Origin of the sequence: Streptomyces yangpuensis, assembly GCF_001005295.1 — a bacterium.
GTDB classification, from domain to species: domain Bacteria; phylum Actinomycetota; class Actinomycetes; order Streptomycetales; family Streptomycetaceae; genus Streptomyces; species Streptomyces yangpuensis.
The window spans coordinates 76,911-188,308 of record NZ_LBMK01000011.1 but is presented as its reverse complement, the minus strand read 5'-3'; the positions used below and the strand labels follow the sequence as shown (position 1 = coordinate 188,308).

Annotated in this window: 110 protein-coding genes and 2 pseudogenes (1 of these 112 only partly in view); 61 read left to right on the top strand and 51 right to left on the bottom strand. The window is 72.9% G+C overall.

Annotated features, from left to right (window positions below; translation table 11 throughout):
• Together AAT21_RS33735 and AAT21_RS33730 are read right to left on the bottom strand one after the other, a co-directional pair.
• On the bottom strand, positions 1-4 hold the start of the coding sequence (locus tag AAT21_RS33735) for a DUF5999 family protein (RefSeq protein ID WP_030009772.1). The gene continues 185 nt to the left of window position 1, outside the view; only the first 4 of its 189 coding nucleotides appear in the window; its start codon is at positions 2-4; the stop codon falls past the left edge of the window.
• Positions 5-265: 261 nt separating this feature from the next.
• A complete protein-coding gene (locus tag AAT21_RS33730; protein WP_046780776.1) occupies positions 266-886 on the bottom strand; it encodes a hypothetical protein in 621 nt (206 codons plus the stop codon).
• A 495-nt stretch (positions 887-1,381) separates the two neighbouring features.
• Here AAT21_RS33730 and AAT21_RS33725 point away from each other — a divergent pair, with 495 nt between their 5' ends.
• The 3 genes from AAT21_RS33725 to AAT21_RS33715 all read left to right on the top strand — a co-directional run bounded on the left by AAT21_RS33725 (position 1,382) and on the right by AAT21_RS33715 (position 4,648).
• Positions 1,382-2,914: a glutamate-cysteine ligase family protein gene (locus tag AAT21_RS33725; protein ID WP_046780775.1), complete on the top strand. Its 1,533-nt coding sequence runs from the start codon at positions 1,382-1,384 to the stop codon at positions 2,912-2,914.
• A 133-nt stretch (positions 2,915-3,047) separates the two neighbouring features.
• Positions 3,048-3,848 carry a CPBP family intramembrane glutamic endopeptidase gene (locus AAT21_RS33720; protein WP_063838176.1) on the top strand — a complete coding sequence of 267 codons (801 nt, stop codon included), beginning with the start codon at positions 3,048-3,050 and terminating at the stop codon, positions 3,846-3,848.
• 83 nt (positions 3,849-3,931) lie between these two features.
• A complete protein-coding gene (locus AAT21_RS33715) occupies positions 3,932-4,648 on the top strand; it encodes a hypothetical protein (protein WP_157879832.1) in 717 nt (238 codons plus the stop codon).
• A 49-nt stretch (positions 4,649-4,697) separates the two neighbouring features.
• Here the strand turns inward: AAT21_RS33715 and AAT21_RS33710 are convergent, their stop codons facing one another.
• A complete protein-coding gene (locus AAT21_RS33710; RefSeq protein WP_046780818.1) occupies positions 4,698-5,519 on the bottom strand; it encodes a PhzF family phenazine biosynthesis protein in 822 nt (273 codons plus the stop codon).
• A gap of 181 nt (positions 5,520-5,700) precedes the next feature.
• Here AAT21_RS33710 and AAT21_RS33705 point away from each other — a divergent pair, with 181 nt between their 5' ends.
• Entirely contained in the window at positions 5,701-6,318 is a 618-nt protein-coding gene (locus tag AAT21_RS33705) for a PadR family transcriptional regulator (RefSeq protein ID WP_046780773.1), read from the top strand.
• An 87-nt stretch (positions 6,319-6,405) separates the two neighbouring features.
• Here the strand turns inward: AAT21_RS33705 and AAT21_RS33700 are convergent, their stop codons facing one another.
• Positions 6,406-6,834: a type II toxin-antitoxin system Rv0910 family toxin gene (locus tag AAT21_RS33700; protein ID WP_046780772.1), complete on the bottom strand. Its 429-nt coding sequence runs from the start codon at positions 6,832-6,834 to the stop codon at positions 6,406-6,408.
• 173 nt (positions 6,835-7,007) lie between these two features.
• Here AAT21_RS33700 and AAT21_RS33695 point away from each other — a divergent pair, with 173 nt between their 5' ends.
• A complete protein-coding gene (locus AAT21_RS33695; protein ID WP_046780771.1) occupies positions 7,008-7,967 on the top strand; it encodes an EamA family transporter in 960 nt (319 codons plus the stop codon).
• Positions 7,968-8,123: 156 nt separating this feature from the next.
• On the top strand, positions 8,124-9,134 hold the full coding sequence (locus AAT21_RS33690) for a DMT family transporter (protein WP_079026136.1): 1,011 nt from the start codon (positions 8,124-8,126) through the stop codon (positions 9,132-9,134).
• Here AAT21_RS33690 and AAT21_RS33685 read toward each other — a convergent pair.
• Positions 9,116-9,814, bottom strand: a complete 699-nt coding sequence (locus AAT21_RS33685) for a pyridoxamine 5'-phosphate oxidase family protein (RefSeq protein ID WP_046780769.1) — start codon at positions 9,812-9,814, stop codon at positions 9,116-9,118. The two genes, AAT21_RS33690 and AAT21_RS33685, sit on opposite strands and share 19 nt — an antisense overlap.
• Positions 9,815-9,851: 37 nt before the next feature.
• Here AAT21_RS33685 and AAT21_RS33680 point away from each other — a divergent pair, with 37 nt between their 5' ends.
• Complete coding sequence (locus tag AAT21_RS33680) at positions 9,852-11,186, top strand: aminotransferase class I/II-fold pyridoxal phosphate-dependent enzyme (RefSeq protein WP_079026135.1); 1,335 nt, start codon at positions 9,852-9,854, stop codon at positions 11,184-11,186.
• Positions 11,187-11,299: 113 nt separating this feature from the next.
• On the opposite strand, the gene AAT21_RS33675 is transcribed toward AAT21_RS33680, so the two are convergent.
• Positions 11,300-12,331, bottom strand: coding sequence for a DMT family transporter (locus AAT21_RS33675; protein ID WP_200904504.1), 1,032 nt, complete (start codon positions 12,329-12,331; stop codon positions 11,300-11,302).
• A 74-nt stretch (positions 12,332-12,405) separates the two neighbouring features.
• On the opposite strand from AAT21_RS33675, the gene AAT21_RS33670 reads away from it, so the two are divergent.
• The gene (locus AAT21_RS33670) at positions 12,406-13,314 is read left to right on the top strand and encodes a LysR family transcriptional regulator (protein ID WP_046780767.1); all 909 of its coding nucleotides are present in this window, start codon (positions 12,406-12,408) and stop codon (positions 13,312-13,314) included.
• A gap of 6 nt (positions 13,315-13,320) precedes the next feature.
• On the opposite strand, the gene AAT21_RS33665 is transcribed toward AAT21_RS33670, so the two are convergent.
• A complete protein-coding gene (locus AAT21_RS33665) occupies positions 13,321-13,779 on the bottom strand; it encodes a pyridoxamine 5'-phosphate oxidase family protein (RefSeq protein WP_046780766.1) in 459 nt (152 codons plus the stop codon).
• Between the two features lie 76 nt (positions 13,780-13,855).
• Between AAT21_RS33665 and AAT21_RS33660 the strand changes: the two genes are divergently transcribed.
• Both AAT21_RS33660 and AAT21_RS33655 read left to right on the top strand, forming a co-directional pair.
• A complete protein-coding gene (locus AAT21_RS33660; protein ID WP_046780765.1) occupies positions 13,856-14,503 on the top strand; it encodes a cysteine hydrolase family protein in 648 nt (215 codons plus the stop codon).
• A gap of 276 nt (positions 14,504-14,779) precedes the next feature.
• Complete coding sequence (locus AAT21_RS33655; RefSeq protein WP_046780764.1) at positions 14,780-15,208, top strand: subtilase-type protease inhibitor; 429 nt, start codon at positions 14,780-14,782, stop codon at positions 15,206-15,208.
• Positions 15,209-15,336: 128 nt separating this feature from the next.
• Here AAT21_RS33655 and AAT21_RS33650 read toward each other — a convergent pair whose 3' ends face one another.
• Together AAT21_RS33650 and AAT21_RS33645 are read right to left on the bottom strand one after the other, a co-directional pair.
• Entirely contained in the window at positions 15,337-16,767 is a 1,431-nt protein-coding gene (locus tag AAT21_RS33650; RefSeq protein WP_046780763.1) for a DUF2252 domain-containing protein, read from the bottom strand.
• Between the two features lie 212 nt (positions 16,768-16,979).
• Positions 16,980-17,318 carry a carboxymuconolactone decarboxylase family protein gene (locus tag AAT21_RS33645; RefSeq protein WP_046780762.1) on the bottom strand — a complete coding sequence of 113 codons (339 nt, stop codon included), beginning with the start codon at positions 17,316-17,318 and terminating at the stop codon, positions 16,980-16,982.
• Positions 17,319-17,608: 290 nt separating this feature from the next.
• On the opposite strand from AAT21_RS33645, the gene AAT21_RS38515 reads away from it, so the two are divergent.
• From AAT21_RS38515 to AAT21_RS33600, 9 genes are all read left to right on the top strand, one after another.
• Positions 17,609-18,604, top strand: coding sequence for a hypothetical protein (locus tag AAT21_RS38515; RefSeq protein WP_052758100.1), 996 nt, complete (start codon positions 17,609-17,611; stop codon positions 18,602-18,604).
• A 52-nt stretch (positions 18,605-18,656) separates the two neighbouring features.
• On the top strand, positions 18,657-20,291 hold the full coding sequence (locus tag AAT21_RS33635; RefSeq protein WP_046780761.1) for an MFS transporter: 1,635 nt from the start codon (positions 18,657-18,659) through the stop codon (positions 20,289-20,291).
• A gap of 86 nt (positions 20,292-20,377) precedes the next feature.
• On the top strand, positions 20,378-21,226 hold the full coding sequence (locus AAT21_RS33630; protein ID WP_200904503.1) for a HipA family kinase: 849 nt from the start codon (positions 20,378-20,380) through the stop codon (positions 21,224-21,226).
• A complete protein-coding gene (locus tag AAT21_RS33625; protein ID WP_030960016.1) occupies positions 21,223-21,606 on the top strand; it encodes a DUF3037 domain-containing protein in 384 nt (127 codons plus the stop codon). Before AAT21_RS33630 ends, AAT21_RS33625 begins: the two co-directional genes overlap by 4 nt.
• Before the next feature lie 133 nt (positions 21,607-21,739).
• Positions 21,740-22,501 (top strand): 3-oxoacyl-ACP reductase FabG, encoded by a 762-nt coding sequence (gene fabG / locus AAT21_RS33620; protein ID WP_046780759.1) that lies wholly within the window; start codon positions 21,740-21,742, stop codon positions 22,499-22,501.
• 29 nt (positions 22,502-22,530) lie between these two features.
• Positions 22,531-23,292, top strand: coding sequence for an SDR family oxidoreductase (locus tag AAT21_RS33615; protein WP_031149915.1), 762 nt, complete (start codon positions 22,531-22,533; stop codon positions 23,290-23,292).
• A 152-nt stretch (positions 23,293-23,444) separates the two neighbouring features.
• Complete coding sequence (locus tag AAT21_RS33610) at positions 23,445-25,028, top strand: ABC transporter substrate-binding protein (protein ID WP_046780758.1); 1,584 nt, start codon at positions 23,445-23,447, stop codon at positions 25,026-25,028.
• Between the two features lie 111 nt (positions 25,029-25,139).
• Positions 25,140-25,808, top strand: coding sequence for a uracil-DNA glycosylase (locus AAT21_RS33605; RefSeq protein WP_046780815.1), 669 nt, complete (start codon positions 25,140-25,142; stop codon positions 25,806-25,808).
• Between the two features lie 97 nt (positions 25,809-25,905).
• A complete protein-coding gene (locus tag AAT21_RS33600; RefSeq protein ID WP_046780757.1) occupies positions 25,906-26,445 on the top strand; it encodes a hypothetical protein in 540 nt (179 codons plus the stop codon).
• A gap of 35 nt (positions 26,446-26,480) precedes the next feature.
• On the opposite strand, the gene AAT21_RS39795 is transcribed toward AAT21_RS33600, so the two are convergent.
• Positions 26,481-26,927, bottom strand: coding sequence for a hypothetical protein (locus AAT21_RS39795; protein ID WP_268768226.1), 447 nt, complete (start codon positions 26,925-26,927; stop codon positions 26,481-26,483).
• Positions 26,928-27,139: 212 nt separating this feature from the next.
• On the bottom strand, positions 27,140-27,664 hold the full coding sequence (locus tag AAT21_RS33590; RefSeq protein ID WP_046780755.1) for a DinB family protein: 525 nt from the start codon (positions 27,662-27,664) through the stop codon (positions 27,140-27,142).
• Positions 27,665-27,748: 84 nt separating this feature from the next.
• Here AAT21_RS33590 and AAT21_RS33585 point away from each other — a divergent pair, with 84 nt between their 5' ends.
• The gene (locus AAT21_RS33585; protein ID WP_046780814.1) at positions 27,749-28,663 is read left to right on the top strand and encodes a Gfo/Idh/MocA family protein; all 915 of its coding nucleotides are present in this window, start codon (positions 27,749-27,751) and stop codon (positions 28,661-28,663) included.
• Here AAT21_RS33585 and lnt read toward each other — a convergent pair.
• The 5 genes from lnt to AAT21_RS33565 form a co-directional block, all read right to left on the bottom strand.
• A complete protein-coding gene (gene lnt, locus AAT21_RS33580; protein ID WP_046780754.1) occupies positions 28,599-30,173 on the bottom strand; it encodes an apolipoprotein N-acyltransferase in 1,575 nt (524 codons plus the stop codon). The two genes, AAT21_RS33585 and lnt, sit on opposite strands and share 65 nt — an antisense overlap.
• Positions 30,174-30,253: 80 nt before the next feature.
• Positions 30,254-30,721: a nuclear transport factor 2 family protein gene (locus AAT21_RS33575; protein WP_046780753.1), complete on the bottom strand. Its 468-nt coding sequence runs from the start codon at positions 30,719-30,721 to the stop codon at positions 30,254-30,256.
• A gap of 69 nt (positions 30,722-30,790) precedes the next feature.
• Complete coding sequence (locus AAT21_RS37265) at positions 30,791-30,967, bottom strand: hypothetical protein (RefSeq protein ID WP_106967693.1); 177 nt, start codon at positions 30,965-30,967, stop codon at positions 30,791-30,793.
• Positions 30,968-31,079: 112 nt separating this feature from the next.
• The gene (locus AAT21_RS33570; RefSeq protein WP_046780752.1) at positions 31,080-31,958 is read right to left on the bottom strand and encodes an undecaprenyl-diphosphate phosphatase; all 879 of its coding nucleotides are present in this window, start codon (positions 31,956-31,958) and stop codon (positions 31,080-31,082) included.
• A 48-nt stretch (positions 31,959-32,006) separates the two neighbouring features.
• On the bottom strand, positions 32,007-32,735 hold the full coding sequence (locus AAT21_RS33565; protein ID WP_046780751.1) for a TVP38/TMEM64 family protein: 729 nt from the start codon (positions 32,733-32,735) through the stop codon (positions 32,007-32,009).
• Between the two features lie 49 nt (positions 32,736-32,784).
• On the opposite strand from AAT21_RS33565, the gene AAT21_RS33560 reads away from it, so the two are divergent.
• From AAT21_RS33560 to AAT21_RS33545, 5 genes are all read left to right on the top strand, one after another.
• Positions 32,785-33,504: a DNA alkylation repair protein gene (locus AAT21_RS33560; RefSeq protein ID WP_046780750.1), complete on the top strand. Its 720-nt coding sequence runs from the start codon at positions 32,785-32,787 to the stop codon at positions 33,502-33,504.
• Between the two features lie 64 nt (positions 33,505-33,568).
• Positions 33,569-33,691: a hypothetical protein gene (locus AAT21_RS39790; protein WP_268768225.1), complete on the top strand. Its 123-nt coding sequence runs from the start codon at positions 33,569-33,571 to the stop codon at positions 33,689-33,691.
• Between the two features lie 90 nt (positions 33,692-33,781).
• Positions 33,782-34,963 carry an elongation factor Tu gene (gene tuf / locus AAT21_RS33555; protein ID WP_046780749.1) on the top strand — a complete coding sequence of 394 codons (1,182 nt, stop codon included), beginning with the start codon at positions 33,782-33,784 and terminating at the stop codon, positions 34,961-34,963.
• A gap of 107 nt (positions 34,964-35,070) precedes the next feature.
• On the top strand, positions 35,071-35,928 hold the full coding sequence (locus AAT21_RS33550) for a patatin-like phospholipase family protein (RefSeq protein ID WP_046780748.1): 858 nt from the start codon (positions 35,071-35,073) through the stop codon (positions 35,926-35,928).
• Between the two features lie 100 nt (positions 35,929-36,028).
• A complete protein-coding gene (locus AAT21_RS33545; protein WP_235439316.1) occupies positions 36,029-36,820 on the top strand; it encodes a spermidine synthase in 792 nt (263 codons plus the stop codon).
• Here AAT21_RS33545 and AAT21_RS33540 read toward each other — a convergent pair.
• Positions 36,807-38,165 carry an MFS transporter gene (locus AAT21_RS33540; RefSeq protein WP_046780746.1) on the bottom strand — a complete coding sequence of 453 codons (1,359 nt, stop codon included), beginning with the start codon at positions 38,163-38,165 and terminating at the stop codon, positions 36,807-36,809. The two genes, AAT21_RS33545 and AAT21_RS33540, sit on opposite strands and share 14 nt — an antisense overlap.
• Before the next feature lie 75 nt (positions 38,166-38,240).
• Positions 38,241-39,287: a hypothetical protein gene (locus AAT21_RS33535; protein ID WP_046780745.1), complete on the bottom strand. Its 1,047-nt coding sequence runs from the start codon at positions 39,285-39,287 to the stop codon at positions 38,241-38,243.
• A 96-nt stretch (positions 39,288-39,383) separates the two neighbouring features.
• Here AAT21_RS33535 and AAT21_RS33530 point away from each other — a divergent pair, with 96 nt between their 5' ends.
• The 4 genes from AAT21_RS33530 to AAT21_RS33515 all read left to right on the top strand — a co-directional run bounded on the left by AAT21_RS33530 (position 39,384) and on the right by AAT21_RS33515 (position 43,730).
• Positions 39,384-39,836: a DUF4442 domain-containing protein gene (locus AAT21_RS33530; RefSeq protein WP_200904501.1), complete on the top strand. Its 453-nt coding sequence runs from the start codon at positions 39,384-39,386 to the stop codon at positions 39,834-39,836.
• 298 nt (positions 39,837-40,134) lie between these two features.
• The gene (locus AAT21_RS33525) at positions 40,135-40,335 is read left to right on the top strand and encodes a type II toxin-antitoxin system VapB family antitoxin (RefSeq protein WP_046780743.1); all 201 of its coding nucleotides are present in this window, start codon (positions 40,135-40,137) and stop codon (positions 40,333-40,335) included.
• A 115-nt stretch (positions 40,336-40,450) separates the two neighbouring features.
• A complete protein-coding gene (locus tag AAT21_RS33520; RefSeq protein ID WP_046780742.1) occupies positions 40,451-42,991 on the top strand; it encodes a glycoside hydrolase family 3 protein in 2,541 nt (846 codons plus the stop codon).
• Positions 42,992-43,049: 58 nt separating this feature from the next.
• Positions 43,050-43,730 carry a DedA family protein gene (locus tag AAT21_RS33515; RefSeq protein ID WP_046780741.1) on the top strand — a complete coding sequence of 227 codons (681 nt, stop codon included), beginning with the start codon at positions 43,050-43,052 and terminating at the stop codon, positions 43,728-43,730.
• A gap of 298 nt (positions 43,731-44,028) precedes the next feature.
• Here the strand turns inward: AAT21_RS33515 and AAT21_RS33510 are convergent, their stop codons facing one another.
• Entirely contained in the window at positions 44,029-44,580 is a 552-nt protein-coding gene (locus tag AAT21_RS33510; protein WP_046780740.1) for a gamma carbonic anhydrase family protein, read from the bottom strand.
• A gap of 148 nt (positions 44,581-44,728) precedes the next feature.
• On the opposite strand from AAT21_RS33510, the gene AAT21_RS33505 reads away from it, so the two are divergent.
• Positions 44,729-45,547 carry an acyltransferase gene (locus tag AAT21_RS33505; RefSeq protein ID WP_046780739.1) on the top strand — a complete coding sequence of 273 codons (819 nt, stop codon included), beginning with the start codon at positions 44,729-44,731 and terminating at the stop codon, positions 45,545-45,547.
• Between the two features lie 15 nt (positions 45,548-45,562).
• Here AAT21_RS33505 and AAT21_RS33500 read toward each other — a convergent pair.
• Positions 45,563-46,030: pseudogene (locus AAT21_RS33500) on the bottom strand (EamA family transporter); the annotation flags it as partial.
• On the opposite strand from AAT21_RS33500, the pseudogene AAT21_RS36365 reads away from it, so the two are divergent.
• Positions 46,025-46,459 (top strand): annotated as a pseudogene (locus AAT21_RS36365) (cupin domain-containing protein); the annotation flags it as partial. The pseudogenes AAT21_RS33500 and AAT21_RS36365 sit on opposite strands and share 6 nt — an antisense overlap.
• Here AAT21_RS36365 and AAT21_RS33490 read toward each other — a convergent pair.
• Positions 46,456-46,860: a CoA-binding protein gene (locus tag AAT21_RS33490; protein ID WP_046780738.1), complete on the bottom strand. Its 405-nt coding sequence runs from the start codon at positions 46,858-46,860 to the stop codon at positions 46,456-46,458. The pseudogene AAT21_RS36365 and the gene AAT21_RS33490 sit on opposite strands and share 4 nt — an antisense overlap.
• Positions 46,861-46,991: 131 nt before the next feature.
• Here AAT21_RS33490 and AAT21_RS33485 point away from each other — a divergent pair, with 131 nt between their 5' ends.
• The 3 genes from AAT21_RS33485 (at position 46,992) to AAT21_RS33475 (ending at position 51,882) form a co-directional block, all read left to right on the top strand.
• Complete coding sequence (locus AAT21_RS33485) at positions 46,992-47,618, top strand: YigZ family protein (RefSeq protein ID WP_046780737.1); 627 nt, start codon at positions 46,992-46,994, stop codon at positions 47,616-47,618.
• An 86-nt stretch (positions 47,619-47,704) separates the two neighbouring features.
• Positions 47,705-48,874, top strand: coding sequence for an exonuclease SbcCD subunit D (locus AAT21_RS33480; RefSeq protein ID WP_046780736.1), 1,170 nt, complete (start codon positions 47,705-47,707; stop codon positions 48,872-48,874).
• Complete coding sequence (locus AAT21_RS33475; protein WP_046780735.1) at positions 48,871-51,882, top strand: AAA family ATPase; 3,012 nt, start codon at positions 48,871-48,873, stop codon at positions 51,880-51,882. The genes AAT21_RS33480 and AAT21_RS33475 overlap by 4 nt, the downstream gene beginning before the upstream one ends.
• Positions 51,883-51,903: 21 nt before the next feature.
• Here AAT21_RS33475 and AAT21_RS33470 read toward each other — a convergent pair whose 3' ends face one another.
• Complete coding sequence (locus AAT21_RS33470) at positions 51,904-52,350, bottom strand: Lrp/AsnC family transcriptional regulator (RefSeq protein WP_046780734.1); 447 nt, start codon at positions 52,348-52,350, stop codon at positions 51,904-51,906.
• A gap of 94 nt (positions 52,351-52,444) precedes the next feature.
• On the opposite strand from AAT21_RS33470, the gene AAT21_RS33465 reads away from it, so the two are divergent.
• Positions 52,445-52,960 carry a rhodanese-like domain-containing protein gene (locus tag AAT21_RS33465; protein ID WP_046780733.1) on the top strand — a complete coding sequence of 172 codons (516 nt, stop codon included), beginning with the start codon at positions 52,445-52,447 and terminating at the stop codon, positions 52,958-52,960.
• A gap of 122 nt (positions 52,961-53,082) precedes the next feature.
• On the opposite strand, the gene AAT21_RS33460 is transcribed toward AAT21_RS33465, so the two are convergent.
• From AAT21_RS33460 to AAT21_RS33445, 4 genes are all read right to left on the bottom strand, one after another.
• Positions 53,083-54,786, bottom strand: coding sequence for a DUF885 domain-containing protein (locus AAT21_RS33460; RefSeq protein ID WP_046780732.1), 1,704 nt, complete (start codon positions 54,784-54,786; stop codon positions 53,083-53,085).
• 242 nt (positions 54,787-55,028) lie between these two features.
• Positions 55,029-56,456, bottom strand: a complete 1,428-nt coding sequence (locus tag AAT21_RS33455; RefSeq protein WP_046780731.1) for a GNAT family N-acetyltransferase — start codon at positions 56,454-56,456, stop codon at positions 55,029-55,031.
• A gap of 111 nt (positions 56,457-56,567) precedes the next feature.
• Positions 56,568-58,136 carry an alkaline phosphatase D family protein gene (locus tag AAT21_RS33450; protein WP_046780730.1) on the bottom strand — a complete coding sequence of 523 codons (1,569 nt, stop codon included), beginning with the start codon at positions 58,134-58,136 and terminating at the stop codon, positions 56,568-56,570.
• 222 nt (positions 58,137-58,358) lie between these two features.
• Complete coding sequence (locus tag AAT21_RS33445) at positions 58,359-59,213, bottom strand: alpha/beta fold hydrolase (protein ID WP_046780729.1); 855 nt, start codon at positions 59,211-59,213, stop codon at positions 58,359-58,361.
• Between the two features lie 296 nt (positions 59,214-59,509).
• On the opposite strand from AAT21_RS33445, the gene AAT21_RS33440 reads away from it, so the two are divergent.
• A complete protein-coding gene (locus AAT21_RS33440) occupies positions 59,510-60,277 on the top strand; it encodes a GntR family transcriptional regulator (RefSeq protein WP_046780728.1) in 768 nt (255 codons plus the stop codon).
• A gap of 135 nt (positions 60,278-60,412) precedes the next feature.
• Here AAT21_RS33440 and AAT21_RS33435 read toward each other — a convergent pair whose 3' ends face one another.
• The 3 genes from AAT21_RS33435 to AAT21_RS33425 form a co-directional block, all read right to left on the bottom strand.
• A complete protein-coding gene (locus AAT21_RS33435) occupies positions 60,413-61,567 on the bottom strand; it encodes an ROK family transcriptional regulator (RefSeq protein ID WP_046780727.1) in 1,155 nt (384 codons plus the stop codon).
• 102 nt (positions 61,568-61,669) lie between these two features.
• Entirely contained in the window at positions 61,670-62,320 is a 651-nt protein-coding gene (locus AAT21_RS33430) for a response regulator (RefSeq protein WP_046780726.1), read from the bottom strand.
• Between the two features lie 4 nt (positions 62,321-62,324).
• On the bottom strand, positions 62,325-63,503 hold the full coding sequence (locus AAT21_RS33425) for a sensor histidine kinase (protein ID WP_046780725.1): 1,179 nt from the start codon (positions 63,501-63,503) through the stop codon (positions 62,325-62,327).
• Positions 63,504-63,611: 108 nt separating this feature from the next.
• On the opposite strand from AAT21_RS33425, the gene AAT21_RS33420 reads away from it, so the two are divergent.
• From AAT21_RS33420 to AAT21_RS33405, 4 genes are all read left to right on the top strand, one after another.
• Positions 63,612-64,523: an ABC transporter ATP-binding protein gene (locus AAT21_RS33420; RefSeq protein WP_046780724.1), complete on the top strand. Its 912-nt coding sequence runs from the start codon at positions 63,612-63,614 to the stop codon at positions 64,521-64,523.
• Positions 64,524-64,551: 28 nt separating this feature from the next.
• Positions 64,552-65,301, top strand: a complete 750-nt coding sequence (locus AAT21_RS33415) for an ABC transporter permease subunit (protein ID WP_046780723.1) — start codon at positions 64,552-64,554, stop codon at positions 65,299-65,301.
• A gap of 40 nt (positions 65,302-65,341) precedes the next feature.
• Positions 65,342-65,779, top strand: coding sequence for a hypothetical protein (locus AAT21_RS33410; protein ID WP_046780722.1), 438 nt, complete (start codon positions 65,342-65,344; stop codon positions 65,777-65,779).
• Positions 65,780-65,842: 63 nt separating this feature from the next.
• Positions 65,843-66,319 carry a hypothetical protein gene (locus tag AAT21_RS33405; protein ID WP_046780721.1) on the top strand — a complete coding sequence of 159 codons (477 nt, stop codon included), beginning with the start codon at positions 65,843-65,845 and terminating at the stop codon, positions 66,317-66,319.
• A 58-nt stretch (positions 66,320-66,377) separates the two neighbouring features.
• On the opposite strand, the gene mug is transcribed toward AAT21_RS33405, so the two are convergent.
• The 5 genes from mug to AAT21_RS33380 all read right to left on the bottom strand — a co-directional run bounded on the left by mug (position 66,378) and on the right by AAT21_RS33380 (position 71,653).
• Positions 66,378-66,932: a G/U mismatch-specific DNA glycosylase gene (gene mug, locus AAT21_RS33400; protein WP_046780811.1), complete on the bottom strand. Its 555-nt coding sequence runs from the start codon at positions 66,930-66,932 to the stop codon at positions 66,378-66,380.
• Complete coding sequence (gene purB / locus AAT21_RS33395) at positions 66,929-68,362, bottom strand: adenylosuccinate lyase (protein WP_046780720.1); 1,434 nt, start codon at positions 68,360-68,362, stop codon at positions 66,929-66,931. The genes mug and purB overlap by 4 nt, the downstream gene beginning before the upstream one ends.
• A gap of 71 nt (positions 68,363-68,433) precedes the next feature.
• Entirely contained in the window at positions 68,434-69,216 is a 783-nt protein-coding gene (locus AAT21_RS33390) for an SGNH/GDSL hydrolase family protein (RefSeq protein ID WP_046780719.1), read from the bottom strand.
• A 62-nt stretch (positions 69,217-69,278) separates the two neighbouring features.
• Complete coding sequence (locus AAT21_RS33385) at positions 69,279-70,304, bottom strand: hemolysin family protein (protein WP_046780718.1); 1,026 nt, start codon at positions 70,302-70,304, stop codon at positions 69,279-69,281.
• A complete protein-coding gene (locus tag AAT21_RS33380) occupies positions 70,301-71,653 on the bottom strand; it encodes a hemolysin family protein (RefSeq protein WP_046780717.1) in 1,353 nt (450 codons plus the stop codon). The genes AAT21_RS33385 and AAT21_RS33380 overlap by 4 nt, the downstream gene beginning before the upstream one ends.
• A gap of 230 nt (positions 71,654-71,883) precedes the next feature.
• Between AAT21_RS33380 and AAT21_RS33375 the strand changes: the two genes are divergently transcribed.
• The gene (locus tag AAT21_RS33375) at positions 71,884-72,354 is read left to right on the top strand and encodes a GNAT family N-acetyltransferase (protein WP_046780716.1); all 471 of its coding nucleotides are present in this window, start codon (positions 71,884-71,886) and stop codon (positions 72,352-72,354) included.
• Between the two features lie 202 nt (positions 72,355-72,556).
• Here AAT21_RS33375 and bioD read toward each other — a convergent pair whose 3' ends face one another.
• From bioD to bioB, 3 genes are read right to left on the bottom strand one after another with little or no spacing between them, the layout of a single operon-like run.
• Complete coding sequence (gene bioD / locus AAT21_RS33370; protein WP_046780715.1) at positions 72,557-73,300, bottom strand: dethiobiotin synthase; 744 nt, start codon at positions 73,298-73,300, stop codon at positions 72,557-72,559.
• A 9-nt stretch (positions 73,301-73,309) separates the two neighbouring features.
• Entirely contained in the window at positions 73,310-74,632 is a 1,323-nt protein-coding gene (locus tag AAT21_RS33365; RefSeq protein WP_046780714.1) for an adenosylmethionine--8-amino-7-oxononanoate transaminase, read from the bottom strand.
• On the bottom strand, positions 74,625-75,890 hold the full coding sequence (gene bioB / locus AAT21_RS33360; RefSeq protein WP_046780713.1) for a biotin synthase BioB: 1,266 nt from the start codon (positions 75,888-75,890) through the stop codon (positions 74,625-74,627). The genes AAT21_RS33365 and bioB overlap by 8 nt, the downstream gene beginning before the upstream one ends.
• A gap of 156 nt (positions 75,891-76,046) precedes the next feature.
• Between bioB and AAT21_RS33355 the strand changes: the two genes are divergently transcribed.
• Positions 76,047-77,228, top strand: a complete 1,182-nt coding sequence (locus tag AAT21_RS33355; protein WP_046780712.1) for an 8-amino-7-oxononanoate synthase — start codon at positions 76,047-76,049, stop codon at positions 77,226-77,228.
• Here AAT21_RS33355 and AAT21_RS33350 read toward each other — a convergent pair.
• Complete coding sequence (locus AAT21_RS33350) at positions 77,225-77,455, bottom strand: DUF397 domain-containing protein (protein ID WP_046780711.1); 231 nt, start codon at positions 77,453-77,455, stop codon at positions 77,225-77,227. The two genes, AAT21_RS33355 and AAT21_RS33350, sit on opposite strands and share 4 nt — an antisense overlap.
• A 13-nt stretch (positions 77,456-77,468) precedes the next feature.
• Positions 77,469-78,353, bottom strand: a complete 885-nt coding sequence (locus tag AAT21_RS33345; RefSeq protein ID WP_046780710.1) for a helix-turn-helix domain-containing protein — start codon at positions 78,351-78,353, stop codon at positions 77,469-77,471.
• Positions 78,354-78,549: 196 nt separating this feature from the next.
• Between AAT21_RS33345 and AAT21_RS33340 the strand changes: the two genes are divergently transcribed.
• From AAT21_RS33340 to AAT21_RS33305, 8 genes are all read left to right on the top strand, one after another.
• Positions 78,550-78,999, top strand: a complete 450-nt coding sequence (locus tag AAT21_RS33340; protein WP_046780709.1) for an ATP-binding protein — start codon at positions 78,550-78,552, stop codon at positions 78,997-78,999.
• A gap of 368 nt (positions 79,000-79,367) precedes the next feature.
• Positions 79,368-79,670, top strand: a complete 303-nt coding sequence (locus AAT21_RS33335; RefSeq protein WP_046780708.1) for an urease subunit gamma — start codon at positions 79,368-79,370, stop codon at positions 79,668-79,670.
• Between the two features lie 16 nt (positions 79,671-79,686).
• Positions 79,687-79,998: an urease subunit beta gene (locus AAT21_RS33330; RefSeq protein ID WP_030960115.1), complete on the top strand. Its 312-nt coding sequence runs from the start codon at positions 79,687-79,689 to the stop codon at positions 79,996-79,998.
• A complete protein-coding gene (locus AAT21_RS33325) occupies positions 79,991-81,712 on the top strand; it encodes an urease subunit alpha (RefSeq protein ID WP_046780707.1) in 1,722 nt (573 codons plus the stop codon). Before AAT21_RS33330 ends, AAT21_RS33325 begins: the two co-directional genes overlap by 8 nt.
• Before the next feature lie 13 nt (positions 81,713-81,725).
• On the top strand, positions 81,726-82,400 hold the full coding sequence (locus tag AAT21_RS33320) for an urease accessory protein UreF (RefSeq protein ID WP_046780706.1): 675 nt from the start codon (positions 81,726-81,728) through the stop codon (positions 82,398-82,400).
• Between the two features lie 194 nt (positions 82,401-82,594).
• Positions 82,595-83,290, top strand: a complete 696-nt coding sequence (ureG, locus tag AAT21_RS33315) for an urease accessory protein UreG (protein WP_046780705.1) — start codon at positions 82,595-82,597, stop codon at positions 83,288-83,290.
• Positions 83,287-84,072 carry an urease accessory protein UreD gene (locus AAT21_RS33310; protein ID WP_046780704.1) on the top strand — a complete coding sequence of 262 codons (786 nt, stop codon included), beginning with the start codon at positions 83,287-83,289 and terminating at the stop codon, positions 84,070-84,072. The genes ureG and AAT21_RS33310 overlap by 4 nt, the downstream gene beginning before the upstream one ends.
• 182 nt (positions 84,073-84,254) lie before the next feature.
• Positions 84,255-85,928: an alpha/beta hydrolase gene (locus AAT21_RS33305; protein ID WP_079026133.1), complete on the top strand. Its 1,674-nt coding sequence runs from the start codon at positions 84,255-84,257 to the stop codon at positions 85,926-85,928.
• Positions 85,929-85,986: 58 nt separating this feature from the next.
• On the opposite strand, the gene AAT21_RS33300 is transcribed toward AAT21_RS33305, so the two are convergent.
• From AAT21_RS33300 to AAT21_RS33275, 6 genes are all read right to left on the bottom strand, one after another.
• On the bottom strand, positions 85,987-86,697 hold the full coding sequence (locus tag AAT21_RS33300) for a lysophospholipid acyltransferase family protein (RefSeq protein ID WP_046780703.1): 711 nt from the start codon (positions 86,695-86,697) through the stop codon (positions 85,987-85,989).
• 84 nt (positions 86,698-86,781) lie between these two features.
• Positions 86,782-86,940, bottom strand: coding sequence for a hypothetical protein (locus AAT21_RS38285; RefSeq protein WP_031150049.1), 159 nt, complete (start codon positions 86,938-86,940; stop codon positions 86,782-86,784).
• A gap of 32 nt (positions 86,941-86,972) precedes the next feature.
• The gene (locus AAT21_RS33290; RefSeq protein WP_046780702.1) at positions 86,973-87,929 is read right to left on the bottom strand and encodes a cytochrome c oxidase assembly protein; all 957 of its coding nucleotides are present in this window, start codon (positions 87,927-87,929) and stop codon (positions 86,973-86,975) included.
• 102 nt (positions 87,930-88,031) lie between these two features.
• Complete coding sequence (locus AAT21_RS33285) at positions 88,032-89,057, bottom strand: 6-phosphofructokinase (RefSeq protein WP_030960129.1); 1,026 nt, start codon at positions 89,055-89,057, stop codon at positions 88,032-88,034.
• A gap of 215 nt (positions 89,058-89,272) precedes the next feature.
• Entirely contained in the window at positions 89,273-90,001 is a 729-nt protein-coding gene (locus AAT21_RS33280) for a type 1 glutamine amidotransferase (protein ID WP_030841891.1), read from the bottom strand.
• A gap of 28 nt (positions 90,002-90,029) precedes the next feature.
• Entirely contained in the window at positions 90,030-91,268 is a 1,239-nt protein-coding gene (locus AAT21_RS33275) for a MurT ligase domain-containing protein (protein ID WP_046780701.1), read from the bottom strand.
• A 123-nt stretch (positions 91,269-91,391) separates the two neighbouring features.
• Here AAT21_RS33275 and def point away from each other — a divergent pair, with 123 nt between their 5' ends.
• The gene (gene def / locus AAT21_RS33270; RefSeq protein WP_046780700.1) at positions 91,392-91,946 is read left to right on the top strand and encodes a peptide deformylase; all 555 of its coding nucleotides are present in this window, start codon (positions 91,392-91,394) and stop codon (positions 91,944-91,946) included.
• Between the two features lie 133 nt (positions 91,947-92,079).
• Here def and AAT21_RS33265 read toward each other — a convergent pair whose 3' ends face one another.
• Positions 92,080-92,724 carry a TetR family transcriptional regulator gene (locus AAT21_RS33265; protein ID WP_046780699.1) on the bottom strand — a complete coding sequence of 215 codons (645 nt, stop codon included), beginning with the start codon at positions 92,722-92,724 and terminating at the stop codon, positions 92,080-92,082.
• A gap of 214 nt (positions 92,725-92,938) precedes the next feature.
• On the opposite strand from AAT21_RS33265, the gene AAT21_RS33260 reads away from it, so the two are divergent.
• Positions 92,939-94,168: an acyl-CoA dehydrogenase family protein gene (locus AAT21_RS33260; RefSeq protein WP_046780698.1), complete on the top strand. Its 1,230-nt coding sequence runs from the start codon at positions 92,939-92,941 to the stop codon at positions 94,166-94,168.
• Between the two features lie 431 nt (positions 94,169-94,599).
• On the opposite strand, the gene AAT21_RS33255 is transcribed toward AAT21_RS33260, so the two are convergent.
• A complete protein-coding gene (locus AAT21_RS33255) occupies positions 94,600-95,037 on the bottom strand; it encodes an SRPBCC family protein (RefSeq protein WP_046780809.1) in 438 nt (145 codons plus the stop codon).
• A 155-nt stretch (positions 95,038-95,192) separates the two neighbouring features.
• On the opposite strand from AAT21_RS33255, the gene AAT21_RS33250 reads away from it, so the two are divergent.
• The gene (locus tag AAT21_RS33250; RefSeq protein WP_046780697.1) at positions 95,193-95,378 is read left to right on the top strand and encodes a DUF5999 family protein; all 186 of its coding nucleotides are present in this window, start codon (positions 95,193-95,195) and stop codon (positions 95,376-95,378) included.
• Between the two features lie 152 nt (positions 95,379-95,530).
• Here AAT21_RS33250 and AAT21_RS33245 read toward each other — a convergent pair whose 3' ends face one another.
• Together AAT21_RS33245 and AAT21_RS33240 are read right to left on the bottom strand one after the other, a co-directional pair.
• Complete coding sequence (locus AAT21_RS33245; protein WP_235439311.1) at positions 95,531-97,627, bottom strand: ATP-binding protein; 2,097 nt, start codon at positions 97,625-97,627, stop codon at positions 95,531-95,533.
• 62 nt (positions 97,628-97,689) lie between these two features.
• Positions 97,690-98,664 carry a fibronectin type III domain-containing protein gene (locus AAT21_RS33240; RefSeq protein ID WP_079026131.1) on the bottom strand — a complete coding sequence of 325 codons (975 nt, stop codon included), beginning with the start codon at positions 98,662-98,664 and terminating at the stop codon, positions 97,690-97,692.
• A 180-nt stretch (positions 98,665-98,844) separates the two neighbouring features.
• Here AAT21_RS33240 and AAT21_RS33235 point away from each other — a divergent pair, with 180 nt between their 5' ends.
• The 6 genes from AAT21_RS33235 to AAT21_RS33210 all read left to right on the top strand — a co-directional run bounded on the left by AAT21_RS33235 (position 98,845) and on the right by AAT21_RS33210 (position 104,371).
• Positions 98,845-100,443 carry an ABC transporter substrate-binding protein gene (locus tag AAT21_RS33235; RefSeq protein WP_046780696.1) on the top strand — a complete coding sequence of 533 codons (1,599 nt, stop codon included), beginning with the start codon at positions 98,845-98,847 and terminating at the stop codon, positions 100,441-100,443.
• Positions 100,444-100,489: 46 nt separating this feature from the next.
• Positions 100,490-101,455: an ABC transporter permease gene (locus tag AAT21_RS33230; protein WP_046780695.1), complete on the top strand. Its 966-nt coding sequence runs from the start codon at positions 100,490-100,492 to the stop codon at positions 101,453-101,455.
• On the top strand, positions 101,448-102,314 hold the full coding sequence (locus AAT21_RS33225; RefSeq protein WP_046780694.1) for an ABC transporter permease: 867 nt from the start codon (positions 101,448-101,450) through the stop codon (positions 102,312-102,314). Before AAT21_RS33230 ends, AAT21_RS33225 begins: the two co-directional genes overlap by 8 nt.
• The gene (locus AAT21_RS33220) at positions 102,311-103,426 is read left to right on the top strand and encodes an ABC transporter ATP-binding protein (protein ID WP_412180364.1); all 1,116 of its coding nucleotides are present in this window, start codon (positions 102,311-102,313) and stop codon (positions 103,424-103,426) included. Before AAT21_RS33225 ends, AAT21_RS33220 begins: the two co-directional genes overlap by 4 nt.
• Complete coding sequence (locus tag AAT21_RS33215; RefSeq protein WP_046780693.1) at positions 103,419-104,078, top strand: ABC transporter ATP-binding protein; 660 nt, start codon at positions 103,419-103,421, stop codon at positions 104,076-104,078. The genes AAT21_RS33220 and AAT21_RS33215 overlap by 8 nt, the downstream gene beginning before the upstream one ends.
• Positions 104,079-104,176: 98 nt before the next feature.
• On the top strand, positions 104,177-104,371 hold the full coding sequence (locus AAT21_RS33210; RefSeq protein ID WP_046780692.1) for a hypothetical protein: 195 nt from the start codon (positions 104,177-104,179) through the stop codon (positions 104,369-104,371).
• Between the two features lie 162 nt (positions 104,372-104,533).
• Here the strand turns inward: AAT21_RS33210 and AAT21_RS33205 are convergent, their stop codons facing one another.
• Entirely contained in the window at positions 104,534-108,358 is a 3,825-nt protein-coding gene (locus AAT21_RS33205) for an nSTAND1 domain-containing NTPase (protein ID WP_046780691.1), read from the bottom strand.
• A gap of 156 nt (positions 108,359-108,514) precedes the next feature.
• Positions 108,515-108,877, bottom strand: a complete 363-nt coding sequence (locus AAT21_RS33200) for a hypothetical protein (protein WP_046780690.1) — start codon at positions 108,875-108,877, stop codon at positions 108,515-108,517.
• 334 nt (positions 108,878-109,211) lie between these two features.
• On the opposite strand from AAT21_RS33200, the gene AAT21_RS33195 reads away from it, so the two are divergent.
• Positions 109,212-110,255 carry a right-handed parallel beta-helix repeat-containing protein gene (locus AAT21_RS33195; protein ID WP_046780805.1) on the top strand — a complete coding sequence of 348 codons (1,044 nt, stop codon included), beginning with the start codon at positions 109,212-109,214 and terminating at the stop codon, positions 110,253-110,255.
• A gap of 35 nt (positions 110,256-110,290) precedes the next feature.
• The gene (locus AAT21_RS33190) at positions 110,291-111,385 is read left to right on the top strand and encodes a methyltransferase (RefSeq protein WP_046780689.1); all 1,095 of its coding nucleotides are present in this window, start codon (positions 110,291-110,293) and stop codon (positions 111,383-111,385) included.
• Positions 111,386-111,398: the final 13 nt, after the last annotated feature.

The following is a 111,398-nucleotide window of genomic DNA, read 5'->3' as shown; positions in this document are numbered from 1 at the left end:
ACATGGATGCGTTCTTTCGCTGCGGTGTGGTCTGTGTGCTACGGCTCGATACCTGATTCATGGCCGTCCCCCTGGGTCATCCCCGCAGCCGCGGGGCGCTTGTCATCAGTGTTCCCCCACGACAGCCGCTTCGCAGGGATTTCCCTGCAGCTGTCCTCATGGATTGATGACGCATCACTCGTGCGGGCGGTTCAGGCCAACTCCCCTGTCATTTCGGATGGTTCACAGGTGGCCCGGGGGGACTAGGCCGGATGGGTGAATCGGGTCAGGCTGCGGGCGCGGCCAGCGACGGCGGGACCGGTGCGGTCGCGGGCGTGAGCCGGTGGGTCAGCACGGGCAGCAGTTCGGAGACCGGATGCGGCCGGTACGCGGCGATGCCGGGCGGGGCCGGCGCCAGCGGCACCAGCAGGTCCTCGCCGGCGGGCAGTCCGGCGGCGGCGTCCGCGCCCACCGCCCCGTGCAGCCACAGGGTCAGCATGTAGAGCTCCGGTACGGAGAGCAGCCGGGGCTGGTAGCCGGTGGCGAGCAGCTCGGCCTGGCGCAGGGCGCGCTCGGTGGCGGCCACGTAGGGGCCCTCGAAGAAGTGGGAGAAGGTCCAGCCGTCGGGCGTCAGCCGGGTGTCCGCGGCCGCGACGTGGCGGTCCCCGCTGCGGATCAGGAACCGCCAGCCCACGAGCCGGGTCCGGGGCGGCCGGCCGGCGGACGCGAGGTCCGAGAGGTTCAGCCGGTCGAGGACGTGGACCGGAAGGGGCAGTTCGGCGGTCAGCGGCCCCTGGATCGCGCGCAGGGCCGGGGTGTGCGCCTCATGGACGGCGGTGGGGGAACCGAGTGCCGCGAGGACGCTGCGCAGGGCGGGTGCGGGAGCCGGGGGGACATGCAGCGGCATGGTGGGTCGCCTCTCACTTGGGAGACCTGTGGAACGGGGGCAGGTGCGGGACGGCGCTGTCGCATTCTGGGGCCAGAGGGGGGCCGAGGGGCAATGGCCGCGCGCCAACTCTCTGCCTCGTTTGCGGAGTTTATACGACATGTGTTCACGCAGTGTTTCGGCTAGCTGTCCCGCCTATTGCTGACAAGGTGCTTACCGGTCCCGCTGACATGGCATTCATGCCGGATGAGCGCGAGCGTGCCGCGCTGACCTCGGAGGTTACCGGAAGGGGGCTCGGCTGGAAAGAAGCTGTTTTCGGAGGCGGGCAAATGCCAAGATGAATTTGCGTGAAGCGACTTGCCAGGTGAATGTGCCGAAGCGCCCTTCGGCCAACCCGGCGCGCGCTCCTCGCCACGCACGCCCCCTCCGCGTTATGGATCACGATGCCGGGGCATCATCGACCGTAACGCGCGCCTGGGTGCCCCGGACCAGGCCCACTCGAGGAGGGACGCTTCGATGGGGGAGAAGGTCGTGGCGGGAGGATTCGACCTGTCCGATCGGCAGCGGTATCGAAGGAAACTCCACGAGTGTCTGGAGGGACTGGAGCGACTTCTGGCGGAGAAGAGGTTCGATCGCCCGAAGAACATGATGGGGCTGGAGATCGAGCTGAATCTCGCGGGGACCGACGGGTTGCCGCGCATGGTGAATGCCCAGGTGCTGGAGCGGATTGCCAGCCCTGATTTCCAGACCGAGCTGGGAATGTTCAATCTGGAGGTGAACGTTCTGCCGCACCGGCTCGGCGGGCGGGTATTCGACCGGCTCGCCGAAGAACTCAGCGCGGGGCTCGGATACGCCCACCGGCAGGCCGCGGAGATCGACGCCGGGGTGGTGATGATCGGCATCCTGCCGACGATCTCCCGCGCGGACCTGGTCACCGCGAACCTCTCCGCGGTGGACCGCTACTCCCTGCTGAACGAGCAGATCCTGATGATGCGCGGCGAGGACTTCACGCTCGACATCGACGGCGTCGAGCGGCTGATATGGACGTCCGGGTCGATCGTGCCCGAGGCCGCCTGCACCTCCGTACAGCTGCACCTCCAGGTGACGCCGGCCCGCTTCGCGGCCGTGTGGAACGCGGCGCAGGCGGTGACCGCCGCGCAGATAGCCGTCGGCGCCAACTCGCCCTTCCTGTTCGGGCGTGAGCTGTGGCGGGAGTCGCGGCCGCCGCTGTTCACCCAGGCCACCGACACCCGGCCGCCGGAGCTGCAGGCCCAGGGCGTGCGGCCGCGCACCTGGTTCGGGGAGCGCTGGGTGGACTCTGCGTACGAGCTCTTCGCCGAGAACGTCCGCTACTTCCCCTCTCTGCTGCCCATCTGCGACGAGGAGGAGCCGCTGCGGGTGCTGGCCGAGGGCGGGGTACCGCGCCTGCAGGAGCTGGTCCTGCACAACGGCACCGTCTACCGCTGGAACCGGCCCGTGTACGGGGTGGCGGACGGGGTGCCGCACCTGCGCGTGGAGAACAGGGTGCTGCCGGCCGGGCCGACGGTCACCGACGTCGTCGCGAACGCCGCCTTCTACTACGGGCTCGTCCGCACCCTCGCGGACGAGCCGCGCCCGGTGTGGACCCGGCTGCCCTTCGCCGAGGCGGAGGCGAACTTCGACGCGGCCTGCCGGTACGGGATCGACGCCCGGCTGCGGTGGCCCCGCCGGGGCCGGGCCGGCGGTCTGGTCAGCGTGCCGGCGGTACGGCTGGTCCTGGACGAACTGCTGCCGATGGCCGCGGCGGGCCTGGACGCCTGGGGAATCGAACCCGCGGACCGCGACCACTACCTCGGCATCATCGAGGAGCGCTGCCGGCGGCGGGTGAACGGTGCGACGTGGCAGGTCGACACCTACCACCGGGCGCTCGCGGCGGGCCTGGACCGGGCCGCGGCGCTGGCCGCCACCACCCGGCGCTACAGCGAACTCATGCACCGGGGCGATCCCGTGCACACCTGGCCCGTGGGGCTCACAGAGGAGGTGAGCGCGGCGGTGCCGGCCCGGCGCTGAGCCGCCCCGCCGCCACCGTGCAGCGCCCAGCGCCCTCCTGCCGGTTCCCGTGATCCTCCCTCGGTGATCCACCCGCCCGGCCGACGAGGCAGTATGGGGTGGTCGCAACGGGATGGCAGGACGGGAGTCGGTCGTGCGGGCTGAGCCGGAGCCGGTGTTCGTGGAGCTGGGCGAGGAGGGGCGGCGGACCCTCCTGCGTACCGAGACCCTGCTCGTCCTGGCGCTGTCGCTGGGCGCGAGCGGGGTCTCCGCGCTGATCAGCTTCCTGGGCTCGCTGACCAAGCCGGGTGGCCTGAAGGACCAGGCCGCCACGCTCAACGGCTCCTACGCCCCAGGCCGGCCCTGGCTCGACCTGGCCTGGCAGCTGTTCGGGATCGCCAGCGCGCTGGTCCCCGTACTGCTGGTGGCGCACCTGCTGACCCGCGAGGGCGCCCCCGGGCTGCGGGTGCTCGGCTTCGACCGGACCCGGCCGCTGTGGGACCTGGGCCGCGGCGCCCTCGTCGCGGCGGGGATCGGGAGCGCGGGGCTGGCCTTCTACCTGGGGACGCGGGCCGCCGGCTTCAACCTCACGGTGGTGCCGGAGGCCCTGCCCGACGTGTGGTGGAAGTTCCCCGTGCTGCTCCTCTCGGCGATCCAGAACGCGGTCGTGGAGGAGATCATCGTGCTGGCCTACCTGCTGCGCCGGCTGGGCCAGCTGGGCTGGTCGCCGATGGCGGCACTGGCGGCCAGTTCGCTGCTGCGCGGCTCCTACCACCTCTACCAGGGCATCGGCGGCTTCATCGGCAACGTGGTGATGGGCGTCGTTTTCGTGCTGGCCTACCGCCGCTGGGGACGGGTGGGGCCGCTCGTCGTCGCGCACGCGCTGCTCGACATCGTGGCCTTCGGCGGGTACGCCCTGCTCGCGGGCAAGGTGGGCTGGCTGCCGACGCCGTGACGGGGCGGCACACCCGATCGGCCCCGCAGGGCGTGGCCGCGGGCCGCGCCGGTGCGACGCTGGGGGGAGTGAGGAGGCGCGCGGTGGCTGTCATGGACTCCCTGGTGCCGTTCGCCCCGTTCCTGGTGCCCGTGGTCAGCGGCCTGGTGGGCGGGGCCAGCCTGCTTATCCGGGACCGCCGCGAGGCGCGCAGCGCGGACCACCACTACCGCCGGCGGCTGGAGAAGGCCCAGCTGGAGATCCAGTTCATCTCCGGCTGGATCCAGGCCAAAAAGCTGGCCCCGACCGACGGCCCGGACCCCGATCCGGAGCCGGGCCGCTGGCTGGACGACCTCTACGCGTCGGTGCGCCGCGCCAAGGCGGACACCGGCAGCCGGCACCGGACAGGGCCCGTCTCGTTGCGGCGCCTGCTGCTGCTGGGCGAGGTGACCGGCGCGGCGAGGAGCATGCGGGTCGCCTACTGGATCTCCCTGGCGCTGTTCAACCTGGCGCTCGCGTGGTGGGTGAACGCGCTCGTGTCCGGCGTGCCCGGCTTCATGCACGACGAGGGCGTACCGGAGTCCGAGGAGGTCGCCTCGTATCTGCTGACGGCGTTCTGCCTCTTCGTGGTGTCGGCCGTCCTGTGGTGGTGGACGGTGCACCTGGGCGCCGCCGAGCCGGGGCAGGTCTACCGCAAGCGCATCGACTCGGAGGCCTGGGAGGACAACGAGCGGGAGTGGCGGGCCGCCGCGCGCGCGAAGGCGGAGGCGAAGGAGCGGCCGAAGGCGGCCCGTGGGCGGCGGGGCGGGCCGACGGGCTGACCCGCCCCGCCGGTGCCCCGCCGATGCCCGGCCGCCCTCTTCCGGCCGGTCACGGGGCGGTGAGCAGCTCCCCGTCGAGAACGGTCACGGCGTGTCCGGTCAGCAGGGTGCGGTCGCCCGCCAGGGTGACCTGTACCAGTCCCTGCCGGGCGCCGCCCTGGAGGCCGGTCAGTTCGGTGCGGCCCAGGCGCTGTGCCCAGAACGGGGCGAGCGCGGTGTGGGCACTGCCGGTGACCGGGTCCTCGTCGATCCCGAAGGCCGGGAAGAACCCGCGGGAGACGAAGTCGTACCCGCGGGAGGGGTCCTCGGCGGCGGCGGTGACGATCACGCCCCGCTTGGCGAAGGCACGCAGGGCGCCGTGGTCCGGCTCCAGCTCGCGGACGGTCTCCTCGTCGGCGAGTTCGACGAGGAGGTCGCCGATGTGCGCGGCGGTGTCGTGGACGGAGAGGATCGGCGCGCCGCCGAGCGCGTGGTCGAGGGAGGGCGGCGCCGGGACCGGGTTCAGGGAGGACGTGGGGAAGTCCATCGTGATCGTGCCGTCCTCGGCGGTCTCCGCGGTGAGGACACCGCAGCGGGCAGAGAAGCGGATCAGCCCCTGGGCGAGTCCGCCGGTGGCCAGTACATGGGCCGTGGCGAGCGTGGCGTGGCCGCACATGTCGACCTCGGCGGCCGGGGTGAACCAGCGCAGCGCCCAGTCGGCGTCCCCGCCGGGCGGGAGGGGGTGGGCGAAGGCGGTCTCGGAGAGGTTCACCTCGGACGCCACCTGCTGGAGCCAGGCGTCCGGGGGGAAACCGCCGTCGAGGAGCAGGACCCCGGCGGGGTTGCCCTGGAAGGGGCGGTCGGTGAAGGCGTCGACGATTCGGATGCGCATGGACCGACGGTAGGGCGGTTCCTTGATCATCGACAAAGGCCAATCCGGGCTGACTGGCCTCCTTCCGTGCTGTTCGGTGAATAGTTTCCGATATATCGTTGACGCATCGCGACCGCTCATCGATAGTGGATACATCGGAGAACCGATGACACGGACACGACGTGACGAAAGGAGCGCAGTCATGCGTTCACACGGACAGCACGGACAGCACGGCCACGAGCACGGACGGGGCCACGGCCACTGCGGGCCGGACCGTCGGGAGGGATTCCAGGGATTCCGCGCGGCCTTCGGCCCGTTCGGACCGCCCTTCGGCGCGGGGCCCTTCGGTGGGCGCGGCGGCCGCGGGGGACCGCGCGGGCGAGCCCGGCGCGGCGACGTACGGGCCTCGATCCTGGCGCTGCTCACCGACCGGCCGATGCACGGCTACGAGATGATCCAGGAGATCGGCGAGCGCAGCGGCGGGGCGTGGAAGCCCAGCCCGGGCTCGGTCTACCCGACCCTGAACCTGCTGGAGGACGAAGGCCTCATCAGCAGCGAGAGCGAGGGCGGCAAGAAGCTGTTCACGCTCACCGAGGCCGGCCGCGCCGAGGCCGGGGCGGGACCGGACGCCCCCTGGGCGGACGCCGGGCGGGGCTTCGACTTCGAGGCGATGCACGAGGCCCGGCAGGCCGGGGCCGGTCTGATGGAGGCGTTCGGGCAGGTCTTCAGGACCGGCTCGCCGGAGCAGCGGGAGAAGGCGCTCGCGGTCCTCGTCGACGCCCGCAAGAAGCTCTACCTGATCCTGGCCGACGAGCACTGAGTGCCGAGCTCGGACGGGCGGCGGCGCGCCCCGCGACCTCTCGTCCCGGGGCGCGCCGACCTCGTACGCGGGTGGGCGCGGCCGGGGTCAGACGACCAGGCCGGCGAGCTTGCGCAGCGACTCGTTCAGGGCGGCGGTGGCCGAGTCCTTCAGCTTGCCCGCCATCAGTGAGACGGCGGCCCCGGTGAACTCGCCGTCGATACGGACGGTGGTGGCCCCGCCGTCCGGCGTCAGGGTGTACCGGGTGAGGACGGCGACGCCCATCGGGCCCTTGCCGGTGATGGCGAAGAGGCGTTCGTCCTCCAGCTCGGAGACGGTCCAGACGACCTCGGCCGGGAACCCCATCATCTTCATGTTCTCGGCGAAGGTCGATCCGACGGCCAGGGTCTGCGGACCGCCCTGCGGGAAGTTCGTGTGGGTCATGCTCCACTGCCCGTACGCGTCCCAGTCCGTCAGCTGGGACCAGAGCTGCGCGGCGGACGCCTCGATGCGTGATTCCGCGGTGACTTCGGCCATGCGACCACCCCTTCTCGTCGGGTACGTGCGGCGGAAGGTAGCCCCGGCGGCCGGAACATTCAATACTGACGCCCTGTCAGATCCGCGGGGGTCCGGCGGGTCGCGATCTCAGGTCTGTCTCAACAGGTGTCACGGCAGTGACGCTCCTGAATCGCCCTGTCATGATGGCTCGGATGCAAGCGTCAGGGAAAAACGCCGGACTGGGCCTCGCCCTCGTCTCCGCGTTCGCGTTCGGTGGTTCCGGAGTGGCTGCGAAGCCGCTGATCGAGGCGGGTCTGGACCCCCTCCACATGGTCTGGCTCAGGGTGGCCGGCGCAGCGCTCGTGCTGTCCCCGCTCGCCTGGCGCCACCGCGATCTCCTGCTGCGCAGGCCCGCCCTGCTCGCCGGCTTCGGTCTCGTGGCCGTCGCGGGCGTGCAGGCCTTCTACTTCGCCTCGCTGTCCCGGATCCCGGTCGGCGTGGCCCTCCTGCTGGAGTACCTGGGCCCGGCACTGCTGCTCGGCTACATCCGCTTCGTGCAGCGCAAGCCGGTGACGCGCGGGGCCGCCGCCGGCGCGGCCGTGGCCGTCGTCGGCCTGGCCTGCGTCGTCGAGATCTGGGCCGGGCTGAGCCTGGACCTGCTCGGCGTGCTCTTCGGCCTCGCCGCCGCCTGCTGCCAGGCCTTCTACTTCGTCCTCGCCGACCAGGGCGCCGACGGGGAGGACGCCCCCGACCCGCTAGGGGTGATCGCGTACGGGATGCTCATCGGCGCCCTGGTCATGACGGTCATCGCCCGGCCGTGGGAGATCGACTGGGCGGTGCTGGGCGGGGACGCGTCCGTGGGCGGCACCCTGGTGCCCGCGCCCGCGCTGCTCGGCTGGGTCGTTCTCGTGGCGACCGTCTTCGCCTACGTGACCGGTGTGGTCTCGGTGCGCAGGCTCTCGCCCCAGGTCGCGGGTGTGGTGGCCTTCCTGGAGGCCGTCGTCGCCACCGTGCTGGCCTGGATCCTGCTCGGTGAGTACCTCTCCACCTGGCAGATCGCCGGCGGCGCCCTGGTGCTGGGCGGTGCCTTCATCGCGCAGTCCTCCCGGCCGGCCCCGCAGGCGGCCGAACCGGTTCCGGCGGACCGCGAACCCGCAAGAGCCCCCCTGTAAGGTGACCGACATGCATTCGACCGTGCTTCCGCCTCCCGCGTCCTAGCGGGCGGCGCCCCACGACGACGATCCGGCCCGGGCAGTGCCCGGGCGGTTCGGTGCTGCCCGCGAAGCGATGACCTCGATCCATTCATCCTTCACGCGCGGAGAACTCACGTGTCGAACCACTCGCCCGCTGCCGGGCGCAGTCTGCTGTACCTCGTCGTCGCCGGAGCCGCCTGGGGCACCGCCGGGGCGGCCGCCTCCCTCCTCTTCCTGGCCAGTGACCTCGGCCCGCTCGCCCTGTCGTTCTGGCGGTGCGCGGGCGGACTCGTCGTGCTGCTCGGGGTGCTCGCCGTCCGGCGGGCCCGTCCCGGGCGGGGCCGGGCGCGGCCGTCCGCGGCATCGCCCTCGGCGGGCTCCCTGATCGTCACCGGGCTGCTCTTCACCGTCTTCCAGGCCGCCTACTTCGCCGCCGTGCGCGAGACCGGGCTGGCCGTGGGCACCGTGGTCACCCTCGGCGCGGGACCCGTGCTCATCGCGCTCGGAGCGCGCTCCTGGATGGGCGAACGGCTCGGCCGCGGCGGCGCGGTCGCCGTCGTGGGTGCGCTCGCGGGGCTGGCCGTTCTCGTCCTGGGCAGCGGCGGGGCGGAGGTGCGCCCCCTCGGCGTCGGCTGGGCGCTGCTGTCGGCCGCCGGGTACGCCGGTATGACCCTGCGGGCCCGCCGGCTCGGCCGGCGCGGCGCCGCCGGGGACCCGCTGGTGACGACCGCCTGGTCCGTCGCGGTGGGCGCGGTGTGCCTGCTGCCGCTCGCCGTGGCCGAGGGGCTGCTGCCGCACACCGCGGACCTGGGGCGGGTGCTCTGGCTGCTGCTGTACGTGGCGACCGTGCCGACGGCGTTGGCGTACGCGCTCTACTTCACCGGCGCCGCCGCCGTGCGCGCCGCGACCGTCTCGGTGATCATGCTGATCGAGCCGGTGAGCGCGGCGGCGATCGCCGTACTCGTCCTCGGGGAGCGGCTCACCGGCGCCGTGGTGCTGGGCACCGTACTGCTGCTGGCGGCGGTCGGCGCGCTGATCGTGGCGGAGTCCCGCCGGCCGGCGGGCCCGGCCGCGGGGCCCGCCGAAGCCGCCGGTCCCGCAGCGTCCGCCGCGGTGCGGCCGGCCCGTCAGAGCGAGGTGAGGTAGTCCGGGACGGCGACGCCGGGGGCCAGGTCCGCGGCGGGCACGGGGGTCCCGTACGTCGTGCCGACCGGGACCACGCCCGCCCAGTACGGCAGGCCCAGGTCCTCGGCCTCGTCGTTCACCGGGCCGGTACGGAGCTTCGCGGACACCTCGTCCAGGTCCACCCGGATCACCGCGGTGGCGGCGAGCTCCCTGGCGTTGGCCGGCCGGACGTCGCCGGAACGGCCCGGCGCCACGGCGTCGACCATGGCGTCCAGGGCCGTGCGGCATTCCGCCTCGTCGGTCACCTGGCGGGCGGTGCCGTGCACGACCACCGAGCGGTAGTTGAGCGAGTGGTGGAAGGCCGAGCGCGCCAGTACCAGGCCGTCGACGTGGGTGACGGTGACGCAGACGGGCAGGCCCGGGTCGGTGCGGCCGGCCGCGAGCAGCGGTCGGGATCCGGTGGAACCGTGCACGTAGAGCGATTCCCCGACCCGGGCGAACAGCGTCGGCAGGACCACCGGCGCGCCGTCGCGGACGAAGCCCAGGTGGCAGATGTAGGCCCCGTCGAGTATCGAGTGCACCGTCTCGCGGTCGTAGCGCGCCCGGTCGCGGGAGCGGGTGGGGACCGTGCGGCCGGTGGGCTGGTACGCACCGGTCGTCCCGGTGCTCTCCGTCGTCTCCGTGGCAGGCGTGGCGGTCATGGTGCGGACTCCATTGCACTAGTGCATAATATTCTTTGTGCTAGGAGAGTATCGGATCACAGGTCGTCGCACATCTGATATCGCGGCCAGCGTCGAGGCGGGCGTCGCGTCGGGCGAGCTGCCGCCCGGATCGCTGCTGCCGCCGATGCGGGAGCTGGCGGGTGTGCTCGGCGTCAACCCCAACACCGTGGCGGCCGCCTACCGGACGCTGCGCGAGCGCGGCGTCATCGAAACGGACGGGCGGCGCGGCAGCCGGGTGCGTGCCCGCCCGTCGAGCACCCCGCGGGACGCGCTGCGGATGGTGGTGCCGGCCGGCGTACGGGACATCGCGGAGGGCAACCCCGACGTGTCGTTGCTGCCCTCGCTGGACGGGGCCCTGGCGGCCGCCGCCCGCCGTCACGCGCAGGCGCCCACCCTCTACGGGGCGGACCCGGTCGCGCCCGATCTGGCGCGGATCGCCCGCGCCGAACTCGACGCGGACGCGGTGCCCGCCGGGCCGGTCGCGGTGACCTCGGGAGCGCTGGACGCGATCGAACGGGTTCTTGCCGCGCACCTGCGGCCCGGGGACGCCGTGGCGGTCGAGGACCCGGGGTGGGGCGGCGCGCTCGACCTGGTGCCCGCACTCGGGCTGAGGCTGCTGCCGGTCGCGTTGGACGACGACGGGCCCCGTACCGAGGCGGTGGCCCGGGCCCTCGCGGCAGGGGCGCGGGCGCTGGTGGTGACCGCCCGGGCGCAGAACCCGACCGGCGCGGCGGTGGGCGCGCAGCGAGCGGCGGAGCTGCGGGAACTGCTCGCGCAGTACCCCGGGGTGCTGCTGATCGAGGACGACCACGGGCACGGGATCGTCGACCTGCCGCTCCACCCGCTGGGCGGGGTGACCCGGCACTGGGTACTGATCCGTTCCACGGCCAAGGCGTACGGGCCGGACCTGCGGCTCGCCGTCCTGACGGGCGACGAGGTGACCCTGGACCGGGTGCGGGGGCGCCAGCGGCTGGGCCCGGGGTGGGTGAGCCGGCTGCTCCAGCACGCGGTGGTGGAGCTGTGGACCTCGCGAGCGGTGGACCGGGCTGCCGTCGCGCGGGCCTACGGGGAGCGGCGGGACGCGCTCGTCGAGGCCCTGCGGGAGCGGGGCGTGCCGGCGCACGGGCGGACCGGGCTGAACGTGTGGGTGCCGGTGGCCGACGAGACGGTGGTGGTCACGAGGCTGCTCGCGGCGGGGTGGGGAGTCGCCGCCGGTGCCGTGTTCCGGGTCGAGTCGGGGCCGGGCGTGCGGCTGACGGTGTCCCGGCTGGAGGTGGCGGAGGTGCCGGTGCTGGCCGACGCCGTGGCCGCGGCGGTCCGGCCGGGCATGGCGGGCGGCCGGAACGACTGACCGCGGCGCCCGTCGCCGGGCGGGGCCCGTGAGCCCTGAGCCCGACGCGCCCGACGCGATCGACGCGCCCGCCCCGGTGGTCCCGGCCGATGGGACCACCGGGGCGGGCGCCGTCAGGCCGGCTTGCCGGGGGCCGGCCGGGTCTGGGTGAGGGCGGCGCCCGCCAGGACGATCGCGGCGCCGACCGGGGTGTTCCAGCTCAGCTGCTCGCCGAGGACGAGGACGCCCGCCGTGGTGGCGATGACGGGAATGAAGTAGGTGACCATCTGGGCGGTGGTCGGCCCGACCTCTGTCACCAGGCCGTACTGCATCTGCAGGGCCATGCCGGTGCCGAGGGCGCCCAGGGCGATCACCGACAGGGTCGGCCAGAGCGGGAACGAGGCCGGGGCCGACGTGAACAGGGCGCTGACCAGCGCGAGTTGCAGGGTGGAGACGATGAGCTGGCCGCCGGTCAGGGCCACCGGCGAGCCGGGGGTGCCGGCCAGCGTGCGGCGGACGTAGATCCAGCCGATGGGGTAGCAGAGCGAGGCCAGCAGGGCGAAGGCGGTGCCCTTGGCGTCGACGCCGGAGAAGCCGTGCCAGGCGCCGAGCACGGTCAGCACGCCGAGGAAGCCGAGGCCCAGGCCGGCGAAGCGGCGGCGCGTCGGGCGGTCCTCGGAGAGGGCGACCAGCGACAGCGCCATGCCCCAGAGCGGGGACGTGGCGTTGCAGATGCCGGCCAGGCTGGAGGGGATGCTCAGCTCGGCGTAGGCGAAGAGCGAGAACGGGGCGGTGTTGAGCAGCAGTGCCGCCACGGTGAGGTGCCCCCAGGTGCGCAGGCCGCGGGGGAGCGGCTCCCGGCGGACCATGAGTACGGCGAGGAGCGCGAGCGCGCCGAACAGGACCCGGCCCAGGGCCACCTGGAATGGCGCGTACGCCTCGGTGCCGACCTTGATCAGCAGGAAGCTGAAGCCCCAGATCACCGAGAGGATCGCGAACCGCACCCGCCAGTCGAGCAGGCCGCGCCGAGGGGTGGCCGTCGTCGGGGCCGCCGGTGTGACCGCCTCCGGTGTCGGCGCGGTCGCGGTCGCGGTGGTGGCGGCGGTGGCGGCGACGGTCGGGGAGGGAGTCGGAAGGCTCGGCCGAGGGGCTGCGGGTGTGCTCATGCCCCTTACTGTGCTCGTATCAACTTCGTAGGACAAGCGAATGTTTCTCTTGGTGACGGCGTAGCATTGCTTACATGTTGAACCTGGAGCGCCTGCGCACCCTCGATGCCCTCGCCCGCCACGGCTCGGTCAGCGGCGCCGCCGACGGCCTCCACGTCACCACATCCGCCGTGTCCCAGCAGATGGCCAAGCTGGAGCGCGAGGTCGGCCAGCCGCTGCTGGCGAAGAACGGCCGCGGGGTCCGCCTCACCGACGCCGGCCGGCTGCTCGCCGACCACGCGGCCCGGATCATCTCCCAGGTCGAGCAGGCCCAGGCCGACGTCGAGGCGCAGCGCGGGTGCGCCGTCGGCGAGCTGCGCATCGGCGCCTTCCCCACCGCCATGCGAGGGCTGCTGCCCCGGGCCCTGTCCGCGCTGCGCACCGGCCACCCGGACCTGCGGGTCCGGGTACGCGAGCAGGAGCCCGAGGAGAGCATGGCCGCCGTCGTGCGGGGCGACCTCGACATGGCCCTCGCCGTCGACTGGCACAATAAGCGGATGCCGGTGCCCGCCGAGCTCACCCGGACGCACCTGCTGGACGACTCCGTCGACATCGCCGTCCCGGCCGGCCACCGGCTGGCGGACCGGCCCTCGATCTCCCTCGCCGAGTTCGCGGACGACGAATGGATCTCCTGGAACGAGGGCCAGTTCTGCCACGAATGGCTGGTGTTCACCCTGCGCGGTACCGGAATGGAGCCGCGCGTCGCGCACATCGCCGAGGAGCACCACACCCAGCTGGCCTTCGTCGAGGCCGGGCTCGGAGTGTGCGTCGCGCCGAAGCTGGGCCGCGGCCCGGTGCCGGCGGGCGTCCGGATGCTGCCCGTCTGCGACGTCGTGCGCCGTCACGTGTACGCCGTCTGGCGCGCGGACGCCGACCGCCGGCCCTCCATCCGCGCCGCGGTCGACGCCCTGAGGACCACCGCCGCCGAAGTCCAGCACGCGTAGGCGCCGTCAGATCTTGCGGAAGTCCCAGGAGACGATCCTGTCCGGGGTCAGGCGGATCCACGCGTGCCGTCCGTCGTGCGGCATCTCCTCGATCCCGAAGTTCTTGACCGGGAAGATCCGCTCGGCCTGCGCCAGTTCGGGGCAGGGCTCGCCCGTGCGCGGGGCCTCGCCCACGAAGACCGCGCTGCCGGACAGTTCCACGCCGCGCAGCTCGTCGTACGACTCGCCCGCGTCCACGACCACCGAGATCCGCGGGTCCTTGCGCAGGTCCGCCCAGCGGCGGCTGCGCGTGATCGAATACAGCCACAGCGAGCTGCCGTCCCACGCGAACCACAGGGCGCCCACGTGCGGGCGTCCGTCGGGGGAGACCGTCGCCACCCGGCAGGTTCTCCGCTCCCGCAGGAACGCGTCCACTTCCGCCGCGCTCATCATGATGCGGCGGCCCCGCCGCTGAGTCTCGTCCATCGGTACCGCGCCCCTTCACATCTGACTGTGTGTCAGGAAGCATGAGGGCTCTTCCGACGCCACGCCAGGGGGAGTCATGCCGGACCTCGATCCCGCCACGACCGCGCTGCTGACCGTCGAGTGCCAGAACGGCGTCGTGGGCGAGGAGAGCGCACTGCCCGAACTCGCCAAAGAGGCACGGGACTCCGGGATGCTGGGACGGATCGCCGCGCTGGCCGAGGCCGCGCGCGGAGCCGGTGTACAGGTGCTGCACGCGGTCGCCGAGCGGCGGCCGGACGGCCTCGGGGCGAACACCAACGCGCGGCTCTTCCGGGCCGCCGGCCGGCTCCCCGTGCGGCAGCTCACCGGGAGCCGCGCGGTGGAGGTCGCAGCCCCCCTCACCGTCGCCGAGCGGGACCTCGTCGTGCGCCGCCTGCACGGCCTCTCACCCATGGCCGGCACCGACCTGGACGCGCTCCTGCGCAACCTCGGGATCCGCACCCTCGTGGTCACCGGGGTCTCCTCCAACATCGCCATCCCGAACACCGTCTTCGACGCCGTGAACCTCGGCTACCGGGTCGTGGTCCCCGCCGACGCCATCGCCGGAGTGCCCGCCACCTGCACCGCCGAGGTCATCCGCAACTCGCTCGCGCTGGTGGCGGCCATCACCACGACCGGGGAACTGCTCGGTCAGTGGGCCCCGGAGGGCGGCCCCGGAGCGCACACATCCGGACAAGCTGGGTAGCCGTCGGGTGAACCCGGGGCGCCCCGGAGCGGTGCGGGGTCCGCAACGCCGCACGTCATCGCCGGGGCCGTCCGGCGGTGGCGCAGGGTGACGGCGTGGTAGCACGGCGTCTGAGCTGCCCGAACTGTCATTCGATCACCGTTATGCGGACGAGGTGTCCGTAAATCGGCGATCGATGTGCGCTGCGCCTTCGATTCAGCGAGGCTTTGAAGCAGCAGAGCGCGATAGCGAAAGGAAGTGTCGCGCTCAACCAAAGAATCGAAAGCGAGTCTTCCCGTGCGTTACCGTCGCTCCGCCGCCGTCTCCGCTGCCGCGCTCCTCTGTCTGGCCGGTGCCGCCGGCATCGCGCAGGCCCAGCCCGAGAGCCTGTACGCCCCGTCGGCCATGGTTTTCAGCGTCGCCCAGGGGGACGACGTGACCGCACCCACCGTCCTCCGCGCCACCACAGTCAGCTGCGCGCCGGGTGCCCAGGGGACACACCCCGACCCCAAGGCCGCGTGCGCGGCCCTGAAGACCACCGGCGGCACGTTCGACCGGCTGCTCTCCACGCCGAACCCGGACCGGGCTTGCCCGATGCACTACGCCCCCGTCACCGTGTCCGCGGTCGGCGTGTGGGAGGGCCGCCGCGTTGCCTGGGACCACACCTTCGCCAACTCCTGCACCATGGCCGCGACCCTGAACGGCAACGCCGTCTTCGCGTTCTGATCCGGCGCTCCCGCCGGGCGGCGCCGCAGGAGGGGATGGCGTCGTCCGGCCCCGCGGGTCGGCGGCCCCGCCGTCAGTCCGCCGTCAGCCAGCCGTCAGTCCGCCGTCAGTCCGCCGTCAGTCCGCCGTCAGTCCGCCGGGAGTTCCCGCGCGGGCAGACGGCCGGCCCGTACCGCGTCCACCAGGGCCTGGTGGTCGCGTTCGTTCTGGTCGGCGTACGCCTCGGCGAATCCGGCGAGCGCCCGGTCGAAGACATCGCTCCGGCCGAGGTAGGAGGCGATGGCCACCCGGTCGCCGGAGCGGGCGTGCGCCCGGGCCAGGGTCATCCCGCAGGCGTTGCCGAAGGTCTCCAGCTGCGCGGGTGACATCGTCTCCGGCATCGCGATGCCCTTCCAGTCGCGCAGTTGGCGGATGTAGAAGTCCCGCTTCCGGCCGTCGATGCCGTCCACCCGCTCCCAGCCGAGGAAGATGTCGCTCGCCGCCTGCATCAACCGCTGACCCGACACCACGCGTTCGCCCTGGTTCGCGTACTGGCTGGTGCCGACGTGGTCGGCGAGCACGGAGGTGTCGGCCTCCTTGGCCTGGAGGAACAACGGGTCGCGGCCATCCTTGCCGAGCAGGAGCAGGATCCAGCAACGGGTGCCGACGCTGCCGACGCCGACCACCTTGCGGGCGACGTCCACCAGGCGGTAGTCCTCCAGCAGTGCCCGGCGGTTGCTCTCCAGCGTGTGGCCGTAGTGGCGGACCAGGCCGCTCAGCCGGTCGACGAGCTCGTCGCGCTCGTGGTCCGACAGCAGGTCGGCGAGCGGCACCAGCAGCGGGGGGTCCGCCGCGATCCTGGGGCGGCCGTCGACCATCTCGGTGAGCTTGTCGAAGACCTGCAGGCTGTCCCGCGACCGGGCCTTCGCCATTGCCGTGGCCAGCTTCTTGCGGCCGCGCTTGTCGAGCTGTTCGGTGACGAGGGCCTGCAGACCCTCCGCGTCGGTCTTCGCGTACCAGACGTCGAGGTTCCCCATCCCGGCGAAACCGGTCATCGCCTCACGGTACGAGCGCACCGCGGAGTTCACGATGCGGGCGCGTTCGGCCTCGTCGAAGCCGTTCGCCCGGGCGGCGATGACGAGACTCGTGGACAGCCGCTTGACGTCCCACTCCCAGGGGCCGGGCAGCGTCTCGTCGAAGTCGTTGATGTCGAACATCAGCCGCCGCTCCGGCGAGGCCAGCAGGCGGAAGTTCAGCAGGTGCGCGTCACCGCAGAGCTGCGCCGCGATGCCCGAGGCCGGAGTTCCGGCCAGGTCGGACGCCATGATCGCGGCGGCTCCCCGGTAGAAGCGGAACGGGGACTCCGCCATCCGGGCGTAGCGGATCGGGACCAGCTCGGGCACCCGTGTCGCGGACTGCGCCTCCAGGATCGTCAGGGGATCCGGCCGGTTGGGGGACGGCTGGTACACGGCGTGCCCCGACCGGGGGCACCGGCGGCGGGCGTCCTTGCCCATGGCCGCGCGCTCCTCGGGCGTGGCACCGGGCACCGCGCGCATCGCGGTGATCGCACTCCGGGACATGGAGGCCCTCCTGATCCTGCCTGGCCTGACTGATCTGCCTGCCTGCCTGCCTGCCTGCCTGCGTGCCTGCGTGCGGTGCTGCCTGTGTGTCTGTCGGCGTGACCGCCCCGCCCGACGGACGGCGGTGCCGGCTCACCGACCGCCCGACCGCAGCCGGACCGCGCCGCAGCCGGACCCGTCGGTCACCCGACCGGTCCGGCTGTCGTTCCGGGTCAGCCCATGGCGTCCATCTCGGCCTGGGCCTCCGCCTCGGCGACGGCGATCGCCACGCCGAGCGCCCTGGTGATGTTGCCCGCCGCCGTCATGACACGGGCGGTGCCGACGATGGGCGCGATGGCGACCAGGACGTCCTGCAGCTGCTCCGCCGTCAGGCCGGCCTTGAGCGCGGGGTCGATGTGGGCGAGGTAGGAGATCGGGGGAGCGTCCGAGGCGGCGAGCGCCGCGATCCGGGTCATGAGCAGCATGGACGGGTCCAGCCCGCACCGCTCGAGGGAATCGACCGTCATGGCGGCGAGGGTGTCCAGAACCGGGGTTTCAGATGCAGTGGACATGTCGCATGCCCTCCTGGGGTTGTCGCGCCCTGGCGCGGGGACTGGGCCAAGGGAGCGGCCGCCCCGAGTCCCGGCACGCCACCTCGCCCTCAACTGTAGGTCTGGCGCCCGCCGGGCGCGCGAGGGCGCCCGGCGGGCGCCGTGCGGGGCGGAAACGGGCGCCGTGCGGGGGCGGAGACGGACGCCGTACGCGGTGCCGCCGGCAAGCCCGCGTACGGCCCCGGATGCGGGGACGGCCGGCGGTGCGCAGCATGGAAGCACCCTCGCCGGAACCGAGCCGGGAGCCTGCCGTGAAGAGACCGAGCCCCGCACCGCCGGCCCCCGCCGCCGCGGTCCTCCCGGCGGCCGCTCTCACCGCGCTCGCCACTCTCGCCGCCCTCGTCGTCCTGCCGAGCGGTCCGGCCCATGCCTTCACGGGCGACAACCACGAGGACATCACCCGGCGCGCCCTGCCGTGGCAGCCCGCCACGCTCACCGAGATGGCCGCCGCCCGCGACGGGGCGATCAACGCCAACGACCGGGCCCCGTACTTCGATCTCGGCCCGCTGCACTGCGACAACGCCGACTACCTTTCGCCGCGCCACGCCCCCGCCTACCCCCGTACCCGGGACGAGGCCACCACCGAGCTCGTCGCCTGCGTCGGCACCTCCGTCGCGCGGTTCCGCAAGGCCGTACGGGCGGCCGACGGCCTCGTCGACGCCGACGGCAGGGTGCGAGCGGACCAGACCGACCTGTCCGCGCACTGCACCTGGGACGAGCGGCCCGCACCGGCCAAGTGCGCCGTACTGGAACAGCTCGGCCGTGGCTGGCACCAGCTCGAGGACTTCTACTCGCACTCCAACTGGGCCGACGAGGCCGCGCCCGGCCCGACGGGGATGGCCAACCCGCCGGGTCTGGGACGTACCGGGGTCGTCCCGTTCTTCGACATCCGCCGCTACAGCGGGATGAAGGACGCCGACTGGAGCCGGGAGGTCCGGGCCGTCGTCCCCGAGGACCTCGCGAGCGGCTGCTATCCGGACTTCGACTCCACCGGGGTCAAGCCCGCCGACTGCGCCGGCCGCGTGGCCCACAACCGAGACCTGAACAAGGACACGCCCGCATCCGCCCGGGCGCAGACGGGCGACAACTTCCGCCGCGCCACCGCGGGGGCCACCGCCGAGATCACCCGGCAGTGGAAGGCCTTCGAGGAGGAGCTCCGCGCCGCCTACCCCGAGAACCGGCGCGGCGACCGGATGGTCTGCGCCCTGGTCCACGACGATCCGGTCGCCGACTGTCCGTCCGGCTGACTCCCGGGCGGGTCGTAAGGCCGCTCCAGCGGACGGCTGGAAGCATGCAGCCATGGCATCCAGGGCAGGGACGGCGACCGGCAACCCCGCGAAGGCGCGACTCGTCCTGACGACGCTCGCGGCGGGCCAGTTCCTGATGGCGCTCGACAGCTCCGTCATGAACGTCTCCATCGCCACCGTCGCCGGGGACCTCGGCACGACCGTGACCGGCATCCAGGGCGCCATCACCGCCTACACCCTCGTGATGGCCATGCTCATGATCCCCGGTGGCAAGGTCGGGGTGCTGATCGGCCGCAAACGCGCCTTTCTGATCGGCTGCGTGATCTACGGCTGCGGCTCTCTCGTCACCTCGATCGCACCGAACCTCACCGTGCTGCTGATCGGCTGGTCGTTCCTGGAAGGGGTCGGGGCGGCGCTCATCCTGCCCGCGATCGTGGCTCTCGTCGCCGGGAACTTCCCCGCCGAACGCCGTCCCGCCGCCTACGGTCTCGTGGCGGCGGCCGGTGCCATCGCCATCGCGCTGGGGCCCCTCATCGGCGGGATCGCCACGACCTACTTCTCCTGGCGGTGGGTCTTCGCCGGCGAGGTGCTGATGGTGGCCGGCATCCTCGTGCTCGCCCGCCCCATCGCGGACGCCGTGAGCGAGGAACGTCCGCGGATCGACTTCGTCGGCGTCGTCCTGTCGGCGCTCGGGCTCGGGACCTTCGTCTACGGAGTGCTCCGGTCGGACGAGTGGGGCTGGTTCAGGCCGAAGGAGGGCGGGCCGGCCTGGTTCGGGGTGTCGCTGACGGTGTGGCTGATGCTGCTGGGGCTGTTTTTGGTCTGGCTCTTCCTTCGCTGGGAGGGCCGGCTGGTGAAGCGGCGCCAGGAGCCGCTCGTCGACCCGGCCATGCTGCAGAACAAGCAGCTCAGCGGCGGGCTGACCATGTTCTTCTTCCAGTACCTCGTGATGATGGGCGTCTTCTTCGTCGTCCCGCTCTACCTGTCGGTCGCGCTGGGCCTGTCCGCCCTGGCGACCGGTGCCCGGCTGCTGCCGCTGTCGATCACGCTGCTGGCGGCCGCGACCCTGATTCCGCGCTTCCTCCCGGACGTCTCTCCGCGCCGCGTGGTCCGGCTCGGGACCTTCGCCCTGCTCGCCGGAGCGGTGGTCCTCCTGGGCGCGCTCGACGTGGACGCGGGAGCGGAGGTGGTCACCGTCCCGCTGCTGCTGATCGGGCTCGGCATGGGCGCCCTCGCCTCCCAGCTGGGCGCGGTCACCGTGTCCGCGGTGCCGCAGGCGCAGTCCGCGGAGGTCGGAGGCGTCCAGAACGCCGTCACCAATCTCGGCTCGTCCATCGGTACGGCCCTCGCCGGATCCATCATGATCGCGACGCTCACCTCCTCCTTCCTGACCAGCGTCACGGAGAACCCGGCCGTCCCGAGCTCGGTCAAGAGCCAGGCGACCGTCCAGCTCGCGAGCGGCGCGCCCTTCCTCTCGGACGCCCAGCTGGAGACCGCGCTCGACGAAGCGGGCGTCAGCCCCGAGGTGGCCGACGCCGCGCTCGCGGCAAACGAGGAGGCCAGGGTCGACGGCCTGCGCGCGGCGCTCTCCGTGCTGGCCTTCGCCGCGCTCATCGCACTGTTCTTCACCCAGCGCATCCCGACGGTCCAGCCCTCCAGCAAGGCCGCGGACGCCCCTCCGGCGTGAGCCGGGGAGGGATGGTTCGCCCCTGTCTCGCCCCGAGCGGGAAAATCCTTTGATCGTGCACCTTGTTCGCCCGATAGCCTGGGAAAATGCTCACAGAAGTGATCGCGACCCGCTATGTGACGCCCCTTCGCGAGGGCGGCTCGCTGCCCGGAATCGTCGAGGCCGACGATCTCGGCACGTACGTCATGAAGTTCACCGGAGCCGGCCAGGGCCGCAAGACCCTGGTCGCCGAGGTCATCTGCGGCCGCCTGGCCCAGCGGCTGGGCCTGAGGGTCCCCACGCTGGTGCAGATGCAGCTCGACCCCGTGATCGGGCTCGCCGAGCCCGACCAGGAAGTCCAGGAGCTGCTCAAGGCCAGCGGCGGCCTCAACCTCGGCATGGACTACCTGCCGGGCTCCATCGGCTTCGACCCGCTCGCGTACCGGGTGGACTCGGTCGAGGCCGGGCGCGTGGTGTGGTTCGACGCCCTGATCAACAACGTCGACCGGTCCTGGCGCAACCCGAACATGCTGGTGTGGCACGGGGACCTGTGGCTCATCGACCACGGCGCCACGATGATCTGGCACCACAACTGGCCCACGGCCCAGGCGGCCGCCGCCAAGCCGTACAACGCCTCCGACCACGTACTGGCCCCCGTGGGCCCGGACATCGAGGCGGCGGCCGCCGCGCTCGCGCCCCTGGTCACCGAGGAACTGCTCACCGAGGTCACCGCCGAGGTCCCGGACGAGTGGCTGGTCGACGAGCCGGGATTCGACTCCACCGACGCGCTGCGCCGCGCCTACATGGAGGCGCTGTTGCCGCGCGCGGCCACGATCCACGAGAGGATCTCGCTGGAGGCCGAGGTGAAGGCGTCGGCCGGACCTCCCGGCTGGCTCACCGACCACCTGCCGGAATGGCCCCACAAGACCGACAAGAAGAAGAGCGGCGACGAGTGACCAAGCGGGACGTGTTCGAGTACGCACTGGTGCGCGTGGTGCCCCGGATGGAACGCGGCGAGTGTTTCAACGCCGGTGTGATCGTCTACTGCCGGGCGCACTCCTACGTGGCCGCCCGCACCCACCTCGACGAGGCGAAGCTCCTCGCGCTGGACCCGGGGGCCGACGTGGCCGGCGTACGGGCCGCCCTGCGCGGGGTCGAGGGCGTGTGCGGCGGCGGTGAGGCGGCGGGGCAGGCCGCGGGCGACGACGCGGGCCGGCGCTTCCGCTGGCTGATCGCCCCGCGCAGCACCGTGGTGCAGCCGGGGCCGGTGCACACCGGCCTGACGGCCGACCCCGCGGCGGAGGTGGAACGGCTGTTGGACCTCCTCGTCCGCTAGCGGATCTCCGCGGCCGGTGTCGGACCGGCGGCCGTTGACACGGGGTGCCAAGGCTCCTAGCGTCTCCTCAGCTGAAGCTACTAAGCGGTTGCTCACCTCTGGGCGGCCGTCTCTCAAGGGCGAGGAGAACAGCATGTCCACCACCGAACAGCGCGTCGCGATCGTGACCGGGGCGGCCCGGGGCATCGGCGCGGCCACCGCCGTACGCCTGGCCGCCGAGGGCCGCGCCGTCGCCGTACTCGACCTCGACGAGGCCGCCTGCAAGGACACCGTCGAGGCCATCACGGCGGCCGGCGGCCGGGCGCTGGCGGTCGGCTGCGACGTCTCGGACGGCGCCCAGGTGGAGGCGGCCGTCGAGCGCGTCGCCGCCGAACTCGGCGCTCCCACCATCCTGGTCAACAACGCGGGTGTGCTGCGCGACAATCTGCTCTTCAAGATGAGCGAGACCGACTGGGACACCGTCATGAACGTGCACCTGCGCGGTGCCTTCCTGATGTCGAAGGCGTGTCAGAAGTACATGGTGGAGGCGAAGTTCGGCCGCATCGTGAACCTCTCCAGCAGCTCGGCCCTGGGCAACCGCGGCCAGGCCAACTACTCGGCCGCCAAGGCCGGTCTGCAGGGCTTCACCAAGACCCTCGCCATCGAGCTCGGCAAGTTCGGTGTCACCGCCAACGCCGTCGCCCCCGGTTTCATCGTCACCGAGATGACCGCCCAGACGGCCGCCCGCGTCGGCATGGGCTTCGAGGACTTCCAGGCGGCCGCGGCCACCCAGATCCCGGTCCAGCGCGTCGGCCGCCCGGACGACATCGCCAACGCCATCGCCTTCTTCACCGGTGAGGCCGCCGGCTTCGTCTCCGGCCAGGTCATGTACGTGGCCGGCGGCCCCCTCAACTGACGCGACCGACGAGAGGCAGGGCGCACGTCATGACCTACAGCGGTACCGACAGCGGCAAGGTCGCGCTGATCACCGGGGCGAGCCGGGGCATCGGCTACGGCATCGCCGAGGCGCTGGTCGCCCGGGGCGACCGGCTCTGCATCACCGGACGCAACGAGGAGGCCCTCAAGGAGGCCGTGGAGCGCCTCGGCGCGGACCGGGTGATCGGGGTGGCCGGGAAGGCGCACGACGAGGCCCACCAGGCCCACGCCGTCGAGCGCACGATGGAGGCCTTCGGCCGGGTCGACTTCCTGGTGAACAACGCGGGCACCAATCCGGTCTTCGGCCCGATCGCGGACCTCGACCTCGGGGTCGCCCGGAAGGTCTTCGAGACCAATGTGATCTCCGCGCTCGGCTTCGCCCAGCGGACCTGGCATGCCTGGCAGAAGGAGAACGGCGGGGCGATCGTGAACATCGCGTCGATCGCCGGCGTCTCCGCCTCGCCCTTCATCGGCGCCTACGGGATGAGCAAGGCTGCCATGGTCAACCTCACCCTCCAGCTCGCCCACGAGATGGCACCGGGGGTCCGCGTGAACGCCATCGCCCCCGCGGTGGTCAAGACCAAGTTCGCCCAGGCGCTCTACGAGGGCCGGGAGCAGGAGGCCGCGGCGGCCTATCCGCTCGGCCGGCTCGGTCTCCCGGAGGACATCGGCGGGGCCGCGGCGTTTCTTACATCTGCACAAGCGGAATGGATCACGGGCCAAACTCTCGTCGTCGACGGTGGGATGTTCCTCAATGCCGGGGTCCACTGACCGATAATCGGACGTATTTGCCTCCGAAAGGGAGGTAAATAGGTATCGAATATGCACGGAACCGGTCAAGTGCCTCACGAAACCAACCCATTGGATTCGTGGGGCACTGCGGTAGGGTCTGCCGCACCCCTGGCTGATCGAGGAGCGTGCACGTGTTCAACCGGACCAGATGCCTGCAGATCACTGCAGCCCTTGCGTCCATATCCCTGCTCGCCGGTTGCGGCCTGCTGTCGGATGACGACGGCGACGAGGCGAAGCGGATCGTCGTAGGGACCACGAGCGCGCCCAGCACCCTCGATCCCGCCGCGGCGTGGGACGGCTCCTGGGAGCTGTACCGGAACGTCTACCAGACCCTTCTGGCGTTCCCCACGGGCTCCACCAAGCCCCAGCCGGACGCCGCCCAGAACTGCGAGTTCACCGACGGCGCGAGCCAGGCCTACCGGTGCACCCTGCGCAAGGGCCTGAAGTTCTCCAACGGCGAGCCCCTCGACTCCAAGGCCGTCAAGCACTCCCTCGACCGGATCCGGACGATCGGTTCCAAGGTCGGCCCGAAGGACCTCTTCGGCAGCCTCGACAAGATCGAGACCCCCGACGCGCTGACGGTCGTCTTCCACCTGAAGACCTCGGACGCCACCTTCCCGTACGTCCTCGGCTCGCCCGCCGCCTCGCTGGTCGCGCCCAAGGACTACCCCGCCGACAAGGTGCGGGAGGACGGCAAGATCACCGGCTCGGGCCCCTACCTGCTGGACTCCTACAAGGACGGCGGTGAGGCCGTCCTGTCCGAGAACAAGGGCTACGCCGGTTTCGCGAACCGCCAGAACAAGGCCGTGACCATCCGCTACTACGCGGACTCCCAGAAGATGGTCGCGGACCTCAAGGCCAAGGAGCTGGACGCCACCTACCGAGGCCTGTCGGCCCCGCAGATCACCGATCTCCAGAGCCCCGACGCGCACGCGGTGGGCGTCCAGGTCGTCGAGAACGTCGGCGCCGAGATCCGCTACCTGGTCTTCAACCCCAAGGACGCGGCGGTCAACAAGCTCGCCGTCCGCCAGGCGATCGCCCAGATCGTCGACCGCGGCACCCTCGTCTCCAAGGTCTACCAGGGCACCGCGGAGCCGCTGTACTCGATGGTTCCCAAGGGTGTCGTCGGCCACAAGACGCCGTTCTACGACAAGTACGGCGCCGCGGACGTCGGCAAGGCCAAGAAGATCCTCAAGGAGGCCGGGATCAACCAGCCGGTCGACCTGACCTTCTGGTACACCACCGACCGCTACGGCTCCTCCACCGCCGAGGAATTCACCGAGCTCAAGCGGCAGCTGGACGAGAGCGGCCTGTTCCGGATCACCCTGCGCAGCCAGCCCTGGAAGGCCTTCCAGGAGGGCTACAAGGGCCAGGAGTACCCGGTCTTCGGCCGAGGCTGGTTCCCCGACTTCCCGGACCCGGACAACTTCATCGCGCCGTTCGTCGGCAAGGAGAACGCGGTCGGCACCCCGTACGAGCAGAACGAGATCCTCACCGAACTGCTGCCCAAGTCCCGTCGCGACAGCGACCGCTCCACCGGGGTCCAGCAGTTCGAGAAGGCCCAGCAGATCTTCGCCGAGGACGTCCGCCTGCTGCCCCTGTGGCAGGGCAAGCTGTACGTCGCCGCACGCGAGGACATCGCGGGCGCCGAGCGCGCCCTCGACCCGCAGACCGCCATGCAGATGTGGGAGCTGTACCGCAAGACCAGCTGGTAGCCGCCGTGCCGCCCGGGTGATCTCCCGGGCGGCCGACGCGTTGTCAGTGGCCCCCGGTAGGTTCTGGAGCAGTTGCACGAACTTGTACCGGAGGTTGTCGCCGTGACCCAGATGCTGCCCGAGTCCTGGCTCCCCGTCCTCGGCGGGGAGCTGGACCAGCCCTACTTCAAAGAGCTCACCGAGTTCGTCGAGAAGGAGCGGGCGAACGGGCCGGTCTACCCGCCCCGCGAGCAGGTGTTCGCGGCCCTGGACGCCACGCCCTTCGAGCAGGTGAAGGTCCTCGTCCTCGGCCAGGACCCCTACCACGGCGCCGGCCAGGGCCACGGCCTGTGCTTCTCCGTGCAGCCCGGGGTCAAGACCCCGCCCTCGCTGCGCAACATCTACAAGGAGATGAAGGAGGAGCTCGGCCTGGAGGTCCCGGACAACGGATATCTGATGCCGTGGGCCCAGCAGGGCGTCCTGCTGCTCAACGCGGTGCTCACCGTCCGCGAGGCCGAGCCGAACTCGCACAAGGGCAAGGGCTGGGAGAAGTTCACCGACGCCGTGATCCGTGCGGTCTCCGAGCGCCCCGACCCGGCCGTGTTCGTCCTGTGGGGTGCCTACGCCCAGAAGAAGATCCCGCTCATCGACGAGGAGCGGCACGTGATCGTCAAGGGCGCCCACCCCTCGCCGCTGTCGGCCAAGAAGTTCTTCGGATCCCGGCCCTTCACCCAGATCAACGAGGCCATCGCCGCCCAGGGGCATGAGCCGATCGACTGGCGGATCCCGGACCTCGGCTGACGTCCCACCGCGCCTCGGCGCCATCGCCGGTACCTCGGGCTAGCTTCTTGATGATCAGACCGGTGCAGGTCTGGCAGGGAGCGAGCCGGAGGCCGCGGTGACCGAGCAGCAGGAGGCGTCGGAGGACGCCGTCATGACGAGGATCGGCCAGGCGGTCATCCTGCTGCACGCAGGGGACCGCGAGGAGGCCCGCAACCGGCTCGGCGAGATCTGGCAGGAGATCGGCGAGGAGGGCGACTGCCTGCACCGGTGCACCCTCGCCCACTACATGGCCGACGCCCAGGACGATCCCGCCGACGAGCTGGCCTGGGACCTGCGGGCCCTGACCGCCGCCGACGCCCCGCGCGACGGGCCCGGCACCGGCTGCGGGGACGGGCGCCCGGTGCAGCGGGATCCGCACCCCGCGATGCGCGTTTTCTACCCGTCCCTGCACCTCAGCCTGGCCGCCGACTACCTGAAGCTGCAGCGGCCGGATGCCGCCCGGGTCCACCTGGCGCGGGCCCGCGCGGCCTCCGGGGCGCTGGCGGACGACGGCTACGGCAACGGCGTACGGGCGGGCATCGCACGGCTGGAGCGCCGCCTCGCCGGGGAAACGGGGCCGGGCCCCGGCCCCCGGCCCTTCCCCGGACAGGCCTAGGTGTATTGCCTCCCGCCGCCTCCGGCCGCCTTCGGTCAGCCGCCGTGGACGCCTGCGCAGATCCGGGCCTCCGGGCTGTCGGGATGCCAGCGGCCGTGGCGGCGGCCCAGCGCGCAGACGTCGGCCGGCCGCACCGGCAGCTTCCGTACGAGCTCACGCTCCGCCCCGGTGTCGGGCCGGGCGCGGCGCCCGGGGCCGTCAGGGCGCCCCTGAGCGGCTTCGGCGGCCTGCCGGGGCTCCGGGATGTCGGGGACCGGCGGAGCGCCCTGCACGGGCCCGCCGGAGGCGCCCTGTGCGGGGCGCCCGGCGGCCCGCACGGCGGGGGCCGCGGCCGCCGGGCTCGCGGGCTGCTCCGGGGCCGCCTCGACCGCCTCCAGCGCCTCCAGGGCGGGCGCCCGGACGGGCACCGGGGCGGCCCCCGGCCCGCTGCGCGACTCGTGCCGGGGCGGTACCCCGGCGGCGGGGGCCGCCGCGGGCTGCATGGGGCCGGGGCTCACTTGAACACAGCCCGACACCGCCGAAACGGCGCAGGCGACTCCGAGGAGCAGCTTTGTCGTGGTTCGCGTTGGATGCACCCGCGCAACTCTGCTGTGCGAGGACCCCGTTGTGAAATCCGGGAGCCCATATTCACCCCGCACGGGTGACGCGCGGCGGGGTGACCGGCGGACACCCGCCATCCCGGCCGCGCCGCGGCTCACTCGCCGGTGGCGCCGTCTATCTGCTCGCGCAGCAGGTCCGCGTGCCCGTTGTGGCGCGCGTACTCCTCGATCATGTGGGTGTAGACCCAGCGCAGGCTGAACACCTCGCCGCGGTGGTGGTTCTCGGCCTGCGAGCGCAGGTCGAGGGAGCGGCCCGAGGCGGCCCGGCGCGCGAGTTCGACCTCGGCCCGCCACTTCCGCTCGGTCTCGGCCCAGGTGGCCGACTCGGTGAAGTGGAAGTCGCCGTCCCGGTCCTCGTCCGTGACGTACAGCTCGGGGAGGTCCTCGCCCAGCATGATCTCCCGGAACCAGTACCGCTCAACCTCCGCCATGTGCCGTACGAGGCCCAGGAGGCTCAACTCGGATGGCGCGAGCGGGGTCCTGCGCAGTTCCTCGTCCCGCAGCCCCTCGCACTTCCACAGAAGGGTCTGACGGTGGTAGTCGAGCCATCCGTCGAGCATCTCCCGCTCGTCGGCGGTGGTGGCGGGTTCGGTGCGGTGTGATCCTGAACTGGGGGTCATGAGGATCATCCTCGGCGAATCGAGCCCCCGGTCACCAGGGATTAAGCTGCCGAGATCCCACAAGGACCGAATTTGGAGGCCCCGGTGAAGGTCGGCTGCATCGGACTCGGCGACATCGCGCAGAAGGCGTACCTGCCCGTCCTCACCACCCGCCCGGACATCGAACTGCACCTGCAGACGCGCAGCCCCGAGACCCTGGAACGGGTCGGCGCGATCCACCGGGTCCCGGCGGCGCACCAGCACACCGACCTCGACGCCCTGCTCGCCGAGGGGCTGGACGCGGCCTTCGTGCACGCGCCGACCGCCTCACACCCCGAGATCGTCACCCGACTTCTGGAGGCCGGCGTTCCGACGTACGTGGACAAGCCGCTCGCCTACGAGCTGACGGCGTCACGGCACCTGGTCGAACTGGCCGAGGCGCGCGGGGTGTCGCTCGCCGTCGGCTTCAACCGCCGCTACGCGCCCGGCTACGCGCAGTGCGCCGACCACCCGCGCGAGCTGATCGTCATGCAGAAGAACCGGATCGGGCTGCCCGAGGACCCGCGCACCCTCGTGCTCGACGACTTCATCCACGTCGTCGACACCCTGCGCTTCCTGCTGCCGGGCGAGGCCGAGCACACCGACGTCCGCGCCGTGGTCCGCGACGGCCGGATGCACCAGGTGGTGCTCCATCTCTCCGGCGCCGGCTTCAGCGCGCTCGGCATCATGAACCGCCTGTCCGGATCCAACGAGGAGGTCCTGGAGGTGTCGGGCCGGGACACCAAGCGGCAGGTCGTCAACCTCGCCGAGGTCATCGACCACAAGGGCCAGCCGACCGTGCGGCGGCGCGGGGACTGGGTGTCCGTCGCCCGCCAGCGCGGCATCGAGCAGGTCGTGGACCACTTCCTGGAGGCGGTCGCGGCGGGCCGGACGCTCAGTGCGCGCGATGCCCTGCTCACCCACGAACTGTGCGAGCTGGTGGTGAACTCGGCTCTGGCGCAGGCGCAGAAGGCCTTGTGATCCAACGGGCGCCCGCCGCACCGCAGTAGAGAGCCAGGGCGGCGAGGGCCGCGGTCACCGGCCAGTCCCCGAAGCGGACGTACAGGGTCGAGCCCCGGGCGAGCGGCACCTCGTACACCTCCGCGGTCCGCGCCGACGTCGGCAGGGCGGCGCCGATCCGCTCGCCGGAAGGGCCGTTCACGACGCTGACCCCCGTCAGGGTGGCGTGCACCATCGGCCGGCCGTTCTCGGCCGCCCGCAGGGCCGCCAGCGAGGCGTGCTGGGCCGGCGCCCAGCTCTCCTGGAAGGTGGAGGTCGCCGACTGGGCGATGAGCAGGGAGGCCCCGTCGCGGGTCAGGCGCCGGCTCATGTCGGGGAACGCGGACTCGAAGCAGACCAGCGGGCCGAGCCGGACGACCGCGTCCTCGTCCCGCTGTCCCGGCAGGTCCATGACGACCGGTGCGTTCCCGCGCATGCGGTCCTCGCCGGCCGCCCTGCCGACCGAGGTCGCCCAGCCCAGCAGCGACCGGGCCGGCACGTACTCCCCGAAGGGGACCAGCCGCATCTTGTCGTACCGGTCACCCGTCGGTCCGCCGGGGCCGACCAGCACCGCGCTCTTGTAGATCCCGGGCCGGTCCGCCCGCCGCGCGTCCACGTTCACCAGCAGCGGAGCCCCGACCTCCGCCGACAGCGCGGCGAGCCGGCGGGCCAGGTCCGGGCGGGCCGACAGGTCCTCGCCCACGCTGCTCTCGCCCCACACCACCAGGTCCACCCGCTGCCCGGCCAGCGGCCGGGTCAGCCGCTCACCGGCCGTGAACCGCCGCTCCACGCTGTCCGGGCCGTCGGGCACCGGACCCGGCTGTACGACGGCCACGCGCAGCCCGCCCGACTCCGCCGGCCGGACCGCCCACACCCACACCGCACCCGTGAGCAGCGCACAGCCCGTGAGCCCGGCCACCGCCGGGACCCGCGCCCCCGGCACCACGACCAGCAGCACCACGGCGCAGTTCACCGCCACCACCAGCAGACTGATCAGCCACACCCCGCCCACCGACGCCAGCCGCAGCGCGGGCGCCACCTGCCACTGACTGGCCCCCAGCAGCCCCCACGGCCCGCCCAGCCCCTGCCAGGACCGGACCAGCTCCGACAGCAGCCACCCCGCCGGTACGAGGACCAGCGCCCGGGCCGCCCGGCCCGCCGAGGGACGGCCGCCGAGCAGCTCCCGCACCAGCAGCGCCCAGGGGATCCACAGCACCCCCAGCAGAGCGGCCACCGGGACCAGGAACACGTGCAGGCTCGGCAGCAGCCAGTGGTGCACGGCCAGGATGAACCCGGCACCGCCGAGCCAGCCCTCCAGGGCCGCCCGCCGCCCGCCGGGGGCCGACCTCAGCAGCAGCATCCAGGGCACCAGGGCCACATAGGCGAACCACCAGAGCGCGGGAGCGGGGAACGCGAGGGCGGGCAGCGCGCCGGCGGCCACCGCGGCGGGCGCGCGCCAGCGGCGGGACCACCCGTTGTGCGTGACGATCATGGCGCGCCTCCGCTTCCAGTGTGGCAGTGCAGGGCGGAACCGCCCTCCGGGCCGCGCGGTCGGGCCCGGGCCGGGCCGGCTCACCCGGTCATGTGCCGCCACTTCTCGTGCACGGTGACCCGGGTGAGCCGCCAGCCGTCCCGGGTGCGCGCCAGGGCGAAGGTGTAGCGCCCGGCGGCCACGAAATCGGGGGAGGTGACCGTGCCGTCGTCCTCCGGCCCCGCCAGCCGCATCGGGTTCAGGAAATCGGCCCGGACCTCGGCGCCGTCCCCGGGCGCCCCGGCGACGTCCTCCAGCCGGATCAGCCGGTTGACGATCAGGTGCTGACGCACGGGGAAGAGCTTCATGGTCTCCGCGAGCCAGTCCGCGACCCGCGCCACCGGACCCTCGATCCCGCCCGCCGAGCTGTAGTCGGCCCGCCCGCCCGCGGTGAACAGGGCCCGGTAGGCGGCCCAGTCGCCGTCGTCGACGGCCACCGCGTAGCTCGTGACCACGTCATCGATCGCCAGCCGGTCCATCACCGTCGCGAGATCCACACGCTGAGTCATCGGGTCAGTGTGCGGCTGCGCGGGCGCGGGGCCAAGGGGCGTGCGCCGACAGGATCTCCGCGCGGCCCGTCAGTGACCGGAACGCGCCTCCCGCTGCCGGACCACGACGAGGAACGCGTCGCTGGCGAGATCCATGACCACCTCGGCCGGCACGCCCTCGCGCATCCGCTGCGCCGCGTACTCCTCGGCGGGCCAGCTTCCCCGCGGACTTCCGGCCGGAAAACGCTCCAGTACCACGCGCCCCATGGGACACCCCCTGCTGCTTGCCGTGCGCTCTCTTCGTCAACAACGACGCGGAGGCCGCCCGGGAACGTTCCCGGGCGGCCTCCGATTCACGCGAAGCGGTGGTGCGGGCCCGCTACGAGCCGGACTCGCCGGCGTGCGGGCTCAGTACGCCCATGCCGATCAGCACGAACAGCAGGATGCCGAGCAGGATCCGGTAGATCACGAACGGCATGAAGCTCTTGGTGGTGATGAACTTCATGAACCACGCGATCACGGCGTAGCCCACGAAGAAGGCGATGACCGTCGCGAAGATCGTGGGACCCCAGGAGATGTGGCCCGGATCCTCCATCACGTCCTTGATCTCGAAGGCGCCCGAGGCCAGCACGGCCGGGATGGCGAGGAGGAAGGAGTAACGGGCCGCCGCCTCGCGGGTGAAGCCCAGCAGCAGACCGCCGGAGATCGTCGCGCCGGACCGGGAGACACCCGGGATCAGCGCCATCGCCTGGCAGAAGCCGAAGATCAGGCCGTCCTTGACGCCCAGCTGCTGGAGCGTCTTGCGCTCACGGATCGCCCGGTGCCGGCCGCCCTCCTCGTCACGCGCGGCCAGCCGGTCGGCGACACCCAGCACGATGCCCATCACGATCAGGGTCGTGGCCGTCAGCCGCAGGTCGCGGGCCGGACCGACGATCGCGTCCTTGAAGACGAGGCCGAGGACGCCGATCGGGAGCGATCCGACGATCACCAGCCAGCCCATCTTGGCGTCCTGTTCGGAGCGCAGGGCCTTCGTGTACAGGGACCGGAACCAGGTGGAGACGATCCGTGCGATGTCCTTGCGGAAGTAGATCAGCACGGCGGCCTCGGTGCCGATCTGGGTGATGGCCGTGAAGGCCGCTCCTGGGTCGTGCCAGCCGGCGAATGCCGCGGTCAGCCGCAGGTGGGCGCTGGAGGAGATCGGGAGGAACTCCGTAAGCCCCTGGACGAGACCGAGGATTAGGGATTCGAACCAGCTCATGTCGGGGTGCGCTCGTCCTTGTGATCGTCGGGCAGTTCGCCCCCGATGCTAGGGCCCGTGCGAAGCGCCGGTGACCACAGGGGGGTGCTGCGGCGTCAGTTCGTACTCCGGACTGTCGTTGCGAGGGGCTGCCAGACGGTGCCTTTTGCGCCAGCCGACGACGCCCGCGGCCACCACGGAGACCATGATGAAGCCGAACGAGACGAGGAAGGCGGGGGACCCGGGGGAGGATGCGCTGGCCCCCGCGATCACGTACGCCGTGGTGTTCGGGACCACGCCGAGCGCCGTCGCGAGCAGGAACGGCGCCCAGCCGCAGCGGGACACCGCGGCGCCGTAGTTGGCGACCACGAAGGGCACCCCGGGGAACAGCCGCACCGCCAGCATCGAGCGGAATCCGTGCCGGCTGAGCTGCCCGTCGGCCGCCTCCAGCAGACGTCCGCGCAGGAACGGACGCAAAGCCTCCTGACCCATGACCCGGCCCAGCCCGAAGGCGATGCCCGCACCCAGCACGGTGCCCCCGACCGCCGCGACGAGGCCGAACTGCGTGCCGAAGACGGCTCCCGCGGCCAGGTTGAGCAGCGGGCGCGGCACGAACGCGGCCGAGCACACGCCGTACACGGCTGCGAACAACAGAACGGCCGTGCCCACCGGGAGACCGGGGGGCCAGCCCTCCGAGAGGATCCGCTGGGGTTCGTAGACCAGCACGCACGCGCCTGCCGCCGCGAGCAGCACGACGAGCAGCGCCAGCCGGATCCACGGCGTGAGGAGGAGGGACATCCCGGGAGACTAGCCGAGGTATGCGGCATCGCGCCGTAATCTGGGCCTCATGCTGTCGAACGGCGGACGGCCCCCCAGGGTTCCCCGCAGTGACCTCGCGGACACCCTGCTGGAGCGGCTCACCGGGACGTACCCGGCCGCGGCCGACCCGGTGCGGGCCGACGCCATGGGCGCGTACATGAAACACGTCGCACCCTTCCTCGGCATCCCCGCGCCACTGCGCCGGGACCTGTCGAGGACCGTGACGAAGAACACTCCCCGGCCGTCGGAGACGGACTGCCTGGCGCTCGCGCTGCGCTGCTGGCGGCTTCCGGAGCGCGAGTACCACTACTTCGCCGTGGACTACCTGCGCCGCCACGTCGCCCGGTGCTCCTCCGGCTCCCTCCCGGTCGTCCGGCACCTGATCACCACCGTCCCCTGGTGGGACACCGTCGACCTGCTCGCCGCGCACACGGTCGGCCCGCTGGTGGCCGCCGACCCGGACCGGCTGGCCCCCGTGATGGACGAGTGGATCGAGAGCGAGGACCTGTGGCTCGCCCGCACCGCCCTCCTCCACCAGCTCGGCCGCAAGGACTCCACCGACACCGGACGGCTCTTCGCCCACTGCCGCCGCCGGGCCGGCGACCCGGACTTCTTCCTTCGCAAAGCCATCGGCTGGGCCCTGCGCGATTACGCCAGGACGGACCCCGACGCGGTGCGCGCCTTCGTCGACGCCGAACGCGGCGCCCTGTCCCCGCTGTCCATGCGCGAAGCGCTCAAGAACCTCTGAACGCACGCCGGTTCGCCCGTTAAATCGTTCGACGAGCGCGGGATGGTCCGGCAGGATCAGTGGCATGTCCCGGTACGCCTTCCCCGCAGCGCCGTCCGCAGTCGCGGACGCGCCGAAGGCTGCCGAATTCGCGGACGCACCCGTCGCCGCACCCGTCTTCGCCGCATTCGACGGCGCACGAAGCTGACCCTTCCCGGATCGTCCGGCGGACCCCGCAGGGGGAGGGTCGGCTCGGTTCAGGGGTCCCGTCCACGCTTCGGGCAAACGGGAAGAGATCATGGCCAAGACGGCCTTCGTGCGGACCAAGCCGCACCTCAACATCGGCACCATGGGTCACGTCGACCACGGCAAGACCACCCTCACCGCCGCCATCACCAAGGTCCTCGCCGGGCGCGGGGGTGCCTCCTTCGTGCCCTTCGACCGCATCGACCGGGCCCCCGAGGAGGCCCGCCGCGGCATCACCATCAACCTCACCCACGTCGAGTACGAGACCGACACCCGCCACTACGCCCATGTCGACATGCCCGGTCACGCGGACTACATCAAGAACATGGTCACGGGAGCCGCGCAGCTCGACGGCGCCATCCTCGTCGTCTCCGCGCTCGACGGGGTCATGCCACAGACCGCCGAGCACGTGCTCCTCGCCCGCCAGGTCGGCGTCGACCCCATCGTGGTCGCGCTCAACAAGGCCGACGCCGGGGACCCCGAGCTGACCGACCTGGTCGAGCTGGAGGTCCGCGAGCTGCTCACCGCGCACGGCTACGGCGGTGACACCGCACCCGTCGTACGGGTCTCCGGGCTCGGGGCGCTGGAGGGCGACCCGCGGTGGACCGGGGCGATCGAGGCACTGCTGGACGCCGTGGACACCTACGTGCCGACGCCCGTGCGGTACACGCAGGCGCCGTTCCTGCTGCCCGTCGAGAACGTCCTGACGATCACCGGCCGCGGAACGGTCGTGACCGGCGCCGTCGAGCGCGGCGGCGTACGCCTCGGCGACCGCGTCGCCGTCCTGGGCGGCGACGGCGAGCCGCTCGAGACGGTCGTCACCAGCCTGGAGACCTTCGGGAGGCCGATGGAGTCCGCCGAGGCCGGGGACAACGTCGCGCTGCTGCTGCGCGGCGTCCCGCGCGACGGCGTGCGCCGCGGGCACGTGGTGGCCGCCCCCGGCAGCGTGACGCCCAGGCGGCGCTTCACCGCGCAGGTGTACGTGCTCTCCGGACGCGAGGGCGGCCGTACGACCCCGGTGGCCAGCGGCTACCGGCCGCAGTTCTACATCCGCACCGCCGACGTGGTGGGGGACGTGGACCTGGGGGTCGCGGGCGTCGCCCGGCCCGGCGAGACGGTCACGATGACCGTCGAGCTCGGCCGGGACGTCCCGCTGGAGGCAGGGCTCGGCTTCGCCGTCCGCGAGGGCGGCCGGACCGTCGGCGCCGGGACGGTGACGGCCGTCCTGGGCTGACCCGCCCGATCGGGACCCCGCTGTGGTGACGGCAGGAAGGCTGCGCCAGACTGCCGTCACCACAGGCACGCGCGGACACCGCGGACACGAGGGAGGGGCGGGCGGCGATGGGCGGCGACACGGCACTGGTGCTCGGCGGCGGCGGACTGACCGGCGTCGGCTGGGAGTGCGGGATCCTCTACGGGCTCGCCCGCGCGGGCGTGGACCTCACCACCGCGGACCTGGTCGTCGGCACCTCGGCCGGCTCGGTGGTCGGCGCCCAGCTCACCTCCGGCCGGCTCAGCCCCCAGGAGCTGTACGAACGCCAGCTCGGCGACGCCTCGGGGGAGGCCGTCGCGAAGCTGGGAGCGGGCGTCATCGCCCGGTACGCGCTGGCGATGGCGCGCTCGGGCCGCGACGCGGCCGCCTACCGCCGGCGGGTGGGCGCGATGGCCCTGGCCGCGGACACCGGCCCCGAGGCGGAGCGCCGCAAGGTGCTGGCGGCCCGGCTGGTCTCGCACGAATGGCCCGAGCGGCGGCTCGTGGTCACCGCGGTGGACGCGCTCAGCGGTGAGCTCGAGGCCTTCGACCGGGAGAGCGGCAGCGGGCTGGTCGACGCCGTGGCGGCGAGCTGCGCCGTGCCCGGCGTATGGCCCCCGGTCACGGTCGGCGCACGCCGTTTCATCGACGGGGGCGTCCGTTCCGCCACCAACGCCGACCTGGCCGCCGGCTACGCGCGCGTGGTGATCATCGCCCCGATCGCACTCGGCTCGGGGCTCGTCCCCGCACCGGCCGCGCAGGCCGCCCGGCTGCGCGAGGCGGGGGCGAAGGTGCTGCTCATCACCCCGTCGGCCACGGCCCGCAAGGCCTTCGGGCGCAATGTCCTGGACCCGGGCCGGCGGGACCCGGCGGCCCGCGCCGGCCTGGCGCAGGCCGCGGAGCACGCCGCCGACGCGGCGGCCGTCTGGTCGGACGGGAAGGCCTGAGGCCCCCGCTCCGGTGTCCCGGGGCCTGCCGGACAATGGAGCGGTGAGCGACGAACGGATCCCGGTGACACGGGACGTGGGCCAGGGCACCGCCAAGCTGATGCCGGACGTCGACGGGGAACGGGCCTGGCTGCTGACCGTCGACGGGGCACCCCAGTCCTACGTGGACCTGGACGATCCGCAGCACCTGGAGTTCGAGTACGTACGCCGCCTCGCGCACGTCCTGGACTGCGCGGCGGAGCCGGGGCTCCCGATGGACCTCCTGCACCTGGGCGGCGGCGCGCTCACCCTGCCCCGCTACGCCGCGGCCACCCGGCCCGGATCCCGGCAGTCGGTGGTGGAGTTCGACGCGGGCCTGGTCGAGCTGGTCACCGAGCACCTGCCGCTGCCGGACGGGTCCGGGATCACCCTGCACACCGCCGATGCCCGGGCCTGGCTGGAGGCTGCGCCGACGGCAAGCGCCGACGTGGTGGTGGCCGACGTGTTCGGCGGTTCGCGGGTCCCCGCCCAGCTGACCTCGCTGGAGTACGCGCGGGAGGCGGCACGGGTGCTGCGGCCCGGCGGGCTCTACGCGGCGAACCTGGCGGACGGGGCGCCCTTCGGCTTCCTGCGGACGCAGCTGGCCAACTTCGCCACCGCCTTCGCGGAGCTCGCGCTCGTCGCCGAACCGGCGGTGCTGCGCGGGCGGCGCTTCGGCAACGCCGTGCTGCTCGCCTCCGACGCGCCCCTGGAGGTGGGCGCCCTGGCCCGGCGGTGCGCCTCCGACGCCTTTCCCGCCCGGGTGGAGTCCGGCGACGGCCTGGCCCGTTTCGTCAGGGGTGCGGCGCCCGTCACCGACGCGGACGCGGCCCCCTCGCCGGCCCCGCCGGAGGGTGCGTTCAGCCTGGGGTGAGGCCGGACGGGGAGGCGGGGGCGGCGGCGGGGGCGCCGGCGTCCGTGTCCGCGGCCTTGTCGGCTGTGGGGCCTCCGGTCCTGTGGACGGACGGCCTGCGCGTCATGCGCCGCACGTCCGGGACCAGCAGGACCAGGGCGGTGACCAGGACGACCAGGCTCGCGCAGCCCCACAGGGCCTCGGTGCGGCCGAAGGCCGATTCGACCGGGCCGGCCAGGGCGGTGGCCAGCGGAAGCATCGAGACCGAGCCGAACCAGTCGTAGGCGGAGACCCGGGAGAACTTCTCCTCGGGGATCTCCTGGTGCATCGTCGTCATCCAGTTCACGCCGAAGACCTCGATCGCGGCCCCGCTGACGAACATCACCGCGCACAGCCCCCACACCGGCAGCGGCACGGCCAGCCCGGCCGACGGCAGTGCCAGCGGGAACACGCACAGAGTGCCGACCAGCAGCAGCCGCCGGGGCTTCCACACCATCATCAGGACGGCCCCGGCGATGGTCCCGACCCCGAACAGGGCGAGGGCCAGGCCCCAGGGCGCCGGCCCGCCCAGTCGGTCCCGGGCGACCAGCGGACCGTAGACCGCCTCCGCGGCGCCGACGACGGCGACCACGACGGAGAACTGCAGCACGATGCTCCACAGCCAGGGCCGGGTGTGGAACTCCACCCAGCCCTCCCGCAGGTCGGCCAGCAGGCCGCCGCCGGGAGCCCGGTCGGGCGTGTCGCCGACATCGAGGAAGGCGCGCAGCGCCCCGGCGATCGCGAACGCGGCGGCGTCGACGGCCAGCACCCAGCCCGGTCCCATCGCGGCGATCATCGCCCCGCCGAGGGCCGCTCCGCCGATGCCGGCGCCGTTCATGGCCATGCGGAAGAGGGCGAAGGCGCGGTTGGCGTGTTCACCGGAGACCGTGGAGAGCAGCATGCCCTCGGCCGCCGGGTTGAAGAAGGCCGTACCGGTGCCGCACAGGGCCGTCAGCAGCATCATCTGCCACAGCTGCGGGTCGCCGGTGAGGACGAGCAGCGCGAAGGCGGCCTGCGAGACGCAGTTCAGGGCGTTCGCCGCGACCATCACGCGGTGGCGGGGCAGCCGGTCGGCCACCGCGCCGCCGACGAGCAGGAAGAGGACGAGCGGCAGGGTGCGGGCGGCCGCGACCAGGCCCACGTCGCCGCCCGAACCGCCGGCCTCCATGACGGCGAAGGCGGAGGCGATGAGCGCCCCGTGACTGCCGAGGTTGGTGACCACCGCCGCACCCGTGAGCAGGGTGTAGTTGCGGCCGGCCCACTCCGGCCGGCTGCGGCGGGGGCGGGGCGCGGGTGTGCGGTGCGGTGCGTCATGGGGAGAGCTCACCCCGGGACTATCCCCGCCCCGGGCCCGGAATCCAAACGGAATACCGGTCCGGGGCGGGGCGGATTCAGCCGGAGATCATCCGGTGGCCAACCGGATCGAGCCGAGGATCTTGTCGGAGATCTCCGTCGAGACCTCTTCCTTCACACCGGCCGCAGAGACCAGGGCGAAGCTGGCGAAGTCACCGGCGGCGTTCCTGAAGGCGAAGCCGACCGCCTTGCCGTCGGTGGAGCACTTGTGCTCCTTCTTCACGTTCGGCGCGGTGGCGACCACCATGTGGCCCTTGATCCCGGAGGAGGTCGTGAACTCCTTCGGCTCGGTCACCTTGACCGTTCCCTTGGGCTCCTTCTGCGCGAAGCCGGCCCACACCCACGTGCCGGTGTTGTCGGTCGCGGCCTGCGCGGTGTCCTTGGCGCCCTGGGCCCCCTTGACGCCGGCGTCCGCGACCGAGAACTTCTCGAGGTTGCCGTCGGCGTCCTTGTCGACCGTGCACCACTCCTGCTTGAGGGTGGCGGTGCCGGACATCGTGATGACCGGCTTGCCGTCGTTCTTGACCTCGTCGTCGTAGAAGAGGGAGACGCCGGGGTCGTTGACGTTCCACTCCGGGGGGACGTCGTAGGCCACGTTGTACTTCGTGTTGACGACGACCTTCCAGCCCGGGACGACCGGCTGCATGGCGCCGCCGGCCCGCGGGTTCGCGCTGCTGCCCGCCGGGGCGGGCGCCTCGACCGGGGCGGAGGGGCTCGCGGCCGGCGGCTTGCCGCCGGCCTCGGTGTTCTTGTCGTCCCGGGTCAGGACGTACGCGCCGGTCGCGGCGGCCGCCACGACGACCGCGGCGGCCGCGACGATGGCCACGGTCCTGGTCGAGTAGGGGCTCCCGCCGGAGGGCTGCGGCTGCTGGGGCGCCTGGGGCGCCTGGGGCTGGCTCCACGGCTGGCCCGGGGCGCCCGGCTGCTGGTAGCCCGGCTGCTGGGGGTAGCCGGGCTGCTGCGGGTATCCGTAACCCGGCTGCTGCTGGTACGGGTTCGGCTGAGCCGGCTGTCCCGGCGGCTGCGCGTACGGGTTCTGATGCGCGTCCTGGGGGTTCTGCTCGCCCCCGGGCGGCTGCTGCTGTCCTGGCCACATGGCCGGTAACGATAGTGGGAGCGGTCCGGAGGAACCACGGCCGCCCCCTGAAGAGCTCTGGCCAATCCTGTCTACTCGCGGGTAACATCGCGGTCCATGAGCGCAGATCAGATGAACGTGGGCGAACTGCTCGCCGCGACCGTGCCCATGGCCCGGACCCTGAACCTCCAGTTCCTGGAGACCACTTCCGAGCGCGCGGTCGTCCGGCTCCCGGACCAGCCCGACTACCACAACCACGTCGGCGGCCCGCACGCCGGCGCCATGTTCACCCTCGCAGAGTCCGCGAGCGGCGCGATCGTCCTGGCCGCCTTCGGCGACCAGCTCTCCCGGGCCGTGCCCCTCGCCGTGAAGGCCGAGATCGGCTACAAGAAGCTCGCCAAGGGCGTCGTCACCGCCACCGCCACCCTCGGCCGCCCGGCCGCCGAGGTCGTGGCCGAACTCGACGCGGGCGGCCGCCCCGAGTTCCCGGTCACCATCACCATCCAGCGCGAGGACGAGGCCGTGACCGGCGAGATGACGGTCGTCTGGACGCTGCGCCCCAACGCCTGACGCCCGGCCCGGAGCGTGCCCGCCGCCCCATGGGGCGACGGGCACGTCCTGTCTCCGGGTGCGCGGGCCGCGCCGTCGGACCGCGCGAGCCCGCCCGGACGGTTTAGTGCTGTGACCGGAAAGGTTCACCGGGTCACGGCGCCCGGCACGGCACCTCGCCGCGTTGTCGGACCACGCACGTACGTTCAGTACGAGATGTGGCCCTCCGCCTTGCGATGCACCGCACCGGACACCGCGACCCGGCAAACCTTTCCGGTCACAGCAGTAGAGTCCTCGCACGACGATGGAGGGGGTACCCGTGGCCAAGGTCAACATCAGCCTCGACGCCGAACTCGTGGTGGAGGTGATGGTGCTCGCCGGGGTCGGCTCCCCGCAGGACGCGGTGGAGGCCGTCGTACGGGACTACATCGCGCGCGGACACCGCACCGAGGCGCGCGTCCAGAGCCAGGACGAGCCACGCCGCACCACCGACAGCCTGCCGCCCCTGCCGGAGGGCTGAACCTGGGCGCCCCCGGTGGCGCGTCTCGGCCGGGCCCGCGCCCCCGCGGCGCACAGTGGCCCGGGGAGCGGTCCGGCGCGGGCCGCTCCCGCCGACCGTGTCGCAGGGAGCAGCCATGAGCCAGGACGTGTCCAGACGTTCGGCGATGCGGCTGATCGCCGCCGCGGGCACGGCGGCCGGGGCCGCCCTCGGAGCCGCCGGCTGCGTCCCCGCCGTGCCGCCGCCCGGCGCCGTCCCGCGCGGGCCCGCGCCCGGCGCACCGGGCGCACCCGCCGCCGGGAGCGGGACCGGCACCGGTACGGGCGGAGCCGCCCGCATCGACGCGCTCGTACAGCGGCTCACCCTCGAAGAGAAGACCGCCCTCCTGCACGGGGCCCCCGACCCCGCCTCCCGGGGCCAGACCGGCTACGTACCCGGCGTACCGCGCCTGGGCATCCCGGCCCTGCGCCTCGCCCACGGGCCCGCCGGGGTACGGGTGGACCGGCCCGCCACCGCCCTCCCCGCGCCGGTGCTCCTCGCCTCCGCCTTCGACCCGGCGCTGGCGCGCGAGTACGGACGCGTCATCGGCCGCGAGGGCCGCGCCCTCGGCCAGGACGTCGTGCTGGCCCCCATGGCCAACCTCATCCGCACCCCCTACGCCGGCCGGAACTTCGAGACCTTCGCCGAGGACCCGCGCCTGACCGCGGACCTGGTCGGCGAACTGGTCCGCGGCATCCAGGACGAGGGACTCATCGCCACCGTCAAGCACTTCGCCCTCCACAACCAGGAAGCGGGCCGCGACACCGTCGACGTGACCGTCGCCGAACAGACCCTGCGCGAGACCGAGCTACGGGGCTTCGAGGCCGCCGTGACCGCCGGCGCGGGAGCCGTGATGGGCGCCTCCCGCAAGATCAACGGCGTCCACGCCTGCGAGAGCGGACCGCTGCTCGACGAACTGCTGCGCGGAAGCTGGGGGTTCGACGGCTGGGTGGTATCCGACCGGGGTGCCGCCCACAGCACCGTCGCCGCCGTCCGGGCCGGCCTCGACCTGGAGATGCCCGACGGCACCCACTTCGGCGGGCCGCTGCGCGAGGCCGTGCGCGGCGGCTCCGTACCGGAGGCCGCCGTGGACCAGGCCGTGCACCGGATCCTGACCACCATGGACCGCTTCGGGCTGCTGGCCGCGCGGCAGCCCGCACGGCCCCCGCGCGACGCCGCGGCCGGCGCCAGGGTCGCCCGCAAGGTGGCCACCGCCGGGGCGGTGCTGCTGCGCAACGAGCGCGGCACGCTGCCGCTGACCGGGGCGGCGGCCCGCTCGATCGCGGTGATCGGGCCCACCGCCCAGGTGCCGTTCACCGGCGGCGGGGGCAGCTCGCACGTGGTCCCCGACGGTGCGACCGCCCCGCTCACCGCCATCCGGCGGCGGGCCGGGAAGAGCGCGGCCGTGCGCCACGCCCAAGGCGAGGACCTGTACGGGCGGCCGCTCCCGGCGAAGCTGCTGACCCCGGTAGTGGACCTGGAGGACCGGGAGGTCGGACCGGGACGAACCTGGACGTACGAGGGGGAGTTCCGCCTCGCGGCGGACGACGAGTGGACCCTGCTGGTCCACTACACCGGGAAGCGGCCCGGCGTACGTCTCGACGGAGAGGAACTCTTCCCCGTCCGGCCGGGCGCGGCCGAGCACCACGAGGGCGGACTGCTCGGCTCCGCCCCCGACGGCATGGCCGTCCGCCGCCGCACCCTCGCCCTGACGGCGGGGACCCACCGGCTCGCCGTGACCGCCGACGGCGGGGACCAAGGACAGCGCCTGCGGCTGCGCCACATCACCGGGGCGATCCGGGCCGCGGACCTCGCCGAGGCGGTGCGGACCGCGAAGGCGGCCCGCAGCGTGGTCCTGTTCGCCTACGAGGACTCCACCGAGGGCCGGGACCGTACCTCCCTGGCCCTCCCCGGCGGGCAGGAGCGGCTGATCGAGGCCGTGGCCGCCGCGAACCCCCGTACGACGGTCGTGCTGAACACCCCCTCCGGTACGACGATGCCGTGGCTTCCCCGTACCGGAGCGGTCCTCCAGATGTACTACCCGGGGCAGGAGGGCGCCGGGGCCACCGCCGACGTCCTCTTCGGCGACGTGGACCCCGGGGGCCGCCTCACCCAGACCTTCCCGGCCGACGAGCGCAGGACCCCGGTCGGCGCGGACCGCTCGCGCTACCCGGGGGTGGGCGGCCGGCAGGAATACTCCGAGGGCGTCCACGTGGGCCACCGCTGGTACGACGCCCAGCGGGAGGCCCCGCTCTTCCCCTTCGGCCACGGCCTGTCGTACACGACCTGGCAGTACGAGAAGCTCACGGTCCGGCCGCAGCGCGGCGGACTGCGCGTGGAGTTCACCGTCCGCAACACCGGCCGGCGCAAGGGCACCGAGGTGGCCCAGGTGTACGTGGGCCCCTCCGCGGAACTCCGGCTCGACCAGCCGGTGCGCGCGCTCGCCGGCTACCGGCGGATCACCCTGGCGCCGGGCACGGCGCAGCGCGTCACCGTCGACATCGACACCCGGACGTTGTCGTCCTGGGACCCGGAGGAACACGCCTGGGTGCTGGGACACGGCCGCCGCGAGGTGTTCGCGGGCCGTTCCTCGCGCGAGCTGCCACTGAGGTCAAAGGTCGTGCTGGAGAGCCGATAGGCTGCCCGTTCGGCGTGCCACAGGGGGCGCGCCGGGGACTGATCGGGAGGACGCACCGGTGCACATCCAGGAATGGCTGGAGACGATTCCGGCGGTCAGCATCTACCTCCTGGTGGGTCTGGTCATCGGCCTGGAGAGCCTCGGCATCCCGCTGCCCGGCGAGATCATCCTGGTCAGCTCCGCACTGCTGGCCTCGCAGCACGGGGAGGTCGACCCCGTCGTCCTGGGCCTGTGCGCCATCACCGGTGCGATCGTCGGCGACTCCATCGGCTACGCCATCGGGCGCAGGGGCGGCAAGCCGCTGCTGGAGCGGCTGGGCCGGCGCTTCCCGAAGCACTTCGGGCCCCAGCAGGTTGCGCTGGCGGAACGCTCCTTCGAGAAGTGGGGCATGTGGGCCGTGTTCTTCGGCCGGTTCGTGGCACTGCTGCGGATCTTCGCCGGGCCGCTGGCCGGCGTGCTGCACATGCCGTACTGGCGCTTCCTCGTCGCCAACGTCCTCGGTGGGATCCTCTGGGCGGGCGGGACCACCGCCGTCATCTACTCGGTCGGCATCGTCGCGGAGCCCTGGCTGAAGCGGTTCTCCTGGCTGGCCCTGGGCCTCGCGGTGGCGTTCGGCCTCGTCGTGACCCTGGTGGTGCGCAGCCGGATGAAGAAGGCGGCCGAAGCCGCCGGCGCGGCGGCCGCGGCCGAAGCGGACATCCCCGCGCAGCCGGCCGCCCACGCCACCGTCGCCGAGTGACGGTGGCGCGCCCGGGCCCCGGCGGGAGGTCTTCCCGGGCGGCCCGGGATTTCTAGTGCTGTGACCGGAAAGGTTCACCGGGGCACGGCGCCCGGCACGGCACCTCGCCGCGTTGTCGGACCACGCAAGTACGTCCNCTAGTGCTGTGACCGGAAAGGTTCACCGGGGCACGGCGCCCGGCACGGCACCTCGCCGCGTTGTCGGACCACGCAAGTACGTCCGGTACGAGACGTGGCCCTCCGCCTTGCGATGCACCGCACCGGACACCGCGACCCGGCAAACCTTTCCGGTCACAGCACTAGCCCTCCGGGGTGACCGAGGCGCGGTGCTGCTTGGCCAGCTCCACGTACATCAGGGCGTTGACCCTGATGCCCTCGCGCTCCTCGTCGGTCAGCTCGCGGCGCACCTTCGCGGGGACGCCGGCCACGAGCGAGCCGGGCGGGACGACCATGCCCTGGGGGACCAGCGCCTGCGCGGCGACCAGGGAACCGGCGCCGATCACGGCGCCGTTCAGGACGGTGGCGCCCATGCCGATCAGGCAGTCGTCCTCGACGGTGCAGCCGTGCACGACGGCGTTGTGGCCGATGGAGACGCGCTCGCCGATGGACACGGGGAAGCCCGGGTCCGTGTGGAGCGTGCAGTTGTCCTGCACGTTGCTGTCGGCGCCGAGGGTGATCGGGCCGCAGTCGGCGCGCAGCACCGCCGAGTACCAGACGCCGGCGCCGGCGGCGAGGGTGACCTCCCCGACCACCACCGAGGTGGGAGCCGTGAAGGCCGTGGGGTCGATGTCCGGGTGCTTTCCGCCGACACCCGCCACGAGTGCCGTGGCCTGGGCCGCCTGGTGCGTCATGTCTGTTCCTCTGCCGTCAGTGGTCTGTCTGCCATCGGTCGCCGCGCCAACAGCACCGTAGGGCACGCGGGCCTCCGTGCCCGCGATGGGGTGAAGATCACAGGATCGCCGTCCGGACGACCGGGGCCCGGCGCATTACCGTGGCCGGGTGCCGAAGAAACAGAACACGTTCTCATCTGTGACGGCCCTGCGCCGCAGGCTGGCGAGCCGCGTGGTCCACACCGGCTGGCGCTGGATGCAGCAGGCCGGCGCGGTGACCGCGCAGACCCCGGGCCGGCTGCGGTTCGGCGCGATCGGGGACGGCACCCGGCTCGCCTTCCCGCAGGGCACCGTCTTCGGCGAGCGGTGGATCCGGCTCGGCGGGCACTGCATCATCGGCGAGCAGGTCACCCTCACCGCCGGCATGATGCCCGGCCTCGACCTGGGCGCGGAGCCGATGCTGCTGCTCGGCGACGGGGTCGTCATCGGGCGGGACAGTCACGTCATCGCCGACGCCCGCATCGAGATCGGTTCGAACACCTTCTGCGGTCCCGGTGTCTACATCACGTCCACTAACCACAGCTACGACGATCCGCACGAGCCCATCGGCCGGCAGTGGCCGCGCAGCGCGCCGGTGGAGATCGGCCCCGGATGCTGGCTCGGCACGGGCGCGGTGATCCTGCCGGGCGCACGGCTGGGCCGCAACGTGGTGGTGGCCGCGGGTTCCGTCGTACGGGGCGAGGTGCCCGACCACGCCGTGGTGGCGGGGGCGCCGGCGCGCATCGTACGGCGCTGGACACCGGAGGCGGGGTGGCAGCCGCCGCTGCGGACCCCGGCGCCCGTGCCGATCCCGGACGGCATGACGTCGGAGCAGCTGCGGGGGCTGGCCGAGCTCACCGAGGCCGAACTGGCCGAGGTCGAGCTGGCGGAGGCCGGGCCGGCCGACGCCAGGCTCGCGGAGGCCAGGCTCGCGGAGGCCGACAAGTAGCGCCCGCCGCGCCGTTCAGCCGGCGGCCAGCAGGACCGTTCCGGCGAGGGCCAGGCCGGCGCCCGCCGCCTGGACGGTGCGCAGCCGTTCCTTGAGGACGGCGAAGGCGGCGAGCGCGGTGATCACCGGGTAGAGCGAGGACACCACGGCCGCCATGGTGACGGGGCCGTTCTGTGCGGCGACGGAGTACGTGCCGTTCGCCGCGACGTCCGCCAGGCCGACGAAGGCCAGGGCGGGCAGCAGCCCCCACAGGATCCGCGGGCCGGTGCCCTCGGGGAGGGCGGGGACCCCGCGCCGGGTCTGCGCCCACAGCGCGGCCCCGCCGACGGTGACGTTGGTGACCCGCTGGACGAACAGGGCGAGGAAGAGCCCGGTGACGGTGGTCGACGCCTCGGCGATCAGGGCCATCACCGCGCCGAAGCCGAAGGCCGCGACCAGGGTGAGGACCACGGCCTGCCGCTGGACGGGGGCGCCGCGCTCCTCGACTACGACCGCGGCCCGCAGGTCCGGGTGGTCCCGGCGGACCAGGTGGTACGGATCTGGTCGAGCGAGGCGGGCAGCTCGACGACCATGCTGATCGGCACCGACGAGCGCGGGCCGATGGAGCTGTGGACCTGGCACCTGGTGCCCGGGGAGGGCACGGACTCCGTCCCGCACCCCTCCGGCACGATCGAGATGCTGCACGTCACGGCGGGGGAGCTGACGCTGGTGGTCGGCGAGGACGATTTTTGCGTCCCCGCCGGGGCTGCGGCCGCCTTCGAGGCCAACCTCCCGCACTCCTACCGCAACGAGGGCTCCGAACCGATGGAGATGACCCTCGCGGTGTCCGTCCCCCCGGTGTCCGCGCCGCTCCCCGCGACCGCCACCGCGCACGCACACGGCGGCGCGGCGGCGGCCACGGACACCCCCTAGAGGGCGGGGATCTCGATAGCCGGGCAGCGGTCCATGACCATCGTCAGCCCGGCCTCCCGGGTCCGGTCGTAGGCGGCCTCGTCGATCACGCCCAGCTGGAACCACACGGCCTCGGCGCCGACCGCGGCCGCCTGGTCGGCGACCGCGCCGGCCAGCTCGCTGTTCACGAAGACGTCCACCACGTCCACCTTGAACGGGATCTCCTCCAGCGAGGCGAAACCGGGCTCGCCGTGCACGGTCTCGGCCTTCGGGTGCACGGGGACCACGCGCTTGCCGTACTGCTGGAGCACGCGGGCCACCCCGTAGGCCGCCCGGTCCCGGTTGTTCGAGAGGCCCACCACGGCCCAGGTGTCGCCGAGCTCGGTGAGGATCTTGCGAATGGTTGCCGGATCGCCGTACACGCGTGCCGCCTCCTGCTGCTGTCTGCCGTCGTCATGTGCTGCTCAGCCGCATCAACCGCACAGCCGCACCCCCGATTCCCGCAGCGTCCCGGGGCGCCGGGGGGTTTGGCGGTACGGCTTAGGGTGGAGCGGTGAAGGCAGACCAGTACGTGACGGTGGCCCGTGAGGGCGTGCACGAGTCGGAGATCAACCGCTCGCGCTTCCTGTGCTCGCTCGCGCCCGCCGCGACCGAGCAGGAGGCGCAGGAGTTCATCGCGCGCATCCGCAAGGAGCACCCCACCGCCACGCACAACTGCTACGCCTACGTCATCGGCGCCGACGCCGCCGTCCAGAAGGCCAGCGACGACGGGGAGCCCGGCGGCACCGCCGGGGTGCCCATGCTGCAGATGCTCATGCGCCGGGACGTCCGCTACGCGGTCGCCGTGGTCACCCGCTACTACGGCGGCGTGAAGCTCGGCGCCGGCGGGCTGATCCGGGCCTACGGCGGCGTCGTCGGCGAGGCCCTCGACGAGCTCGGCACCGTCACCCGGCGGCGCTACCGGCTCGCCACCGTCACCGTCGACCACCAGCGGGCCGGCAAGACGCAGAACGACCTGCGCTCCACAGGGCGGACCGTGGTGGACCTGCGCTACGGGGCCGCCGTGGAGATCGAGGTCGCCCTTCCCGAGGCGGACCTGCCCGCCTTCGAGGCCTGGCTCGCCGACAGCACGGCCGGCAGTGCCGGTCTCACCCTGGGCGGGGAGACGTACGCGCCCTGAGCGCCCCCGGGGACGGGTTAGCGTAGAGGGGACCAGCGAGCGGGAACACGACCAGGGGGAGACGGCATGTGGGGCGGGGCCGGCGAGTGAAGTTCCTGCACACCTCCGACTGGCACCTCGGCCGCGCCTTCCACCGTGTGAACCTGCTCGGTGCCCAGGCCGCCTTCGTCGACCACCTCGTCGAGACGGTCCGCGCGCACGAGGTCGACGCCGTCCTCGTCGCCGGGGACGTCTACGACCGTGCCGTGCCCCCGCTGCCCGCCGTCGAGCTGTACGACCGGGCCCTGCACCGGCTCGCCGAGCTCGGTGTGCCCACCGTCATGATCTCCGGCAACCACGACTCCGCCCGCCGGCTCGGCTTCGGGGCAGGGCTGATCGGCCGCGCCGGCATCCACCTGCGGACCGACCCGGCCGGCTGCGCCGACCCCGTCGTACTGGCCGACGTACACGGTGACGTGGCGCTCTACGGGCTGCCGTACCTGGAGCCCGCCCTGGTCAAGGACCAGTTCAGGACGCAGAGGGTCAGCCACGAAGCGGTCCTGGGCGCGGCCATGGACCGGATCCGGGCCGACCTCGCCACCCGCCCGCCCGGCACCCGCTCCGTCGTCCTGGCCCATGCCTTCGTCACCGGCGGGCAGGCCAGCGACAGCGAACGCGACATCAGCGTCGGCGGTGTGGAGGCCGTCCCCGCCTCCGTCTTCGACGGAGTGGACTACGCCGCCCTCGGCCACCTCCACGGCTGCCAGACGATCAACGAACGGGTCCGCTACTCCGGTTCCCCGCTCGCCTACTCCTTCTCCGAAGCCGACCACCGCAAGACCATGTGGCTGATCGAACTCGGCGCGCAGGGAGAGATCGTCACCGCCGAGCGCATCGACACCCCCGTACCCCGCGCCCTCGCCAGGCTGCGCGGGCGCCTCGACGACCTCCTCGCGGATCCCGCCCACGCCGTGCACGAGGACGCGTGGGTGGAGGCCACCCTCACCGACCCGGTCCGCCCCGACGACCCCATGGCCCGCCTCGCCACCCGCTTCCCGCACACCCTCACCCTGGCCTTCGACCCCGAGGGCCGCCGGGAGGAGACCGGCGCCTCCTACGCCCAGCGGCTGCGCGGCCGCACCGACCAGCAGATCGCCGAGGACTTCGTCGCCCACGTGCGTGGCGGCGGCCTCCCGGACGAGGCCGAACGGGCCGTCCTCCAGGGCGCCTTCGACGACGTACGCGCCGACGACAGCGTCCGGGAGAACCACCGATGAGGCTCCACCGGCTGGCCGTGACCGCCTTCGGCCCCTTCGCCGAACCCCAGACGATCGACTTCGACGCCCTCTCCGGCGCCGGCATCTTCCTGCTGCACGGCCCCACCGGCGCGGGCAAGACCTCCGTCCTCGACGCCGTCTGCTACGCCCTCTACGGCTCCGTGCCCGGCGCCCGCCAGGCCCCCGGCACCACCCTGCGCAGCGACCACGCCGCCGCCGGCACCCCGACCGAGGTCACCCTCGAACTCACCGCGGGCGGCCGCCGCCTGGAGATCACCCGGCGCCCCGAACAGGAACGGCCGAAGAAGCGGGGCACGGGCACCACCAAGGACAAGGCGCAGAGCCGGCTGCGTGAGCACACCGGCGAGGGCTGGGAGCCGCTCAGCCGCTCCCACCAGGAGATCGGCGAGGAGATCGAGCAGCTGCTCGGCATGAGCCGCGAGCAGTTCTGCCAGGTCGTGCTCCTGCCGCAGGGGGAGTTCGCGCGTTTCCTGCGCGCCGACGAGGCGGCCCGCGGCCGGCTCCTCGGCCGGCTCTTCGACACCCGCCGCTTCGCCGCCGTCGAGACCCTCCTCGGGGAACGGCGCCGGGCCGCCGAGGCCAGGGTCCGGGCCGGCGACGAGAAGGTGCTCCACACCGCGCAGCGGCTCGCCCAGGCCGCCGGCGACAGCGCGGACCTGCGGGCCTGGCCGCTGCCCGGGCACCAGCCGGGAGACCCCGGGCTCGCCGGGGCGGTCCGCGCCTGGGCGGCCGTCGCCCGGTGCTCGGCGCGGGAACGGCTGGACGTCGCCGCATACGCGCTGGCCGCGGTCGAGAGCCGGTACGCCGCCGCCCGGCGGGCCGCCGAGGACGCGCGGGAGCTCGACCGGCTCCAGCGCCGGCACGCGGAGACCACCCGCCGGGCCGCCCTGCTCGCCGAGGCGGAGCCCGAGCGCGAGCGGGTCCGCGGCCTGCTGGACGGGGCCCGGCGGGGAGCTCTGGTGGCGCCCGCCCTGGAACTGCGCGGCGCGGCCGGCTCGGCCCACCTCGCCGCGGCCCACGCCGAGACGACGGCGCGCGCGGAACTGCCGCCCCCGCTGCGGGAGGCCGGCGCCGAACAGCTCGCTGCCGTCGAACAGCGGCTGCGCGAGGAACTGGGCGCGCTCGGCGCCGCCCACCGCACCGAGCAGCGCAGCGCCGAGATCGGCCGCGAACGGGCCGACCTGGAACGGGAGTCCCGCGCCGCCGAGGAGCAGCGCCAGGAGTCCGCCGAGTGGCTGGAGCGCTGGGAGGAGACCCGCACCGCCCTGCAGGAGCGGGCGGACGCCGCCCAGCAGGCCGCCACCCTGGCCGAGCAGCTCGCGGGCCGGCTGGAACCGGCCCGGATGAACCTCAGCGCCGCCCGGCGGCGCGACGAGTTCGCCGCCGACGCCGAGCGCGCCGAGCGCGAACTGCTCGAACTGCGCGAGGAGTCGGCCGCCGCGCGCGAACGCTGGCTGGAGCTCAAGGAGGCCCGGCTGCGCGGCATCGCCGCCGAACTCGCCGAGGCGCTGGTGGCCGGGGAAGCCTGCACCGTGTGCGGATCGGCGGACCACCCGGCTCCGGCCCGCCCGGCCCCCGGCCACGTGGACCGTGCCGCGGAGGACGCCGCCCACGCCGCCTTCGAACGGGCCGAGCAGGCCCGGGCGGCCGTCGAGCGCAGCCTCGCCGCCGCCCGCAAGGCCCGTGCCGAGGCCGCGTCCGCCGCCGGGGACGCCACGACCGACGAACTCCTCGCCCTGACCGCCGACCTGAGTGCCCGGCACGCCGCCGCTCATGCCGCGGCCGCCGGCCTGCACGCCGCCCGGGAGCAGCTGGCCCGGGCCGAGCGCGAGCACTCCGTGCGCAGCGCCGACCGGCTCGACGCCGAGACCCGGGCCGCCGCCCGGGCCTCCCGCCGTGAGGCCCTGGACCGGGAACAGGCCGCCCTGGAGGCCGAACTCGCCCTCGTGCGGCGGGACGCGCCCACCGTCGCGGCCCGCGCCCGGACCCTGGAGGACCGGGTCCGGATCGTCGCCGGGGCCGCCACTGCCCTGCGCCGGGCGGAGACGGCCGCCGCCCGGCTGAAGGAGGCCGACGACCAGCTCGCCGACGCCGCCTTCAAGGCCGGCTTCGACACGATCGAGGCCGCTGCCGACGCCGTCCTCCCGGAATACGAACGCACCGCGCTCCAGCACCGGCTGGACGCCTGGCAGGCGGAGGAGGCCCTCCTCGCGGACCGCCTCGGCGAGACCGGCACCGCCGAGGCGGCGGCGCTGCCCCCGGCCGCACCGGACGCCGCCGAGGCGTACGCGGCCGAGGCCGCGGCGAAGCTCCGTACGGCGGGCTCCGCCTTCGACGCGGCCCGGGTCCGCTGCGTGGAGCTGGACCGGCTCTCCCGGCAGATGGAGCAGGAGCTGCGCGCGCTCGGCCCGCTGCGGGAGGCCTACGACCGGGTGGCCCGGCTGGCCGGCCTGACCGCGGGCACCTCCGCGGACAACGAGCGCAGGATGCGGCTGGAGGCGTACGTGCTGGCCGCCCGCCTGGAGCAGGTGGCCGCCGCCGCGACGGTACGGCTGCTGCGCATGTCCGGCGGCCGCTACACCCTGGTGCACTCCGACGCACGGGCGAGCGGACGCGGGCGTTCCGGCCTCGGGCTGCACGTGGTCGACGCGTGGACCGGCAGCGAGCGGGACACCGCCACCCTCTCCGGCGGCGAGACCTTCTTCGCCTCGCTCGCCCTCGCGCTGGGCCTCGCCGACGTGGTCACCGACGAGGCGGGCGGTACCCGCCTGGACACCCTCTTCATCGACGAGGGCTTCGGCAGCCTCGACGACCAGGCACTGGACGAGGTGCTCGACGTGCTGGACTCCCTGCGCGAGCGGGACCGCAGCGTTGGCATCGTCAGCCACGTCGCCGACCTGCGGACCCGGGTCCAGGCCCAGCTGGAGATCGTCAAGCAGCGCGGCGGTTCCGTCGTGCGGCACCGCACGGCGGCGCTCACGGACTGAGCGGGCGGCGGGCGGGCGCGGTCACGGACTGAGCGGGCGGCGCGGCAGCGGCGAGGAGTAGACGACGCTCGTCGTCACCGAGCCGAGCCCCGCGATCCGGCCGGTGACCTCCTCCAGGTGCCGCATCGAGCGGGCCGCGACCTTGAGGACGAAGCAGTCGTCGCCCGTGACGTGATGGGCCTCCAGGATCTCGGGAGTGGCTTCCAGGAAGTCATGGAACGGCTTGTAGTTGCCGTGCGGGTAGCGCAGCCGCACCAGGGCGAGGATCGACTTGCCGAGCTTCTCCGGGTCCACCACGGCCGTGTAGCCGGTGATCACACCGGCTTCCTCCAGCCGGCGGACCCGCTCGGTGACGGCGCTCGCGGACATGGACACGGAGCGGGCGAGCTCGGTGAAGCTGGCGCGGCCGTCCCGCTGGAGCGCTTCGAGGATCCGCCAGTCCGTGGCGTCAGGGGAATAGTCGGTCATGAGGCAGGTCTAGCAGGGGATTCCCCGGCGGGACAAGGAAAGCGCCGGGGAAAGTGACTTCCTGGGAAGATCGACGGATCGTAGATTTCTGGCCATGACGACACCGCAGAACACCTCCTCCGCCCCGGCCGCCGGCAACCCCGTGCTCCGTGTGCCCCCGGCCTCCCCGGCCGCGGCCGCCGCCTACTTCGCCGCGAGCCTCGCCTTCCACGCGGACGTCTCGGACGTCGCGAGCGCCTTCAGGGCCCACCGCGAGTCGGGCGCCGGGCTGGGCTTCCAGCTCGTCGACTCCCGTTCCACGCCCTCCTGGGACCAGGCGCACGTGCCCGGCGCGATCCACCTGCCCACCGCCCTCGTGCCCGAGCAGGCCGAGCGGCTCCTGGACAAGAACGTCCCCGTGGTGACGTATTGCTGGGGCCCCGGCTGCAACGGCGGCGCCCGCTCCGCCCTCGCCCTGGCCGAACTCGGCTTCCAGGTCAAGGAGATGCTCGGCGGCATCGAGTACTGGATCCGTGAAGGCTTCGAGGTCGAGACCTGGCAGGGCCCCCGGCAGCGCGACGGGGCCGACCCGCTGACCGCGCCGACCGGCTCGGACGACTGCGGCTGCTGACGTGCCCGCCGCACGCGTACGGGCCGCGCTCGCCCCCGGGGGAGACGAAGCGGCCCGTACGTACGGCATACGGCATACGGCATACGACATGCAGCCCGCAGTACCGCGGTACCGCAGTGCCGTCAGAGCTTCGAGAGCTCGTCCAGCAGGTCGTCCAGCCCCAGCGAACCCTGCGACAGCGCCGCCATGTGCCAGGCCTTCAGGTCGAAGGAGTCGCCGTGCGCCGCACGCGCGTTGTCCCGGCCCATCAGCCAGGTGCGTTCGCCCAGCTTGTATCCGATCGCCTGCCCCGGCATCGACAGGTAGCGGGTCAGCTCGCTCTCCACGAACTCCGCCGGCCGGCCGCTGTGCAGGCCGAAGAACTCCTGCGCCAGGTCCACGGTCCACTTCTCGCCCGGGTGGAACGGCGAGTCCGCCGGGATCTCCAGGCCCAGGTGCATGCCGATGTCGACGATGACCCGCGCGGCGCGCATCATCTGGCAGTCCAGGTAGCCCAGGCGCTGCTCGGCGTCCTTGAGATAGCCCAGTTCGTCCATCAGCCGCTCCGCGTAGAGCGCCCAGCCCTCGCAGTTGGCGCTGACCCAGCCGACGGTGGCCTGGTAGCGGGAGAGCTGGTCGGCCACGTGCGTCCACTGCGCGAGCTGGAGGTGGTGGCCCGGAACGCCCTCGTGGTACCAGGTGGACACCAGGTCGTAGACCGGGAAGCGGGTCTGCCCCATCGTGGGCAGCCAGGTGCGGCCCGGGCGGGAGAAGTCCTCCGACGGGGAGGTGTAGTACGGGGCCGCGGGGCCGCCGGGAGGGGCGATCCGGGACTCCACCTTGCGGACGCGCTCGGCGAGTTCGAAGTGGGTGCCGTCGAGGTTCTCGATGGCCTCGTCCATCAGGCCCTGCAGCCAGGCCTGGACCTCGTCCACCCCCTCGATGTGGGTGCCGTGCTCGTCCAGGTGCGCCAGGGCCTCCCAGGGGCCGGCGCCCGGGAGGATCCTGGCCGCCTCGGTCTTCATCTCGGCGAGCAGCCGGTGGTACTCCGACCAGCCGTAGGCGTACGCCTCGTCCAGGTCGAGGTCGGTGCCGTTGAAGTACCGCGACCAGCGGGCGTACCGCTCGCGGCCCACGGTGTCGGGCCGGCCCTCGACCGCGGGGGCGTACACCGCGGTCATCCAGTCGCGCAGTTCGACGACGGCGGAGGTCGCGCCGGCGGCCGCCGCGTCCAGCTCGGTGCGCAGGGCCTCGGGGCCGCCGGAGGCGAAGTCCTCGAAGAAGGCCGGGGCGGTGCCGTCCTGGCCGGCCCAGGTGGTGAGCTGGCCGATCATGGTCTCGGTGGCGCGCGGGCCGCCGTACAGGCCGCGCTCCAGCCCGAGTTCGAGGCTCTCGCGGTAGCCGGCGAAGGCGGCCGGGACGGCGCGCAGCCGCTCGGCGATCGCCGCCCAGTCCTCGTCGGTGTCGGCCGGAGTCAGGGAGAAGACCTCGCGGACCGAGTGCACGGGGCTGTGGATGTTGCTGACCGCGCGCAGGTCCTCGTCGGCGTCGTGGACCGCGAGTTCGGCGGTGAGCCGCTCGCGGAGCAGACGGCCGCAGCGCCGTTCGGCGTCGGTGTCGGCACCGGGGAGCGCCTCGGCGGCGTCGAGACGGGCGAGGGTCTCGCGGGCGAGGCCGGCGACGGCCGCGCGGCCCGCCGGGGAGAAGTCGGGGAGCTTGGCGGAGCTCTCGGCTACACCCAGGTAGGTGCCGGTGATGGGGTCGAGGGCGATGAGGCCGTCGACGTAGGCGTCGGCCACCTGGCGGGGCAGCCGGGGGGCGCTGCCGGTGTGGAGGGTCTCTGACATGCGGCCATCTTCGTATGCGACCCGTCCTCCCGTCATCACCGATTGGCGTCAGCCTCCTGACACGGGCTGGAGCACGGCTGTCGGACTCGGCCGGTCTCGGTCAACCACCCTCGTGCGCAAGCGACTTCACGGATGGGAGGTGGATCTGTGGCCAGCGGCGCGGATCCGAGTTTGGCCGGATCCGAACGGAGGCGCCCGCTCCGGGGGAGCGGGCGCCCGTGCGTGCCGCGGCCGGCCGGGGCTCAGTGCGGGCGTCGCGGAGCCCCGTGCTCGTGCGGGAGCGCGACGGGGACCTCGTACGGGAGCCGCGAGCCGACGGGCGTGGCGTCCAGCCGGGCCGTGATCACCAGGGTGCCCTCCTCGATCTGGTAGTCGAGGGGGAGGCCGAGGCCGCGCATGGCGGCGACCATGCCGGTGTTGGCGGCCTGGGTGACGGCGTACACGCTGTCGCACCCGGCCTCGGCGGCCATGGCGAGGAGCCGGCGCAGCAGTTCGGAGCCGATGCCGCGGCGCTGCCAGTCGTCCTCGATGAGGAGGGCGACCTCGGTCTCGTCGCCGTCCCACAGCAGGTGGCCGAGGGCGACGAGTTTCCCGGACGCGGTGGTGGCGGCGAGGGTGCGGCCGAAGCGGGGGCTGAGCAGATGGCCCAGGTAGCGGTCGGCGTCGGCGACGGGGCCGTGGTAGCGCAGCCCGAGGGTCCGTTCGGAGCAGCGGTCGTGCATGGCGCGGGCCGCGGGCAGGTCGGAGCCGTCGGCGCGGCGCACGGTGATCTCGTTGCCCTCGGGCAGGGTCAGTACGTCCTGGCTGCGCGGGACGCGCGGGCCGAGCCGGGCGTCGAGCTCGACCAGGGCGCGGGCCCGGGCGAATTCGGTGGGGGTGAAGGGCAGGTAGGGCCGTTCCACGGTGATCGCGCCGCCCGAGGGGTCGCGCAGCCGCATGACGGTGGCCTCCAGGACCCCCTCGACCGGGGCGTCCGCGCCGGCGTTCGGGCGGCCGGAAAGCGTGGTCGCCGGGATCGAGTGGATCGTGCAGCGGCCCAGGAGCTGGCGCAGGGCGAGGGGGAGCTCGGCGGCGTCCAGCGCGGTGCGGGTGGCCAGGCCCAGCAGCCGGGTCGGGGTGTCGACGAGGTCGTGGGCGTCGGCGCGCTCGATCCAGGTGCTGTGGCCGCCGGCCCGGGAGACCGCCCGGGTGAGGTCGGCGGAGGGGAGCCGCTGCGGGGCGCGCAGCAGGAACTCGTCCACCGTGCCGCCCTCGGGCAGCGGGTGCGTCTGCAGCGTCAGGATGTCCACGCCGTTGCGGGCGAGGGCGGTGCAGAGGACGGCCAGGGAGCCGGGCTGGTCGCGTACGGTCGTGCGCATCCGCCACAGGGCGGTGGCTCCGGCCTCGCCGGGGGCGGCGGGCTCCGAGGCCGCCGGATCGCCGGGCGGCGGTGTGCTGGGCGGCGGCGCATGGCTGTGACGCCGCGCCCACCAGGTGTGGAAGGCGGCGGTCACCAGCAGTGCGACGGCCGAGGCGATCAGCAGGACCGGGCCCCTGGGGCCGTGTACGACGAGATTGGCGATGGCGTCGGCGACCGCGACGGCGCAGAACAGTGCAGCGAGTTCGACGACGTCGCGGCGCCAGTGGTGGCGGTGGGGACGCTGGGCGGAGGCGTGGATACGGTCAGTCATGCACACCACTGTTGCTGAAGGGTGTTGCGTGATCACGAACGGTCTGTGACCGACTGGTTAAGTGTCCGTCTGGCCGATTTCACCCAGTTTTCGGGGTGTTTTTCGGACGCTCTACTGGCCCACCCGGCCGGGCTGCAGGGTCCTGGTGAAGAGGACGCCCCCTCCCTGGCGCCGCAACCGGACGGTGAGGTCCCCGCTGCCGCCGTCGATGTCGACCTCCCCGTAGTACGGCGGGTTCTCCGACGGCGACATGTTGGCGAAGGGAGCCGACTGGACGAAGGCCGTCTCGGGGCCGAAGGTGGCGTCGAGCCGCCCGGCCGGGAAGCCCCCCGCCCCGATGGGGCCGGACACGAACTCCCAGAACGGAGCGAAGTCGGTGAAGGCGGCTCGCTCGGGCGCGTAGTGGTTCGCGGCGGTGTAGTGCACGTCGGCGGTGAGCCAGAGGGTGCCGGTGATGCGCCGGTGCTTGATGTGCCGCAGCAGCTCGGCGATCTGCAGTTCCCGGCCCAGCGGGGCGCCCGGGTCGCCCTGGGCGACGGCCTCGAAGTTCGCCGCCCCGTCGGGGACGACGATGCCCAGGGGCATGTCGGCGGCGATGACCTTCCAGGTGGCCCGGGAGCGGGCGAGTTCGCGCTTGATCCAGGCCAGTTGTTCGGTGCCGAGGATGCCGATGGGGTCCTCGGTCTGACCGCCGGGGGAGTTGGCGTTGCGGTAGGTGCGCATGTCGAGGACGAAGACGTCGAGGAGCGGGCCGTACCGCATCACGCGGTACATCCGGCCCTCGGCGTGGCCGCCGCGCAGGTCGGTGACCGGGAAGTACTCGCCGAAGGCCCGGCGGGCGCGGGCGGCGAGGACGTCGGCCTCCTTGACGGTGTAGCGGGGGTCGTCGATCAGCTGGCCCGGGTACCAGTTGTTGCGCACCTCATGGTCGTCCCACTGGGCGAGGACGGGGACCTGGGCGTTGAAGCCGAGCAGGTTGCGGTCGAGCAGGTTGTAGCGGAAGTTCCCGCGGAACTCGTCGAGCGTCTCGGCGACCTTCGACTTCTCCGAGGTGGTGATGTTGCGCCAGACGGTGCCGTCGCGCAGCGGCACGGCCGCCTTGATCGGGCCGTCGGCGTAGATCGTGTCCCCGCTGAAGAGGAAGAAGTCGGGATCGCGCTGCCGCATCTCGTCGAAGACGCGGTAGCCGCCGACGTCGGGGTTGATGCCCCAGCCCTGGCCCGCCAGGTCCCCGGACCACAGGAAACGCACGTCGCGGCGGCGGGAGACCGGGGTGGTGCGGAAGGTGCCGTGGACGGGCTCGGCGGTGCGCCGGGGGTCGTCGGGGTCGGCCAGGACGACCCGGTAGTGGATCTGCTGCCCGGGCGGGAGGTCGCGCAGGACGGTGGTCCCGGTGAAGTCGCTCGACGGGCCGAGCAGCGGGCCGCGGTGGCGGCGTACGGCGTAGCGGAACGCCTCGCTCGGCGAGGTCTCGACGTACATCCGCGCGAGGCGGTCGGAACGGGCCCACACGGTGGCCGAGTGCGCGGTGATCTCACCGGACTGGACGCCCCAGTGCGCGTTCGGTCGGCCGGAGCGGGCGAAGGCGGGGGCGGCGAGTGCCGGCGCGGCGAGTAGCGCGGAGGACAGGGCGAGGGAACCGCCGATGAGGGACCGTCGGGTGTGCGGGGTCGAAGCCATCGGTGCGTCTCCAGGGGGCGGCGAGGACGGGTCGGACCAGCGTGCCGTCGCGCACCGGCCCGGCCGCGTCGCCCACGCGAACCGCGGATGAACAGCGGCCAGCCGCTCATCCGTTCAGACGTTCAACCTCTTGACCCGGACCGGCTCCGCACACTCACGGTCCGGCGTGCTCACCGGTCCTGTGTACCGGCCGGTCCGGGTGGCGCAGCGGTTCGGTTGCGCTCACGCGACGACCGGGACGGCGGCGCTGCGGGCCGTGTCGAGCACCACGCGGGCGACGAGCGCCGGATCGTCGCTCATCGGGACGTGGCCGCAGCCGGGCAGGCGGACCAGCCGGGCACCGGGGACGGTGTGCTTGGCGCGGACGCCCTGGCGGCGCAGCAGCAGGCGGTCGCGGGTGCCCCACGCGATGGTGACCGGCAGCCCCGGCACGTCGTCGGTGAAACGTACGGAGCCACCCGCGGCCAGGGTGTCCTCGAACCCGGTGGCGTGGCGCAGGGCGAGCGTCTCGGCGACCACGGCCTCGGGCGAACGGCGCCCCGGGCGGGCGTAGATGATGCCGGTGAGCGCGGTCCGGCCGGCGGCACTGCGCGAGAGCCGGTGGACGGCGGGCAGGGGCAGCGCCCTGGCGCCGGCCCGCAAGGCGAGCAGTGCGGCGAAGGCGTAGCGGCGTTCGCCCTCGGTCCAGAACCCGGCGGGGGAGAGGGCCGTGACGGAGCGGACGAGATTGCTCCGGCCCATGGCGAGGGCGAGCAGCCCGCCGAGGGAGTTGCCCGCGACGTGCGGGCGCTCGACACCGAGGGCCGTGCAGAGCGCTCCGAGCGCCGGGGCGACGGTGTCCAGGGAGTACGGCAACCCCTGCGGCAGCGGCTCCGAGGCGCCGAAGCCGGGCAGGTCGACGGCGATCACGTCGTGCTCGGCGGCCAGGATGTCGGTCACCGGGTGCCAGGCCTGGAGGTGATGGCCTATGCCGTGCAGCAGGAGGAGCGGTTCGCCCGATCCCTTGCGTTCATAGGCGACGGTGGCGGTGCGGGGGCCGAGCGGCGAATCGATCGTGAAGGAGACCGTGGCGGTCATGCTGCTCCTCGTCGGTTGGACTGCTGCGAGACAGGCTGTCAGGAGTGCCCGCCGCCATGATTACCGTCGGGTAGCCCTTGACTACAAGCCTTTGTGGGTCACAAAGCCACGAGAACATCCCGTGAACGGCTTGATACATATGCCCGATCTGCCCGGCAAAGGTACGAGCATTGGTCTTGACCAAGGGGGTGCACCGTCCTATCGTCGCAGGGATAGTGCAGGAACCTTTAATAAACAAAGGCGCAGAACTGCCGCTGGAACACACGGCGAGTGCAGCGATGGCAGGAGGAGTCAGGGTGGGGACCACGCAGCTCGAAACGGTGCCGGAGCCGAAGTACTGGCACCTCAAGACCGTCCTCAGCGAGGCGCTCGACCAGGACTTCGCAGTCGGCGAGGTGCTGCCCAACGAGCGTGAACTCGCGGCCCGCTTCGGAGTCGCCCGCGCGACCCTGCGTCAGGCGCTGGAGCAGCTGGAGCTCGAAGGCCGGCTGCAGCGCCGCCGCGGTGTCGGCACTACCGTCGCCCCGCCGCGGGTGGGCGTCGCCGTCGGCAGCGCGCAGCACAGCTGGCCCGGGGAGGCCGTCGACGGCTGGGAGCCGCAGGACGCCTCGGAGTCCCTGCCGCCCGCCGCGGTGGTGAAGCTCCTTGGCGCCGGTGGGGCGTTCGCTGCCGACCAGCCGGTCCACACCGTGCGCCGGATCCGGATGACGAACGGTCAGGCCGTCGCCGCGGAGCTGCTCTACGTCCCGGCCGCCTCGGTGCCCGGGCTGCCCGCCATCGAGGCCCCGTCGGGACCGGCCCGCGCCCGTGCCGTCCTGCGCGAGCTGCAGCGGCTGGTCCTCGACGGTCAGGATCGCTCGGTGGAGCTCGGCTCCGCCCGGGCCGACGACGCCAAGGAACTGGACCGGCTGCCCGGCGCACCGGTGCTCCTGGTCACCACCCGGTACTTCACCGCGGCGGGCACGGCGGCGGTCTCGGTGGCCACCTACCGCGCCGACACCTGCCGCCTCACCTTCGGCGACTCGGGCGGCGTGGAGATCACGCACGAGCCCGTCGCCTCCTGACCGGTCCCGCCCGGCCGACTCCTCCCGAACCGTCCGAGCCGGTACGGCCGTGGTCTGCCACGGCCGTACCGGCTCTCGGGCTTTGCGGGGGCCGGGCTTTGCGGGTGCCGGAGGGACAGGAGGAGACGGAGAGCGTCAGCGGCGGGCCGTGACGGTCTTCTCCACGGCGAAAAGCTCCTCCTCGACGTGGTCGAGCGCGAGCCGGAGGGCACCGGTCGCCACCGCCGCCTCGCCGAGCAGCGACAGGGCCACTCGCGGAGGGCGCAGGCAGTAGCGCTCCAGCTCCTCGCGCAGGGGATCCAGGACCCCGTCCAGGCCTGCCGCCCAGCCACCGACGACCACCAGCTCCGGATCCATCGCCAGGACCAGCGCCGCCACGTCGTGGACCAGACGCTGCAGAAAGCGGTCCACGGCGGCGATCGCCTGCTCGTCGCCCCGCTTGGCCATCGCGAAGACCTCGGCGACGGCCGGCTCGTCCAGCGGGTGGAGCGGCTCACCCGTCGTCGACAGCAGCCGCTCGGGAGTCGCCTCACGGCCCAGCAGGTGCAGGGCGCCGATCTCCCCGGCGGCGCCGCCGAAGCCCCGGTGCAGCCGGCCGCCGATGAGCGAGCCCGCGCCGGGACTGAGGCCCGCCATCACGAAGACCATGTCCCCGGTGTCCCGGGCGGCCCCCTTCCAATGCTCGGCGACCGCCGCCGCGTTGGCGTCGTTCTCCACCTGCACCGGGCAGCGGAACGAGCGCCGCAGCCGGTCGCCGAGCGGCAGCCCGGTCCAGCCGGGCAGGGCGGTGCCGAGGCGCACCGTGCCGTCCGCCTCCACGATTCCGGGGCTGCCGACCCCGACCGCCCGCAAGGAGTCCCGCGGCACACCGGCCCGGCGCAGCAGATCGGCGACGGCCGCGCGCACCCGCTCCAGCCGCTCGTCGGCCGAGGCCGTCTCTGCGACCTCCTTGGTTCCGGCGCCGATGATCCGGCCGTCCAGCCCGGACAGCAGCACCGCGACGCGGTGCGATCCGATCTCGATGCCGAGCAGGTGGCCCGCCTCGGCCCGGAACCGGAACCGCCTGGCCGGCCGCCCCTGGCGACGGGCGCCCTCCTCGGCCTCGGCCTCGACGACGAGCCCGGTCCCGATCAGCCCTTCCACGACCCCTTCGACGGTCGGCCGGGAGAGCCCGGTCAGCCGGGTGAGGTCGGTGAGGGTCGGCGACCCGGCCATGCGCAGTGCCCGCAGCACCACCGCGGAATTGATCCGCCGGAGCAGAGAGGGGTCCCCGCCGGTCAGCTGCCCCAACGTGTGTCCTCCCAGCTAGCGAGCTTGTCAGCCGGATCGTACTGCGCGCCGGGTACGGCGGCGAGAAGCAGCCCCCCATCGGCCGGAGCGGGCCCCTTCCTTTCAGGCGGGGGAGACGAAGCCCGACTCGTACGCCGTGATCACCGCCTGGGTACGGTCCCGCGCCCCCAGCTTCGCCAGGACCGCACTGACGTGGGACTTGACCGTCTCCGTGCCGATGATCAGCTCGGACGCGATCTCCACGTTGGTGAGCCCCCGCGCCATCAGCCGCAGGACCGCCTCCTCCCGCTCGGTCAGGGCGGCCCGTTCCAGCACCGCCCGCGCCTGCCGGTTGCCGTACTCGGCGGCCAGGGCCCGTACCGCCGCCGGGAAGAGCAGCGTCTCGCCCTCCGCGACCAGCCGTACCGCGTGCACGATCTCCGAGGGCCGGGCCCGCTTCAGGAGGAACCCGTCGGCTCCGGCCCGCAGCGCCTGGTAGACGTACTCGTCGTTCTCGAAGGTGGTCACCACGAGGATCTTCGGCGGGGAGTCCACCGTCCGCAGCACCGCGCGGGTCGCCTCGATCCCGTCGAGCAGCGGCATCCGTACGTCCATGGCCACCACATCCGGCCGCAGCTGCCGTACGAGCGGGATCACCGAGGCGCCGTCGGCCGCCTCACCCACCACCTCGATGTCGGGCTGGGAGTCCAGGACGGCGCGCAGACCCGCGCGGACCAGGGGTTCGTCGTCGACGAGCAGTACGGTAACCGGCATCCGGTCAGCGTATTCGCTCCAGCGGAAGCCGTGCGCGCACCCTCCAGCCACCCTCGTACGGTCCGGTCTCGGCCTCCCCGCCCAGCAGGGCGGCCCTTTCCCTCATCCCGCGCAGTCCGCTGCCGCTGCCCGGTGTCACACCGGGCCGTTCCGGCAGCGTGTTCGTCACCTCCAGTTCCAATCGGTCGGCGGCCATCTCCACCCGCACCCGGACCGGTACGGGCCCGCAGTGGCGCAGCACATTGGTGAGCGACTCCTGCAGGATCCGGTACCCCTCCCGGGTGACCGGCCCGGGCAACTTCTCCAGCGGTCCGGTCAGTTGCGCGTCCACTTCCGAGCCGGAGGCCCGGGCCGACTCCAGCAGCCGGTCGGCCTCCGCCAGCGTCGGCCGCTGCGACGGCGGCTGACCGGTCTCCCGCAGCACTCCCAGCACTCGCTCCAGGTCTTCCAGCGCGGCCCTGCCCGTCTCCTCGATGGCGCACAGCGCCCGGTCGGTGAAGGCGGCATCGCCCGCGGCGCGCGCCGCCCCCGCCTGCACGACGGCCACGGTCAGCGCGTGCCCGATCGAGTCGTGCAGTTCCCGCGCGATCCGGGTCCGCTCCAGCAACTGCTCCGTACGCGCTTCCAGTGCGCTCAGCCGCTCGGCGGCCGAGGGGCCGAGCAGCCGGGTTGCGGCAGCGGTGATCAGCTCGCCGAGCAGGACCACGACGACCATCAGGACCAGCAGGGGAACGGGTGCCAGCAGCGCGGCGGCCCAGCGACGCTCGGGTATCAACGGCGCCATCGGGCCCGGATCCAGGGAATAGCCGAGCGCTCTCGCGATGAGATCGACCGTCAGAGCGGGCATCCAGACGGTGGCGGCCACCGCGCCGAACGCGATGACCATCCGCGTCTCCAGCCACAACACCGTCCGCCAGCGGTCTCCCCAATGCGCCGAAGGAGCCAGGCTTATGGCGCCGTCCGCCGAGCCGCGGTCATACGGCGTGAGCAGGAACTGCGCCTGCAGGCCCTCCGCGAGCCGCACCCAGGGCACCAGGCCGAACGGCAGGACGAGGAGCATCGGCCCCCACGGCCACTCCGGAACAACGAACATCCATATGGCCAGCAGCAGCAGGGGCACGCAGAGGTGCAACCAGCGTGAGTAGGTCACTGGCCGGAACGGAGCCCGCAGCAGTCGGTACATGCCCCCATCGTGTCAGCGCACCGCTCGGGTCCGTCTCCCCCATGTGGGGGAGACGGCACCCCCGCACGGGGGAGGGAACGGGGTGGGGCCGGCGGCGAATCTTGAGCCATGAACAGCATCGAGATCCGAGAACTGACCAAGGCCTACGGCGCCCACCGTGCGGTGGACGGCCTCACCTTCGATGTCCTGCCCGGGCGGGTCACCGGATTCCTCGGCCCCAACGGCGCCGGGAAGTCCACCACCATGCGCCTGCTGCTGGGCCTGGACCGGCCCACCTCCGGTACGGCCACCCTCGGCGGGCGGAGCTACCTGGACCTGCCGGACCCGCTGCACCGGGTCGGCGCCCTGCTGGACGCGCAGTCGGCCCACGGCGGGCGAACCGCCCGCGACCACCTGCGCTTCCTCGCCGCCGCCGGCAGCATCCCGGTGCGACGGGTGGACGAGGTCCTGGAGCAGGCCGGAATAGCGTCCGTGGCCAAGCGGCGAATCAAGTCCTTCTCACTCGGCATGCGCCAGCGCCTCGGCATAGCCGCCGCGCTGCTGGGCGACCCCGGGGTGCTGCTCCTGGACGAGCCGACCAACGGCCTCGACCCCGAGGGCATCATCTGGATCCGCGAGCTGATGCGCCGCCTCGCCGCCGAAGGGCGCACCGTGCTGGTCTCCAGCCACCTGATGTCCGAGACATCCGCCCTCGCCGACCACCTGATCGTGCTCGGCAACGGCCGGCTTCTGGCCGACACGTCGATGGCGGACTTCATCGACGCCCGCAGCACCCGGCGGGTGCGCCTGCGCACCTCCGATCCGGGCCGGCTGCGGTCCGCCCTGGCCCGGGACGGCTTCGAACTGGCCGCCGCGGAGGAGGGGCGATGGACGGTCGAGGGCATACAGGCCGAGCAGCTCGGCAAGCTGGCCGCCCGTGAGGGCATCCCCGTGCTGGAACTGGCCGACGAGCGCGCCTCGCTCGAACAGGCCTACCTCGATCTCACCGCCGATCACGCACAGTTCACCGCTACCCGCTGACTTCCCCGAACCTTCAGGAGGCCCCGCCATGCGCTCCGCTCTGCCCACCGTCCCCACCCTGCACTCGGAATGGATCAAGATACGGTCCCTGCGCGGCACCCTCGGGGGCCTGATAGCCGTCCTCGTCGCCACCGCGGGCATCCAGGCGCTGACGGCAGCCGCCATCGGCCGGTCCGAGGACGGCAGCATGGGCGACGATCCGCTCTTCGCGGCCTACTACGGCATCTCCTTCGGGCAGATCGCAGCCATGGTTTTCGGCGCCGGCGCCGTGGCCGGCGAGTTCCACAACGGGGCGCTGCGCACCTCGCTGGCGGCGGTTCCCAACCGCACCCGCTTCTACCTTTCGAAGATCGCCACAGTGGGTGTGCTCGCCTTGCTGACGGGTCAGGTCACCGGGCTGGTCACCTTCGTCGCGGGTCAGGCGTTCATGGGCCGGTACGCCCTCGACCTCGGCGACCCGGGTACCTACCGTGCTGTCGTCGGCAGCGGGCTCTACCTCGCCCTGATGGCGCTGCTCGCGGCCGGGCTGACCGCCGTACTGCGCAGCGGGACGGTCGTGCTGAGCCTGCTCATACCCTTCGTGCTGCTCGTTTCCTTCGTCGTCGGCGAGGCCGCGGGGGGTGCCGCCCAGTACCTGCCGGACCGCGCGGGGCAGTTGGTGCTGCACGCCCGGACGCAGGGCGATCTCGGCCCCTGGACCGGGCTGGGTGTGATGGCCCTGTGGGCCGCGGCCGCGGTGCTCGGCGGCTGGCTGGCGGTGCGCCGCAGGGACGCGTGACAACAGGCCAGTTGTCAGTGCCGCTCGGGATACTGACGGCATGACCACGGCAGAGCACCTCGACACGATCGACCGGCTCCTGGCGCAGGAGTTCCCGAAGGAGCCGGTCCGGACCGTCGACAGCAGCAGCGGTCCGGGCTTCCACCTGGTGCATCTCTCCCGGACACGGCACTTCTGGGACGACGACGGCTCGGGCCGGATCGAGGCAGCCGACCAGATCAGTGCCGAGTACGGGGCGATCACCCAGGCCGTGACCGACCGGTGGGGGGAGCCACAGGTCTTCAGTCTGGGGACGGTGCTGGAACGGGGATTCGAGGGGGAGGCGATAGAGGAGCCGTGGAACGAGCTGAGCAGCTGCACCGACCACGTCCATCTGTGGCGGGCCGGAGAGCGCTGGCTGGTGGTGTGTGTGGCGCAGTGGGATTGTGAGGCGCCCTACCTGCTGACCGCAGGGGTCACCGTCGTGGACCCGCCGTAGCAGGCGGGCATCGCGGCACCGGCCCGGAGGGGCGTGTCGGTGGCCCGCACTAGAGTTCCGAGGGTGAGTGACATGTACGAGCTGATGATTGCCGTCGACCTGCGGGACGAGATCTCCGAGGCGGAACTCGCCGAGCTGAGCTGGCATCTGGGGGCCGGGCAGCAACCGGAGCGCCTGTCCGTCGTCACGCGGTTCCCGGTCGTGGTGACGGACGACTCGGGGATCCCGCACGTGGAGGACGATCCACGTCCACTGCTCGCCGGACGCGGCGCGGCAAGGCGGGTGGGTGGCGTGCTCTGCTCGGCCCTGGCGAGTCGTGTGGACCTGCCGGTGAAGGGCTGGGGGCTGATGTCCCGGCAGGAAATCCACCCCGATGAATTCGACCAGATCGGTGAGCTGCTCCGCTGGCTGGCGGCAAGGGCCCACCCGACGCACCTCCGCGAGGACGGTGCGGTCGGTATCGGATTCCTCAGGTTCCATGAGGACGAGGTCCCCGAAGTGCTCCGGGTCGAGAGCGGGCAGGTCGGCTGGCCGGCCTGAGCACCCGCCGGGGTGCTGTCACCCTGCTCACCGCCGGATCCGGGGCCGGTGCGAGCGCTCAGTGGCGCTCGTCGTCGGGGGAGTGCGCGGCCTCGCGGAGGCGGGCGTACTCCTGGGCCATGGACTCGGCGGTCCAGTGGGCGTTCAGGCCACTGGGGTTGGGGAGGGCCCAGATGCGGGTGGAGCCGATCGTGCGCTCCTGGGGGCCGATCTGCGTGGTCCGCTCGCCGAAAGCGGTGCGGTAGGCCGTGACGCCGACCACCGCCAGCCACTGGGGGCGCAGACGTTCCACCTTGGCCGTCAGGATGCGGCCGCCCTCGCGGAACTCCTCGGCGCTCAGCTCGTCCGCGCGGGCCGTGGCGCGGGCCACGACGTTGGTGATGCCGAGGCGGTAGTTCAGGAGTTCCTCCTGCTCCGCGGGAGCCAGGCGGCGCGGGGTGAAGCCCGAGAGGTGCAGGACCGGCCAGAAGCGGTTGCCGGGGCGGGCGAAGTGGTGGCCCGTCGCGGCGGAGAGGAGACCGGGATTGATCCCGCAGAACAGCACACGCAGACCGCCCGCGACCACGTCGGGGAGGACGCGGTCGCGGGCGGCGGCCAGCTCTTCGGGGGTCAGAGGATCGACCCCGGCGCGTACCCGGCGGCCTCCGGGTGCTGCTTGGCGATCACCTCGATACGGGAGACCACGGTCGAGACCTGGTCGCCCGCGGCGCCGGTGAAGGAGAGCTTGTCCGCCATCAGCGCGTCGAGCTGGGCGCGGTCCAGCGGCATCCGCTCGTCGGCGGCCAGCTTGTCGAGCAGCTCGTTGCGCTCGGCTCCCTGCTCGCGCATGGCGAGCGCGGAGGCCACCGCGTGCTCCTTGATGACCTCGTGGGCGGCCTCGCGGCCCACGCCCGCACGCACCGCGCCCATCAGGACCTTGGTGGTCGCGAGGAAGGGCAGGTAGCGATCCAGCTCGCGGGCTACGACCGCGGGGAAGGCGCCGAACTCGTCGAGGACCGTCAGGAAGGTCTCCAGCAGTCCGTCGAAGGCGAAGAAGGCGTCCGGCAGGGCCACGCGGCGAACCACGGAGCAGGAGACGTCGCCCTCGTTCCACTGGTCGCCGGCCAGCTCGCCCGTCATCGAGGCGTAGCCGCGCAGGATGACCATCAGGCCGTTCACGCGCTCGCAGGAGCGGGTGTTCATCTTGTGCGGCATCGCGGAGGAGCCGACCTGGCCGGGCTTGAAGCCCTCGGTGACCAGCTCGTGGCCGGCCATCAGGCGGATCGTCTTGGCGATCGACGACGGGGCGGCGGCCAGCTGGACCAGCGCGGTGACCACGTCGTAGTCGAGGGAGCGCGGGTAGACCTGGCCGACCGAGGTGAAGGCGTGCGCGAAGCCGAGGTGGGCGGCGATGCGCTGCTCCAGGTCGGCGAGCTTGGCGGCGTCGCCGCCGAGCAGGTCGAGCATGTCCTGGGCGGTGCCGACGGGGCCCTTGATGCCGCGCAGCGGGTAGCGCTCGAGGAGGTTCTCCAGGCGGTCGTAGGCCACCAGCAGCTCGTCGGCCGCCGTCGCGAACCGCTTGCCCAGGGTCGTCGCCTGCGCGGCCACGTTGTGGGAGCGGCCCGCCATGACCAGCTCGGCGTGCTCGCCGGCCAGCTTGCCGAGGCGGGCGAGCACGGCGACCGTACGGTCGCGGGCCAGCTCCAGCGAGAGGCGGATCTGGAGCTGCTCGACGTTCTCGGTCAGGTCGCGGGAGGTCATGCCCTTGTGGACGTGCTCGTGGCCGGCGAGGTCGTTGAACTCCTCGATCCGGGCCTTCACGTCGTGCCGGGTGACCTTCTCGCGCTCGGCGATGGAGGCGAGGTCCACGTCTTCCAGGACGCGCTCGTAATCGGCGAGGGCCGCGTCCGGGACCTCGATACCGAGGTCCTTCTGGGCGCGCAGCACGGCGAGCCACAGCCGCCGCTCCAGCGTCACCTTGTACTCGGGGGACCACAGGACGGCGAGCTCCGCGGAGGCGTAGCGGCCGGCCAGGACATTGGGGATGCGGGGCTTGGCAGTCACGTGTAGGGATTCTACTTGGGCCGCAGCTGTGTGTTTACGCAGGTCGGGCCACCGCTCGGGATTGTGCCTTGCTACGAGAGCGGTGCGTCCCCATAGGGCTGCAGTTCGGGGCGCTTGGCCGGGCGGCCGTCCCCCGAGGAGCGACCCGTCAGGCGGCGGCCGATCCAGGGCAGCAGGTGCTGCCGGGCGAAGCTCAGGTCCTGGGAACGGCGCGCCGTCCAGCCCGGCGGCTCGGCGACGGGCAGCTCGGTGCGCCAGTCCAGCTCGGCGGGCAGTCCCAGCGTCTGCCAGACGGCCTCCGCCACCCGGCGGTGGCCCTCGGGCGTCAGGTGCAGCCGGTCGACGTCCCACATCCGCGGGTCCGCGAGGACAGGAGCGCCGTAGAGGTCCACCACCCGGGCGCCGTGCCGGGCGGCGAGCTCGTCGATGGTGGCGAAGAGCTGCTCCATCCGGGGACGGAAGCGTTCCATCACCGGCCCGTTGCGCCCCGGGGAGCGCATCAGGACGAGCTGCTTGCACGAGGGCGCGAGCAGCTCCACGGCCGACTCCAGGTGGGCGCGCACCCGGCCCATGTCGACCCTGGGGCGCAGGGCGTCGTTCAGCCCGCCCACCAGGGTCACCACATCCGCGCCCATCGCGGCGGCCACCGGGGCCTGGTCCTCGGCGATCTGGCCGATCAGCTTCCCGCGGACCGCGAGGTTCGCGTAACGGAAGCCCGGCTCGCGCGCCGCGAGCCGGGCCGCCAGCAGATCGGTCCAGCCGCGGTAGGAGCCGTCCGGCAGGAGGTCGGACATGCCCTCGGTGAAGGAATCACCGACCGCGACGAAACTGGTGTAAGACGCATTCATCTCCATGGCGGAGTGATGTTACCGCGCGGTACCCCGGCCCCGCAGGGCCGGGGACCCACGCCCCTCGGCTACGCCGAGGCCGGCCTCCCGAACAGCTCCCGCAGGACGTCCTCCATCGTCACCAGACCCGTCATGGCGTCCTCCGCGCCCAGGACCGCCGCCAGGTGCGTACGGCTGCGGCGCATGGCGGTCAGCACGTCGTCCAGCGGTGTCTCTGCCCGGACCTGCGCGATCGGGCGCAGCGCCGACGCCGGGAACGGCTCGTCGCGCGATTCGACGTCCGCGTCCAGGGCGTCCTTCACATGCAGGTAGCCCAGGATGCCGCGCTGGGCGTCGACCACCGGGAAGCGGGAGTACCCGCTCTGCGCCGACAGCCGCTCCAGCCCGGCCGGAGTGATGCCCTCGCGGGCCGAGATCACCCGCTCGGCCGGCAGCACCACGTCGTTCACGGGCCGTCGGCCCAGTTCCAGGGCGTCGTGCAGGCGCTCGCTCGCCCGGCCGTCGAGGAGCCCGGCGTCGCTGGAGTCCTTCACCATCCGGGCCAGCTCGTCGTCCGAGAACGTCGCCGCGACCTCGTCCTTGGCATCCACCCGCAGCAGCCGCAGCAGGGCGTTGGCGAAGGCGTTGATCGCGAAGATCACCGGCCGCAGCGCCCGGGTGAGGGTCACCAGCGGGGGCCCCAGCAGCAGCGCCGTGCGCACCGGCTCGGACAGCGCGACGTTCTTCGGCAGCATCTCGCCGAAGAGCATGTGCAGGTACGTCGCCAGCGCCAGCGCCACCACGAAGGAGATGGCGTGCGTCAGCCCGGACGGCACCCCGACCAGGTCGAAGAGCGGGGTCAGCAGATGGGCGATGGCCGGTTCGGCCACCACACCCAGCACCAGGGTGCACAGGGTGATGCCGAGCTGCGCCGCCGCCATGAGCGCCGACACGTGCTCCAGGCCCCACAGGACGGCGCGGCCGCGCCGGTCGCCCTGCTCGGCGTACGGCTCGATCTGGCTGCGCCGGACTGAGATCAGCGCGAACTCCGCGCCGACGAAGAAGGCGTTCACGACCAGGGTCGCCAGGCCGATCAACAACTGGATCACGGTCATCGCGCGTCCTCCGCCCCGTCGGCCGAACCTGCGGACCCGGCGGCCCCGACGGGCGCGTGCAGCAGCACCCGCGCCGCCCGGCGCCCGATGTCGTCCACCACGTCCAGCCGCCAGCCGTCCAGCTCCAGGCTGTCGCCGACGGCCGGGATCCGGCCCAGCTCGGTCGCTATCAGGCCGGCCAGGGTCTCGTACGGGCCGTCCGGCACGCGCAGCCCGATCCGCCGGAGCTGGTCGGTGCGCGCGGCGCCGTCGGCGGAGTAGAGCTGACGCCCGGAGGCGTCCGTGCCGGCCGGGGCGAGGTCGGGGGTCTCGTGCGGGTCGTGCTCGTCGCGCACCTCGCCGACGACCTCCTCGACGATGTCCTCCAGCGTGGCCACGCCCGCCGTGCCGCCGTACTCGTCGATGACCACGGCCATGGTCTGCTTTCCGGACAGCCGGTCCAGCAGCCGGTCCACGGTCAGCGACTCCGGTACGAGGAGAGGCTCGCGCAGCAGCTGCGACACCGGACGGCGGCGCCGCTCCTCGGCGGGCAGCGCCAGCACGTCCTTGATGTGGACGGTGCCGACGACGGTGTCGAGGCTTCCGCAGTAGACGGGGAAGCGGGACAGGCCGGTGGCCATCGTGGCGTTCGCGACGTCCTCGGCGGTGGTCTGCACGTCGAGGGCGGTGACCTGGACGCGCGGGGTCATCACGTTCTCCGCGGTCAGATCGGCCAGGTTCAGGGTCCGGACGAACAGCTCGGCCGTGTCCTTCTCCAGGGCGCCCTCCTTGGCGGAGTGCCGGGCCAGGGCGACCAGCTCCTGCGGGGTGCGCGCGGAGGCCAGCTCCTCGGTCGGCTCCATGCCGAAGCGGCGCACCATGTGGTTCGCGGTGGTGTTGAGGTGGCTGATCAGCGGCCGGAACGCCCGGCTGAAGACCCGTTGGAAGGTCGCCACCCGCTTGGCGATCGCCAGCGGCGAGGAGATGGCCCAGTTTTTCGGCACCAGCTCGCCGACGACCATCAGGACGACGGTGGACAGGACCGTCCCGAGAACCAGGGCGGTGGAGGACGCGGCGCCGGCCGACAGCCCCATGGCCTCGAAGGGCCCCTGGAGCAGGGCGGCGATCGAGGGCTTGGAGATCATGCCGATGACCAGGCCGGTCACGGTGATGCCGAGCTGGGCGCCGGAAAGCTGGAACGTGAGGGTACGGACGGCCGACAGAGCGCTGTCGGCGCCGCGCTCACCGCGCTCGGCGGCCCGCTCGAGCTCGCTGCGCTCGACGGTCGTGAGGGAGAACTCGGCCGCGACGAAGACTCCGCAGGCAAGGCAGAGCAGCAGTGCCACGACGAGCAGGAGCACCTCGGTCATCGGTCGATCACCTCCGTCCCATGATCGGCCAGGAGGAGGGGGATCGCGCGGCGTCGCGAACGCAGACGTCGCGAGGGTGGCGGAGTGCTGTGTCGTGGACTGGGAGGCTCGCCCATGGGCGGACGCTCACACCTTTCACTCAAGAGGGATCTGTTCCCACATGGTAAAGGACAAGCAAAGCGGGCGGATCATCCATTCGGCGGGGCGCGGCCGGATGATGGGATCGCGGCATGAGTGATCTTCATATCGGCCCCGCGGCGGCCGGCGACCTCGGTGACGTACTGGACTTCTGGAAGACCGCCGCCGAGGGGACGAGCATCAGCGACGATCTCGCGGGCGTCGAGCGACTCCACGAGCGGGACCCGCAGGCGCTGCTGCTCGCGCGCCGCGACGGTGAGCTCGTCGGGACCGTGATCGCCGGGTTCGACGGCTGGCGCTGCCACCTCTACCGGCTGGCCGTGCACCCCGGGTACCGGCGGCAGGGGATAGGCGCGGCGCTGCTGGCCGTTGCCGAGGAGCGGTTCGCCGGACTCGGCGGGCGGCGGGCCGACGCGATGGTGCTCGACCGCAACGAGCGGGCGCACGCGGCGTGGGGGGCGGCCGGGTATGGGGCGCAGGAGGAGTGGAGGCGCTGGGTGAAGCCGCTCGCCTCGCCGGCGGGGCCGCAGATTTCCGGGGGTGGGCGTCCCGGCCCCGCGTGAACGTGGGGCCGGGACGGCGGGGCTGAAAGATCGGGGCTCCGCCCCGGACCCCGCGCCTCAAACGCCGGCGGGGCTGGAGGGGCGGTGGGGCTGGAAGGGCGGCGGGGCTGGGTGTGGAGGGGTTCCGCCCGGGCCCTGCGCCTCCAACGCTGGAAGGGCGGCTGGGCTGGGTGGTGCCGGGGCTCCGCCCGGGCCACGCGCCTCAGGCGCCGGCGGGGGCGTAGGGCGGGGGGGACCAGGTGGTGAGGAAGGTTTCCGGGGACCAGGTGCCCGACAGGGGTGGGGCCAGCCAGGAGGGGGCCGCCGCGCGGAAGCGCTCCGGGGGCAGCGTGCCCGAGTTCTCCGGTACCGCGCCCAGCAGCGGTACCTGCGAGGACTTGGGGAGGTCCGCCAGGTTGCAGCGGGCCGCCAGGTCCGCGGAGTGCGGCCAGCTCCCGACCACCACGCCCAGCGGGGTCAGGCCCCGGGCCCGCAGGCCCTCCGCCGTGAGGGTCGTGGAGTTGAGGGTCCCCAGGCCCGCCTGGGCGACGATCAGCGTCGGGGCGTCCAGCAGCCGCGCCGCGTCGGCCAGGGTGTTGCCCGCCTCGTCGAACCGCACGAGCAGCCCGCCCGCGCCCTCCACCAGGACCAGGTCGTGGTCCTCGGACAGCCGCCGGGCGGCCTCCGCGATCTGCGCCGGGGACAGCGTCGGCAGGCCCGCGCGCCGGGCGGCCGTGTCCGGGGCCAAGGGCTCCGGATAGCGGGCCAGTTCCATCGCCGTGACGACGGAACCGGCCAGCCGTACCACCTCCGCCGCGTCCCCCGGCTCGTGCGGGCCGACGCCGGTCTGCGCCGGCTTGAGCACCGCCACCGAGCGGCCCGCCGCGACGGCCGCCGCCGCGACGGCCGCCGTGACCACGGTCTTGCCGATCTCCGTGCCCGTCCCGGACACGATCAGTACGGTCATCCCAGCCCCTCAGCCTTCCTGGGCCGCCGCGCACACCGCGCGGCAGATACGGGCCACGTCGGCGTCGCCCGAGACGAACGGCGGCATCACGTAGAGCAGGTCCCGGAACGGCCGCAGCCACACGCCTTCGCGCACCGCGGCCCGGGTGGCCGCCGCCATGTCGACCTCGTGGTCCAGCTGGACCACGCCGATGGCGCCCAGCACGCGTACGTCCCGCACACCGGGGATGCCGTCCGCGGCGGACAGGCCCGCGCGCAGCCCCGCCTCGATCCGCTTGACCTCCAGCGCCCAGTCCTGGCCGAGCAGCAGCTCCACGGAGGCCAGCGCCACCGCCGTGGCCAGCGGGTTCCCCATGAAGGTCGGTCCGTGCGCGAGCACCGGGACCTCGCCCTGGGAGATCCCGTCGGCCACCCGTGCGGTGCACAGGGTCGCCGCGAGCGTGAGGTAACCACCGGTCAGGGACTTGCCCAAACAGATCACGTCCGGGGTGATCCCCGCGTGGTCGGCCGCGAAGAGCGCGCCCGTGCGGCCGAAGCCCGTGGCGATCTCGTCCAGGATCAGCAGGACCCCGTACTCGTCGCACAGTTCGCGCAGCACCCGCAGGTAGCCGGGGTTGTGGAAGCGCATGCCGCCCGCACCCTGCACCACCGGCTCCACGATCACGGCGGCCAGCTCGTCCGCGTGCGCGGCGATCACGTCGCGCAGGTGGTCGGCGTACCCGGGATCCACGGGCGTGTCGAAGCCGCCGGGCGGCGCGTCCGCGAAGACCTGCCGCGGCAGGTGACCCTGCCACAGCTCGTGCATGCCACCCTCGGGGTCGCAGACGGCCATGGGCTGCCAGGTGTCACCGTGGTAGCCGCCGCGCCAGGTCATCAGCCTGGTCTTGCCCGTGTGGCCCAGCGAACGCCAGTACTGGAGGCACATCTTGACGGCGACCTCGACGGAGACCGAACCGGAGTCTGCGAGGAAGACGTGCTCCAGACCCGGCGGGGTGATCTCGACGAGCTTCGCGGCGAGACGGACGGCGGGCTCATGGGTGAGACCGCCGAACATCACGTGCGACATCCGGCCGAGCTGCGCGGTCACGGCCTCGTTGAGCACCGGGTGGTTGTAGCCGTGGATGGCCGACCACCAGGAGGACATGCCGTCGACCAGCTCGTCATGGCCCTCCCCCTGGGACGGCTCGGCGAGCCTCAGCCGCACCCCCGACGCGGACGCGATGACCAGCGGCTCCTGCCGCCCGGGCATCGGGCCGTACGGGTGCCAGACGTGCTGCCGGTCCAGCGCGAGCAGGTCCGCGCCGGCCGACGGCGGGAGCGGCTGCTCAGGCATTGGGGGCGATGTCCGTCCCCGCGCCACGGCGGCGTACCGCCACCAGGTCCGACCGGAGCGCTCCGGGCTCGGCCTGGGCCGGCTGCGCCGCCACCGGGGCGGCCTCCGCGTGCGCGTGCCCGGAGCAGCCGCCGCACGCCGAACCGCAGCCCGCGGCGTCCGTGTCCGTGTCCGACGCCGCACCCGCGCCCGAACCGCACAGCGAGGCGCCGACGCCGGAGCCGCAGCCGCTACCGGCGGGGGCCGCCGCGTCGGAGCGGTGCGCGGGAAGGGTCGTCGTACCGGCGCCCTCCACCTCGAAACCGGCGTCCGCGATCATGTCGAGGTCGGCCTGGCCGGCCTGGCCCTCGCTGGTGAGGTAGTCACCCAGGAAGATCGAGTTGACGATGTTCAGGGCCAGCGGCTGCAGCGAGCGCAGGTGCACCTCGCGTCCGCCCGCCAGCCGGACCTCGACGTCGGGGCAGACGAACCGCGCCATCGCCAGGATCCGCAGGCAGCGCTGCGGGGTGAGGTTCCACTCCTTGGCCAGCGGAGTTCCCTCGAAGGGGATCAGGAAGTTGACCGGGACGGAGTCGGCGTCCAGCTCACGCAGCGAGAAGACCACGTCGACGAGGTCCTCGTCGGTCTCGCCCATGCCCGCGATCAGGCCGGAGCAGGCCGACAGGCCCGCCGCGTGCGCCTTCTCCACGGTGTCCACGCGGTCGGCGTAGGTGTGGGTCTTGGTGATCTGGCCGTAGGTGGCCTCGGAGGTGTTCAGGTTGTGGTTGTAGGCGTCCGCGCCCGCCTCGCGCAGTTTCTCCGCCTGGCCGTCCGAGAGCAGACCGAGGCAGGCGCACACCTCGATGCCCTCGTTCTGCTCCTTGATCGCCTCGATCGTCCTGCCGACGCGCTCGACGTCACGGTCCGTCGGACCGCGGCCGCTCGCCACCAGGCAGACCCGCTTCGCCCCGCCCGCGACGCCCGCGGCGGCGGCCTGGGAGGCCTCCTCCGGCCTCAGCCACGTGTACTTGAGGATCTCGGCCTTCGAGCCCAGGCGCTGGGAACAGTAGGAGCAGTCCTCCGGGCACAGGCCCGACTTCAGATTGACCAGGTAGTTCAGCTTGACCCGACGCCCGAACCACTGGCGGCGCACCTTGCCGGCCGCGGCCACCACGTCGAGCAGTTCGTCGTCAGAAGTCGCCAGTACGGCGAGTGCTTCTTCGCGGGTCGGCAGCTCGCGCCGCAGCCCCTTGTCCACCAGGGTGTTCAGCAGGTCCATGGACCAGATCCTGTCCCACACCACCGCCCCCGGCCAAGGAGAGATCGCACAACATGGCCGGATGGGTGTGTGTGTATCACCACACCTGACGGACCGGCCGCGGCGGCTAGGGTCGGGCAGGTCTGTGGACTGCCGACAAAACACGAGGACTCGCCGATGCCCCAGCACCCTGCCGACCCCGCGGACGTCTTCGCCTGGATCGACGACGCGGAGAGCGTACGGGAGCGGGCCGGACTGGTCCGCACCCTGCGCCCCCGGCCGCCGGTGTCGCCGCTGCTGGACCTCGCGAGCAACGACTACCTCGGCCTGTCCCGGCACCCCGAGACCGTCCGGGGGGCCCGCGAGGCGGCCGAGTGCTGGGGAGCCGGAGCCACCGGCTCCCGCCTCGTCACCGGCACCACCGAACTGCACGCGGAACTGGAGCGGGAGCTCGCCGCCTTCTGCGGTTTCGAGGCCGCGCTCGTCCTGTCCTCCGGATACGCGGCCAACCTCGCCGCCGTCACGGCGCTCAGCGACCGGGGAACGCTCGTCGTCTCCGACGCCGGCAACCACGCCTCCATCGTCGACGGCTGCCGCCTCTCGCGCGCCGGGACCGCGGTGGTCCCGCACTCCGACCCGGACGCCGCACGCAAGGCGCTCGCCGCGCACGAGGGCCGGACCCTGCTGGTCAGCGACTCGGTGTTCTCCGTCGACGGGGACGCCGCACCGCTCGCCGGGTACGACGCGGTGTGCCGCGAGGAGGGCGCGGCCCTGCTCGTGGACGACGCCCACGGACTGGGCGTGCTGGGGGAGGGCGGCCGGGGCGCCCTGCGCGCCGCCGGACTGGCCGGCGCGCCCCACGTGGTCGCCACCCTGACCCTCTCGAAGTCACTGGGCAGCCAGGGCGGCGCCGTGCTCGGCCCGGCCAAGGTGATCCGGCACCTCGTCAACACCGCGCGCACCTTCATCTTCGACACCGGACTGGCCCCGGCCGCCACGGGCGCGGCCCTGGCGAGCCTGCGCCTGCTCCGGCGGGAACCGGAACGCGCCGACCGCGCCCGCGAGGTGGCCGGCCGGCTGTACGGGCGGCTCACCGCGTCCGGCCTGACCGCGGCCCGGCCGGACGCGGCCGTGGTGTCGGTACGGGCCCCGTCGGCCTCGGCGGCACTGCGCTGGGCCGCCGACTGCCGCGAGGCAGGTCTGTCCGTGGGATGCTTCCGCCCGCCGTCGGTGCCGGACGGCATCTCCCGGCTGCGGCTGACCGCCCGGGCCGATCTCACGGGGGACGAGATCGATCGGGCGGTCACGACGATCGTCCGGGCCGCGCCCGCCGGAGCCATGGACTGCGACAGGGCCTAGACGGGCCCGCGGTCGTCCGCACGTACGGAGGCGAGGAAGCCGCTCCAGGCCGGCCCGGTGAAGAGCACGGCCGGGCCGTCCGTCCGCTTGGAGTCGCGGACGGCCAGCAGACCGTCGCCGAGGACGGCCGCTTCCACACAGTTGTTCATTCCGGTGCTGCGGCTGCTCCGCCGCCACCGCGCAGCTCTGATCAGAAGTCCGCCGGGGCTTAAGGGGGTTGCGGACACGAGGGTGCCTCCTCTACGCGTCGTCAGCGAGTGAGCTGATGAGTTCAGACGAGTCCTGGGGCGGGAGGGCGTGCGCCTGGATGGTGCGGAACGCGGCGCCGTACGCCTCGAGGTCTTCCTTCCGCTCCAGATAGAGGCTACTCGTCAAATGGTCGAGTACCACCACATCCAGATCAGCGATGTTCGTAAATGAGAAAATAACGAACGGTCCTGTCAGGCCGAGATGACCACCCACACTGAACGGCAGTACCTGTAGGCTCACTTGGGGGAGTCGTGCCACCCGCACCAGGTGCCGCAGTTGCTCGCCCATCACCCCGGGCCCGCCGATCTGCCGGCGCAGCACCGCCTCGTCCAGCACCGCGCTCAGCTCCAGCGGCGGATCGGCCCGCAGCACCGCCTGCCGGGCGAGCCGTACGTCGACCAGCGCGTCCACCTTCGGTTCCGGAAGCCCGCCGAGGGCGGCCCGGGTCACGGCGCGTGCGTAGTCGGGGGTCTGCAGCAGTCCCGGCACCACGGACAGTTCCACCGTACGGGCGGACCGGGCCCCCGCCTCCAGGCTGATGAAGTCCCGGTACTCCTGGGGCAGCAGCCCCCGGTAGTCGTGCCACCACTGGCGCCCCCGCCCGGTGCCGGCGCCCGGCCCGGGTCCGGCGGCCGAGACGGAGAGGGCCTCCAGCAGCGCCCGCTGTTCCGGGCTCACAAGCTCTCCGTAGGCATCGAGAAGCAGCCGGATGTCCTCCGGTTTCACGCCGCTGCGGCCAGTCTCGATGCGGCTGATTTTCGACTGGTGCCATCCCATGATCCGGGCGGCCTCACCACTGGTGAGTCCGGACCGGTCACGCAGGGCACGCAGTTCCTCGCCGAGCTTGCGCCGGCGCACCGCGGGACCGTGCTGCACACCCGCCTCCTTCCACCGGCACAGGTCGCACCAGTCTGCCGTCCAAATACGCTCTTCCGTAGCAGAGTTCACCGCAACGGGCGACAGATATATGCACATCTTCGGGGAAAGGCAGGTGCTACGCCACGATGGGTGGCACTCTGGCGTCCAGCACAGATCCGGGGAGTTTCCGACCCGGTGGGAAAGGGACGTCGCCATGGCAGACCACCAGGAAGCATCCGTCACTCTGCCGAGCGATCCCGCCTCGGTGGCCGCTGCCCGGCGCTACGTCGCGGAGGTGCTGTGCGAATGGGGACTGCCCGATGACGCCGAGACCGCGGACAGCGTCCGGCTGATCGTCTCGGAGCTGGCCACCAACGCCGTGCAGCACACGTTCGGCCAGTCGCCCACCTTCACCGTCGACATCCTTCTGGAGCGCGAGGAATGGCTCCGGGTCGGGGTGACCGACAGCCATCCGCGCTGGCCCAGGCGGCTGCCCGCCGCCGTCCAGCAGGACAACGGCCGGGGGTTGGTCATCATCCGCTGGCTCGCCGCGGAGGCGGGCGGCCGGCTCTCGGTCACCCCCACCGAGGAGGGCGGCAAGACGGTCTGGATCGCCCTGCCCTGGACCGCGGGCACACCCGCCGCGGCGGCCGGCGGCTGCTGACCGCACTGCCGCACCGCCGCACCGCCGAACTACCGAACCGCCGTGAACGCCGGGCGGCCCCGCTCAAGGGGCCCCCGGCTGTTTCCGTATACGGCAGACGGCTCCCGGGGGCCGCGGGCCCGAACCGGGCGTCTTCCCGAAACGTGGGTTAACCCAGCGGAAAAGAGCGGACCTTAGCGTGGCGGTCACGTGCGACCACCAATGATCACCCATGAGCCGGTAAAGCTGCGGTGGGCGGAACGGAAAGCCTTCCCCTGCGTTGGGCAAGAGACGCTTGGGTCGGAAATGCGCAGGTCAACACAGTGTTGAACGCCGCTAAGGTCACCTCGGCGCGAAGTCGATCTTGTCCCGGAAGCTTGGTGATACGAGTGCAACTGACACCGCACGAACAGGAGCGACTGCTCATCCACGTGGCCGCGGACGTGGCCGAGAAGCGGAAGGCGCGCGGAGTGCTCCTCAACCACCCCGAGGCGGTGGCGCTGATCACGTCGCACATCCTCGAAGGGGCCCGCGACGGCCGCACGGTGGCCGAGCTGATGGCCTCCGGCCGCACCGTGCTCAGCCGCGCGGACGTCATGGAGGGGATCCCCGAGATGATCCACGACGTGCAGGTCGAGGCGACCTTCCCGGACGGCACCAAACTCGTCACGGTCCACGACCCCATCGTCTGACAAGGAGCACCACCGCATGATCCCCGGCGAAATCGCCTTCGGGGAGGGCCCGGTGCTCCTCAACGAGGGCCGCCCCGTCACCCGTCTCACCGTGCTCAACGCCGCCGACCGGCCCGTCCAGGTCGGCTCCCACTACCACTTCGCCGAGGCCAACCCCGGCCTCGACTTCGACCGGGCCGCCGCCCACGGGCTCCGGCTCAACATCGCCGCCGGTACGGCCGTCCGCTTCGAGCCGGGCATCCCCGCAGCGGTGGAACTCGTCCCGCTGGCGGGCTCGCGGACCGTCCCCGGACTGCGCGGCGAGACCGGAGGGCCGCTCGATGGCTGAGATCTCCCGCCGGGTGTACGCCGACCTCTTCGGCCCGACGGCCGGCGACCGGATCCGGCTCGCGGACACCGACCTCTTCGTCGAGATCGAGCAGGACCTCGCCGGCGGCCCCGGCCGGTCCGGCGACGAAGCCGTCTTCGGCGGCGGCAAGGTGATCCGCGAATCCATGGGCCAGGCGCGCACCACCCGGGCCGAGGGCGCGGCCGACACCGTGATCACCGGAGTCGTGATCCTCGACCACTGGGGCATCGTCAAGGCCGACCTCGGCATCCGCGACGGCCGCATCTGCGGCATCGGCAAGGCCGGCAACCCCGACACCATGGACGGCGTCGACCCCGCCCTGGTCATCGGCCCCGAGACCGAGATCATCGCGGGCAACGGGAAGATCGTCACCGCCGGTGCCATCGACGCCCACGTGCACTTCATCTCCCCGACGGTCGTCGACGAGGCCCTCGCCTCCGGGATCACCACCCTGGTCGGTGGCGGCACCGGACCGGCCGAGGGCACCAAGGCCACCACCGTCACCCCCGGGCCCTGGCACCTGGCCCGGATGTTCGCGGCGCTGGAGGCCTACCCGGTCAACATCGGCCTCCTCGGCAAGGGGAACACCACCTCCCGCGAGGCCATGCACTCCCAACTGCGCGGCGGAGCCCTCGGGTTCAAGATCCACGAGGACTGGGGGGCCACACCCGCCGCCATCGACGCCTGCCTGAGCGTCTGCGACGAGACCGGCGCCCAGGTCGCCATCCACACCGACACGCTCAACGAGGCCGGATTCGTCGCCGACACCCTCGCGGCCATCGCCGGCCGGACCATCCACTCGTACCACACCGAGGGCGCGGGCGGCGGGCACGCACCCGACATCATCACCGTGGTGTCCGAGCCGAACATCCTGCCCAGCTCCACCAACCCCACCCGGCCGCACACCGTCAACACCGTCGAGGAACACCTCGACATGCTGATGGTCTGTCACCACCTCAACCCGGCCGTCCCCGAGGACCTCGCCTTCGCCGAGTCCCGCATCCGGCCCTCGACGATCGCCGCCGAGGACGTCCTGCACGACCTCGGAGCCATTTCCATCATCTCCTCCGACTCCCAGGCCATGGGCCGCGTCGGTGAGGTCGTGCTGCGCACCTGGCAGACCGCCCACGTGATGAAGCGCCGCCGCGGCTTCCTCCCCGGCGACGGACCCGCCGACAACCACCGGGCCCGCCGCTACGTCGCCAAGTACACGATCAACCCCGCCGTGGCCCAGGGGATCGCCCGCGACGTCGGTTCGGTCGAGACCGGAAAGCTCGCCGACCTGGTGCTGTGGAACCCGGCCTTCTTCGGGGTCAAGCCGGAGGTCGTCATCAAGGGCGGCCAGATCGCCTACGCGCAGATGGGCGACGCCAACGCCTCCATCCCCACCCCCCAGCCCGTCCTGCCCCGGCCGATGTTCGGCAGCCACGGCCGCGCGCCCGGCCTGAACTCGCTGAACTTCACCGCCCAGGCGGCGCTCGACGACGGCCTGCCCGAACGGCTCGGACTCGGCAAGCGGTTCACCGCCATAGAGACCACCCGCAAGGTGACCAAGGCGGACATGCGCAACAACGACGCCATGCCCCGGGTCGAGGTCGACGCCGACACCTTCACCGTCACCATCGACGGCGAGCCGGTGGAGCCCGCACCCGCGGCGGAACTGCCCATGGCCCAGCGCTACTTCCTCTTCTGATGGGCCTCCTCGCATGAGCCTCGCCGCCCTGCTCGTCCTCGCGGACGGCCGGTTCCCCGCCGGGGGTCACGCCCACTCCGGCGGGGCCGAAGCCGCCTGCAAGGCGGGCCGGATCCACGACGCCGCCACCCTGGAGGACTTCTGCCGGGGCAGGCTGCACACCGCCGGGCTCACCGCGGCGGCACTCGCCGCCGCGGCGGCCCTCGGGCTCGACCCGGCCGTGCTCGACGCCGCGGCCGACGCCCGCACCCCGTCGCCCGCGCTGCGCACCGCGGCGCGACGGCTGGGCCGCCAGCTGCTGCGGGCCGCGTGGGCGACCTGGCGCGACCCCGGGCTGGAGCGGCTCGCCGCCGCGTTCCCGCGCGGCGCCCACCAGCCCGTCGTGCTCGGCGTCACCGCCCGGGCGGCCGGGCTCGGGCCGCTCGACGCCGCGCACGTGGCGGCGTACGAGAGCGTCGGCGGACCGGCGACCGCCACCGTGCGGCTGCTGGGCCTGGACCCCTTCGAGGCGAGCGGGGTCCTGGCCCGGCTCGCCCCCGAGCTCGACGCCGTCGCGGCCCGGGCCGCCGAGGCCGGACGCCGGGCGCTGCTGGACGGCCCCGAGGCCCTGCCCGCGGCCTCCTCGCCCCTGCTGGAGATCGCGGCCGAGGTCCATGCCGGCTGGCCGGTACGCCTGTTCGCCTCCTGACCGCCCGCCGCCCGCCGCCCGCCGCACGACGACTGCCGACCGGCGCACGACGACTGCCGCCCGCCGCACGACGACTGCCGACCGGCGCACGACGACTGCCGCCCGCCGCACGACGACTGCCGACCGGCGCCTTCCGCCCTCCGACCGGCGCCCGACCGCGCCGGGCGCACCCCTTCGACCCCGGGAGCATCCCCATGCACCTCGACCACGCCGTCGCCCACACCCACCGCTACACCCACAGCGCCGAACCGCTGCGCGCCGACGGCACCCGGCGCGCCCTGCGCATCGGCCTCGGCGGACCCGTCGGCTCCGGCAAGACCGCCACCGTCGCCGCCCTCTGCCGCGCCCTGCGCACCGACCTGTCCATGGCGGTGGTCACCAACGACATCTACACCCGCGAGGACGCCGAGTTCCTGCTCCGCGAAGCGGTCCTGCCGCCGGAGCGGATCACCGCCGTCGAGACCGGAGCCTGTCCGCACACCGCCATCCGCGACGACATCTCCGCCAACCTGGAAGCCGTCGAAGAACTGGAGGAGGCCTTCCGCGAGCACGCCCCGCTCGATCTGATCCTCGTCGAGTCCGGCGGGGACAACCTCACCGCCACCTTCTCCCGGGGGCTCGTCGACGCCCAGATCTTCGTCATCGACGTCGCCGGCGGGGACGACATCCCGCGCAAGGGCGGTCCCGGTGTCACCACCGCCGACCTGCTCATCGTCAACAAGACCGACCTCGCCCCGCACGTCGGTTCCGACCTCGGCCGGATGGCCCGTGACGCCGCCGAGCAGCGCGGCGAACTGCCCGTGGCCTTCCAGTCGCTGCGCGGCCCCGAGGGCGTGGCCCCGGTGGCCGACTGGGTCCGCGCGCGGATCGCCGCCTGGACCGTACGGTGACCACCGCGCCCCCCGCCGCCCCGCCCGCCACGGGGGTGCGGGCCACCGCCCGCATCCACGCCGTGGCCGACGGGCGGGGCGGGACCGCACTGCCCCTGCTGGCCGGCGAGGGTCCGCTCGCCCTGCGCCGCACCCGTGGCGGGGAGGCCGAGGCCGGCGTCGTGCTCGTCGGCGCGATGAGCGCCCCGCTCGGCGGCGACCACCTCACCGTCCGTGCCACGGCCGGGCCCGGGGCCCGGCTGGCCCTGGCCTCGGCGGCGGCCACCCTGGCCCTGCCCGGCCGGGCGGGCGAGCCCGCGCGCTACGACGTGGAGCTGGACCTGGAGGACGGCGCCTCGGTGCGGTGGCTGCCGGAGCCCCTCGTCTCGGTCCGCGGCAGCGACCTGCGGGTGCACACCCGCGTCCGGCTGGCGCCGACCGCACGCCTGCTGCTGCGCGAGGAACAGGTCCTCGGACGGCACGGGGAGCTGTCCGGTCTGCTGCGCAGCCGCCTCACCGTCACCCGCGGCGGCCGGCCGCTGCTGGACCAGGAGCTCGCCTGCGGCCCCGGCGGCCCGGGCGGCTGGGACGGCCCGGCCGGCCTCGCCGGACACCGGGCCGTCGGTCAACTCCTTCTCGTGAATCCTGAGTTTGAGACCGACCCGCCGCCGCCCGCGGTGCTGGGGGAGTGCGCCGCGGCCACTCCGCTGGCCGGTCCGGCCGTCCTCGTGACGGCCCTGGCCGCGGACGCCCTCCGGCTGCGCGAGGTCCTCGACGAGGCCTGCCGGACCTACCACCGCTGACCGCGGGACGAATCGGGCACCGCTCAGCGGTACACGGCTCTCCGGTTATCGGGTTGGCAAAGAAGCCGGCATCACCCTGTCGCCGGGACGTGCCCGGACGACAGGATCCCCCTGCACGCCGACGACCGAAGGCAGCCAACCAGGCCGCCCACGGCGGCATCTGACGCAGGGGGAACAACCACGTGATACGCAACGCGGCGCTGGGGAGCGCCGCCACACTCGTCACCGGCGCACTGGCCGCGGGCCTGTTGCTCGCACCGCCGGCGGCCGCGGCCCCGGCCGACCGTGACATCCGCCTCCCGGAGACGCTGGGCGTGCAGATCGCCGCCGCCCGCGCCGCCCGCAGCGGGATCGACTGGAAGGACTGTCCCGCGGACTGGGGCCTCGCCGCCCCCATCCAGTGCGGCTGGGTGAAGGTCCCGCTGGACTACGCCAAGCCGTACGGCAAGGCGATCGACATCGCCGTCGACCGCGCCGTCAGCACGGGTACGAAGGAGGAGCGCCAGGGCGCCCTCGTCTACAACCCCGGCGGCCCCGGCGGCTCCGGCATGCGCTTCCCGCGCCGCTCCACCTCCCGGAGCCCGCTGTGGGTCAACACCGCGAAGGCGTACGACTTCGTGGGCTTCGACCCGCGCGGGGTCGGCCACTCGGCGCCGATCTCCTGCGTCGACCCGCAGGAGTTCGTGAAGGCCCCCAAGGCCGACCCGGTCCCGGACACCGAGGCGGACAAGCGCGCCCAGCGCAAACTCGCCGCCGAGTACGCGGACGGCTGCAAGGAGCGCAGCGGCGAGATGCTGCCGCACATGACCACGCCGAACACCGCGCGCGACCTCGACGTCATCCGGGCCGCCCTCGGCGAGAAGAAGCTGAACTACCTCGGCATCTCCTACGGCACCTACCTGGGCGGGGTCTACGCGACCCTCTTCCCGACCCATGTGCGCCGCATGATCGTCGACAGTGTGGTGGACCCGTCGCGGGACAACATCTGGTACGAGGCCAACCTCGGCCAGGACGTCGCCTTCCAGATGCGCTGGAACGACTGGCAGGACTGGGTCGCCAAGAACGACGCCGTCTTCCACCTCGGCGACACCCGCGCGAAGGTCGAAGCCAAGTGGCAGGAGCTGCGCGGCAAGGCCAAGACCAACCCGCTCGGCGGGATCGTCGGCCCGGCCGAGCTCATCGGCTTCTTCCAGAGCGCCCCGTACTACGACTCCTCCTGGGTGCCCGTCGCCCAGACCTTCGCGGCATGGGCGGCCGGTGACGAGCAGGCGCTCATCGACGCCATCGCCCCGGACATGTCGGACACCAAGGGCAACGCGGCGGCGGAGAACAGCAACGCCGTCTACACCGCCGTCGAGTGCGCCGACGCGAAGTGGCCCACCAGCTGGACGAAGTGGGACCGGGACAACACCCGGCTGCACGAGAAGTACCCGTTCCTGACCTGGTCGAACGCGTGGATGAACCTGCCCTGCGCCACCTGGAGGTCCAAGCAGCACACCCCGGTCGAGGTGGGTGCCGGGCGCGGTCTGCCACCCGTCCTGATCGTCCAGTCCGAGCGGGACGCGGCCACCCCGTACAAGGGCGCGGTCGAACTGCACCGCCGCCTCGTCGGCTCGCGTCTGATCACCGAGCAGAACGCCGGTTCGCACGGTGTCACCAGCCTGACGAACCCGTGCATCAACACCCGGGTGGACGCCTACCTGCTGACCGGCAAGGTCGACGCCAAGGACGTGACGTGCGCCCCGCACGCCGCTCCGGTCGCCCCGGCCCCGGCCGCGGCCGCCACCGCGCTCTCGCTCGACCACGGCACCGGTGCCGGCTGGCCGCAGCGCGAGGAGCTCCCCGCAGTCCGTTGATGAACGCAAGGACGGGAGGACGGGCAGCCGCCGGGTGAGCGGTGAAGCGGGAGAAGGCTCAGCGCGTCGTGCGCCGGGCCTTCTTCCGTGCCTGCTCCTCCTCGGCCTTCACCTCGGCCGCGTACCGGTCGACGTACTCCTGCCCGGACAGGCCGAGGATCGCGTACATGATCTCGTCGGTGACCGCTCGCAGGACGGCGCGCTCGCCCTCCAGGCCGGCGTACCGGGAGAAATCGAGCGGCTCGCCGAAGCGGATCGTGACCCGCCGGATCTTCGGGATCTTCTGCCCGGGCGGCTGGATCTCGAAGGTCCCCACCATCGCGCAGGGGATGACCGGCACCCCGGCGCCCAGGGCCATCGCGGCCACGCCCACCTTGCCCTTGTAGAGCCGGCCGTCGTGCGAGCGCGTGCCCTCCGGGTAGATGCCCAGCAGCTCGCCCTTGGCCAGCACCCCCAGCCCTTCGCGCAGGGCGGCCTGGCCCGCGTCCTTGCCGGACCGGTCCACCGGGATCTGGCCGGCGCTGCGGAAGAACGCCGCGGTGAGCCTGCCCTTGAGCCCGGGACCGGTGAAGTATTCGGCCTTCGCCAGGAAGGTGATCCGCCGCGCCAGGATCGCGGGCATCAGGAAGTGGTCGGAGAACGACAGGTGATTGCCCGCGACGATCGCGGCGCCCTCCGCCGGGATGTTCTCCAGGCCCTCGATCCGCGGCCGGAACAGCAGCCGCAGCAGTGGGCCGAGGAACACGTGCTTGAGCAAGTGGTAGAACACCAGGCCGCTCCTGTCGGTATCCCGTCGTCACGGCCATTTTACGGACGGTGAGTCCCGGGATGGAGGGGGCGGCGGTGACCTTCCTCAGGCATTGCGCGAGGCGGCCATCCCCGCGGTCAGCAGCCCCAGCACCACCCAGCCGAACCACAGCCAGCCGTTGCTGCCGAGGACCACCGAGTACGTGGCGACGGCCACCAGTGCGGCGAAGGTCATGACTGCCATCGCCTTAACGGATCCGGTCATGCCCCATGGTGGCGCGCCGGAACGGGATCGCGCTACCGGCCACGCGCTCGGAGCGAGGCAAGATACGCGTTGTACGCCTCCAGCTCCTGGTCGCCGTTGCGGTCCGCGGCCCGGTCGGAGCGCTTCGCGGCCCGCTGCTCGGAGTGGTACCACTGGTAGATCAGGGCGATCAGCACCAGCACCGAGGGGATCTCGCTGAACGCCCAGGCGATGCCGCCGCCCCACTGCTGGTCGAGCAGCGGATCGATGCCGAGGGAGGCCGGCGGGTTCGCGTACGTCTTGATCATCGGCTGGCTCGCCATCATCAGGGCGATGCCGAAGAACGCGTGGAAGGGCATGCCCGCGAAGAGCTCCAGCATCCGCATGACGTAGCCCGGACGGTGCGGACCGGGGTCGATGCCCATGATCGGCCAGAAGAAGATCATGCCGACCGCGAAGAAGTGGACCATCATCGAGATGTGCCCGGTGCGGCTCTCCATCAGGAAGTCGAAGAGCGGGGTGAAGTACAGCGCGTAGAGGCTCGCGATGAACATCGGGATCGTGAAGGCCGGATGGGTGATCACCCGCATGTACCGGCTGTGCAGGAGCGCCAGCAGGAGCTCGCGCGGCCCCTTGCGCCCGCGGCCCGCGGGCGGCAGCGCGCGCAGCGCCAGCGTCACCGGGGCGCCCAGCAGGACCAGGATCGGGGTGATCATGCTGATCACCATGTGCTGGACCATGTGCACGCTGAACATGACCATGCCGTAGTCGTTCAGCTTGGTGCACATCACCAGGATCACGGTGAGCACACCGAGGGTGAACGCGATCGTCCGGCCCAGCGGCCAGGAGTCCCCGCGACGGCGCAGCCGCAGCACGCCCCACCCGTACAGGGCGAGCCCCAGCAGGGAGCCGAACAGGAAGAACGCGTCGAAGGAGAACTCCAGCCCGCGCCCGAGAGTGAACGGCGGCAAGTCCATGTGCATGTCCATGCCGTGCCCGCTGTGGTCCATCTGTTCACTCCCTCGACTGTGCTGCCCCACCACAGTAGTGCCGCCCCCGTACGCTCGTGCGCGCGGGGGCGGTCTGCCACAAATGGGACGCCGGGGGAGCGGTCAGAGAACCGTCTGGGCCTCTTCGTAGCGCTCGGCCGGGACGGTTTTCAGGGTCGAGGTCGCCTCGGCGAGCGGGACCATCTCGATCTCCGTGCCGCGCAGCGCGGTCAGCATGCCGAACTCGCCCCGGTGCGCCGCCTCCACCGCGTGCCAGCCGAACCGGGTCGCGAGGACCCGGTCGTACGCGGTGGGCGTGCCGCCGCGCTGGACGTGACCCAGGATCACCGGCCGGGCCTCCTTGCCCAGACGGTTCTCCAGCTCAACGGCCAGCAGGTTGCCGATACCGGCGAACCGCTCGTGGCCGTAGATGTCCTTGCCGCGCTCCTCGAAGGCCATCGAGCCGGGCTTGGGCTTGGCGCCCTCGGCGACCACGACGATCGCGAACCGCTTGCCCGCGGAGAAGCGCTCTCCGACGATCGCCGTCAGCTCGTCTATGTCGAAGGGGCGCTCCGGTACGACGATCGCGTGCGCGCCGGCCGCCATGCCCGAGTGCAGGGCGATCCAGCCGGTGTGGCGGCCCATGACCTCGACGACCATCACTCGCTGGTGGGACTCGGCGGTGGTCTTCAGACGGTCGAGCGCCTCCGTGGCGACCCCGACGGCGGTGTCGAAGCCGAAGGTGACGTCGGTGGAGGCGATGTCGTTGTCGATGGTCTTCGGGACACCGACGATCGGCAGACCGGCCTGCGAGAGCAGGTTCGCGGCCTTCAGGGTGCCTTCGCCGCCGATCGGGATGATCGCGTCGAGACCGAGGTCGGCGACGTGCCCGCGGGCACGCTCGACACCGTCGCGCAGGTGCGCGGGCTGGACCCGGGAGGAGCCGAGGATGGTGCCGCCGCGGGCGAGGATGCCGGCGACGGCATCGAGGTCGAGCTTGCGGTAGTCCGCCTCCAGCAGGCCCTTCCAGCCGTCGTGGAAGCCGATCACCTCGTCGCCGTGGTCGACGACGGCACGGTGCACGACGGAGCGGATGACGGCGTTGAGGCCGGGGCAGTCGCCACCGGAAGTGAGCACACCTATGCGCATGGCAGAAGAGACCTTTGCAACGTGGGCCGGCGACCGGACCACGTCGTCCGGTTGGAACTACGGCCACCCTACAAGCGGTTTGGAGGTGTGCTGAACCATCCTCCACATGCTGGTCGTGATCGTCGTGCGAAACGACGTCGGCCCGGTTCCCCCTAGGGAAAACCGGGCCGAACACATGATGCGGGGGCCGCCCTGATGAGCGCTCCGCGAGGGTGCTAGGCGGGCTGCGTCGCAGCCGCGATCCGCTCCGCGCGCAGCGCCTCGTACCACCGGTCGTCTATGGCCGGCAGGGCGTTCACGTCGAGCGCCAGCTTCAGCAGCAGGTCCGCGATCTGCGGGTTGCGCGCCATCACGGGCCCGTGCATGTAGGTGCCGAACACCGTGTCGTTGTACGCGCCTTCGGTGCCGTCGCCGGTGCCGTTGCCGCGGCCCATGGTCACCCGGGCGAACGGCTTCGCCGTCGGGCCGAGGTGGGTGACGCCCTGGTGGTTCTCGAAGCCCGTCAGCTGCGGCAGGCCCAGCCGCGGGTCGATGTCGGCGAGGACGTCGCCGACGCACCGCTCGCCCTCACCGCGCAGGGTGACGACGTCCAGCAGGCCGAGGCCCTCCTGGCGCTGGCCCTGGTCGTTGACGAACTCTTTGCCCAGGATCTGGTAGCCGGCGCAGACGGAGAAGACGATCGCCCCGTTCGAGACGGCCCGCTCCAGACCGCCGTCGCGCAGCAGCCGCTCCGCGGCCAGGCGCTGCGGACGGTCCTCGCCGCCGCCGATCAGGTAGATGTCGCCCGAGGTGGGGATGGGCTGGTCGCTGCGCACGTCCACGCGCTGCACGTCCAGGCCGCGCTGGCGGGCCCGGCGCTCCACGACGAGGGCGTTGCCCTGGTCTCCGTACGTGCTGAGCAGGTCGGGGTAGACCCACACCAGACGCAGGCTGTTGTCGCTCATGCTCTTGTGTCCTCTGGGGGTATGAGTACTAGTTGCCGACGCGGCGGCGCACGTCCTGGAAGGCGGTGTAGTTGGCGATCAGCTCGATCTGTCCGGGCGGCGCGAGCTGCACGGCCTCGTCGAGGGTCTCGCACACCCGGAAGTCCAGGCCCGCGACCTCCAGGCGGACCGCGAGGTCCAGCTTGCGGTCGCCGATCACGAAGATCGGGTGGCCGGCCAGGCGCGGGTAGTCGACGTCCCACAGCCAGGAGGTGTCGGTCCCGTCGGCGCCGCGCGCGTTCACGGAGAGGATCACCGGGGTCGGCGGCGGGTCGATCAGCGAAAACGTTTCGAGCCAGCCCGCCGGGTTCTTCGCGAGCAGCAGTCGCAGCTCCCGGCCCTGGAAGTTGACCACGTCGTAGCGTCCGGCGACGGCCTGCACCTGGTACATCCGCTCCAGCGCGACCTGCGGCGGGACGCCGAAGACGGCGGCCACGGCGGCCGAGGTGGCGGCGTTGGCCTTGTTGGCGCGGCCGGGCAGCTGGAGGTGGATCGGCCAGGCCGAGCCGTGCGGGTCCAGCACGTGGTCGCCGGAGAGCACCCAGGTCGGGCTCGGGCGGCGGAAGCCGCACTCGCCGCAGAACCAGTCGTCGCCCGGGCGCTGCATGACACCGCCGCAGGAGGGGCACGACCAGGCGTCGTCCTTCCACTCCTGGCCGGCCGCCACCCACACCACGTTCTGCGAGGAGGAGGCGGACCAGACGATCAGAGGGTCGTCGCAGTTGGCGACGATGACGGCCTTGGAGCCCTGGAGGCCCTCACGCCACTTCTCCGCGAGCATGCGGGTCTCGGCGGCGCGGTCCAGCTGGTCGCGGGAGAGGTTGAGCAGGGCGATCACCTTGGGGGTGACGTCCCGGGCCACTCCGGCCAGGTACTTCTCGTCGACCTCGATGACGCCGTACTTGGCGTCCGAGCCGCCGGCGAGCGCCGAGGTGATGCCCGCCGGCATGTTGGCACCGAGGGCGTTGGAGACGACCGGACCACTGGCTCGCAGGGCCTCGGCGATCAGCCGGGTCGTCGTGGTCTTGCCGTTCGTCGCTGATACGAGGACGACGTCGAGGTGTTGCGCCAGCGCGCCGAGAAGATCGGGGTCGAGCCTGAGTGCGACCTTGCCGCCGATCACCGATCCGCTTCCGCGTCCCGCGGCCCGCGACACCGCCGCCGCGGCCTTGCCCGCCGTCACGGCCAGCTTGGCCCGCGGCGAAAGCGGCTCCGTGTTGCCTGCCATCGTCCCTTGTCCTCCTAGCGTCGGTCGGCCCCAGCCTATCCAGTACCGGCCGGAGCCTTGACCGCGGCGCCCCCGCCCCGCCGCGGATCTCCTCATATAGTCGCCCGTCGTACGCTTACGGCCATGCGACAGCGCCTCATCCCCGGTACCACCGGACTCGTCCGCACCATGAGCCTGCTGGGTGATCCGGTGCTCCACTCGCCCTGCCCGGAGGTCACCGAGTTCGGCCCGGCCCTCGACCGCCTCATCGAGGACATGTTCGCGACGATGTACGCCGCCGAGGGCGTCGGCCTCGCCGCGAACCAGGTCGGTGTCGCCCAGCGGGTGTTCGTCTACGACTGTCCCGATGACGAAGACGTACGGCACGTCGGGCACATCGTCAACCCGCGACTGGTGACGGCCGACGGGGACGAGTTCCTCGGGCCCGAGGGCTGCCTGTCCCTGCCGGGGCTGGAGGCGGGCACCGTCCGCTTCGACCACGCGGTCGTGGAGGGGGTCACCTCGGACGGCGCGGCGGTACGGATCTCCGGGACGGGCTTCTTCGCGCGCTGCCTCCAGCACGAGTGCGACCACCTCGACGGGACCGTGTACGCGGACCGCGTGACGGGGATGCGGGCCCGTCGGCTGCGGCGGGCCATCCGCAAGGCCCCGTGGAGCCCCGGCGCGGCGCGCGGCTAGGGCGTGGCGCGGGCCCGGACGGAGTCCGGTGCCCGACGGAGCCGGGTTTCCCGGGGCGCGGCCCCGGACCCCGCGCCTCAAACGCCGGCGAGGCTGGATCGGGGCGGCGCAGTCCGGCAAACGCCGCGGCGGGTCAGAAGCCGGGGCCGTCCTCACGGTTGCCGGCGGTGGCCAGGCGGCCCCAGAGGAGATCGGTGAGGGCCGCGACCAGGTCCGCGCGCTCGCAGGGGCGTTCGCCCAGCCACCAGTCGCCGGCCGCGTGCATCATGCCGACGATGCCGTGGCCCCAGACTCGGGCCAGCCGCTCCCCGCCCGGGCCGAGGTCGACCCGCTCGCTGATCACCTGGGCCAGCTCCTCGCCGAGCCGGCGCAGCAGCGGCGCCGAGTGCAGGCCGACGTCGAAGCCGCGCTCGGCGGTGTGCGAGTCCTCCGCGGGGTGCATCAGGAAGCGGTAGACCTGCGGGCGGGCCTCGATGGCGGCCAGGTAGGTGTCGAGGGTCGACTCCACCCGTCGGCGGCGCTCGGCGGGGGCGTCGAGCGCCGCCCGCAGCGAGTCGAGGAGCGCGTCGGTGTGCCGGACGGCGAGTGCCTGGTAGAGGCCCGCCTTGTCCCCGAAGTGCCGGTAGAGGATGGGCTTGGTGATTCCGGCCTCGGCCGCGATGGCGTTCATGGAGGCCTTGGGGCCGTCCCTGAGCACGACCCGGTCGGCGGCTTCGAGCAGCTCGCGCCGGCGGCGTTCGGCCGCTCCCGGTTCGCCGGTCTGCTGCGTGGTCTCCATGACGTGTTCTCTCCCCGCCCTTGCGATGTGCGTGACGCCCACGCAACGTAACACCCAAGGCACCCCGGCGATCGAATCGGCGGACCCGACCTGGCGGCCGCCGACGGCATCGGTCGTGCTTGACAGTGCTTACTCGCCGGTAACAGACTGTGCCTCCCAGGTGGGTTACCGCTGGTAACTTCCGGAGCGAACGCGTGCGACAGGTGGAGGGGATATGGCGGAGTTCACCATGGAGCTGAACGACGACCAGAAGCAGGTGCGGGACTGGATCCACGGCTTCGCGGCCGATGTGATGCGACCCGCCGCCGCGGAATGGGACGAGCGCGAAGAGACTCCGTGGCCCGTCATCCAGGAGGCCGCCAAGGTCGGCATCTACTCGCTGGACTTCTACGCCCAGCAGTTCTTCGACCCGACCGGGCTGGGCATCCCGATGGCCATGGAGGAGCTCTTCTGGGGCGACGCAGGCATCGCGCTGTCCATCGTCGGTACCGGGCTCGCGGCGATCGGCGTCGTGGCCAACGGCACCGAGGAGCAGATCGGCACCTGGATCCCCCAGATGTACGGCACCCCCGACGACGTGAAGGTCGCCGCCTTCTGCTCCTCGGAGCCGGATGCCGGCTCGGACGTCGGCTCGATGCGCACCCGGGCCGTCTACGACCAGGCCAAGGACGAGTGGGTGCTCAACGGCACCAAGACCTGGGCCACCAACGGCGGTATCGCCAACGTCCACATCGTCGTGGCCGTCGTCGACCAGGAGCTGGGCACCAAGGGGCACGCCTCCTTCATCGTGCCGCCGGGCACGCCCGGGCTGTCGCAGGGGCAGAAGTTCAAGAAGCACGGCATCCGCGCCTCCCACACCGCCGAGGTGGTCCTGGAGGACGTACGGATCCCCGGCAACTGCCTGCTCGGCGGCAAGGAGAAGCTGGACGAGCGGCTCGCCCGGGCCCGGGAGCGGGCCCGCAGCGGCGGGGGCGAGCGGGTCAAGAACGCGGCCATGGCGACCTTCGAGGCCTCGCGGCCGGCCGTCGGGGCGATGGCGGTGGGCACCGCGCGTGCCGCGTACGAGGTGGCCCTCGACTACGCGAAGACCCGTACGCAGTTCGGCCGCCCGATCATCGACAACCAGGGCGTGGCCTTCCAGCTCGCCGACATGCGCACGCAGATCGACGCCGCCCGGCTGCTGGTCTGGCGGGCGTCGTGGATGGCGGTCGCGGGGCGGCCCTTCGAATCGGCCGAGGGGTCCATGTCCAAGCTCTTCGCGAGCGAGGTCGCCAAGAAGGTCACCGCCCAGGCCGTCCAGATCCTCGGCGGCAACGGCTTCACCCGCGAGTACCCGGTCGAGCGGATGCACCGGGACAGCGCGATCTACACGATCTTCGAGGGCACCAGCGAGATCCAGCGGCTGGTGATCGCGCGGACGATCTCCGGCATGCCGATCCGCTAGCGCGGAGCCGAGCCACCCCGCGGGGCCTGGCGGCCCCGCGAACCCCAGCCCCACGGTGCCTGGCGGCCCCGCAGCCCCGCGCCGGCGGGCGCCTGCGGCCCCGCGAACCCCAGCCTCGCGGGGCTTGGCGGTCCTGCGGCCCCGGGCCGGCGGGCGCCTGCGGTCCTGCGGCCCCGCGAACCCCAGCCCCACGGTGCCTGGCGGCCCTGCGGCCCCGGGCTGGCGGGTGTCTGCGGTCCTGCGGCCTCGCGCCGGTCTGCGGCCCCGCGAACCCCAGCTCCGCGGGGTCTGGCGGTCCTGCGGCTCGCACTGGCGGGTGTCTGCGGCCCCGCAAAGCCGCACCCGCGAGACTTCGCGGGGCCCTGAGGCTCGCGCCCGGCTCCGGCCCCGCGCCACCACACCCGCGTCGGCGTCCCGGCCGGGGGCGGGCTTCAGGCTCGGAGCAGGCGGGTGAGGGCGCGGGTGAAGACGAGGTGGGCGGCCTTCGCCACCAGGGGGTCCAGGGCGCGGGGGAGGGCGCGCAGGCGGAGGTCCTCGCGCCAGTGGATCTCCGCGCCGCCCGTCGTGAGGGGGCGGATCTCGATCTCCGCCCAGCCCGTCACGGGACGGCCGCGCTTCTCCAGCCGGACCAGCCCCGGCGAGTCCGCCGCGGGGGGCCGCCAGACGACGACCTCCATGCGGTCGTCGAATGTGATCCTGCCCACACCCGTGCGGGCCGTGAAGATCGTCCCCACTCGCGTCGGCGGCGCCGTCTCGATGATCGTCCGCGTGAGAGGGACCTGCGCCCCGTGGCGCTCCCAGTCGGTGAGCCTCGACCATGCCTCGGCGGCGGGCGCGGACGTACGGTGAACGATCCGGATAACGGGCATGAGCGCATGGTAATCGGGCATACACACCGTGAACTGGACGGCGAATATGGGTTCCGTCCGGGGGTGGCGATCAGTAATACTCGCCGCCACCGTGGATCGCGGATTCGACCGGGTGACCACCGGCCCTCCCGCCCCACATCGCGAGGAGGTGCGCCATGTGCTCCCACCAGCCCCCCTGCCCAGCCGCCGACAGCGCCGACCACGACGCCGCCCGCAGTGTGGCCTCCCATCACGAACAGGGATGGAGCCTGCTCTGCAACGGAGTCGTGATCTTCGACGACACCGGTGAACTGCTCCCCGACAGCCGTGCGGTGGAACCCCGCCGCCCGGCCCTGGTCTGAGCGAGGAGGCAGCATGCGCCAGCAGCTGATCCGCAAGCCCGTCCCCAAGCCCGCCCCCCGAGACCTGGATCTGCGCACACCGTCGGGCAGACCCCTCCCGTACTGACGGGAGCCCCGGCGAAGTTACGCAGCGCGCCGTCCACGGGCCGGACTCAGCCCGTGGGCGCCGCCGCCCCGCCCCGGAACGCCGCCTCGAAGGCCGCGTCCCCGATCGCCGCCCTGGCCTGCCGTTCGCCCTGGTCGCGTACGGCCCTCAGGGAGGGTGAGCCCATCTGCGGCCGGCCGACGGTCCGCCACCACGCGTGCCCGGTGCCCAGCAGGCGCGCCGCCAGTTCGCCGTCGCCCAGCCCGGCCACCGCCGCGGCCAGCAGGTCCAGGCCCAGTGCGATGCCCAGCCGGTCGCCGAGGAGCCGCTTCCCGGACAGCATCGCGCGTACGTGGCGGGCGGCCTCCCCGTGGTCGCCCAGGCTCAGCGCGGCCACCGCCAGGATGTAGTCCGCGTAGCCCCGCATCCAGCGTTCGCCCAGCTCCGCGCAGGCCTCGCGCAGCGACCGCGCTTCCTCGGTCGCCTCCCCGAAGCGCCCCAGGGCGCACAGCGAGTAGCTGGTGGACAGCTTGCACAGGAGCCAGCCCGGTCCGGTGGTCCGTCCGCCGTGCGCGGCCCGGGCCTGCGGTCCGGCCAGCTCCAGGGCGCGTACCGGGTCGCCCGGCATGAGGACGGACGCCGCGTGCAGGTAGGCGGCGCGCAGTTCCCGTTCGGGGTCGGCGAGGTGGGCGGCGTCCCGCGCGCACTGCTCGCCGACGCGCCGGGCCTCTTCCATGTCGCCCTGGAGCACCATCGTGAGCCCGAGGGACCACAGGGCCTGGTTGTACGCGACCTCCGTGCGCGGGGCGACCGCCAGGGCCCGTTCCAGGAAGGCCCGGCCCTCGTGCACGTGCCCGCACGCGAACCAGTAGAACCACAGGGCGCCGGCCATCTCCAGTGCCGCCGCCGGGTCGGCGGTGAGCAGGTGCTCCAGGGCGGTGCGCAACTGTGCGTGCTCGGCGGTGATCCTGCGGTACCAGTCCACCTGTCCCGGCCCCATCCAGCCCCGGTCGGCGGCGTGCGAGAGCGCCGCGTACCAGTGGGCGTGCCGGTCGGTGACCAGTTGCGTCTCGCCCAGCTCGGCCAGCCAGTCGTGCCCGTACTCGCGGATCGTGTCCAGCAGCCGGTAGCGGGCGCCGGCGCCCCGCTCCTCAGTGCGCAGGACCACGGACTTGGCGGCCAGACCGGCCAGTACGCGTTCCACCCGGGCGGCGGGCAGCGGTCCGCCCGCGCAGACGGCGCGTGCCGCGGCGATGTCGAAGTCGCCGGTGAACACCGAGAGCCGGGCCCACAGCAGCCGTTCCAGCGGCTCGCACAGTTCGTGGCTCCAGCCGATCGTGGTCCGCATCGTCTGGTGCCGGGGCGGCCGGGGGACGCGGACGTCCGAGAGCATCTCGAAGCGCTCGCCGATCCGCTCGGCCATCTGCTCCACGGTCCACAACCGCAGGCGGGCTCCCGCGAGTTCCAGGGCGAGGGGGATCCCGTCCAGGCGTCGGCACACCTCGGCGGCGACCGCGGTCCGCTCCGGGTCGGCGAAGACGGCGGCGGCGCGCGGGGTCGCGGTGAGGGCACGGGCCCGGAAGAGGGCCAGGGCGTCGCTGTCGGGACCCTCGCAGGGCAGCGGGCGGACCTCGACGACCTCCTCGGTCGCGCAGCGCAGGGGCTCCCGGGAGGTGATCAGGATGGTCAACCCGGGTGCGGACTGGAGCAGTTCGCCCGCCAGGTGGCGGCAGCCGGAGACCAGGTGCTCGCAGGTGTCCAGGACGAGCAGTAGCTCCCGGTCGGCCATCCACGCGCACAGCTCCTCGTCGAGCCGGCGCGGGGTGTGGTCGCCGAGCCCGACGGCGTGCGCGACCGTCGCGGTCAGCAGGGCGGGATCGCGCAGTGGGGACAGGTCGACCCACCAGACACCGTCCGGCCGGGCCTGGCCGGTTTCGGCGACCGCGCGCAGGGCGAGCCGGGATTTGCCGACGCCTCCCACCCCGGTCAGCGTGATCAGTCGTCGCTCGCGCAACAGCTGCCGGAGCAGGTCCAGTTCGGGCTGCCTGCCGATGAAACTCGCCGGTTCCGGCGGCAGGTTTCCCAGGGGTGTCCCGGCACCCGGGGCGGGCACGCCGGCCGTGGAATCTGGCTGATTGTCATTGACCGAGTACTCACCGAACACGGGAGTATTGTGCGTGATCTCCTGTCCCACCGTGCCGTCGGAGCGGGATCGGTGCCGCGGGGTCACCCGGCGAGGGAGATCCGCCGTTCCGCCGAGAAGGCCCCCCAGGTGCCGTCGGGGAGCCTGGCCCGCAGTTTCACGGTCCATTCGGTGCCGGCGGGCTCCGCCACCGTGAGACGGTGTTCCACCCGTCCGGTGGGTACGGCGCCCGCACCGAACTGGATGACCGTGGTGGGCCGTCCGTTGACGTGCAGCTCGTACTCGGCGGTCGGGCGCCCGGTGTCCGGGGCGGTCCAGGTGAGCGTGACAGCGCCCGGCGAGGCGGTCGCCGTGAGGTCGGCGGGCGCGGTGCCCGGGCCTTCGCCGGAGGCGGGCGGCGTGCTCACGTCCACGGCCGGGCCGTCGGGGGAGGAGTTGTCCGCGCCGTCCCGGGCCCGGACCGTGAAGGTGTAGACGGTGTCGGGCCGGAGACCGGTCAGCGTGGTCCCGCTCTCGCCGGGCCCGGCGGTGTGGATGCGTACGCCACCCTGGTAGACGTCGTACGCCGTGACGCCCGTGTCGTCCGCCGAGGGGGCCCACGAGATCCGGGCGGAGCGGGGGCCGGTCGCGCCGGCCTCGGTGGCGGCGGGGGCGGTGGGTGCCGTCCGGTCCTCGGCCTTGGCCGCCGGGGTGGTCACGGCCGCGGCCGGTCCGGCCTCGGAGAGGTTGCCGGCGGAGTCCAGGGCCCGCACCGTGAAGGAATAGCCGGTCTGCGGGGCGAGGCCGGTGATGTCGGCCATGGTCTTCTCGGCGGGGAGTTCCCGCACCAGCCTTCCGGCCTCGAAGATCTGATAGCGCGTCACTGCGTCCCGGTCGGCCGCCGCGTTCCACATGACGTGCACGGAGGTGGCGCTGCCGGCCTGGGCGGTCAGTCCGGTGGGGGCGGACGGCGGCTCGGTGTCGGGGGCGGTGCACGCGGTGAGGCCCGTGAGGCCGGTCAGGCCCGCGATGCCGGTGAGGGTCAGGAAGAGGGCGAGCGTGGGGGCGCTGCGTCGCACGGGGTGCCTTCCTCGGCTTCCGTAAAGGTCTAGACATATATGGCACGGAAGGCCGGAGGGCGACAAGACCTGCGCGTCGATGACCGGTGATGTGACCCGATTCGTCGACTTCTGATCGCCTCTGGCATTATTGCCAGCTCTTTGCAATAACGGATGAACGCGAACAGGGATGTGCAGAGCATGACGGCCCGGACAGTACGGGGAGCGGCCAGGGCGACGGTGGCCGCCGCACTCATCACGGGCGTGGCAGCCTGCTCCGCCCCCGGAGCCGGCGGCGCGGCCGCCGCCGACTCGGTCGTGGTCGGCATCGCCACCGAGCCGGAGAGCCTCAGCCCGCTGCTGGGCTACGGCAAGGACGGCAACTCCAAGATCTTCGACGGTCTGCTCACGCACGACGCGGACATGAAGCTGAAGCCCGCCCTGGCCGAGCACCTCCCCGAGGTGTCCGCGGACGGACGCACCTACACCTTCACGCTGCGCCGCGGCGTCACCTTCAGCGACGGCGCCCCCTTCTCCGCCAAGGACGTCGTCTTCACCTACCGGACCATCCTCGCCGCGGGGACGAACAACGCCTCCAAGACCGAGCTGGACGCGATCGCGGGCGTCGAGGCGAAGAGCGAGGACACCGTCGTCTTCACCCTGAAGTACCCCTACGCGCCCTTCGCCGAGCGGACCGTGCTGCCCATCGCCCCCGAGCACATCGCAGGCGCGCAGGACGTCAACAGCGGCGACTTCACCACCCGGCCCGTCGGCACCGGCCCCTACGTCCTCGTCGGCTGGTCCAAGGGCGAGAAGCTCAGCTTCAAGGCCAACCCCCGTTACTGGGGCGGCGAACCCGCCGTCAAGAGGTTCACCATGGCGGTGATCAAGGACGACGACATCCGCGCCACCCGGCTGCGCTCCGGCGAACTGGACGGCGCCATCCTGCCGCCGAACCTGGCCAAGGGCTTCGCCGAGGACCGGTCGCGCCGCACCTACGCCGCCAGGACCTTCGACTACCGCAACGTCACCCTCCCCACGCACCACAAGGTCACCGGCGACCTCGCCGTCCGGCAGGCACTCGACATCGCCGTGGACCGCACGGCCATGGTCGACAAGCTGCTCGAAGGCGCGGGCAAGCCCGCCTTCGGCCCGGTGCCGACCGACAGCCCGTGGTTCACGGCCGGCACCGAGCGCCGCCACGACCTCGACCGGGCCCGCAGGATCCTCGACGACGCAGGCTGGAAGGCGGGCGAGGACGGGATCCGCGTCAAGGACGGGGTCCGCGCCGCCTTCCCGCTCTGGTACACCTCCGGCGACAAGATCCGCCAGGACCACGCCCTCGCCTTCGCCTCCGATGCCAAGAAGGCCGGTATCGAGGTCACGGCAGAGGCCGGGACCTGGGAGGTCATCGAACCGCGGATGAAGACCGAGGCCGTCCTCGCGGGCGGCGGCTCACCGGCCGACCCGGACTTCGACCAGTACCTGCTGCTCACCTCGTCGCTGGGCGGCGACGGCTTCAACAACATGGCCTGGTACGACGATCCAGCCGTGGACGCGGCCCTCGCCGAAGGCCGCCGCAGCGCCGACCCGGCCGTCCGCAAGGCCGCCTACGACACGGTGCAGCGCCGGCTCGCCGACAACCCGGGCTATGTCTTCCTCACCCACATCGACCACCTCTACGTCGTGAACGACCGGTGGGACGGGCTCGGCACCCAGGTGGAGCCGCACGACCACGGTCTCGGCGCCGGCCCCTGGTGGAACATCGAGAGCTGGAAGCCCGAGCCGAAGCAGAAGTGAGCCGCACCCAGTGACCACCCGCTCCGCCCGCCTCCCCTGGAGGCCGATGGCGCGCATGACGGCGCGGCGGACCCTGTCCGCCGCCCCCGTCCTGCTCGCCGTCACCTTCGGCGTCTTCGCCCTCGCCGCACTGTCCCCCTTCGACCCCGTCAAGGCCTACGCCGGCACCGCCGGACTCACCGCCTCGCAGGCCGAACTCGACCAGCTGCGGATCAACCTCGGCGTCGACCGGCCCCTGGCCGTCCGCTGGTGGGACTGGCTGACCTCGGCGCTCACCGGCGACCTCGGGACCTCCGCCGTCATGCGCCAGCCCGTCGCCGACGTCATCGCGGAGCGGGTGGGCTGGTCGGCGCTGCTCGCGGCCTGCGCCTTCACCCTGGCCGTTCTCGTGGGCACCGCGCTCGGGGTGCTCGCCGCACGCCGGGCGGGCGGCCCGCTGGACCGCGCCGGGTCCGCACTCGCCTACACCCTGGAGGCGGCCCCGGCCTTCTGGCTGGCCCTGCTCGCCATCTGGTTCTTCTCGGTCCGGCTCGGCGCGCTGCCCTCGGGCGGCCTCACCGACGCGGGCAGCGACACCGTCACCCCCGGGCAGGTCGCCTCCCACGTGGTGCTCCCCGCACTGGTCCTGGGCGTCTCCCAACTGCCCTGGTTCTTCCTCTACGTCCGCCAGGGCGTGGCCGACGCACTGACGGAGGACCCCGTACGCGGGGCCCGCGCACGCGGTCTGGCCGAGCGCAGGGTCCTGCTCGGGCACGCCCTGCGCTCCGGCATGCTGCCGATGCTGACGCTGATCGGCTCCCGGGTACCCGAACTGATCACCGGCGCCCTCCTGGTGGAGACGGTCTTCAGCTGGCCCGGCGTCGCTGCGGCGACCGTACAGGCGGCCACCTCCGTCGACTTCCCGCTCCTGGCCGCCCTGACGGTGCTGGCCACCGCCGCCGTACTCGCCGGGAACCTCGTCTCCGACCTGCTGTACGGGCTGGCCGACCCGAGGGTGGGCTTCGATGGCTGAGCAGGTCTGGCGCCCGCAGGGCCGTACCCGGCGCTCCACCCGCACGGTGAGGGTCCGCGCCTGCGTAGCCGTCATGGCCGTGATCGTGCCGGCCGTCCTGCTCGTGCCCCCGCTGGCGCAGCTGGACCAGCAGGCGGTCGACCTGGCGGCCAAGCTGCAACCCCCTTCGTGGGAGCACCCCTTCGGCACCGACGACGTCGGACGCGACCTGCTGCTGCGCTGCGTCTACGGACTGCGCGTCTCCCTCTTCGTCGGACTGGTGGCCGCACTCGTCGCCACCGTGATCGGCACCGCGGTGGGCGCGGCGGCCGGCGCGCTCGGCGGCTGGACCGACCGGGTGGCGATGCGCGCCGTGGACACCCTCTCCTCCGTGCCGCACCTGCTCCTGGGCATCTTCGTCGTGGCGGTGTTCCGGCCGGGCGTCTGGCCCGTCGTGGCCTCCGTCGCGGTCACCCACTGGCTCTCGACGGCCCGGATCGTCCGCGCGGAGGTCATGTCCCTGCGCGGCCGGGCCTATGTGGACGCCGCCGTCTCCGGCGGTGCCTCGCGGTGGCGGGTCGCCGTGCGGCACCTGGTGCCCGGCGTCCTCCCGCAGGCGGGCCTCGCCGCCGTGCTGATGATCCCGCACGCGATGTGGCACGAGTCCGCCCTCTCCTTCCTCGGCCTCGGACTGCCGGCCCACCAGGCGAGCCTGGGCAACCTCGTGCAGACCGCGCGCGGTTCGCTGCTCGCCGGCGACTGGTGGCCCACCTTCTTCCCCGGCCTCCTCCTGATCCTCCCGACCCTGGCCATCGCCGGTCTCGCGGGCGCCTGGCGCGACCGCCTCAACCCGCGCCGCCGCTCGGAGCTGACCCTGTGACCCCCTCGCCCCCCGCCACCGGCGCCGGAGCCGACGCCCCCCGCCCCGGCGGGACCGGGCCCGTCCTGCACGTCGAGGACCTCTCCGTCCGCTTCCGCATGCCCGCGGGCCGGTACGTGGAGGCCGTCACCGGCGCCACCTTCACCCTCGCCCCCGGCGAGAGCCTCGCCCTCGTCGGGGAGAGCGGCTGCGGGAAGTCCGTCCTGGCCTCCGCCCTCCTCGGCCTGCTCCCCGGCAACGCCGAGACCGCCGGATCGGCCCGGCTCGCCGACGGCCTCGACCTGCTGGCCGCCGACGAGCGCACCCTCGCCCGGACCGTACGCGGCCGACGCGTCGGCCTGGTTCCGCAGAGTCCGGCCGCGCACCTCACCCCGGTCCGCACCGTCCGCGCCCAGCTGGAGGAGACCGTGCGCGAACTGGCCGGCCCCGGATACGCCGGCCACGCCACGGAGGCCCCGGAGGCTCCGGAGGCGGGCACCGGACCGGCCGCCGGGGGACGGGGCACGTCCTCCGGCGCGTCCGACCGGCCTGCCCGCCGCGGACGCCGGCACCGGCTCGCCGCCCTGCGCGCGGCCGCCCGGGCGGCGGCCGGGCGTGCCGCCTTCCCCGCGTCCCACCTCGACCGGCACCCCCACGAGCTCTCCGGTGGCCTCGCCCAGCGCGCGGCCACCGCCCTCGCCCTCGTGGGCGACGCCCCGCTGCTTCTGGCCGACGAACCCACCACCGGCCTCGACCGCGACCTCGTCGAGCGCACCGTCGACGAACTCCGCGCTCATACCCGGGCCGACGGCCGGGCGCTGCTGATGATCACGCACGACCTTGCCGCGGCCGAGCGGATCGCCGACACCGTCGCCGTCATGTACGCGGGGCGGATCGTCGAAATCGCCCCGGCCGGAGCCTTCTTCGGCAGCCCCGGACCCCGCCACCCCTACGCCCGGGGCCTCCTCGACGCTCTCCCCGAACGCGCCTTCACCCCCGTTCCCGGGGCCCCGCCGGAGCTCGGCGCGCTCCCGCCGGGCTGCGCCTTCGCCGCCCGCTGCGCCGCCGCCGACCCGCTCTGCCGCACCCGGCTGCCCGCGCTCACCGAAGGGGTGGCCTGCCACCATGCTTGAGCTCGACGACATCACCGCGGGCTACGACCGCCGCGCCCCCGCGGTCCGCGGCGCCCACCTGAGCCTGTACCCGGGGGAGTCCCTCGGCCTGCTCGGGCCGAGCGGCTGCGGCAAGTCCACCCTGGCCCGGGTCGCCGCGCTGCTGCACCGGCCCGACCGGGGCACCGTCACCCTCGACGGCCGCACCGTCACCGGGTTCTTCCACCGGGCCCCCCGCTCCCTGCGCACCGCGGTCGGCGTCGTCTTCCAGCAGCCGCGTCTGGCCGCCGACCCCCGCCTCAGGCTGCGCGACCTCGTCGCGGAACCCCTCCGGGCGACCGGACGGCGCACGGAAGCGGGCCCGCGCGTCGCCGAGTTGGCGGAGCGGGTGGGACTCGGCGCGGACCTGCTGTCCCGCCGCCCCCACGAGGTCAGCGACGGCCAGCTGCAACGTGCCTGTCTGGCCAGAGCCTTGGTGCTGCGGCCGCGCTGGCTGGTCTGCGACGAGATGACCGCGATGCTGGACGCCTCCACCACGGCCGCGCTGGTCGCGGTCGTCGAGGACTACCGCGCCGAGACGGGGGCGGGACTGCTCGCGGTGGGCCACGACCCGGTGCTCCTCGACCGCTGGTGCGGGCGCACGGTCCACTGGAACGAGATCGTCAAGCACTGACCGCCCGTCACGGACGGTCAACACCCGTACGGCGGACACGTCGTTCGCCCGGAAGCACCCCGCTCTACGCCACCATGACGGTGACTCAGGAGGTCTCGATGGTGCTTTCCCTCTCCGTGGTCGTCCTGCTCCTCATCCTCGCCTGGATCTTCCTGCGCAGCGGCGGGCTGAAGTTCTCGCACGCCCTCGTCTGCGTCCTGCTCGGCTTCTACCTCGCGAGCAGCAGCATGGCCGCGACCATCCACAACGGCCTGACGGCCACCGCGAACGCGGTCTCCAGCCTCAACCCCTGACCAACTGTTGCGCCCCGACGGCCGGATGAACGTCCTCGTCCACCGGCGGGGCACGGACGTCGCCGAGGGCCGACGGCTGGTCTGCAAGGTACCCGTCTTCGGCCCCGGCGCCTCGACCACCGGCAACTCGCTCACCTGGGGCAACAGCATCGTCGCCGCCCCTCATCGGGCCGTCCCGGCGGTCCGGGACGACGGACCGGCCTGGCCCGCCCGCAGCCGGTCGATCGCCTCCAGCCGCGCCCCCACGTCCAGGTTCCAGAGCCGCACCGTGCCGTCCGTACTGCTGCTCGCCACCGTCCCCCCGTCCGGGGCGAAGGCGACGCCCCACACGGCGTTCGTGTGTCCGGACAGCGCCGCCACCGTGCGCCGGCCGGCCACGTCCCACAGCCGCACCGTGCGGTCGTTGCCGCTGCTGGCGAGCGTGCGGCCGTCGGGGGAGAAGGCGATGCCCCGCGCCGACCCGGTGTGACCGGACAGGGCCGACTCGAAGCGGTGGCGCCGCGCGTCCCACAGCCGTACTGTCCCGTCGTTGCCGCTGCTGGCGAGCGTACGGCCGTCGGGGGAGAAGGCCACGCCCCGCACCGCTCCCGTATGACCGGTGAGCGTGGCCAGCGGGCGGCGGCCGGGCACGTCCCAGAGGCGGACCGTCAGATCGTCACCGGCGCTCGCCAGGGTGTGCCCGTCGGGGCTGAACGCCACGTCGTTGGCGAAATCCGTGTGCCCGCGGAGCGTGGCGACCGGGCGGCGCGAGGGGACGTCCCACAGCCGGACCGTGCCGTCCGATCCGGCCGAGGCCAGCGTCCGCCCGTCCGGCGAGAAGTCCACCGAGAACACGGTCCCGTCCTGGCCGGCCAGCGTGGCCGACGGGCCGCCCGCCGGGACGTCCCACAGCCGGATCGTGCCGTCGGAGCCGGCCGAGGCCAGCGTCCGCCCGTCCGGCGAGAAGTCCACCGCGAACACCGTCTCGGTGTGCCCCTCGAAGGTGGCCACGACCCTGCGCCCCGCCACGTCCCACAGCCGCACCGCGTGATCGGCCTCAGCCGTGGCCAGCAGCTTCCCGTCCGGGCTGTACGCGGCGTGCCAGACCTCCGTGAACGGCCGTGAGGCCAGCACCGCGCCCCGCAGGTCCCAGAGCACCACCGACTGGTCGAAGCCGGCGGTGGCCAGCATCGCGCCCCGGCTGTCCACGGCCACCCCGAGCACGTAGTCGGTGTGCCCGGCGAGCGTCGCCGTCAGCCGCCCGCCGGCCACGTCCCACAGCCGGGTCGTACCGTCGCCGCCCGCGCTGACCACCGTCGTCCCGTCCGGCGTGAAGGCGACGCCGTTGACGTCGTCGCTGTGTCCGGTGAGGGTGGCCGTCGTCCGGCGACCCGCCACGTCCCACAGCCGTACGGTCCGGTCGACGCCCCCCGTGGCGACCGTGCGGCCGTCCGGGGCGAACGCCGCGCCGAGCACCTCGTCCGTGTGCCCGGACAGTACGGCGAGTTCGGCGGCCCCCGCCACGTCCCACAGCCGTACGGTCCGGTCGACGCCGGCCGAGACCAGCGTCCGGCCGTCCGCGGCGAAGGACAGGGCGTTGACCTGCCCGGTGTGCCCGGCCAGCGACGCGACGGCGCGGCGCCCCCCGGTGGTCTCCCACAACCGGATCGTCCCGTCCGGGCAGCCGGTGGCCACGGTCCGCCCGTCCGGCGCGAAGGCGACGGCACGCGAGCCCGTCGTACTCGCCGGGAGCGCCGCGCCCGGACGGCCGCCGGTGGTGTCCCAGAGCCGTGCGGGCCCGTCCGTGGAGGCCGCGGCAAGTGCGCGGCCGTCGGGGCTCACGGCGACCGAGCGGACCCGTCCGGCCAGGGTGAAGGTCGCGGTCGTGCGCCGGTCGGACACCCGCCGCAGGGTGACCGTGCCATCGGAACTGCCCGTCGCGAGCATCCCGTTGTCCGGGCCGAAGGCCACCGTGTTGACCGGTCCGCCGTGTCCGCCCAGCCGGGCGACGAACGGCTGGGACTGGGTGCTGAGCAGGGCCCCGCGCGCCTCGCTGGTCTCCGCCGTCCGGTACGCGTCGCCGGCGAGCAGCATCGACGCCTCCGGCTGCCCTGCGGCCAGGGCCGCCGACTGCAGGGCGAGCGCCCGGGAACGGGCGATCCGTTCCTGGCCGAGCGCGCCCGAGCGCTGCTGGTACGCCAGCCCGCCGGCGCCCACGGCGAGGACCAGCAGGACCACCAGCGTGGCCAGCATCCGCTGGCGCAGCCGTGCCTGGCGGGCGGCCTGCCGCTCGCGGCCGGCCTGGGCCGCCCGGCTCTCGCGGAGGAAGGCCGCCTCCCCGGGGGCGAGCCGGCTGCTGCCGTCGAGTTCGTCCGCCCAGGCGCGGGCGGTGTCCAGCCGGGTGCCGCGGTAGAGCGCCGACGGATCACGGCCCTCGCGCTCCCACTCGGCCGCGGCGTGGGCCAGTTGCTGGTGGATCAGGAGCCCCGCCCGGTCGGCGCCGATCCAGCCGCGCAGCCGGGGCCAGGCGTGCAGCAGAGCCTCGTGGGTGATCTCCACGGTGTCGCTGTCCATGGTGATCAGGCGGGCCCGTACGAAGGTGTCGAGCGCGGCCGACGCCGGGCCCGCGTCGGCCAGTTGCTCCATGAGGGCCGTCCGGGCCATCCGGCGCCGGGTGGCGCCCGTACCGTCGGCGACGTGCACCAGCCGTACCAGGATGCGCCGGAGCGTGTTCTGCTCGGCGGGGTAGAGGCGGGCGAAGACCTCCTCGGCGGTCCGGGCGACGGCCCCCTGGATGCCGCCGGTGCGCTCGTATCCGGTGACGGTCAGAGTGGCGCCCTCGCGCTGGCGCCAGGTGGCCATCAGCGCGTGGGAGACCAGGGGCAGCGCGCCGGAGGGCGTCGCCCCGCCGGGCGGATCGTCGCGCAGGCCGACGTCACGCAGCAGCAGCGGTACCAGTCCCGGTTCGAGGTCGAGACCCGCGAGCCGGGCCGGGCGGGTGATGGACTCCCGCAGTTCCTCGGGCGACATCGGCGGCAGGACGAACAAGCCGCCGGTGAAGACGGGGGCGAGCTCGGGGAGGTCCAGGCAGTTCCCGGAGAAGTCGGCCCGCACGCCGAGCACCACGACGGCCGGGTCGTGCGGGACGTGCGCCGGTCCCGGGACGGCCAGGGCGCAGAGCACCCGTACGAAGGCACGCCGCTCGTCCTCGTCGGCGCACAGGGTGAACAGCTCCTCGAACTGGTCGACGAGCAGTACGGGACGCAGGGGCGGTGGCGGCAGGTCCGGCGCGGCCGCCGGGCGGGGGACCGACAGCCGGTGGACCGCTTCGAGCAGGACGTGCGGGTGCTCCCGCAGCCCGGCCGGTGTGATGCCGAGATCGCCGCCCAGCACCTTCGCGGCGCGGCCGAGCAGTTCCTCCAGCGGGTGCGCGGTGGGGGTGAGCCTGACCACCGGCCAGCTGTCGGCGCCCGGCATCGGGAGGCCGCCGCTCCGCAGGGCCGGTACGAGGCCGGCGTTGAGCAGGGAGGACTTGCCGGCGCCCGACGGGGCGACGAGCATCAGGGGCCCGCTGCCGATCCGCTCGAAGACCCGTTCGGCCAGCTCGGCGGTGGCCCTCTCCCGGCCGAAGAACCACCGGGCGTCCCGCTCGGTGAAGGCGGGCAGGCCGCGATAGGGGCACTCGGCCTCCGTCCGCGGCCCGGCCACGGTGACCGGATCGCCGGCGGCCCCGCCCTCGGACGACTCCGCCTCCCTGGCCATCCGCAGCAGTTCACCCCCTGCCCGCAGCACGTCGTCGCAGCGGCGCGCCACATCGACGGTGACGCGCTTCGAGCCGGTCTCGATCTTGCTCAGATAGCCCTTGCTGTAGTGCGTCTCGCGGGCGAGGTCCGCGAGGGACAGGCCGCGTTGCAACCGCAGACGTCTCAGCTGGGCAGGGAAGGGTGGTGCGGCGTCGTCGGACTCCCGCAGGTGGTCGGTCTTCCGCTGGCGGTCCGGATCCCCCACGACATCCCCCATGGCAGTGCGCCCAGGCAGTGAGACGGCACTGCCCAGGCTACCGCGAGGGGGAACCGGAAGCGGAGATCTTCCGGCCGGTATGACGAGAACAAGAGCTTCCGGAGCCGAAGTGCGACGGTTCCGGAAGCCCTCCTCGTGGGGGTTCTACCGGTTGAGGCGGATGGAGTTGACCGGTGTGAGGTCGGCGTACACACCGGTCTTGGCGGCGATGGGGCTGCCGCAGCCCGCGCCGTTGGAGCCGGTGCACAGGTTTGCGGTAGCACCGCCGTACTGGTTGTTCAGCACCCAGTGCTTGCCGAACTGGTTGCTGAGGTTGTGGGCCCCGTACCGGTAGAAGACGTGCGTCGGCCTGACGGCCGGGTTCTCGTTCTGGGGGTAGATGCAGACGGCCCCGTCCGGGCAGCCGGCCCAGGTGTCGACGGGCTTGGCCTCCACCGAGCCGCTGAGCGCGACCACGGCGACGACGGAGGTGGCGAGGGCGGCGGCGCCGCGGAACAGCTTGCGCATGGTTTCCCCTTGCGGTTCGTGCCTCGTGCTGACGGCTCCAGGCTGGCGCCGCCGGCACGGCGGGGTCGACGGGTTGCCCGTTGCCCGTCCCCGGGGGCGACCGGGAAACCCGCGCGGGCCTGTGCCGTTGCCGACCGGTGGGCAACAACGGGTGGCGTGGTGGCGGCGCTGTGGCTCCGGTATGACGATCCACTCTCCAGACGTCGAAATGCGGCCGTTTGCCCACGGCATGCATCGATACCCTGACCCAATGTGGCGATATGTCCCAATCGCCCATAACTTCTCCAGGGTGACGAACCGACAACTGAAGTCCCTCACGTGCATCGCCGTCGTCATGGCCGCCGGTTTCGGCGTGTTCGCGCCACCCGCGTCCGCGGCCGGACACCGAGTGCACCCGGGCGACTCGATCCAGGACGCGGTGGACTCCGCGCGGCCGGGCGACATCATCACCGTGATGCCCGGCACCTACTACGAGAACGTGCTGATCACGAAGAGGCTGACGCTTCGCGGCTGGGGAGAGCGGACGGTCATCAGGCCGCCGGCCGCGAAGACCCTGCCGGCCGGACCGAAGACGTCCGGACGGGCCGCCCTCGCCTGCTCACAGGCCGACACCGGCATCTGCGTCATGGGTACCGAGGCGCAGCCCGTCGACGGGGTCGAGATCCGCGCGCTGACCGTCTCGGGCTTCAAGCGGAACGGAATCTGGGCCTCGTACACCGACCGGCTGAGCGTCGAGCGCGTGATCTCCGAGAACAACAGCACCTGGGGCATCGCCCAGGAGCGGTCCACCCGCGGGTTCTTCCGCGACAACATCGCCCGCGACAACGCCGAGTCGGGCATCTTCATCGCCAACACCGTCGCGCGCGAGGGCGGCGCCACCGACACCCAGGGCGCCGTGATCCGCGGCAACCGGCTGACCGGCAACCGGATCGGCGTCACGGTCAGGCGGGTGCGGAACCTCACCGTCAGCGGCAACAACGTCACCGGCAACTGCGGCGGCGTGTTCGTCGTGGGAGACGAGGGCGAGCCTGGCGCCGGCGACCTGACCATCCGCGGCAACCGCATCAACGAGAACAACAAGTTCTGCAAGGGCAACAGCCGCCTCCCCGACATCCAGGGCGTCGGCATCGTCCTCACCGGCGCCGAAGAGACGATCGTCCGTTCGAACTCCATCCGCGGCAACGTCGGATCCTCCCCCCTGTCGGGCGGCATCCTGCTGTTCAAGAGCTTCGTGGGCGCGACGAACACCGACAACGTCATCGAGGGCAACGTGGTGAGGGACAACCAGCCGGCCGACCTGGCCAACCAGGGCGCCGGGTCGGGCAACCGCTTCCTCAACAACCGGTGCGACACCTCCGTGCCCGCCGGCATGTGCTGACCGGTGTTCCCCCTCATCAGGAGAATCGAGGCCGTATGACCACGGTGAGTTCCACCCCCGCCGCCACACCAGCCCCCGTTCCCGTCCCGGCACCGAACGCGGGCCCCCCGCACACGCCCCCGCCGGCCATGCGCCTGCGGGAGCTCGCCTTCGGCGCGGCCGTCGCCGCCGCCGTACGGGCCGCCGCCCGCCTGGGGGTCGCCGACGCCCTCGGGGAGTCGCCCGCCACCCCCGCCGAGCTCGCGGCCGCCGTGCACGCGGAGCCGAAGCCCCTGCAACGCCTGCTCCGGGCCCTGTCCTGCTACGGGATCTTCGCCGAGACCGAGGACGGGAGCTTCGTCCACACGGAGATGTCGCGACTGCTGCGGAAGGACGACCCGCACAGCCTGCGTGACATCTCCCTGTGGTGCACGGAACCCTGGACCTGGCAGGCGTGGCCGCGGCTCGACGACGCCGTGCGCACCGGCGACGGCGCGAACATCTTCCACGAGCTGTTCGGCAAGGGGTTCTTCACGTACCTGCACGAGGACGCCCACGAGTCGGCGCAGGTCTTCAACCGCGCCATGACCACCTCCAGTGTCCAGTCGGCGCTGGACGTCGCGGACCTCCTCGACCTCACCGGGGTCTCGGTGGTCGCGGACATCGGCGGTGGCCAGGGGCACGTGCTGGCAAGCCTGCTGGAGAAGTACCCGACCGTGCGCGGGCACCTGCTCGACCTGCCCGGCGTGGTCGCCAAGGCCGATCCCCGGCTGCGCGACGGCGGTCCCCTCGCCGACCGGACCGGCATCGTCCCCGGCGACTGCCGCGAGGCCGTCCCGGTCCAGGCCGACCTCTACATCATCAAGAACATCCTCGAATGGGACGACGAGAGCACCCGCCGGTGCCTGCGCAACGTCCTCGCCGCCGCCCGCCCCGGAGCCAGGGTCGTCGTCATCGAGAACCTCGTCGACGACACCCCGTCGATGCGGTTCACCACGGCCATGGACCTGATGCTCCTGCTCAACGTCGGCGGTGCGAAGCACACCAAGGAAAGCCTGTGCACCCGGCTGACGGACGCCGGACTGGTGCTCGGCGACATCCGTCCCGTCAACGCGTACCTGCACGCCTTCGAGTGCACCGTGCCCGGGTGATCCTCCCGCCCGG

Excerpts from the sequence above, each read along its gene's own strand:
- AAT21_RS33730 (WP_046780776.1), bottom strand. The coding sequence starts at position 886 with ATGCCGCTGCATGTCCCCCCGGCTCCCGCACCCGCCCTGCGCAGCGTC.
- AAT21_RS33725 (WP_046780775.1), top strand. The coding sequence starts at position 1,382 with ATGGGGGAGAAGGTCGTGGCGGGAGGATTCGACCTGTCCGATCGGCAG.
- AAT21_RS33710 (WP_046780818.1), bottom strand. The coding sequence starts at position 5,519 with ATGCGCATCCGAATCGTCGACGCCTTCACCGACCGCCCCTTCCAGGGC.
- AAT21_RS33705 (WP_046780773.1), top strand. The coding sequence starts at position 5,701 with ATGCGTTCACACGGACAGCACGGACAGCACGGCCACGAGCACGGACGG.
- AAT21_RS33700 (WP_046780772.1), bottom strand. The coding sequence starts at position 6,834 with ATGGCCGAAGTCACCGCGGAATCACGCATCGAGGCGTCCGCCGCGCAG.
- AAT21_RS33695 (WP_046780771.1), top strand. The coding sequence starts at position 7,008 with ATGCAAGCGTCAGGGAAAAACGCCGGACTGGGCCTCGCCCTCGTCTCC.
- AAT21_RS33685 (WP_046780769.1), bottom strand. The coding sequence starts at position 9,814 with ATGACCGCCACGCCTGCCACGGAGACGACGGAGAGCACCGGGACGACC.
- AAT21_RS33675 (WP_200904504.1), bottom strand. The coding sequence starts at position 12,331 with ATGAGCACACCCGCAGCCCCTCGGCCGAGCCTTCCGACTCCCTCCCCG.
- AAT21_RS33670 (WP_046780767.1), top strand. The coding sequence starts at position 12,406 with ATGTTGAACCTGGAGCGCCTGCGCACCCTCGATGCCCTCGCCCGCCAC.
- AAT21_RS33665 (WP_046780766.1), bottom strand. The coding sequence starts at position 13,779 with ATGGACGAGACTCAGCGGCGGGGCCGCCGCATCATGATGAGCGCGGCG.
- AAT21_RS33660 (WP_046780765.1), top strand. The coding sequence starts at position 13,856 with ATGCCGGACCTCGATCCCGCCACGACCGCGCTGCTGACCGTCGAGTGC.
- AAT21_RS33650 (WP_046780763.1), bottom strand. The coding sequence starts at position 16,767 with ATGTCCCGGAGTGCGATCACCGCGATGCGCGCGGTGCCCGGTGCCACG.
- AAT21_RS33645 (WP_046780762.1), bottom strand. The coding sequence starts at position 17,318 with ATGTCCACTGCATCTGAAACCCCGGTTCTGGACACCCTCGCCGCCATG.
- AAT21_RS33635 (WP_046780761.1), top strand. The coding sequence starts at position 18,657 with ATGGCATCCAGGGCAGGGACGGCGACCGGCAACCCCGCGAAGGCGCGA.
- AAT21_RS33630 (WP_200904503.1), top strand. The coding sequence starts at position 20,378 with ATGCTCACAGAAGTGATCGCGACCCGCTATGTGACGCCCCTTCGCGAG.
- fabG (WP_046780759.1), top strand. The coding sequence starts at position 21,740 with ATGTCCACCACCGAACAGCGCGTCGCGATCGTGACCGGGGCGGCCCGG.
- AAT21_RS33615 (WP_031149915.1), top strand. The coding sequence starts at position 22,531 with ATGACCTACAGCGGTACCGACAGCGGCAAGGTCGCGCTGATCACCGGG.
- AAT21_RS33605 (WP_046780815.1), top strand. The coding sequence starts at position 25,140 with ATGCTGCCCGAGTCCTGGCTCCCCGTCCTCGGCGGGGAGCTGGACCAG.
- AAT21_RS39795 (WP_268768226.1), bottom strand. The coding sequence starts at position 26,927 with ATGCAGCCCGCGGCGGCCCCCGCCGCCGGGGTACCGCCCCGGCACGAG.
- AAT21_RS33590 (WP_046780755.1), bottom strand. The coding sequence starts at position 27,664 with ATGACCCCCAGTTCAGGATCACACCGCACCGAACCCGCCACCACCGCC.
- lnt (WP_046780754.1), bottom strand. The coding sequence starts at position 30,173 with ATGATCGTCACGCACAACGGGTGGTCCCGCCGCTGGCGCGCGCCCGCC.
- AAT21_RS33575 (WP_046780753.1), bottom strand. The coding sequence starts at position 30,721 with ATGACTCAGCGTGTGGATCTCGCGACGGTGATGGACCGGCTGGCGATC.
- AAT21_RS37265 (WP_106967693.1), bottom strand. The coding sequence starts at position 30,967 with ATGGGGCGCGTGGTACTGGAGCGTTTTCCGGCCGGAAGTCCGCGGGGA.
- AAT21_RS33570 (WP_046780752.1), bottom strand. The coding sequence starts at position 31,958 with ATGAGCTGGTTCGAATCCCTAATCCTCGGTCTCGTCCAGGGGCTTACG.
- AAT21_RS33565 (WP_046780751.1), bottom strand. The coding sequence starts at position 32,735 with ATGTCCCTCCTCCTCACGCCGTGGATCCGGCTGGCGCTGCTCGTCGTG.
- AAT21_RS33560 (WP_046780750.1), top strand. The coding sequence starts at position 32,785 with ATGCTGTCGAACGGCGGACGGCCCCCCAGGGTTCCCCGCAGTGACCTC.
- AAT21_RS39790 (WP_268768225.1), top strand. The coding sequence starts at position 33,569 with ATGTCCCGGTACGCCTTCCCCGCAGCGCCGTCCGCAGTCGCGGACGCG.
- tuf (WP_046780749.1), top strand. The coding sequence starts at position 33,782 with ATGGCCAAGACGGCCTTCGTGCGGACCAAGCCGCACCTCAACATCGGC.
- AAT21_RS33550 (WP_046780748.1), top strand. The coding sequence starts at position 35,071 with ATGGGCGGCGACACGGCACTGGTGCTCGGCGGCGGCGGACTGACCGGC.
- AAT21_RS33545 (WP_235439316.1), top strand. The coding sequence starts at position 36,029 with ATGCCGGACGTCGACGGGGAACGGGCCTGGCTGCTGACCGTCGACGGG.
- AAT21_RS33535 (WP_046780745.1), bottom strand. The coding sequence starts at position 39,287 with ATGTGGCCAGGACAGCAGCAGCCGCCCGGGGGCGAGCAGAACCCCCAG.
- AAT21_RS33530 (WP_200904501.1), top strand. The coding sequence starts at position 39,384 with ATGAGCGCAGATCAGATGAACGTGGGCGAACTGCTCGCCGCGACCGTG.
- AAT21_RS33520 (WP_046780742.1), top strand. The coding sequence starts at position 40,451 with ATGAGCCAGGACGTGTCCAGACGTTCGGCGATGCGGCTGATCGCCGCC.
- AAT21_RS33510 (WP_046780740.1), bottom strand. The coding sequence starts at position 44,580 with ATGACGCACCAGGCGGCCCAGGCCACGGCACTCGTGGCGGGTGTCGGC.
- AAT21_RS33475 (WP_046780735.1), top strand. The coding sequence starts at position 48,871 with ATGAGGCTCCACCGGCTGGCCGTGACCGCCTTCGGCCCCTTCGCCGAA.
- AAT21_RS33470 (WP_046780734.1), bottom strand. The coding sequence starts at position 52,350 with ATGACCGACTATTCCCCTGACGCCACGGACTGGCGGATCCTCGAAGCG.
- AAT21_RS33465 (WP_046780733.1), top strand. The coding sequence starts at position 52,445 with ATGACGACACCGCAGAACACCTCCTCCGCCCCGGCCGCCGGCAACCCC.
- AAT21_RS33460 (WP_046780732.1), bottom strand. The coding sequence starts at position 54,786 with ATGTCAGAGACCCTCCACACCGGCAGCGCCCCCCGGCTGCCCCGCCAG.
- AAT21_RS33455 (WP_046780731.1), bottom strand. The coding sequence starts at position 56,456 with ATGACTGACCGTATCCACGCCTCCGCCCAGCGTCCCCACCGCCACCAC.
- AAT21_RS33450 (WP_046780730.1), bottom strand. The coding sequence starts at position 58,136 with ATGGCTTCGACCCCGCACACCCGACGGTCCCTCATCGGCGGTTCCCTC.
- AAT21_RS33445 (WP_046780729.1), bottom strand. The coding sequence starts at position 59,213 with ATGACCGCCACGGTCTCCTTCACGATCGATTCGCCGCTCGGCCCCCGC.
- AAT21_RS33430 (WP_046780726.1), bottom strand. The coding sequence starts at position 62,320 with ATGCCGGTTACCGTACTGCTCGTCGACGACGAACCCCTGGTCCGCGCG.
- AAT21_RS33425 (WP_046780725.1), bottom strand. The coding sequence starts at position 63,503 with ATGTACCGACTGCTGCGGGCTCCGTTCCGGCCAGTGACCTACTCACGC.
- AAT21_RS33420 (WP_046780724.1), top strand. The coding sequence starts at position 63,612 with ATGAACAGCATCGAGATCCGAGAACTGACCAAGGCCTACGGCGCCCAC.
- AAT21_RS33415 (WP_046780723.1), top strand. The coding sequence starts at position 64,552 with ATGCGCTCCGCTCTGCCCACCGTCCCCACCCTGCACTCGGAATGGATC.
- AAT21_RS33410 (WP_046780722.1), top strand. The coding sequence starts at position 65,342 with ATGACCACGGCAGAGCACCTCGACACGATCGACCGGCTCCTGGCGCAG.
- AAT21_RS33390 (WP_046780719.1), bottom strand. The coding sequence starts at position 69,216 with ATGGAGATGAATGCGTCTTACACCAGTTTCGTCGCGGTCGGTGATTCC.
- AAT21_RS33385 (WP_046780718.1), bottom strand. The coding sequence starts at position 70,304 with ATGACCGTGATCCAGTTGTTGATCGGCCTGGCGACCCTGGTCGTGAAC.
- AAT21_RS33380 (WP_046780717.1), bottom strand. The coding sequence starts at position 71,653 with ATGACCGAGGTGCTCCTGCTCGTCGTGGCACTGCTGCTCTGCCTTGCC.
- AAT21_RS33375 (WP_046780716.1), top strand. The coding sequence starts at position 71,884 with ATGAGTGATCTTCATATCGGCCCCGCGGCGGCCGGCGACCTCGGTGAC.
- bioD (WP_046780715.1), bottom strand. The coding sequence starts at position 73,300 with ATGACCGTACTGATCGTGTCCGGGACGGGCACGGAGATCGGCAAGACC.
- AAT21_RS33365 (WP_046780714.1), bottom strand. The coding sequence starts at position 74,632 with ATGCCTGAGCAGCCGCTCCCGCCGTCGGCCGGCGCGGACCTGCTCGCG.
- bioB (WP_046780713.1), bottom strand. The coding sequence starts at position 75,890 with ATGGACCTGCTGAACACCCTGGTGGACAAGGGGCTGCGGCGCGAGCTG.
- AAT21_RS33355 (WP_046780712.1), top strand. The coding sequence starts at position 76,047 with ATGCCCCAGCACCCTGCCGACCCCGCGGACGTCTTCGCCTGGATCGAC.
- AAT21_RS33340 (WP_046780709.1), top strand. The coding sequence starts at position 78,550 with ATGGCAGACCACCAGGAAGCATCCGTCACTCTGCCGAGCGATCCCGCC.
- AAT21_RS33330 (WP_030960115.1), top strand. The coding sequence starts at position 79,687 with ATGATCCCCGGCGAAATCGCCTTCGGGGAGGGCCCGGTGCTCCTCAAC.
- AAT21_RS33325 (WP_046780707.1), top strand. The coding sequence starts at position 79,991 with ATGGCTGAGATCTCCCGCCGGGTGTACGCCGACCTCTTCGGCCCGACG.
- AAT21_RS33320 (WP_046780706.1), top strand. The coding sequence starts at position 81,726 with ATGAGCCTCGCCGCCCTGCTCGTCCTCGCGGACGGCCGGTTCCCCGCC.
- ureG (WP_046780705.1), top strand. The coding sequence starts at position 82,595 with ATGCACCTCGACCACGCCGTCGCCCACACCCACCGCTACACCCACAGC.
- AAT21_RS38285 (WP_031150049.1), bottom strand. The coding sequence starts at position 86,940 with ATGACCGGATCCGTTAAGGCGATGGCAGTCATGACCTTCGCCGCACTG.
- AAT21_RS33290 (WP_046780702.1), bottom strand. The coding sequence starts at position 87,929 with ATGGACCACAGCGGGCACGGCATGGACATGCACATGGACTTGCCGCCG.
- AAT21_RS33285 (WP_030960129.1), bottom strand. The coding sequence starts at position 89,057 with ATGCGCATAGGTGTGCTCACTTCCGGTGGCGACTGCCCCGGCCTCAAC.
- AAT21_RS33280 (WP_030841891.1), bottom strand. The coding sequence starts at position 90,001 with ATGAGCGACAACAGCCTGCGTCTGGTGTGGGTCTACCCCGACCTGCTC.
- AAT21_RS33275 (WP_046780701.1), bottom strand. The coding sequence starts at position 91,268 with ATGGCAGGCAACACGGAGCCGCTTTCGCCGCGGGCCAAGCTGGCCGTG.
- def (WP_046780700.1), top strand. The coding sequence starts at position 91,392 with ATGCGACAGCGCCTCATCCCCGGTACCACCGGACTCGTCCGCACCATG.
- AAT21_RS33265 (WP_046780699.1), bottom strand. The coding sequence starts at position 92,724 with ATGGAGACCACGCAGCAGACCGGCGAACCGGGAGCGGCCGAACGCCGC.
- AAT21_RS33260 (WP_046780698.1), top strand. The coding sequence starts at position 92,939 with ATGGCGGAGTTCACCATGGAGCTGAACGACGACCAGAAGCAGGTGCGG.
- AAT21_RS33255 (WP_046780809.1), bottom strand. The coding sequence starts at position 95,037 with ATGCCCGTTATCCGGATCGTTCACCGTACGTCCGCGCCCGCCGCCGAG.
- AAT21_RS33250 (WP_046780697.1), top strand. The coding sequence starts at position 95,193 with ATGTGCTCCCACCAGCCCCCCTGCCCAGCCGCCGACAGCGCCGACCAC.
- AAT21_RS33235 (WP_046780696.1), top strand. The coding sequence starts at position 98,845 with ATGACGGCCCGGACAGTACGGGGAGCGGCCAGGGCGACGGTGGCCGCC.
- AAT21_RS33230 (WP_046780695.1), top strand. The coding sequence starts at position 100,490 with ATGGCGCGCATGACGGCGCGGCGGACCCTGTCCGCCGCCCCCGTCCTG.
- AAT21_RS33225 (WP_046780694.1), top strand. The coding sequence starts at position 101,448 with ATGGCTGAGCAGGTCTGGCGCCCGCAGGGCCGTACCCGGCGCTCCACC.
- AAT21_RS33215 (WP_046780693.1), top strand. The coding sequence starts at position 103,419 with ATGCTTGAGCTCGACGACATCACCGCGGGCTACGACCGCCGCGCCCCC.
- AAT21_RS33210 (WP_046780692.1), top strand. The coding sequence starts at position 104,177 with ATGGTGCTTTCCCTCTCCGTGGTCGTCCTGCTCCTCATCCTCGCCTGG.
- AAT21_RS33200 (WP_046780690.1), bottom strand. The coding sequence starts at position 108,877 with ATGCGCAAGCTGTTCCGCGGCGCCGCCGCCCTCGCCACCTCCGTCGTC.
- AAT21_RS33195 (WP_046780805.1), top strand. The coding sequence starts at position 109,212 with ATGGCCGCCGGTTTCGGCGTGTTCGCGCCACCCGCGTCCGCGGCCGGA.
- AAT21_RS33190 (WP_046780689.1), top strand. The coding sequence starts at position 110,291 with ATGACCACGGTGAGTTCCACCCCCGCCGCCACACCAGCCCCCGTTCCC.